At 64.6% G+C, this 110,746-nt stretch carries 115 protein-coding genes, 3 tRNA genes and 3 pseudogenes (2 of these 121 only partly in view); 50 read left to right on the top strand and 71 right to left on the bottom strand.

Translation table 11 applies throughout. The annotated features are described in order from the left end of the window. From EP007_RS05730 to EP007_RS05685, 10 genes are all read left to right on the top strand, one after another. Nucleotides 1-1,668, top strand: partial view of an SLC13 family permease gene (locus EP007_RS05730; protein WP_128478514.1) — the 3' portion only. The gene continues 147 nt to the left of window position 1, outside the view; only the last 1,668 of its 1,815 coding nucleotides appear in the window; the start codon falls outside the window, past its left edge; it ends in the stop codon at nt 1,666-1,668. 54 nt (nt 1,669-1,722) lie between these two features. Continuing rightward, nucleotides 1,723-1,795, top strand: a tRNA-Pro gene (locus EP007_RS05725). 394 nt (nt 1,796-2,189) lie between these two features. Continuing rightward, nucleotides 2,190-2,510: a hypothetical protein gene (locus EP007_RS05720; protein ID WP_128476735.1), complete on the top strand. Its 321-nt coding sequence runs from the start codon at nt 2,190-2,192 to the stop codon at nt 2,508-2,510. A gap of 256 nt (nt 2,511-2,766) precedes the next feature. Continuing rightward, nucleotides 2,767-6,435 (top strand): LAGLIDADG family homing endonuclease, encoded by a 3,669-nt coding sequence (locus tag EP007_RS05715; protein WP_128476734.1) that lies wholly within the window; start codon nt 2,767-2,769, stop codon nt 6,433-6,435. A gap of 1 nt (nt 6,436) precedes the next feature. Beyond that, on the top strand, nt 6,437-6,715 hold the full coding sequence (locus tag EP007_RS05710; RefSeq protein WP_128476733.1) for a DUF7854 family protein: 279 nt from the start codon (nt 6,437-6,439) through the stop codon (nt 6,713-6,715). A 168-nt stretch (nt 6,716-6,883) separates the two neighbouring features. Continuing rightward, entirely contained in the window at nt 6,884-7,513 is a 630-nt protein-coding gene (locus EP007_RS05705; protein WP_243700451.1) for a DUF835 domain-containing protein, read from the top strand. Between the two features lie 37 nt (nt 7,514-7,550). After that, a complete protein-coding gene (locus tag EP007_RS05700; RefSeq protein WP_128476732.1) occupies nt 7,551-7,889 on the top strand; it encodes a DUF7855 family protein in 339 nt (112 codons plus the stop codon). After that, nucleotides 7,886-8,722: a DUF7856 family protein gene (locus tag EP007_RS05695; protein WP_128476731.1), complete on the top strand. Its 837-nt coding sequence runs from the start codon at nt 7,886-7,888 to the stop codon at nt 8,720-8,722. The genes EP007_RS05700 and EP007_RS05695 overlap by 4 nt, the downstream gene beginning before the upstream one ends. 126 nt (nt 8,723-8,848) lie before the next feature. After that, nucleotides 8,849-9,487: a DUF7857 domain-containing protein gene (locus EP007_RS05690; protein WP_128476730.1), complete on the top strand. Its 639-nt coding sequence runs from the start codon at nt 8,849-8,851 to the stop codon at nt 9,485-9,487. Next, nucleotides 9,484-10,146 carry an AAA family ATPase gene (locus EP007_RS05685; RefSeq protein ID WP_128476729.1) on the top strand — a complete coding sequence of 221 codons (663 nt, stop codon included), beginning with the start codon at nt 9,484-9,486 and terminating at the stop codon, nt 10,144-10,146. The genes EP007_RS05690 and EP007_RS05685 overlap by 4 nt, the downstream gene beginning before the upstream one ends. Here EP007_RS05685 and EP007_RS05680 read toward each other — a convergent pair. Then, nucleotides 10,135-11,010: a transcription initiation factor IIB gene (locus EP007_RS05680; protein WP_128476728.1), complete on the bottom strand. Its 876-nt coding sequence runs from the start codon at nt 11,008-11,010 to the stop codon at nt 10,135-10,137. The two genes, EP007_RS05685 and EP007_RS05680, sit on opposite strands and share 12 nt — an antisense overlap. A gap of 172 nt (nt 11,011-11,182) precedes the next feature. Between EP007_RS05680 and EP007_RS05675 the strand changes: the two genes are divergently transcribed. Continuing rightward, complete coding sequence (locus EP007_RS05675; RefSeq protein ID WP_128478512.1) at nt 11,183-11,692, top strand: DUF7858 family protein; 510 nt, start codon at nt 11,183-11,185, stop codon at nt 11,690-11,692. Nucleotides 11,693-11,916: 224 nt separating this feature from the next. Here EP007_RS05675 and EP007_RS05670 read toward each other — a convergent pair whose 3' ends face one another. Then, on the bottom strand, nt 11,917-12,690 hold the full coding sequence (locus EP007_RS05670; protein WP_128476727.1) for an AAA family ATPase: 774 nt from the start codon (nt 12,688-12,690) through the stop codon (nt 11,917-11,919). A 64-nt stretch (nt 12,691-12,754) separates the two neighbouring features. Next, nucleotides 12,755-13,186 carry an HIT family protein gene (locus EP007_RS05665; protein WP_128476726.1) on the bottom strand — a complete coding sequence of 144 codons (432 nt, stop codon included), beginning with the start codon at nt 13,184-13,186 and terminating at the stop codon, nt 12,755-12,757. A 233-nt stretch (nt 13,187-13,419) separates the two neighbouring features. Between EP007_RS05665 and ileS the strand changes: the two genes are divergently transcribed. Further along, nucleotides 13,420-16,617, top strand: coding sequence for an isoleucine--tRNA ligase (gene ileS, locus EP007_RS05660; RefSeq protein ID WP_128476725.1), 3,198 nt, complete (start codon nt 13,420-13,422; stop codon nt 16,615-16,617). A gap of 30 nt (nt 16,618-16,647) precedes the next feature. Here the strand turns inward: ileS and EP007_RS05655 are convergent, their stop codons facing one another. Together EP007_RS05655 and EP007_RS05650 are read right to left on the bottom strand one after the other, a co-directional pair. Then, nucleotides 16,648-17,052, bottom strand: a complete 405-nt coding sequence (locus tag EP007_RS05655) for a hypothetical protein (protein ID WP_128476724.1) — start codon at nt 17,050-17,052, stop codon at nt 16,648-16,650. Between the two features lie 42 nt (nt 17,053-17,094). Continuing rightward, the gene (locus EP007_RS05650; protein WP_128476723.1) at nt 17,095-17,952 is read right to left on the bottom strand and encodes a ribose-phosphate diphosphokinase; all 858 of its coding nucleotides are present in this window, start codon (nt 17,950-17,952) and stop codon (nt 17,095-17,097) included. Nucleotides 17,953-18,106: 154 nt separating this feature from the next. On the opposite strand from EP007_RS05650, the gene EP007_RS05645 reads away from it, so the two are divergent. Next, the gene (locus tag EP007_RS05645) at nt 18,107-19,225 is read left to right on the top strand and encodes a DNA cytosine methyltransferase (protein WP_128476722.1); all 1,119 of its coding nucleotides are present in this window, start codon (nt 18,107-18,109) and stop codon (nt 19,223-19,225) included. On the opposite strand, the gene EP007_RS05640 is transcribed toward EP007_RS05645, so the two are convergent. Together EP007_RS05640 and EP007_RS05635 are read right to left on the bottom strand one after the other, a co-directional pair. Beyond that, nucleotides 19,226-20,212 carry an XcyI family restriction endonuclease gene (locus EP007_RS05640; protein WP_166035454.1) on the bottom strand — a complete coding sequence of 329 codons (987 nt, stop codon included), beginning with the start codon at nt 20,210-20,212 and terminating at the stop codon, nt 19,226-19,228. Between the two features lie 358 nt (nt 20,213-20,570). Next, a complete protein-coding gene (locus EP007_RS05635; RefSeq protein ID WP_128476720.1) occupies nt 20,571-21,458 on the bottom strand; it encodes an HVO_0234 family beta-propeller protein in 888 nt (295 codons plus the stop codon). Nucleotides 21,459-21,640: 182 nt separating this feature from the next. On the opposite strand from EP007_RS05635, the gene glmM reads away from it, so the two are divergent. Further along, the gene (glmM, locus tag EP007_RS05630) at nt 21,641-23,005 is read left to right on the top strand and encodes a phosphoglucosamine mutase (protein WP_128476719.1); all 1,365 of its coding nucleotides are present in this window, start codon (nt 21,641-21,643) and stop codon (nt 23,003-23,005) included. Between the two features lie 1,119 nt (nt 23,006-24,124). Here the strand turns inward: glmM and EP007_RS05625 are convergent. From EP007_RS05625 to EP007_RS05605, 5 genes are all read right to left on the bottom strand, one after another. After that, complete coding sequence (locus EP007_RS05625; protein ID WP_128476718.1) at nt 24,125-25,270, bottom strand: DUF7118 family protein; 1,146 nt, start codon at nt 25,268-25,270, stop codon at nt 24,125-24,127. Then, nucleotides 25,263-25,712: a phosphoribosyl-AMP cyclohydrolase gene (hisI, locus tag EP007_RS05620; RefSeq protein WP_128476717.1), complete on the bottom strand. Its 450-nt coding sequence runs from the start codon at nt 25,710-25,712 to the stop codon at nt 25,263-25,265. The genes EP007_RS05625 and hisI overlap by 8 nt, the downstream gene beginning before the upstream one ends. Nucleotides 25,713-25,783: 71 nt before the next feature. Next, nucleotides 25,784-26,446, bottom strand: a complete 663-nt coding sequence (locus tag EP007_RS05615; protein ID WP_128476716.1) for an IMPACT family protein — start codon at nt 26,444-26,446, stop codon at nt 25,784-25,786. Further along, nucleotides 26,443-27,687: an AI-2E family transporter gene (locus EP007_RS05610; RefSeq protein ID WP_128476715.1), complete on the bottom strand. Its 1,245-nt coding sequence runs from the start codon at nt 27,685-27,687 to the stop codon at nt 26,443-26,445. Before EP007_RS05610 ends, EP007_RS05615 begins: the two co-directional genes overlap by 4 nt. Nucleotides 27,688-27,787: 100 nt before the next feature. Continuing rightward, nucleotides 27,788-28,291 (bottom strand): ACT domain-containing protein, encoded by a 504-nt coding sequence (locus EP007_RS05605; RefSeq protein ID WP_128476714.1) that lies wholly within the window; start codon nt 28,289-28,291, stop codon nt 27,788-27,790. 364 nt (nt 28,292-28,655) lie between these two features. Here EP007_RS05605 and EP007_RS05600 point away from each other — a divergent pair, with 364 nt between their 5' ends. Next, nucleotides 28,656-29,231, top strand: coding sequence for a hypothetical protein (locus tag EP007_RS05600; protein ID WP_128476713.1), 576 nt, complete (start codon nt 28,656-28,658; stop codon nt 29,229-29,231). A 192-nt stretch (nt 29,232-29,423) separates the two neighbouring features. Here EP007_RS05600 and hisB read toward each other — a convergent pair whose 3' ends face one another. Beyond that, nucleotides 29,424-30,011, bottom strand: a complete 588-nt coding sequence (gene hisB, locus EP007_RS05595) for an imidazoleglycerol-phosphate dehydratase HisB (protein ID WP_128476712.1) — start codon at nt 30,009-30,011, stop codon at nt 29,424-29,426. Nucleotides 30,012-30,131: 120 nt separating this feature from the next. Between hisB and EP007_RS17345 the strand changes: the two genes are divergently transcribed. Next, nucleotides 30,132-30,317, top strand: coding sequence for a hypothetical protein (locus EP007_RS17345; RefSeq protein WP_166035452.1), 186 nt, complete (start codon nt 30,132-30,134; stop codon nt 30,315-30,317). Nucleotides 30,318-30,320: 3 nt separating this feature from the next. Here EP007_RS17345 and hisA read toward each other — a convergent pair whose 3' ends face one another. Next, on the bottom strand, nt 30,321-31,049 hold the full coding sequence (gene hisA, locus EP007_RS05590; protein WP_128476711.1) for a 1-(5-phosphoribosyl)-5-[(5-phosphoribosylamino)methylideneamino]imidazole-4-carboxamide isomerase: 729 nt from the start codon (nt 31,047-31,049) through the stop codon (nt 30,321-30,323). A 123-nt stretch (nt 31,050-31,172) separates the two neighbouring features. Here hisA and EP007_RS05585 point away from each other — a divergent pair, with 123 nt between their 5' ends. Next, entirely contained in the window at nt 31,173-31,580 is a 408-nt protein-coding gene (locus EP007_RS05585) for a hypothetical protein (RefSeq protein WP_128476710.1), read from the top strand. Between the two features lie 15 nt (nt 31,581-31,595). Here the strand turns inward: EP007_RS05585 and EP007_RS05580 are convergent, their stop codons facing one another. Together EP007_RS05580 and EP007_RS05575 are read right to left on the bottom strand one after the other, a co-directional pair. After that, nucleotides 31,596-31,985, bottom strand: coding sequence for a PIN domain-containing protein (locus EP007_RS05580; protein ID WP_128476709.1), 390 nt, complete (start codon nt 31,983-31,985; stop codon nt 31,596-31,598). Beyond that, entirely contained in the window at nt 31,982-32,248 is a 267-nt protein-coding gene (locus EP007_RS05575) for an antitoxin VapB family protein (protein WP_128476708.1), read from the bottom strand. The genes EP007_RS05580 and EP007_RS05575 overlap by 4 nt, the downstream gene beginning before the upstream one ends. Before the next feature lie 151 nt (nt 32,249-32,399). Here EP007_RS05575 and serB point away from each other — a divergent pair, with 151 nt between their 5' ends. Continuing rightward, nucleotides 32,400-33,038, top strand: coding sequence for a phosphoserine phosphatase SerB (gene serB / locus EP007_RS05570; RefSeq protein ID WP_128476707.1), 639 nt, complete (start codon nt 32,400-32,402; stop codon nt 33,036-33,038). A gap of 65 nt (nt 33,039-33,103) precedes the next feature. Here serB and EP007_RS05565 read toward each other — a convergent pair whose 3' ends face one another. Beyond that, on the bottom strand, nt 33,104-33,373 hold the full coding sequence (locus tag EP007_RS05565; RefSeq protein WP_128476706.1) for a DUF7571 family protein: 270 nt from the start codon (nt 33,371-33,373) through the stop codon (nt 33,104-33,106). A 176-nt stretch (nt 33,374-33,549) separates the two neighbouring features. Here EP007_RS05565 and EP007_RS05560 point away from each other — a divergent pair, with 176 nt between their 5' ends. Continuing rightward, nucleotides 33,550-34,602, top strand: a complete 1,053-nt coding sequence (locus tag EP007_RS05560; RefSeq protein WP_128476705.1) for an NAD(P)/FAD-dependent oxidoreductase — start codon at nt 33,550-33,552, stop codon at nt 34,600-34,602. 8 nt (nt 34,603-34,610) lie between these two features. Here the strand turns inward: EP007_RS05560 and EP007_RS05555 are convergent, their stop codons facing one another. The 3 genes from EP007_RS05555 to EP007_RS05545 form a co-directional block, all read right to left on the bottom strand. Continuing rightward, nucleotides 34,611-35,351, bottom strand: coding sequence for a DUF7530 family protein (locus EP007_RS05555; protein ID WP_128476704.1), 741 nt, complete (start codon nt 35,349-35,351; stop codon nt 34,611-34,613). After that, the gene (locus EP007_RS05550) at nt 35,348-36,238 is read right to left on the bottom strand and encodes an NAD(P)H-binding protein (RefSeq protein ID WP_128476703.1); all 891 of its coding nucleotides are present in this window, start codon (nt 36,236-36,238) and stop codon (nt 35,348-35,350) included. Before EP007_RS05550 ends, EP007_RS05555 begins: the two co-directional genes overlap by 4 nt. A 76-nt stretch (nt 36,239-36,314) precedes the next feature. Continuing rightward, nucleotides 36,315-37,403, bottom strand: a complete 1,089-nt coding sequence (locus EP007_RS05545) for a S1C family serine protease (protein ID WP_128476702.1) — start codon at nt 37,401-37,403, stop codon at nt 36,315-36,317. Between the two features lie 168 nt (nt 37,404-37,571). Here EP007_RS05545 and EP007_RS05540 point away from each other — a divergent pair, with 168 nt between their 5' ends. Continuing rightward, nucleotides 37,572-37,853, top strand: a complete 282-nt coding sequence (locus EP007_RS05540; protein WP_128476701.1) for a hypothetical protein — start codon at nt 37,572-37,574, stop codon at nt 37,851-37,853. A 23-nt stretch (nt 37,854-37,876) separates the two neighbouring features. On the opposite strand, the gene metX is transcribed toward EP007_RS05540, so the two are convergent. The 3 genes from metX to EP007_RS05525 all read right to left on the bottom strand — a co-directional run bounded on the left by metX (nt 37,877) and on the right by EP007_RS05525 (nt 41,051). Further along, entirely contained in the window at nt 37,877-39,073 is a 1,197-nt protein-coding gene (gene metX / locus EP007_RS05535; protein WP_128476700.1) for a homoserine O-acetyltransferase MetX, read from the bottom strand. Next, on the bottom strand, nt 39,070-40,374 hold the full coding sequence (locus tag EP007_RS05530; protein WP_128476699.1) for an O-acetylhomoserine aminocarboxypropyltransferase/cysteine synthase family protein: 1,305 nt from the start codon (nt 40,372-40,374) through the stop codon (nt 39,070-39,072). Before EP007_RS05530 ends, metX begins: the two co-directional genes overlap by 4 nt. A 440-nt stretch (nt 40,375-40,814) precedes the next feature. Next, nucleotides 40,815-41,051, bottom strand: a complete 237-nt coding sequence (locus EP007_RS05525; RefSeq protein WP_128476698.1) for a hypothetical protein — start codon at nt 41,049-41,051, stop codon at nt 40,815-40,817. Between the two features lie 104 nt (nt 41,052-41,155). On the opposite strand from EP007_RS05525, the gene EP007_RS05520 reads away from it, so the two are divergent. Then, on the top strand, nt 41,156-42,220 hold the full coding sequence (locus EP007_RS05520; RefSeq protein WP_128476697.1) for a S66 peptidase family protein: 1,065 nt from the start codon (nt 41,156-41,158) through the stop codon (nt 42,218-42,220). A 15-nt stretch (nt 42,221-42,235) separates the two neighbouring features. Here EP007_RS05520 and EP007_RS05515 read toward each other — a convergent pair whose 3' ends face one another. After that, nucleotides 42,236-42,697: a type II toxin-antitoxin system VapC family toxin gene (locus EP007_RS05515; RefSeq protein WP_128476696.1), complete on the bottom strand. Its 462-nt coding sequence runs from the start codon at nt 42,695-42,697 to the stop codon at nt 42,236-42,238. After that, nucleotides 42,690-42,986, bottom strand: coding sequence for an AbrB/MazE/SpoVT family DNA-binding domain-containing protein (locus EP007_RS05510; RefSeq protein ID WP_128476695.1), 297 nt, complete (start codon nt 42,984-42,986; stop codon nt 42,690-42,692). Before EP007_RS05510 ends, EP007_RS05515 begins: the two co-directional genes overlap by 8 nt. A gap of 115 nt (nt 42,987-43,101) precedes the next feature. On the opposite strand from EP007_RS05510, the gene EP007_RS05505 reads away from it, so the two are divergent. Continuing rightward, nucleotides 43,102-44,298 carry an MFS transporter gene (locus EP007_RS05505; protein ID WP_128476694.1) on the top strand — a complete coding sequence of 399 codons (1,197 nt, stop codon included), beginning with the start codon at nt 43,102-43,104 and terminating at the stop codon, nt 44,296-44,298. A gap of 180 nt (nt 44,299-44,478) precedes the next feature. Here EP007_RS05505 and EP007_RS05500 read toward each other — a convergent pair whose 3' ends face one another. Both EP007_RS05500 and EP007_RS05495 read right to left on the bottom strand, forming a co-directional pair. Then, a complete protein-coding gene (locus EP007_RS05500; protein ID WP_128476693.1) occupies nt 44,479-45,120 on the bottom strand; it encodes a hypothetical protein in 642 nt (213 codons plus the stop codon). Nucleotides 45,121-45,228: 108 nt separating this feature from the next. Further along, nucleotides 45,229-46,416 (bottom strand): pyridoxal-phosphate-dependent aminotransferase family protein, encoded by a 1,188-nt coding sequence (locus EP007_RS05495; protein WP_128476692.1) that lies wholly within the window; start codon nt 46,414-46,416, stop codon nt 45,229-45,231. 191 nt (nt 46,417-46,607) lie between these two features. On the opposite strand from EP007_RS05495, the gene EP007_RS05490 reads away from it, so the two are divergent. After that, nucleotides 46,608-46,844 carry a PRC-barrel domain containing protein gene (locus EP007_RS05490; RefSeq protein WP_128476691.1) on the top strand — a complete coding sequence of 79 codons (237 nt, stop codon included), beginning with the start codon at nt 46,608-46,610 and terminating at the stop codon, nt 46,842-46,844. Nucleotides 46,845-46,927: 83 nt separating this feature from the next. Here the strand turns inward: EP007_RS05490 and EP007_RS05485 are convergent, their stop codons facing one another. Then, the gene (locus EP007_RS05485; RefSeq protein WP_208023556.1) at nt 46,928-47,707 is read right to left on the bottom strand and encodes a hypothetical protein; all 780 of its coding nucleotides are present in this window, start codon (nt 47,705-47,707) and stop codon (nt 46,928-46,930) included. 189 nt (nt 47,708-47,896) lie between these two features. Here EP007_RS05485 and ligA point away from each other — a divergent pair, with 189 nt between their 5' ends. Continuing rightward, nucleotides 47,897-49,981 (top strand): NAD-dependent DNA ligase LigA, encoded by a 2,085-nt coding sequence (gene ligA, locus EP007_RS05480; RefSeq protein ID WP_128476690.1) that lies wholly within the window; start codon nt 47,897-47,899, stop codon nt 49,979-49,981. On the opposite strand, the gene EP007_RS05475 is transcribed toward ligA, so the two are convergent. The 4 genes from EP007_RS05475 to EP007_RS05460 form a co-directional block, all read right to left on the bottom strand. Next, on the bottom strand, nt 49,978-50,475 hold the full coding sequence (locus tag EP007_RS05475) for a hypothetical protein (protein ID WP_128476689.1): 498 nt from the start codon (nt 50,473-50,475) through the stop codon (nt 49,978-49,980). The genes ligA and EP007_RS05475 overlap by 4 nt on opposite strands. Then, complete coding sequence (locus EP007_RS05470; protein ID WP_166035450.1) at nt 50,468-51,097, bottom strand: winged helix-turn-helix domain-containing protein; 630 nt, start codon at nt 51,095-51,097, stop codon at nt 50,468-50,470. Before EP007_RS05470 ends, EP007_RS05475 begins: the two co-directional genes overlap by 8 nt. Before the next feature lie 71 nt (nt 51,098-51,168). Then, a complete protein-coding gene (locus EP007_RS05465) occupies nt 51,169-52,053 on the bottom strand; it encodes an ABC transporter permease subunit (RefSeq protein ID WP_128476687.1) in 885 nt (294 codons plus the stop codon). Next, nucleotides 52,050-52,976, bottom strand: coding sequence for an ABC transporter ATP-binding protein (locus tag EP007_RS05460; protein ID WP_128476686.1), 927 nt, complete (start codon nt 52,974-52,976; stop codon nt 52,050-52,052). Before EP007_RS05460 ends, EP007_RS05465 begins: the two co-directional genes overlap by 4 nt. Before the next feature lie 155 nt (nt 52,977-53,131). Here EP007_RS05460 and EP007_RS05455 point away from each other — a divergent pair, with 155 nt between their 5' ends. Continuing rightward, the gene (locus EP007_RS05455; protein ID WP_243700450.1) at nt 53,132-54,067 is read left to right on the top strand and encodes a lamin tail domain-containing protein; all 936 of its coding nucleotides are present in this window, start codon (nt 53,132-53,134) and stop codon (nt 54,065-54,067) included. A 68-nt stretch (nt 54,068-54,135) separates the two neighbouring features. On the opposite strand, the gene EP007_RS05450 is transcribed toward EP007_RS05455, so the two are convergent. Next, nucleotides 54,136-54,396 (bottom strand): hypothetical protein, encoded by a 261-nt coding sequence (locus EP007_RS05450; RefSeq protein WP_128476685.1) that lies wholly within the window; start codon nt 54,394-54,396, stop codon nt 54,136-54,138. 135 nt (nt 54,397-54,531) lie between these two features. Between EP007_RS05450 and EP007_RS05445 the strand changes: the two genes are divergently transcribed. The 4 genes from EP007_RS05445 to EP007_RS05430 all read left to right on the top strand — a co-directional run bounded on the left by EP007_RS05445 (nt 54,532) and on the right by EP007_RS05430 (nt 58,978). After that, nucleotides 54,532-55,218: a hypothetical protein gene (locus tag EP007_RS05445; protein WP_243700449.1), complete on the top strand. Its 687-nt coding sequence runs from the start codon at nt 54,532-54,534 to the stop codon at nt 55,216-55,218. Between the two features lie 9 nt (nt 55,219-55,227). Further along, the gene (locus EP007_RS05440; RefSeq protein ID WP_128476684.1) at nt 55,228-57,105 is read left to right on the top strand and encodes an excinuclease ABC subunit C; all 1,878 of its coding nucleotides are present in this window, start codon (nt 55,228-55,230) and stop codon (nt 57,103-57,105) included. 95 nt (nt 57,106-57,200) lie between these two features. Continuing rightward, entirely contained in the window at nt 57,201-58,178 is a 978-nt protein-coding gene (locus tag EP007_RS05435; protein WP_166035448.1) for an ABC transporter ATP-binding protein, read from the top strand. Further along, a complete protein-coding gene (locus tag EP007_RS05430; RefSeq protein WP_128476682.1) occupies nt 58,175-58,978 on the top strand; it encodes an ABC transporter permease subunit in 804 nt (267 codons plus the stop codon). The genes EP007_RS05435 and EP007_RS05430 overlap by 4 nt, the downstream gene beginning before the upstream one ends. Before the next feature lie 30 nt (nt 58,979-59,008). Here EP007_RS05430 and EP007_RS05425 read toward each other — a convergent pair whose 3' ends face one another. Both EP007_RS05425 and EP007_RS05420 read right to left on the bottom strand, forming a co-directional pair. After that, a complete protein-coding gene (locus tag EP007_RS05425; protein ID WP_128476681.1) occupies nt 59,009-59,692 on the bottom strand; it encodes a hypothetical protein in 684 nt (227 codons plus the stop codon). A gap of 89 nt (nt 59,693-59,781) precedes the next feature. Then, nucleotides 59,782-60,108 carry a hypothetical protein gene (locus EP007_RS05420; RefSeq protein ID WP_128476680.1) on the bottom strand — a complete coding sequence of 109 codons (327 nt, stop codon included), beginning with the start codon at nt 60,106-60,108 and terminating at the stop codon, nt 59,782-59,784. 67 nt (nt 60,109-60,175) lie between these two features. On the opposite strand from EP007_RS05420, the gene EP007_RS05415 reads away from it, so the two are divergent. After that, a complete protein-coding gene (locus tag EP007_RS05415; protein ID WP_128476679.1) occupies nt 60,176-61,327 on the top strand; it encodes an SPFH domain-containing protein in 1,152 nt (383 codons plus the stop codon). A gap of 12 nt (nt 61,328-61,339) precedes the next feature. Here EP007_RS05415 and EP007_RS05410 read toward each other — a convergent pair whose 3' ends face one another. Further along, a complete protein-coding gene (locus EP007_RS05410; RefSeq protein WP_128476678.1) occupies nt 61,340-62,482 on the bottom strand; it encodes a thiolase family protein in 1,143 nt (380 codons plus the stop codon). Nucleotides 62,483-62,949: 467 nt separating this feature from the next. Between EP007_RS05410 and EP007_RS05405 the strand changes: the two genes are divergently transcribed. After that, a complete protein-coding gene (locus EP007_RS05405) occupies nt 62,950-64,758 on the top strand; it encodes a flippase activity-associated protein Agl23 (RefSeq protein ID WP_128476677.1) in 1,809 nt (602 codons plus the stop codon). 56 nt (nt 64,759-64,814) lie between these two features. Here EP007_RS05405 and EP007_RS05400 read toward each other — a convergent pair whose 3' ends face one another. Beyond that, nucleotides 64,815-65,435 (bottom strand): hypothetical protein, encoded by a 621-nt coding sequence (locus EP007_RS05400; RefSeq protein ID WP_128476676.1) that lies wholly within the window; start codon nt 65,433-65,435, stop codon nt 64,815-64,817. A 270-nt stretch (nt 65,436-65,705) separates the two neighbouring features. On the opposite strand from EP007_RS05400, the gene EP007_RS05395 reads away from it, so the two are divergent. The 4 genes from EP007_RS05395 to EP007_RS05380 all read left to right on the top strand — a co-directional run bounded on the left by EP007_RS05395 (nt 65,706) and on the right by EP007_RS05380 (nt 68,983). Then, on the top strand, nt 65,706-67,097 hold the full coding sequence (locus tag EP007_RS05395) for an ATP-binding protein (protein ID WP_128476675.1): 1,392 nt from the start codon (nt 65,706-65,708) through the stop codon (nt 67,095-67,097). 329 nt (nt 67,098-67,426) lie between these two features. After that, on the top strand, nt 67,427-67,702 hold the full coding sequence (locus tag EP007_RS05390) for a type II toxin-antitoxin system HicB family antitoxin (protein WP_128476674.1): 276 nt from the start codon (nt 67,427-67,429) through the stop codon (nt 67,700-67,702). Nucleotides 67,703-67,711: 9 nt separating this feature from the next. Further along, entirely contained in the window at nt 67,712-67,960 is a 249-nt protein-coding gene (locus EP007_RS05385) for a type II toxin-antitoxin system HicA family toxin (RefSeq protein WP_128476673.1), read from the top strand. 102 nt (nt 67,961-68,062) lie between these two features. After that, on the top strand, nt 68,063-68,983 hold the full coding sequence (locus EP007_RS05380) for an MBL fold metallo-hydrolase (protein ID WP_128476672.1): 921 nt from the start codon (nt 68,063-68,065) through the stop codon (nt 68,981-68,983). Nucleotides 68,984-69,095: 112 nt separating this feature from the next. Here the strand turns inward: EP007_RS05380 and EP007_RS05375 are convergent, their stop codons facing one another. The 12 genes from EP007_RS05375 to EP007_RS05330 all read right to left on the bottom strand — a co-directional run bounded on the left by EP007_RS05375 (nt 69,096) and on the right by EP007_RS05330 (nt 79,979). Further along, complete coding sequence (locus EP007_RS05375) at nt 69,096-69,842, bottom strand: hypothetical protein (RefSeq protein ID WP_128476671.1); 747 nt, start codon at nt 69,840-69,842, stop codon at nt 69,096-69,098. Between the two features lie 192 nt (nt 69,843-70,034). Further along, nucleotides 70,035-71,489: an arylsulfotransferase family protein gene (locus tag EP007_RS05370; protein WP_243700448.1), complete on the bottom strand. Its 1,455-nt coding sequence runs from the start codon at nt 71,487-71,489 to the stop codon at nt 70,035-70,037. A gap of 115 nt (nt 71,490-71,604) precedes the next feature. Further along, nucleotides 71,605-72,246 carry a universal stress protein gene (locus EP007_RS05365; RefSeq protein WP_128476670.1) on the bottom strand — a complete coding sequence of 214 codons (642 nt, stop codon included), beginning with the start codon at nt 72,244-72,246 and terminating at the stop codon, nt 71,605-71,607. A 75-nt stretch (nt 72,247-72,321) separates the two neighbouring features. After that, nucleotides 72,322-73,284, bottom strand: coding sequence for a DUF5787 family protein (locus EP007_RS05360; RefSeq protein WP_208023554.1), 963 nt, complete (start codon nt 73,282-73,284; stop codon nt 72,322-72,324). Between the two features lie 116 nt (nt 73,285-73,400). Then, the gene (locus EP007_RS17340; protein ID WP_166035446.1) at nt 73,401-73,559 is read right to left on the bottom strand and encodes a hypothetical protein; all 159 of its coding nucleotides are present in this window, start codon (nt 73,557-73,559) and stop codon (nt 73,401-73,403) included. A gap of 140 nt (nt 73,560-73,699) precedes the next feature. Further along, nucleotides 73,700-74,179: a DUF7384 family protein gene (locus EP007_RS05355; RefSeq protein WP_128476668.1), complete on the bottom strand. Its 480-nt coding sequence runs from the start codon at nt 74,177-74,179 to the stop codon at nt 73,700-73,702. Continuing rightward, the gene (locus tag EP007_RS18105) at nt 74,172-74,297 is read right to left on the bottom strand and encodes a hypothetical protein (RefSeq protein WP_281062933.1); all 126 of its coding nucleotides are present in this window, start codon (nt 74,295-74,297) and stop codon (nt 74,172-74,174) included. The genes EP007_RS05355 and EP007_RS18105 overlap by 8 nt, the downstream gene beginning before the upstream one ends. A gap of 91 nt (nt 74,298-74,388) precedes the next feature. Then, nucleotides 74,389-74,829: a GNAT family N-acetyltransferase gene (locus tag EP007_RS05350; protein WP_128476667.1), complete on the bottom strand. Its 441-nt coding sequence runs from the start codon at nt 74,827-74,829 to the stop codon at nt 74,389-74,391. Between the two features lie 73 nt (nt 74,830-74,902). Continuing rightward, nucleotides 74,903-76,717, bottom strand: coding sequence for an LEA type 2 family protein (locus EP007_RS05345; protein ID WP_128476666.1), 1,815 nt, complete (start codon nt 76,715-76,717; stop codon nt 74,903-74,905). A 119-nt stretch (nt 76,718-76,836) separates the two neighbouring features. Beyond that, complete coding sequence (locus EP007_RS05340; RefSeq protein WP_243700447.1) at nt 76,837-77,877, bottom strand: ABC transporter ATP-binding protein; 1,041 nt, start codon at nt 77,875-77,877, stop codon at nt 76,837-76,839. Further along, the gene (locus EP007_RS05335) at nt 77,877-78,929 is read right to left on the bottom strand and encodes an ABC transporter permease (RefSeq protein WP_128476665.1); all 1,053 of its coding nucleotides are present in this window, start codon (nt 78,927-78,929) and stop codon (nt 77,877-77,879) included. The genes EP007_RS05340 and EP007_RS05335 overlap by 1 nt, the downstream gene beginning before the upstream one ends. A gap of 3 nt (nt 78,930-78,932) precedes the next feature. Continuing rightward, nucleotides 78,933-79,979, bottom strand: a complete 1,047-nt coding sequence (locus tag EP007_RS05330) for an extracellular solute-binding protein (RefSeq protein WP_128476664.1) — start codon at nt 79,977-79,979, stop codon at nt 78,933-78,935. Between the two features lie 61 nt (nt 79,980-80,040). Between EP007_RS05330 and EP007_RS05325 the strand changes: the two genes are divergently transcribed. From EP007_RS05325 to EP007_RS05315, 3 genes are all read left to right on the top strand, one after another. Then, nucleotides 80,041-80,727 (top strand): TOBE domain-containing protein, encoded by a 687-nt coding sequence (locus tag EP007_RS05325; protein WP_128476663.1) that lies wholly within the window; start codon nt 80,041-80,043, stop codon nt 80,725-80,727. Between the two features lie 119 nt (nt 80,728-80,846). Further along, nucleotides 80,847-82,046: a carboxylate--amine ligase gene (locus EP007_RS05320; protein ID WP_128476662.1), complete on the top strand. Its 1,200-nt coding sequence runs from the start codon at nt 80,847-80,849 to the stop codon at nt 82,044-82,046. A 73-nt stretch (nt 82,047-82,119) separates the two neighbouring features. Continuing rightward, nucleotides 82,120-83,328, top strand: coding sequence for a hypothetical protein (locus EP007_RS05315; RefSeq protein ID WP_128476661.1), 1,209 nt, complete (start codon nt 82,120-82,122; stop codon nt 83,326-83,328). 16 nt (nt 83,329-83,344) lie between these two features. Here the strand turns inward: EP007_RS05315 and EP007_RS05310 are convergent, their stop codons facing one another. Continuing rightward, on the bottom strand, nt 83,345-84,211 hold the full coding sequence (locus tag EP007_RS05310) for a dihydrodipicolinate synthase family protein (RefSeq protein ID WP_128478506.1): 867 nt from the start codon (nt 84,209-84,211) through the stop codon (nt 83,345-83,347). 619 nt (nt 84,212-84,830) lie between these two features. Further along, nucleotides 84,831-85,496, bottom strand: a complete 666-nt coding sequence (locus tag EP007_RS05305) for a potassium channel family protein (protein WP_128476660.1) — start codon at nt 85,494-85,496, stop codon at nt 84,831-84,833. Between the two features lie 363 nt (nt 85,497-85,859). Between EP007_RS05305 and EP007_RS05300 the strand changes: the two genes are divergently transcribed. Together EP007_RS05300 and EP007_RS05295 are read left to right on the top strand one after the other, a co-directional pair. After that, entirely contained in the window at nt 85,860-86,237 is a 378-nt protein-coding gene (locus EP007_RS05300; RefSeq protein WP_128476659.1) for a winged helix-turn-helix domain-containing protein, read from the top strand. Nucleotides 86,238-86,239: 2 nt separating this feature from the next. Then, nucleotides 86,240-86,515: a DUF7521 family protein gene (locus EP007_RS05295; RefSeq protein WP_128476658.1), complete on the top strand. Its 276-nt coding sequence runs from the start codon at nt 86,240-86,242 to the stop codon at nt 86,513-86,515. 3 nt (nt 86,516-86,518) lie between these two features. Here EP007_RS05295 and EP007_RS05290 read toward each other — a convergent pair whose 3' ends face one another. From EP007_RS05290 to EP007_RS05280, 3 genes are all read right to left on the bottom strand, one after another. Beyond that, the gene (locus EP007_RS05290) at nt 86,519-87,295 is read right to left on the bottom strand and encodes a creatininase family protein (RefSeq protein ID WP_128476657.1); all 777 of its coding nucleotides are present in this window, start codon (nt 87,293-87,295) and stop codon (nt 86,519-86,521) included. 81 nt (nt 87,296-87,376) lie between these two features. Then, the gene (locus EP007_RS05285; protein WP_128476656.1) at nt 87,377-87,949 is read right to left on the bottom strand and encodes a DoxX family protein; all 573 of its coding nucleotides are present in this window, start codon (nt 87,947-87,949) and stop codon (nt 87,377-87,379) included. Nucleotides 87,950-88,071: 122 nt separating this feature from the next. Continuing rightward, entirely contained in the window at nt 88,072-88,545 is a 474-nt protein-coding gene (locus EP007_RS05280) for a universal stress protein (RefSeq protein ID WP_128476655.1), read from the bottom strand. A gap of 212 nt (nt 88,546-88,757) precedes the next feature. Here EP007_RS05280 and EP007_RS05275 point away from each other — a divergent pair, with 212 nt between their 5' ends. The 3 genes from EP007_RS05275 to EP007_RS05265 all read left to right on the top strand — a co-directional run bounded on the left by EP007_RS05275 (nt 88,758) and on the right by EP007_RS05265 (nt 90,363). Next, on the top strand, nt 88,758-89,240 hold the full coding sequence (locus EP007_RS05275; protein WP_128478505.1) for a universal stress protein: 483 nt from the start codon (nt 88,758-88,760) through the stop codon (nt 89,238-89,240). A gap of 23 nt (nt 89,241-89,263) precedes the next feature. Then, complete coding sequence (locus EP007_RS05270) at nt 89,264-89,482, top strand: DUF7511 domain-containing protein (protein WP_208023552.1); 219 nt, start codon at nt 89,264-89,266, stop codon at nt 89,480-89,482. Between the two features lie 239 nt (nt 89,483-89,721). Continuing rightward, entirely contained in the window at nt 89,722-90,363 is a 642-nt protein-coding gene (locus EP007_RS05265) for a helix-turn-helix domain-containing protein (protein ID WP_128476654.1), read from the top strand. A 262-nt stretch (nt 90,364-90,625) separates the two neighbouring features. Here EP007_RS05265 and EP007_RS05260 read toward each other — a convergent pair whose 3' ends face one another. Then, on the bottom strand, nt 90,626-91,150 hold the full coding sequence (locus tag EP007_RS05260; protein WP_128476653.1) for a halocyanin domain-containing protein: 525 nt from the start codon (nt 91,148-91,150) through the stop codon (nt 90,626-90,628). A gap of 226 nt (nt 91,151-91,376) precedes the next feature. On the opposite strand from EP007_RS05260, the gene EP007_RS05255 reads away from it, so the two are divergent. Together EP007_RS05255 and EP007_RS05250 are read left to right on the top strand one after the other, a co-directional pair. Continuing rightward, nucleotides 91,377-91,931, top strand: a complete 555-nt coding sequence (locus EP007_RS05255) for a metal-dependent hydrolase (protein WP_128476652.1) — start codon at nt 91,377-91,379, stop codon at nt 91,929-91,931. Between the two features lie 130 nt (nt 91,932-92,061). Next, on the top strand, nt 92,062-92,949 hold the full coding sequence (locus EP007_RS05250) for a substrate-binding domain-containing protein (RefSeq protein WP_128476651.1): 888 nt from the start codon (nt 92,062-92,064) through the stop codon (nt 92,947-92,949). Nucleotides 92,950-93,102: 153 nt separating this feature from the next. Here the strand turns inward: EP007_RS05250 and EP007_RS05245 are convergent. Next, nucleotides 93,103-93,174 (bottom strand) — tRNA-Thr (locus EP007_RS05245). Nucleotides 93,175-93,253: 79 nt separating this feature from the next. Continuing rightward, the gene (locus EP007_RS05240; RefSeq protein WP_128476650.1) at nt 93,254-93,937 is read right to left on the bottom strand and encodes a DUF7114 family protein; all 684 of its coding nucleotides are present in this window, start codon (nt 93,935-93,937) and stop codon (nt 93,254-93,256) included. Nucleotides 93,938-94,007: 70 nt separating this feature from the next. Between EP007_RS05240 and EP007_RS05235 the strand changes: the two genes are divergently transcribed. Then, nucleotides 94,008-94,727 carry an enoyl-CoA hydratase/isomerase family protein gene (locus EP007_RS05235; RefSeq protein ID WP_243700445.1) on the top strand — a complete coding sequence of 240 codons (720 nt, stop codon included), beginning with the start codon at nt 94,008-94,010 and terminating at the stop codon, nt 94,725-94,727. A gap of 359 nt (nt 94,728-95,086) precedes the next feature. Continuing rightward, the gene (locus EP007_RS05230; protein ID WP_128476649.1) at nt 95,087-95,362 is read left to right on the top strand and encodes a DUF5808 domain-containing protein; all 276 of its coding nucleotides are present in this window, start codon (nt 95,087-95,089) and stop codon (nt 95,360-95,362) included. Between the two features lie 141 nt (nt 95,363-95,503). Here EP007_RS05230 and pan2 read toward each other — a convergent pair whose 3' ends face one another. From pan2 to pepF, 3 genes are all read right to left on the bottom strand, one after another. Beyond that, nucleotides 95,504-96,739, bottom strand: coding sequence for a proteasome-activating nucleotidase Pan2 (pan2, locus tag EP007_RS05225; RefSeq protein WP_128476648.1), 1,236 nt, complete (start codon nt 96,737-96,739; stop codon nt 95,504-95,506). Nucleotides 96,740-96,822: 83 nt separating this feature from the next. After that, nucleotides 96,823-98,532 (bottom strand): methyl-accepting chemotaxis protein, encoded by a 1,710-nt coding sequence (locus EP007_RS05220; RefSeq protein WP_128476647.1) that lies wholly within the window; start codon nt 98,530-98,532, stop codon nt 96,823-96,825. Nucleotides 98,533-98,621: 89 nt separating this feature from the next. Continuing rightward, nucleotides 98,622-100,412 carry an oligoendopeptidase F gene (gene pepF / locus EP007_RS05215; RefSeq protein WP_128476646.1) on the bottom strand — a complete coding sequence of 597 codons (1,791 nt, stop codon included), beginning with the start codon at nt 100,410-100,412 and terminating at the stop codon, nt 98,622-98,624. A 299-nt stretch (nt 100,413-100,711) separates the two neighbouring features. Between pepF and EP007_RS05210 the strand changes: the two are divergent. Beyond that, nucleotides 100,712-100,870, top strand: a pseudogene (locus EP007_RS05210) (aminopeptidase); the annotation flags it as partial. 64 nt (nt 100,871-100,934) lie between these two features. Here the strand turns inward: EP007_RS05210 and truA are convergent. From truA to EP007_RS05175, 7 genes and pseudogenes are all read right to left on the bottom strand, one after another. Then, nucleotides 100,935-101,726 (bottom strand): tRNA pseudouridine(38-40) synthase TruA, encoded by a 792-nt coding sequence (truA, locus tag EP007_RS05205; RefSeq protein WP_128476645.1) that lies wholly within the window; start codon nt 101,724-101,726, stop codon nt 100,935-100,937. A gap of 245 nt (nt 101,727-101,971) precedes the next feature. Beyond that, complete coding sequence (locus EP007_RS05200; RefSeq protein ID WP_128476644.1) at nt 101,972-102,346, bottom strand: SHOCT domain-containing protein; 375 nt, start codon at nt 102,344-102,346, stop codon at nt 101,972-101,974. Nucleotides 102,347-102,391: 45 nt separating this feature from the next. After that, the gene (gene hisS, locus EP007_RS05195; protein WP_128476643.1) at nt 102,392-103,699 is read right to left on the bottom strand and encodes a histidine--tRNA ligase; all 1,308 of its coding nucleotides are present in this window, start codon (nt 103,697-103,699) and stop codon (nt 102,392-102,394) included. Nucleotides 103,700-103,811: 112 nt separating this feature from the next. Further along, nucleotides 103,812-104,393 (bottom strand): annotated as a pseudogene (locus EP007_RS05190) (DUF7411 family protein); the annotation flags it as partial. 1 nt (nt 104,394) lies between these two features. After that, complete coding sequence (locus tag EP007_RS05185) at nt 104,395-104,736, bottom strand: DNA-binding protein (RefSeq protein ID WP_128476641.1); 342 nt, start codon at nt 104,734-104,736, stop codon at nt 104,395-104,397. A gap of 101 nt (nt 104,737-104,837) precedes the next feature. Further along, the gene (locus tag EP007_RS05180) at nt 104,838-105,293 is read right to left on the bottom strand and encodes a 30S ribosomal protein S19e (RefSeq protein WP_128476640.1); all 456 of its coding nucleotides are present in this window, start codon (nt 105,291-105,293) and stop codon (nt 104,838-104,840) included. A gap of 108 nt (nt 105,294-105,401) precedes the next feature. After that, nucleotides 105,402-106,445, bottom strand: coding sequence for a flippase-like domain-containing protein (locus EP007_RS05175; RefSeq protein WP_128476639.1), 1,044 nt, complete (start codon nt 106,443-106,445; stop codon nt 105,402-105,404). 181 nt (nt 106,446-106,626) lie between these two features. On the opposite strand from EP007_RS05175, the gene thiL reads away from it, so the two are divergent. After that, nucleotides 106,627-107,505, top strand: coding sequence for a thiamine-phosphate kinase (gene thiL, locus EP007_RS05170; RefSeq protein WP_128476638.1), 879 nt, complete (start codon nt 106,627-106,629; stop codon nt 107,503-107,505). A 46-nt stretch (nt 107,506-107,551) separates the two neighbouring features. Here the strand turns inward: thiL and EP007_RS17875 are convergent. From EP007_RS17875 to EP007_RS05155, 3 genes and pseudogenes are all read right to left on the bottom strand, one after another. Beyond that, nucleotides 107,552-107,728, bottom strand: a pseudogene (locus tag EP007_RS17875) (site-2 protease family protein); the annotation flags it as partial. Nucleotides 107,729-107,856: 128 nt separating this feature from the next. Next, the gene (locus EP007_RS05160; RefSeq protein WP_128476637.1) at nt 107,857-108,981 is read right to left on the bottom strand and encodes a site-2 protease family protein; all 1,125 of its coding nucleotides are present in this window, start codon (nt 108,979-108,981) and stop codon (nt 107,857-107,859) included. Between the two features lie 67 nt (nt 108,982-109,048). Continuing rightward, nucleotides 109,049-109,846 carry an NAD+ synthase gene (locus tag EP007_RS05155; RefSeq protein WP_128476636.1) on the bottom strand — a complete coding sequence of 266 codons (798 nt, stop codon included), beginning with the start codon at nt 109,844-109,846 and terminating at the stop codon, nt 109,049-109,051. 272 nt (nt 109,847-110,118) lie between these two features. On the opposite strand from EP007_RS05155, the gene EP007_RS05150 reads away from it, so the two are divergent. Next, nucleotides 110,119-110,189 (top strand) — tRNA-Gly (locus EP007_RS05150). Nucleotides 110,190-110,413: 224 nt separating this feature from the next. On the opposite strand, the gene EP007_RS05145 is transcribed toward EP007_RS05150, so the two are convergent. Beyond that, on the bottom strand, nt 110,414-110,746 hold the final stretch of the coding sequence (locus EP007_RS05145; protein ID WP_128476635.1) for a hypothetical protein. It continues 477 nt past the right edge of the window; only the last 333 of its 810 coding nucleotides appear in the window; the start codon falls outside the window, past its right edge; its stop codon occupies nt 110,414-110,416.

The following is a 110,746-nucleotide window of genomic DNA, read 5'->3' as shown; positions in this document are numbered from 1 at the left end:
GGGTTCGCCAGTTCCGCGACCGTCACCGTGCTGGCGATGTTCATCCTGAGTTACGGCGTCCAGCGAACCGGCGCGGTCCAGATTCTCGGGCGGAAGATAGCGGCGTTCACCAGAGACGACGAGACTCGGCAACTCGGCGCGACTATCGGCGTCGTCGGCTCTATCTCGGGGTTCATCAACAACACCGCGGCGGTCGCTATCTTGTTGCCGATGGTGACGGACCTCGCTCACGAGGGCAAGACCTCGCCGTCGAAACTCCTGTTGCCGCTCTCGTACGCCTCGATGTTCGGCGGCACGCTCACGCTCATCGGCACCTCGACCAACATCCTTGCAAGCGACCTCGCGGCGCGACTGGGTGCACAGAACCCCGATATCTTTCCCGAACTCCACGCCTTCTCGATGTTCGAGTTCACCGCGCTCGGCGTCCTCGTCTCGGTCGTCGGCACGGCGTATCTCATGACCGTCGGGCGGTGGCTCACCCCCGCGCGCATCCCGGTCCGCGAGGACCTCACGCAGGAGTTCGGATTGGAGGAGTATCTCACCGAAGTGACTGTCCCCGCCGACTCGCCGCTGGTCGGCGAGACCGTCGCGGACGCGCTCGCGGGCACCGAGTTCGACGTGGACCTCGTCCAACTCATCCGCGACGGCCAGACGTTCGTGGAACCGCTCGCCCCGAAGGAGATTCGGGCGGGCGACGTGTTCGCGCTTCGGACCGACCGCGAGACGCTCGTGAGCCTCATCGACACCGAGGGTCTTGAACTCCTGCCTGAGATATCCGTTGACGAGGATGAACTGGAGGGCGACGAGACCGGCCAGAGCCTCGTTGAAGTCGTCGTCGCGCCCCGGTCGTCGCTGTTCGGCGAGACGCTCGCCTCCGCCAACTTCCGGGACCGCTACGACGCCACGGTGTTGGCCCTGCGTCGCGGCCCGGAGTACATCCGCAAGCGCATGGATCACGCCGAGTTGCAGGTCGGCGACACGCTGCTGGTGCAGGCGACCCCCGATAGCATCTCGCGGCTGAACGCCAACCGCGACTTCATCGTCGCCCAAGAGATAGAGCGACCCGACTACCGCGAGTCGAAGATTTTGCTCGCCATCGGCATCGTCGCCGCTGTGGTCACGGTGGCGGCGCTCGGCGTACTCCCCATCATGGTCTCGGCGCTCGCGGGCGCGCTGGTGATGGTCCTGACGGGCGTCCTCAATCCGCCGGAGATTTACGACGCCGTGGAGTGGGACGTTATCTTCCTGCTGGCGGGCGTCATCCCGCTGGGCATCGCCATGGAGGAGACCGGCGCGGCCGACCTGATAGCCGACCTGCTCGTGCTGTCGGCCGACTTCTTCCCCCCTATCGCGGTGTTGGGGCTGTTCTACGTCGTTACCGCGGCGCTGACCAATATCGTCAGCAACAACGCCAGCGTCGTGCTGATGATTCCGGTCGCCGCCGAGGCCGCCCACCAACTCGACGCCAACGCCTTCGCGTTCGTGCTGGCGGTCACCTTCGCGGCCTCGACGGCGTTCATGACGCCGGTGGGCTATCAGACGAATCTCTTCGTCTACGGTCCCGGCGGCTACAAGTTCACCGACTACGTGCGGGTCGGTGCGCCCCTGCAACTCATCTTCGCCGTCGTCACGACCGTCGGCATTGAGGCGATTTGGAGCGTCGCGTGATTCGTGGCTCTAAACGAAACTCTTTACACGGACTGCCGCGCTAGTAGATGATGCGGGACCGTGGGGTAGCTTGGTATCCTTTCGGCCTTGGGTGCCGATAACCCCGGTTCGAATCCGGGCGGTCCCATCTAGTTTCTGTACGGTTCTGAGCTAGCGGATTCGGTGTAATTGGCGTCTGTATCGCTTATTTTCTCAGATTCGGGGTCCGGAGCCTGTTTTGTCAAGTGCGCGGCCCATCCAACTGCTGGACGGGGGTCGCTTCCGTCATGCCTTCTCTAATTGCTAACGGGGAAAGGGAAAATCAATTAGCGATTCAGTACTGACAGTCGTCCCTGCCGTAGTATCTTCTTCACGCTGGTTTTGATTACGCATATGATAATACTGACCACAGCTAACAACGATTTTGGTTGATTAAGCATATAATTGGATAAATAGAACCGCAATCATCAGTATCGAGGTTCGAAAGTGTAGTTTATTCACATCCTATTTAGTTTTAAACTTGGAATTGTAATAGGTCTAGTATGGCCTTTCAACGATTGAAATGGAAAGTAAGCACACTAGGCTTAATAGTTACTGGTCTGGTTGGTGCTATCTTAGCTTATGTACAAGTAAAGGCAGTTTTAGCGAGTGGATTGTTATTTCTTCTTGCTTGTGCAGGCGGACTTATGCTAATGGGAAGGCAAAAAGCCTACTCAGAAGTGTTACTTCTCGTTTCAACGCTGTCACTGATGGGTGCTATAGTTGGATATTTAAACAAAGGGCTGGTGTTGCTCACAATTGCATACTTTTTACTTTCGCTCGTTGGTCTCATTCGTGGAGCACAAGCATATCGAAGCACCTGATTATAGGTACATAATAGTTAAAATTTTAACAGAAAAATAAAAAGCTGGAAAAGTAACGTCGTTCACCACCATTACCAAAAATAAGTAAGATCTGCCTTATAAGTAATAGCATTGACCATTAGGTCGGTACCATGAACCAGCCGCCGCCGACCAACTCGCCGGTCGTTCTACTCCCGACGACGCCTCGCTATCGTCCACTTTCACTTTCAGTCCGTTTACGAAACTTCTTACAGGGTGAGGAACGAAGAGTGGTTGAATGGCTCGCGCGGAGAATACGGAGCTTATCGATAACTTCGAGCAGTTCTACCGGCGGTACTACAGCGACGAGATCGGCCGACTCGCGCAGAACTATCCGAACGAACAGCGCTCGCTCTCCATCGACTGGACCGAACTCTATCGCTACGACGCCGACCTCGCGGACGACTTCCTCTCGCAACCCGAACAGCTACGCGAGTACGCCGAGGAGGCGCTGCGTCTCTACGACCTCCCGGTGGACGTGAGCCTCGGGCAGGCCCACGTCCGCGTCGAGAATCTGGACACAATCACCGACATCCGGGAGATTCGCGCCCGGCACGTCAACACGATGGTCAGCGTGCAGGGTATCGTCCGGAAGGCGACGAACGTCCGACCGAAGATTCAGGAGGCCGCCTTCGAGTGTCAGCGCTGCGGGACACTGACCTACATCCCCCAGAGCGGCGGCGACTTTCAGGAACCCCACGAGTGTCAGGGCTGTGAGCGACAGGGACCGTTCCAGATCAACTTCGACCAGTCGGAGTTCGTGGACTCTCAGAAGATTCGGGTCCAAGAGAGTCCCGAGGGCCTGCGCGGCGGCGAGACGCCCCAGAGCCTCGACGTTCACATCGAGGACGACATCACCGGCGAGGTGACGCCGGGCGACCACGTCACGGTGACGGGCATCCTCCACCTCGAACAGCAGGGGAGCGGACAGGACAAGTCCGCCGTCTTCGACGTGTACATGGACGGCATCTCGGTGACCATCGAGGACGAGGAGTTCGAGGACATGGACATCACCGACGAGGACAAGAAAGAAATCGTCGAACTCTCGCAGGAAGCGGACATTTACGAGCAGATGGTCGATTCGATGGCTCCGGCCATCTACGGCTACGAAGAGGAGAAGTTGGCGATGATTCTCCAACTGTTCTCCGGCGTGACGAAGCACCTCCCGGACAAATCCCGGATTCGTGGCGACCTACATATGCTCTTAATCGGGGACCCCGGTACGGGGAAGTCGCAGATGATTTCGTACGTCCAGAACATCGCCCCGCGCTCGGTCTACACCTCCGGTAAGGGGTCATCGAGCGCCGGTCTCTGTGTGACGGGCGACACGATGATTCACACCGATGACGGACTCCGAGAAGTCCGAGATGTCGTTTCGAGCGAACTCCCCGAACCAGTCACCGACGAGACGGCGGTCGAGAAAGAGGTCGGTGTCCAGACGTTCGACCGCGAGGCCGGTCGCATGTCCGACGCAGCGTCCTCGCACGTCTGGCGAATGCCCGAGAAGCCGTGTCGCCGAATCGAGACGAGTTACGGAAAGGAACTCGAAGCGTCCGTCAACACGCCTGTGTTGACTTGCGGCGAGAACGGTATCGAGTGGACGGAGATTTCTGCGGTCGAGGCAGGTGATTACGTCGCCGTTCCCAAGTACGACGACCTCGACCGGACGGCAGTTTCAGTTCGGGCATTTTTAGAACTCACTACGGAAAAGCTACTGCTGGCCGACGATTCTATCGAGTTCCTTCGAGAATCGCTGCTGGACGAGTTCGGAACGCTCCGTGACGCCGCGGCCGACCTCGACCTCTCGGAGGACTTCATCTACTCGCATCTCAAGAACCGCCACGTCCCGCTCGAAAAACTGGATCGAATACTCGACGCGATTGGGGCGAGCAGAACCGACGTACAGTTCGAGCGGCTGATGATCCGACACGGGGACTCCATTACGGTTCCCGACCGATTCGACGCGGACCTGATGTACCTGCTCGGCCTCGTCTTCGGCGACGGTGACATCTCGCTCAATCGCCGGAACGGCAACCGCGGGATGGTCAGAATCTCGAACGGCGATGAAGACCTGCTGAAACGCGCCGCCGACATCTTCGCCGAGAAGTTCGACAAGCGACCAAAGATAGAGCGACAAGACGGCCGAGTTCCGTGCATCCGCGTCAGCAGTGCGACAATTGCGCGACTGTTCGCTAACGCCGGAATGGAGACGCCGAAGGCCGACCTCGCGCTCGCACCGGAACTCACGACGGCGGAACACGCTGATGCGTTCCTTAGAGGGTTGATGGACGCCGATGGGTCCGTGTCCGAACGCGACGACGGCGGGTCGAGCGTTCTTCTCTCGACTATTAGCGAAACGCTCGCCGACCAAATTCAACTCATGTTGGAGTCGTACGGCGTTCGTGCCCGGACCCGCGAGCGCGACCGACGCGGAACCTCCGAACTCGCCGACGGCCGGACTATCGAGTCCAAGCACGTCCAGCACTTCGTCGAACTGTACGGTGCCGACATCGACAGATACGCCGACGCTATCGGCTTCGAGTCTACCGAAAAGCAGCATGCGCTCGAACGAATCGTCGCGGACGAGCGCGGACAGGACGAGAAATTACCGGTCGGCGCTGCACTGGCCGTTCCCGACGGTGGCGTCGCTGGTGAGTACCACAACAACGTTCATCGAGGGGACCACCCGAGTCGCTCCCGAGTGCAGTCGATGCTCGAAGACATCGACCTCGGTTCGTCGGCCGACAGGGTCCGCGAAGTCGCCGACGCGACCCTTCGATGGGACGAGGTCGTCGCTACCGCCGATACCGGCGAGAAAGAAGTCTTCGACCTCACTGTTCCGGAGACGCACAACTTCGTCGGCAACGGAATCGTGACGCACAACACTGCCGCCGCCGTCCGCGACGACTTCGGCGACGGCCAGCAGTGGACGCTGGAGGCCGGTGCGCTCGTCCTTGCGGACAAGGGCATCGCGGCAGTGGACGAGTTGGACAAGATGGACCCCTCGGACCGCTCGGCGATGCACGAAGGTCTCGAACAGCAGAAGATTTCGGTCTCGAAGGCCGGAATCAACGCAACGCTCAAGTCTCGGTGTTCGCTGCTCGGCGCGGCCAACCCCAAGTACGGCCGGTTCGACCAGTACGAACCCATCGGCGAGCAGATAGACCTCGAACCCGCCTTGATATCGCGGTTCGACCTCATCTTCACCGTCACCGACCAACCCGACGAGGAACACGACAAGCGCCTCGCCGAACACATCATCCAGACCAACTACGCCGGGCAGTTGAACACCCAGCGCAACGAGATGAGCGCGCCCAACATCACCGAGGAAGAGGTTAACAGCCAGACCGAGGAGGTCGCTCCGGCCATCGACGCCGACCTCCTGCGGAAGTACATCGCCTACTCGAAGCGCAACTGCTTCCCGACGATGACCGAGGAGGCCAAGCGGACCATCGAGGACTTCTACGTGGACCTCCGGACGAAGGGGGCAGACGAGGACGCGCCCGTCCCGGTGACGGCCCGGAAACTGGAGGCGATGGTCCGTCTCGCGGAGGCCAGCGCGCGCGTCCGCCTCTCGGACGAGGTCGAAATCGAGGACGCCAAGCGCGCGGTGGACATCACTCGCTCGTGCCTACAGGACATCGGCGTGGACCCCGAGACCGGCCAGTTCGACGCCGACGTGGTCGAGACGGGCACCTCGAAGTCCCAGCGCGACCGCATCAAGAACCTCAAGCAACTCATCGCGGAAATCGAGGAGGACTACGACGAGGGCGCGCCGGTCGAGGAAGTGATGTCTCGCGCCGACGAAATCGGCATGGAGCAGTCGAAGGCCGAACACGAGATAGACAAACTGAAACAGAAAGGCGAGGTGTACGAACCCTCGACCGACCACTTGCGGACGACGTAGCATGGACCGAATCTCCGCGCTCCGGAACGTCGAGGAGGCGCTGGCCGACTTCGAGTCGGGTGAGACCGACCTCCGCGCGACCGAGCGCCGCGTCGTGAACGTTCTCCGGACCTACGCCACCGAGTTCGAAGACGAGGAGTTGTCGGTCTACCGCGCCTCGGGGACCGAGCAGGCCGACGGCGTCGTCGTCGTCGCGGAGTCGGAGGGGCAAGCCCGCGAGCGCGTGGCCGAGCGAGTTGACGGCGAGGCGTCGGGGTTCGAACTGTGCGAGGTACGTTGACGACAGCGAAGGCGGTCGTTCGACGGCGATAGGACAGTTCGACCGACGCTCTGGGAGAACGGAACTTATCTGCCCGGATTTTTAGATAGATAAATAAGCGAGGTTCCCGTAGTAGTAGTCGTTCGGACGTATCACCGGCTAGTCAAACAACACGCTAGGACACTACAGATGCGAAGCAAGGGTAACCACGAGAGCGAGTCACTTCACAGCGATATCGAGCAGGGGACCTGTGTGCTCTTACTGACGCCGTCGATTCACGCCGAGACCGACGAGACCTGCCACGACCTGCTCACGCTCCCGGACTCGCGTGGCGAGAACGTCCTGTGGGTCGCCTACACTCGCTCGCCCGACGCCTGCGTTCGTGACTGGTTGTCCCGCACCGACGAGCAACCTCGGAACGCGCGAATCGTCACCGTCGGGGAGACGACGCGCTCGGCCTCGACGGCGGCGGGCGGCGACGGCGGACCGTCGAACGACATCGTCGAACCGTTGTCGAACCCCGGTGACCTGACGGGTCTCGGTATCAAACTCAGCGAGATTCTACAGGAGTGGGGCGACAACGGCAACGAGACCGTCGCCTGCTTCGACTCGCTGACGGCCCTGCTCCAGTACGCCGACCTCCAGACGGTGTACAAGTTCCTTCACGTCCTGACTGGCCGATTTAACACCGCCGACGTGACCGCGCATTTCCACCTCGACCCCAACGCCTGCGACCAGCAGACAATAAGTACGCTCACCTCGCTGTTCGATACGGTGGTCGAACTCGAAGACGGCGAGAGGGTCGTTCGGAGCCGATAGGGTACTTTTAAATTGCGGAGTGGCGCAACCTACGCCCGTGCTACTGGTCGTGACGTACTCGCGGGCCGCGCGCCAGACGCTCCGAAACGTCTGTAACGGACACGAAGAGACCGTCGTCCAGCGGTTCGGCCGCGCCGCCCTGCTGGAGGCGACCGAACTCGGCGCGTTTCTCGCGCTCCGCCTCCGCGCGAAGCACGACGGTGACGTACAGGTCGAGCGCACCGCGCCGTTCAACGAGTTCGAGGACGCGCCCGAATCGGTCCGCGACGCCGCCGCGGCCTACGAGGACCGCGAGAACCCGAGTACGCCCTACGCCAAGTTCGCCGTCGGGACCGACCACCCCGACGCCGACGCAATGGGCGATAGCGAGCTATGAGGGTGCGCGTGGCCGGGGAGACCCTAACGGGCCGGGCCATCGACCTCCGAGGGCGCGATTGCACCGTCGCCGAGGTCACCGAGGCGATTCGGTGCGACGGGGCCGACGGTCCTGCCAGCACCGATTCGCCACCGAACGGTCTCACCATCGAGTGCCCGTCGCCCGGCCCGGCTCACGCCCACGTCGGCGCGATTCGCGCCGGGACGGACGTTTCGCTCCGTCCTGCGCTCGCCGCGGCAGCGCGCTCGCGGGACCACACCGCGCCGCAGGCCGACGAACTCGCGGCGGTCCGCGAGCGCCTCGACGCGCTGGACGTGTCGGCGGTGGACCTCCGCGAGGCCCGCCGCCGAGTCGCCGAGACGGGTGACGCCGCCGAGGAGTTGCGCGAGCGTGTCGCCACCGTCCGGGGCCGGGTGCAGGCGCTCCGCGAGGCGGACGCCGACCCTGCCGCCGCCGAGACCGAACTCGCCGAGGCGACCCGCCGCCTCTCGGAGGTCGAGACCGAGCGCATCGCCGCCGAACAGGCGCTGGCCCGCGCCCGCGAACGGGCGCGGGCCGACCGCGAGCGCCGCCGGGAGCGACTGAGACTCGAAGACCGCGAAGCGAATCTCCAGCGGAGCGTCCGCGAGACGTTGGCCGACGCGGTCCGCGGCGCGTTCGAGGACGCTCGCGGGGAAGTTCCGGAGGGTGTCGCGCCGTCAGTTTCGACGGCGCTCGCCGTCGCCCGCGCGGCCGACCTCGACGCGCCCGTCGCGGTCGCTCGGGGTGCCGACTCGTTCGGCGGCGTCGAGGCGGTTTCGCAGTGGCTGGACGAACCTGTGGTTAGGGTTTGACTAACTATAGAGTTTTTTTAGCAATACGAATATTTCTCAAAAGTGGACGCTTCGTTCTCCACCGGCAGACTCTCGACCCGTCAACCGCGTCCACCTTTATCACCGAGGACGTGACGAACCTCGGCCATGCTCGAACTCGATTGGCAGGTCGAACGCCAAGCGGGCGTCGCGCTCGTGGAACTCGTCGTCAGGAACCCGACCGACGCGGCCCGTCGGGTCCGGGTCGGAAATCGCCTCTCCGGCCCGGTCCGGCCGCCGCGCCGCGAGGGCGTCCCCGCGGCCGGGTGGGACGACGGGGGTTTCGAGGGCGTCGTCCCACCTCGTGAGTGTCGCGCGCTCGGGTACGCGAGTCCCGTCGCCGACGGCGACTCCACCACGGAACCCCCGGCGACACTCGTCTGGAGCGAGCGCGCCGGGGCGTCAGCGTCCGAGACCCACCCCGACGCGTTCGCCGACGAGGCGACGCCCGAGGGCGTCGTCCGGGCGCTCGGCGACCCGCGGCCGCCCGCCGACGCGGTTCCCGCGCCGGACGACGCTCCCGAACCCGACGCGCCGGTCCCCGAATCCGTCGAATCGTGGCTCTCGGCCGTCGAGGAGCGAGCGCGGAGCGCCGACGACGGGACCGAATCGCTCGCCCCGACGCCCGAAGACCGTGCCGCGCTCGAACGAGTCGAGAGTCGAATCGAGGCGCTTCGGAGTGGCGACCGAAGCGAGCGCCCGCGAGGCGACGACCGGACCGACCGCCGGGGACGGAGGTCGCCGTGATTCTGGCCATCGCAGGCGGGAAAGGCGGCGTCGGCAAGTCCACCGTCGCGTTCGAACTCGGCGCGCAGTTCGACGCCGTGGTCGTGGACGCCGACCTCGCCATGGCGGACCTCGCGGCCCGGCGCGGTCCGGACCTCCACGACGTGCTTGCCGGACGGGCCGACCCTCTCGAAGCAGTCTGCGAGAACGGTCCGGTCCGACTGCTCCCGTGCGGGCGCACTCTCGCCGGAGCGCGCGCGGGCGACGTGACCCGACTCGCCGGGGCGGTCCGAGCGGTCGAAGACGCCTATGGCGCGGTGGTCGTCGATTGCCCCGCGGGGCTATCCGCCGACGCGGGAATGCCCTTGTTGGCGGCCGACGCAGTCGTCCTCGTCACCGTACCGCAGGAGTTCGCGCTGGCCGACGCGCTCCGGACTCGCGCGCTCGCCCGCGAACTCGACGCGGGACTGGCCGCGGTCGCACTCAATCGGACCGGCGAGAGTCCACCGACCGAACGGGTCCGGCGGGCGCTCGGCGCGCCGGTCGTGGCGATTCCCGACGACGAACGAGTCGGGCGCGCGCGGCGCAACGGGTCGCCGGTGGCGGAACTCGCGCCCGGAAGCGACCCCGCCGGGCGATTCGCGGAGTTGGCAGAAACAGTCGCCGGGTCAGTCCTGTAGGTCCTTGTACGCCGAGCGGAGCGTCACTGCCGTCACGTCGGCGACTTCGGCGGCCTCCTTCTGGGTCATCCGGTGGCGCGTTTCCCGCGCCGCGGCGTACAGGCACGCCGCGGCGAATCCGCCGGGGTTGCGCCCCGAGACGAGATTCTCGTCGTGGCCCTTCTCGACCAGTTGGGCCGCCTCGCGCTCGATTTCTGTGGGAAGGTCGAGTCTACTGGCGAACCGCGGCAGATACTCCGTCGGGTCGATGGGACCAGTCGGCAGGCCGAGGTCGGTGTTCATCGCGTCGTAAGCGGTTTTGAGTTCGCTCCGGGTCGCTCGCGCCACGTCCAGTACCTCGTCCAGCGTGCGCGAGACCGACGTCGTCCGGCAGGTCGCGTACACCGCCGCGGCGGTGAACCCCTCCAGCGACCGACCGCGGAGCAGGTCCTCGGACTGGGCCGACTCGAACAGCACGCAGGCGCGGTCCCGAACGTTCTTCGAGAGGTCGAGCGAACTCACCAGTCGCCGAATCTCGGTGAAGGCGTACACCTGATTGCGCTCGGTCTTCGAGCCGATTTTCGCTCTGTCGTGGTGTTTGCGCATCCGGGCGACGCGCCGCCGCTTGCGCCCCGTCAGTCGCAGGTCGCCGTCGTGGCCGATTTCGGTTGTCAGACCGCGGTCGTGGCGCGACCGGGTGAGGGGCGCGCCGGTGCGCTCTTTCTGCGTGTCGTCGTCCGCGAACGACCGCCACTCCGGGCCGCGGTCGATTCGGTCCTCCGAGACGACGAGGCCGCAGTCGTCACAGATAGTCTCGCCGCCGTCGGGTGTCAGTCGGCCGTCGCACTCCGGACAGGTCCGGGAAGGTGGGTGTGCTTTGCTCATCACAGTCGAAACTTCGCCCGAAATCCTATTTAAAGGAAGGTCGATGTGGGTGGAAACGCCCGACGCGAGCGGCAAGAGCCTACCGGTAACTGGTAGGCTCTTCGACCGCCACGGTTATCAGATTCGATACCTGTCGCCGAGATTTAAGTCGGTGAGGAGACAACCCTCGGACGTGACGCTCTCGGACATCGCGGACGGACTGGAAGTCACCACCGAGCAACGCGACCGCGGCGTCGCGTCGGTGGACGCCACGGAAGACTCACTCCGGGAGCGACTCGCCGAGTTCGCCGACGACCTGCCCTGCGATGCGACCTCCGCGGCCGAAATTGTCGAGTCTCACACTGCTGGCACGTCGGTCGGTGACGCCGCCCACGAGGCGGGCGTTGCACCGATTACGGCGGCGAAGACGCTCTACCTTCTCGGATGCGAGGGCATCTCACCGTTGACGCCCCGCGCCCACGAGATTCTGCGCGACTGGCTGGCGGCCGACCTCTCACGGACCGAGGCCCGCGAACTCGCGGGCGCGTCGGAGACGGAGTTCGCGCTGGCGACGTTCGTCGAGACCCACGAACCGCTCGACGGGGTTCGGGGGGTCGTGGAGGGTACGATGGAAGCGACCGGAACGTCGGACAACCGGGAGGCACTGGCAGAGACGATGAGCGACGTTGGAGGCTTGCTATGAAGGGTAGCCTAAATCGGTCGTGACGGACGCGCTCGCGGAAGCAAGAAGTAATGCGGCGGGGATGGTTTGTGGACGATACGACTCGCAGTCACGGTCTCGGGAGACACTTGTGGCGTCCGCAGTCGAATAGCGTAATGGGGATCATTCGTTTCACCTCCAATAGAAGTGTATTATCTCCTGTTACTAATATTCTTCTGTTATAGTAATTGAATTTATTGGTGGCACTACTGCGAGAGCGCGTCGGGAACGAACTCTCCGACTTCGAAGTCGAACAGTCCGGGGTCCTCGAACGTCAGTTCCAGTTCGGCGTCGAAGATGACCTCCGCGGCGTTCGCCACCGCGGGCGCGAGAGTAGCTTCCGGGTCGGGCGCGCTGGCGGGCGCGCCCTCGACGCCCGAGGCGTCGCTCACCGGCACCGCAGCGTCGGCACTCCGGAGCGGATGTTCGGGGTCGGCGCGGTTGGCGACCACGGCGTCCACGCTCGCGCCAACGTCCGCGACTCGCCCGCGGGTGCGCTGGACCGCGTCCACGCCGCGCTCACTCGCGGGCGCGACGACCGTGACGCGGTCGGCGCTCGTCACCGCAGCGACGGCCTGATTCGCGGCGACGGGGGGCGCGTCTACGAGTACGTGGTCGAACCTCTCGGCGGCTTCGGCGAGCAACGCCGAAAACCGCTGTGCGGCGTCGGCGGTCTTCGCGCGGGCCAGTCGCTCGAACGGACCGCGGGCCGGACAGAGTTCGAGTCGGCCCGCGAGGTCGGCGGTCGCGGGATGTTCGCGCAGGCCCTCGGCGAGCGGTCGGTCCTCGGTGAGCAGGGTCGTCACGTCGGGGTCGATGCGGCCCGAGAGGTGACGCGCCAACCCCTCCGTGGCGAAGGCGGCGTCGAGGACGGCGACCTCGCGGCCGTCGCGCGCGAGGGTCGCACCGAGTTCGACGGCGAGTCGAGTCGTGCCAGCGCCGCCGGTCGCGCCGACGAGCGCGGCAGTCGAGTGTGTCATTAGTCCGGGATTGCTTCGTTTCGATATAAAAGGGTACGCTTGGTCGGTCCGGCGGCAGGGTCGCTCAGTCGCGCTGGGTGTGGATGTCCTCGGCGATGTCGTCCAGTTCCGCGTCGGTGAGGTCCGGGCGCTGGCCCGCCACGGCATGGATGGGGTTGCCGCCGTCGCCGTCGAACCGCGGGATGATGTGGCCGTGGACGTGCGGGACCTCCTGTCCGGCGGCCTCGCCGTTGTTGAACGCGACGTTGGTGCCGTCGGCGTCCACGGCGTGTTCGACCGCAGTGTTTAGGCGGTGGAGCGCGCCGAAGACGTGGGCGGCCACGTCCTCGGGGGTGTCTTCGAGCGTCTCGTAGTGGTTCTTCGGGATGACGAGCGTGTGACCCGGTGAGAGGGGGTTCGCGTCGAGGAACGCCATCGCGGTGTCGTCCTCGAAGACTTTGCGACTCGGGATGTCGCCAGCGACGATTTGGCAAAAGATGCAGTCGTCTTGACTCATGGGTGTCTGGGCTTTCGAGGGCGCGGGGTATCAATTTTGAGGCTTCTCTACCGCTTCGAGCGGTCCGGAGACGGTCACGACGACCGCACGAAGGATTCTGTTTCTTCGTCGTGTGCGCGAGCGCGGTCCTCCACGTCCTCCAGCGTCTCGGTGTCGAGGAGTCGCCTCTCGCCGGAGACAGACCCAACTGCACAACCGAACCCGATTTAACTCAGTAGAAGCACAGGACAGGTATGAGCAGGTTCGAGGAGGTAGACGACCAGTACGAACCCGGCGAGGTCGAAGACCGGGTGTTCGACTACTGGGACGAGGTTGACGCCTACGAGAAGACCAAGGAGCATCGCGCCGACGCCGAGACGTTCTTTTTCGTTGACGGCCCGCCCTACACTTCCGGCGCGGCCCACATGGGGACGACGTGGAACAAGACCCTGAAGGACGCCTACATCCGCTATCTCCGGATGCAAGGCTACGACGTGACCGACCGGCCGGGCTACGACATGCACGGCCTGCCCATCGAGACGAAGGTCGAGGAGCAGTTGGGCTTCGAGAATAAGAAGGACATCGAGGAGTTCGGCGAGGAGAACTTCATCGACGAGTGCAAGGAGTTCGCCGAGGACCAACTCCACGGCCTGCAGGAGGACTTCAAATCCTTCGGCGTCTGGATGGACTGGGACAACCCGTACAAGACGGTCAACCCCGAGTACATGGAGGCGGCGTGGTGGGGCTTCGAGCAGGCCCACCAGAAGGGTCTCGTCGAGCAGGGCCAGCGTTCTATCTCTCAGTGCCCGCGCTGTGAGACCGCCATCGCCAACAACGAGGTCGAGTACGAGGACGTAGAAGACCCCTCCATCTACGTCAAGTTCCCCCTGCGCGATCGAGAGGGCTATCTCGTCATCTGGACCACCACGCCGTGGACCATCCCCGCAAACACCTTCGTCGCGGTGGACGGCGACGTGACGTACCAACAGGTGCGCGCCGAAAAGGACGGGGCGGAGGAAGTCCTCTACCTTGCGGACGGATGCGTCGAGTCGGTCCTGAAGAAGGGCCGCTACGACGACTACGAAATCGAAGGCGAGGTGACGGGCGAGGAGATGGTCGGATGGGAGTACGACCATCCCCTCCACGAGGAGGTCCCCGACCACGCCGAAGGAGACGACGCCCTGCAGGTCTACACCGCCGACTACGTGGAAGTGGACCGCACCGGTCTGGTCCACTCCGCGCCCGGCCACGGTGAAGAGGACTTCGAGCGCGGCCGCGAACTCGGTCTCGGTATCTTCTGTCCGGTCGAGGGCGACGGCGTCTACGACGACTCGGCGGGCAAGTACGCCGGACAGTACGTCAAGGACGCAGACGACGAAATCATCGCCGACCTCGAAGATGCGGGGCTGATGCTCTCGTCGGGGACCACCACGCACAGCTACGGCCACTGTTGGCGCTGTGACACGGGTATCCTCCAAATCGTCACCGACCAGTGGTTCATCACGATTACCGACGTGAAAGACCAACTCCTCGATAACATCGAGGACAGCGAGTGGCACCCCGACTGGGCGCGAGACAACCGCTTCCGGGACTTCGTGGAGGACGCGCCCGACTGGAACGTCTCCCGCCAGCGCTACTGGGGCATCCCCATCCCGATTTGGACTCCCGAAGATTGGGACGGAAGCATGGAGAACGTCGTCGTCGTCGGCACCCGCGAAGAACTCGCCGAGAAGGTAGACCAAGACATCGACCCCGACGACGTGGACCTCCACAAGGGCACCGTGGACGACCTTACAATCACCGAGGACGGCACGACCTACACCCGCGTCGGCGACGTGTTCGACGTGTGGCTCGACTCCTCGGTCGCCTCGTGGGGCACCCTCGATTACCCCGAGAAGGACGAGGAGTTCGAGGAACTGTGGCCCGCCGACCTCATCATGGAGGCCCACGACCAGACCCGCGGGTGGTTCTGGTCGCAACTCGGCATGGGGACCGCCGCGGTCGGCGAGATTCCCTACGACGAGGTGCTGATGCACGGCTACGCCAACATGCCCGACGGCCGCGGCATGTCCAAGTCCAAGGGCATCCTCGTGGACCCCAACGAGGTCATTGAGGAGTACGGCACCGACCCGATGCGGATGTTCCTGCTCTCGTCGAACCCGCAGGGCGAGGACATGCGTTTCTCGTACGACGAGACGAGCGAGATGCAGCGGGACCTCAACATCCTCTGGAACGTCTTCCGGTTCCCGCTTCCCTACATGCGACTGGACGACTTCGACCCGAACGAGACCACGCTCGACGATGTGGACGACGACCTCGAACTCGTTGACGAGTGGGTCCTCGCACGCCTCCAGTCGGTCGTCGCCGAGATGTCCGACCACTGGGAGGACTACCGGCAGGACAAGGCACTCGACGTACTCCTGAACTTCGTGGTCGAGGACGTGTCGCGGTTCTACATTCAGGTCGTCCGCGAGCGCATGTGGGAGGAAGACGACAGCTCCTCCAAGCTGGCGGCCTACGCCACGTTCTACGAGGTGCTGACCACGGTCGTCGCCCTGCTGGCACCCTACGCGCCGTTCGTCACGGAGACCATCTACGGCACGCTCACGGGCGAGGAGGGCCACGAGACGGTCCACATGCTCGACTGGCCCGAGGTTGACGAATACTGGCAGGACGCCCAACTGGAGACCGACGTGACGCTTCTGCGCGCCATCGAGGAGGCGGGGTCGAACGCCCGCCAGCAGGCCGAGCGAAAGCTTCGCTGGCCCATCACGCGCATCGTCGTCACCGCCGACGACGAGCGCACGGTCGAGGCCGTCGAGCGCCACCGCGACCTGCTGGCCGACCGACTCAACGCCCGCGAAATCGAACTCGTCGCGCCCGGCGAGGACTGGGGCGAACTCCACTACAGCGCCGAGGCCGACATGAGCCTCCTCGGACCGGAGTTCGGCGACGACGCGGGACGAGTCATGCAGGCGCTCAACGACGCCCGCGTGGCCGACCCGACCCTCTCGGCGCTCGAAACCGCGGTCGAGGACGACCTCGGCGAGGACGTGTCCCTGACCGACGAGATGGTCGAGTTCGTCACGCAGACGCCCGAAGGAGTCACCGGCGTCGGCTACGACACCGACGACGACCAGCGCGGCGTCGTCTACGTGGACACCGAACTCACCGAGGACATCGAGAGCGAGGGGTACGCCCGCGAGGTCATCCGCCGAGTCCAAGAGATGCGCAAGGAGATGGACCTCGACATCGAGGAGCGCATCCGCCTCGAACTCGACGTGGCCGACGAGCGCGTGGCCGACCTCGTTGACGAACACATGAACCTCGTGAAAGAGGAAGTCCGCGCCGACGAGGTGGGGTCCGTCGAGGACGGCCACCGCAAGGAGTGGGAAGTCGAAGGCGTCACGATGATGATTGCGGTGGCGGCGTTGGCGGAAGCGGAGGCGTAGAACGTAGCAGTACCGATCTGTAGCGGCCTACTATCGCCGCACGGCCGCTTTCGCTCTGTCGTAGCCGTCGCGGTAGACCAGCCAGTACGCCGTCAAGTAGGCGACCCCGACGAGCGCGATACCGGCCGGGCTTCCGATCGGTGAGGGATTCCCGAGATCCAACAGCGATTCGGCGACCGGTACGACGAGGCCGAGACACATCTCGACGGCCGTAAGCGCGAACACGAACGACCCGAGGTCGCCGATGTCACCGCCACGCCGACGATAGAACGGTCCGGCGACGAGCGCACAGAGAACGACGATAGCGAGGAACGTACGTAGCGACTCCTCGCCGACTTTGTCAAGCGCGTCGAACACCGCGAGACCGGGAAACGAGACCAACACGACGCCGAGCGCCGCGAGTCCGTCGTCAAGGAGGGAGCCGAAGTCGGCCATGCGAATCGACTGGCTACGAGGAGAATATCCTTTTCGAAACGGTTACAGTTCTTCCACAATCGCGGACGCCACCGAAACCTCGCTCACCGGCCGCTCGATGGTATCCGTCCCGTAAATCGCTTCGACGCCCGCCTTCGAGAGCTTCGTGTACGCGTCGGCGGCCAGCATCGGGTGGACGCAGGTGACGAACACCCGCGAAGCGCCTTTCTTGTTCAGGATTTCGACCGCACCGGACATCGTTGATCCGGTGGCGATGATGTCGTCGGTCACGACCACGTCCCGGCCCGACACGTCGGTGTCGCTCGGGGTCAATTCGACCTCGCTCCCGGAGTGGCGCACTTTCTCGAAGTAGTCGGTCTCGCCCGCGCCGTAGGTCTCCCGGACCGTCGCGGCGATGTCCAGCGCGCCCTCGTCGGGCGAGAGGAAGACCGGCTCTGCGAGGTCGTCGGGGAGCGGGTCGGCGAGTTGCCCCGCGGCGTCCACCGGTTCGGCGGGCACGTCGAAGAAGTCACAGACCGCCTCCTCGTGGGGGTTGACCGTCAACACGCGGTCGGTGCCCGACGAGATGGCGCGGGCGACGGCGCGGGCCGAGACGGGGTGGCCCGCCTCGAACGCCGCGTCCTGCCGGGCGTAGCCCATGTACGGCAGGACGGTGACGACCTCTCGGGCACCCCACTCGCGGGCGGCGTCCTGCAACTGGAGCAGTTCGACGTGGGCGTCCGAGGAGACCGTCGAAGCGACGACGACCGCGCGGTCGTCGTCACTCTCGGCGAATCCGGGCGCGCCCGCCAGCAGTTCGCCGTCGGGGAATCGCTCGTACTCGACGCTCGCCAGAGGTTCGTCCAGTGCGGCCGCGAGTTCGGCCGCAAGGGCTTGGGACGCTGACCCGCTGATAATCATGTGCGAGGGGTGTACGTCGGCGGGTAAATCGGTTTTCAATTGAATACAGACCATCGACTTAGGATAACACGGACTGGGTTTTCGCTTCAGTAGTATCGAGAAGAGCTGCTGGAACACCAGATATTAAACGAATGGGTGGACTATTTCCTCTCAGATGCCAAACGAAGAATCGGTTTCTGAACCCCTTCTGTATGCTGATCTCTTCTGTGGTTGCGGCGGAATGAGTTTGGGATTCGAACAAACAGGGTTCGAGTGTGTCGGTGCAATCGACAAGAATGAACACGCGGTTGCGACCTACGCTTCGAATATCGGAACAACCCCGTTACAGGGCGATGTTACTAACTACTCCGCAGACGAGTTGCTTGACAAATTCGGTATCGAACGCGGCGAACTGGACGTTCTGATCGCGTGCGCTCCGTGTCAAGGATTCAGCCAGCATCAGAACAAACACGACTTCGACCACGACGAGCGAAACACGCTGGTCTCCTTTAGTGCGGAACTGGCCGTGGAGATACAACCCGAGTTTTTCGTCATCGAAAATGTTCCAGAACTCGTACGAGGGTCTAAAGAGAAGTACTGGGCACGAACATACGAGATATTGAAACAAGCCGGGTACTTAGTTGAACACGATATTCTCAATGCGGCGGATTTCGGCGTTCCGCAACGTCGGAAGCGAGCGATTATCGTCGCTCGGCGTGATGGTCGGTTAGTCGAACTTCCGGACGCTTGTACCGAGGAGCCCCGAACTGTTCGGGACGCTATCGGTGATTTGCCGGCGGTCGAAGCCGGAGAGACCCACGACACGGATTCGATGCATCAGGCTCCGAACCACACAAGTAGAATCGTGACTATGCTCAACCACATTCCGAACGACGGTGGGTCGTGGATGGACATTCCCGAACCACATCAAGACGAATTCTGGCTCGACTCGATGAAAAAGCGGGCCAAGAAGGGAGATACGGGGTCGTTTTGCGATACGTACGGCCGGATGCACTGGGACCGACCGGCGGGGACGATAACTCGGAAGTCCAGTACCCCGTCTTGCGGTCGGTACGTCCATCCCGAACAGAATCGAAATATCACGGTACGAGAGGCGGCACGTTTGCAGTCGTTCCCGGATAGTTGGATATTCGAGGGGCCGTTTATCAGCTGGTACGAGCAAAACGGGAATGCGGTCCCGCCGAAACTCGGGGAAGCCATCGCCGAAAAGATACGTGAACTCCGTCCGATTACGGACAAAGGCGCGAGACAGATGACGTTCGACGCGCTCTAATTATGCCTGTGGTGGCGTGAGGTCGTCCACTTGATAGCCGAGTGCGTCTCGGACGTAGGCCCCGAAGAAGTCTCGGTGGGACTCGTCGGCGAGTATCTTGTTGATATTGAATGGTACGTCGAGAAGGTCCTGTTCTACCAGATATCGCACCCCAACGTCTTCGGTATCGTGGCCGCGTTCGCCTTCGACCATCCGACGGGTGAAGACCGGTTGAAGGAGTATCCGTTTCGCCGACGGGTTGTTCTGTTTGAAACCTTCCAACTTACTTCGGACGTTCGGTAGCCAGCCTTCCCATTGGTTGCTCTTGTCCTTTCGGTCCTTGATTTCGCCGTAGCCGACGATATCGGTCGTGGTCGAGACGACTAAATCTGGCTCTGTCGCGTCTACGTTGACTGTCCCTTTCCCAGTCTCGATCTCCCGAACGTCGTACGCACCGGATACGTCGGAGAGGACGTATTCGTCACCGAGCTTCGAAGCTGGAATCCGCTCAAACTCGTCGTCCGAACCCTCCTTTATTACGAAGGAATCGAGACAGTCGTGCTCAGAAAAGTCCTCTATCAGTACCGAAGCGACGTTGACAACCGCCTTTCGACCGCCGGCGTTTCGAGACGACCCTTCGATAGCCGCTCCCTCTGTGAGGAGGGCACTAACCAGAGCCTTCCGCTTGGGGTCCTTGTCTGTAAGTCCCGACGCCCACGTACTGATGAGCGAATTGAAATACTGACACAGCCGATTCAACTCCGAGTTCTCGCCTAATGTCATCGAATTTGAACGACGAAGCGACCGAACTGCTCCGCGGACGCTCTTCATATCGCCGAGTCGGTTTTCTGACATCCCCGCGAGGGATCGATAGTAATCGAGGAGATCCGGATTCTCGGCTAGAACGGTCGGATGGGCGAAGAAGCGATGGAGATGTTCGACACCGACGCCCTTATCCGAAAGTGTCCGTCGTGCTTGGTCGGACACGCCGAGGTCGTTCCAGTCCAAAGTGCAACTGTCGAGCGTGGTCGCGCGTTCGTGCTTTTCGAGGAGTCCCCGACGGTCGAGTTGCGACTCCCGGTACGAAATCTTCCAGCGCGACTCCTGTACGAGGTGGTCTTCGATGTCCTCCTCGTTGACGATGCTCTGTAAATACGCGTTGAGAGTAGCGTTCTCCCAGATCGAATACATGCCCCCATTTCGTCCCGAATTGAGGCATAAACCTACGTAGCTATATAGACTAAATGTGTGGCGGGTTTAGCGAAACGGGAGGCAACGTCAAAATCAGATATACTTCGCAGAAATAATCCTAACCATATGATAAACAATTCCACATACTTGAGAATAACATTCCAATCTGGAAGGGTTACGGCGCGGCGACCGCCTCGACCCCGCGAAGCCCGAGAATCTGGTGGGTCCACCCGTCGCCGACCGACAGCAGGAACGTTCCCTCCGCCGTCACCGCGTACGTGCCCTCGCCCTGGTCGAGCGCGACGACCTCCCCGGAGACGGGCAACTCCACCGCCCGCCACTCGTCGTCCTCGTGGGCGAACAGGCCGTCCGCGCCCGCGGCGTGCGCTCGGCCGAGAGTGCCCGCGGACACAGATGCGTCCGCGTCCGACGCGCTGACCGCTCGAAACTCGCCGTCGAGCGCGTCCAGCCACCCGTTGCCCAGTTCGTACAGGCCGTCGTCGGTCGCGGCCAGCGGTACCCCGGTGGCGGACACGCCCCGGACGCTCTCTAAGCCGACGTGCCGGAGACTGTCGTCCTCGACCCGGTAAACGCCCGACGCGGCGGCCACGAGGCCGCCGTCGATTGCGCGCACGTCGTCCAGTTCGTCGAGTTCGGTCCAGTCCGGAGCGTCATCGCTAGCTGACTCTCTTGGGATGCCTTCGCGGACGACCGTGCCGTCCTCGCGGGCCGCCACGAGACCACCGCCCGCACCGCCGTCGGCGAACCCGACCGCGACCGCCGGACCGACGCCGAGCGCGCGGAACTCGGTCTCCGAAGCGTCATCGTCTTCATCTGGTTCGTCGCCGAAGACCCCGACCAGCACGTCCTCGTCGGTTGCCACCGCGAGATGTCCGTCCCGCCCCGCCGCGTCGCGGGCCGTACACCGGTGGGCCAGTCCGAACTCGCCCACGAGGTCGTCGGAGGTGTCCACGCGCGCGACCCCGAACTCGCCGACGACGTACACCGGGGTCGGTCCCTCGCTGGCGTCGTACACCCGCTTCTCGTCGATGCTGATGCCCATAGTGGACGAAGGGACCGAGAGGCGTGAAAACGTTCGGGTTCTGCGCGTCGGACTTTTTACCCTCTCGCGTCGTTCGACTCGCTGCGCGCGACGCCGACTCGTCAACCCGCTAATTTGGTGAACGACTCCCTCAGTGGATGCGCTCCGGAATAACTTTTGCCCGCGGGTCCCGAGCGTCCCACATGAAAGTGTTCGGGTCCAGTGGTACTCGCGGGGTCGCAAACGAGGCGTTGACCCCCGAGTTCGTACTCAAAGTTGCCAAGGCCGCCGGGACGGTGTGGCGGACCGAGCGCGTGGCCGTCGCGCGCGACACCCGCGCCACGGGCGAGATGCTGGCCGATGCGGCCGCCAGCGGTCTCGCCAGCGTCGGCGCGGACGTGGACAGACTCGGAATCATCCCGACGCCGGGCGCGCAGGCCTACGCCGAGCGCGAGGAGACACCCGTCGTGATGATTACCGCCTCGCACAACCCGCCGGAGTACAACGGCGTCAAGCTAATCGGCATCGACGGCGTGGAACTATCCGTCGAAGAGCTAGAGCGAATCGAGCAGAAGTTCCTCGCCGAGAAGTTCGAGTCGGCCCGCTGGAGCGAGACCGGCGATAGCCGCCGCGTGGAGGGCGCGCGCCGCGAGTACGTCGCGGAACTGCTCGACACCGTGGACCGCGAGACCATCGCGGACGCCGACCTCACCGTCGCGCTGGACCCCGGCCACGGTGCCGGGTCGCTCACCAGCCCCGAGTTCTTCCGGAAACTCGGCTGTCGCGTCGTCACCGCCAACAGCCAACCGGACGGCCACTTCCCCGGCCGGAACCCCGAACCCGTCCCCGAGAATCTGGGCGACCTCGGCCGACTCGTGGAAGCGACCGACGCCGACGTGGGAATCGCCCACGACGGCGACGCCGACCGTGCCATCTTCTACGACGAGAACGGCGAGTACATCGAGGGCGACGCCACCCTCGCGGCGCTCGCGGCCGCGGAACTCGACCCCGACGACTCTGTCGTCTCGGCGGTCAACGTCTCCCAGCGTCTCGTGGATGTGGCCGACGAGCAGGACGCGACCCTCGAACTCACGCCCATTGGCTCGACCAACCTCATCACCCGCATCCGCGAACTCCGCGGGCAGGGAACGTCGGTCCCGGTCGCTGGCGAGGGCAACGGCGGCATCTTCTTCCCGAACTACCGACTCTCGCGCGACGGTGCCTACACCGCCGCCAAGTTCCTCGAACTGCTGGCCGACCGCTCGGCCAGCGAAGTCGTCACGCCCTACGACGGCTACCACAACGTCCGCATCAACATCGAGTACGACACCGACGCCGAGCGCGACGCCCTGCTCGCCGCCGCCGAACGCGAGGCCGACGAGTCGGACGCCGACACGACGACGCTCGATGGCTACCGCATCGACTACGGCGACGCGTGGGTGCTGGCCCGCCCGAGCGGCACCGAACCGATGGTCCGAATCTACGCCGAGGCCCGCGAGGCGGCCCGCGCCGAGGAGTTGGCCGCCGAGATGGAAGGGCAACTGCTGGCCGCGAAGGCCGAGGTCTGAGGGGAGAATCTGGCTCTCGCGTTCTATCGAGCGTAACCTTTTAGATGTTTAATCCGTAACTAAAAAGCGAGGAAGCCGGGCGGACCCTTGCAAACCGCGGGGTGCGTTCGGGGTAGGAACGCGAGGTAGTGGCTCACGTTCCGATGACTTCCGTTCTACCGTTTCAGAGTAGCGAGATACTTCGTTAGCGTCTCCGAATGGATTCGGTTTTCGATGACGTTCTCGAATTTCCGACCGGACGAAACACCGTCTTTCGGGGGACGGCGACCTTCTACCCACGCAATGACCCGCGACTGTTCGACTGCTGCCTGTTTTGCTCCCGACGTACGCAGACGGTACGACGGTGTCGGCTGAACGTCTTCGAACGTCCATCCCGAACTCACCCATTCTACCTGCTTCGGTAGTTGTTTGACACTCGCCTCTCCCGTGGTGAGTTTCTTCCGGACGTATCCTGCAATGTAATCTGCGGCGATTACTTCGGGATACGTCAGGTCCGCTTTGGGGAGCGACGAAGCGTATACCGCACAAATTGCGGATTGAAACGACGAGTTGAACTCAGCACTTGCCTGCTTTCGAAGATATTGTTGGTTTTCACCGTACGTTTCAGGTCCTCCATCGTGGATAAGAACCGCATCTCCGTCGAAATCGCTTTTCTCCTCCGAGTGCGGTGTAGTTAACGACTTACTAGCTACTGTACACGTGATTGCCGCACGTTTTGGAACGCTGTATGCTTCCCACCCGACAGCGCTGCTCCATGTAACTGGTGTCGAAGCGATTGAACTGATAAGCGATTCGACCCGGCGGTCTTGCGTCGCTTTTGCTATATCCGATGTGGATAACGAATGGGATTTGTTTCTCCACGGATTGAGTCCTGCGTCGATTAGATAGTTAGCGAGTTTTTCCCCGTGGCGACGTGGACACTGAACAGCACAAATAACGAATGGTCCACCGGTCCCGTCCGGATTTCCGGACTCGTCTACGCCGATTACGTGGTTTAGGCGTTTTTTCTCTCCCGACTTGCTGGCAACTTGTACGGGCCGCAACCCCATACAAAAGTAATAGCTACTACATATATTTAAGTGCATTTCTTCGGAGATGTCGAAGCAAAAGGGACGAAACCTACCGCTCGGGATACTCTTCTCGCGCGTCTTCCAACCGCTTGCGCTTCGCTCGCAACTCCGCCAGTTCGTCCTCCACAGCACCGCTGGCGACCTTCTCGCGCTCGGCGTCGGAGAGTTCCGCCTCGGCCTCCGCGACGGTCCGCAACTCCTCGAAGCGCTCTCGGTCGCGGACGACCGACTGCACGTCTCGCAAGTCCGCGACCACCTCGTCGTCGGCGAACCGGGCGACGACCGACACCAGTTCCTCGACGCGCCACCGGAGGTCGGCGGCCGACCGGGGTGGCCACTCCAGTTGCAGAGGGTCGGCGTCGAGTCGTTCGAGGTAGGTCTCGTTGGTCGCCACCGCGCGCTTGAGCGCGGTCGGGTCCTCGACGTAGTGGTCGAGTTTCGAGTTCGAGTAGCGGGCGTACTTCAGCAGTTCTGAGACAGGTTCGGTGCCGACCTCGCGGGTCTCAACGTACTCTTCAAGCGTCTCGGGCGGGTCGCGGAACGAGACCAGCGAGTAGTCCTCGGTGGCGGCGACGAACGACAGTAGTTCGCGGGCGCTGGCTGACGACTTGAACGACGAGAACGCCTCGGCGACCGCCTCGTTGTAGTCCTCGATTGGCTCTCGAATCTCTTCGACCGGCGCGTCGAGGTCCGCGTCGCCGAGTTCGACCAGTCGCTCGCGCTCGGCGATTTCCTCGCGCACGTCCGCGAGCGCGTGTCCGACCTCCCGGCGCGTCTCGCGGTACTCGGCTACGGCCTCTCGGCGCTCGTCGAGCAGTCCCGCGATATCGCCCGCCGCGGCGAGTCGGTCGCGGGCGGCCGCGAAGTCCGATTCGCTCAGTCGGCGCTTGTCGAATCGGTCGTTGGCGGCCTCGAAGGCGTCGCGCTCGGGCAGGTCCTCGGGTAAGTCCTCGACCAGCGAGTCGAACTTCTCCTGAAACTGGATGAAGTGCTTGAAGTTCTCCTTGCCCGTGCCGGTCGCCTGCCCGTCGTAGCGGTCGAGCAGGTCGGCCGCTCGGTCGTAGGCGTCGGCCACCGCTCGGACGGTCTCCTCGCCGTAGTCGTCGATGCGGTCTTGCACCTCTCGGCAGGCGGCGTCCGCGTCGGCGAGCGCCGTCGCAAGGTCGCCGGTGGCGGATTCGATGGTACTACTCATACACGTCGTCCGGGTCGAAGGCTTTCTCGCCGACGACCTCGCCGTCGAGGGTGCGGTAGAAACACGACTCGTAACCGGTGTGGCACGCGCCGCCCTCCTGCTCGACCAGATAGAGCAGGGCGTCGCCGTCACAGTCGGCCCGGACCTCCCGGACGCGCTGGACGTGCCCGCTGGTCGAACCCTTCTGCCACAACTCCTCGCGGCTCCGCGAGTAGTAGTGAGCGAGACCGGTCTCGCGGGTCTGCTCGACCGCTTCTGGGGTGACGTAGGCCAGCATCAGCACGTCTCCCGTGTCGGCGTCCTGTGCAATCGCGGGGATGCGGCCGGTCTCGCCGAAGTCGAGTTCGACGGCGTCGTCGAGGTCGGAGGTCACCTCGGTATCGCCGTCCGGGGTCGCTCCCTCGGCGTCGCCGTCGGTCTCGGCGCTGTGGGCGTCGCTCATGACGAGGTAGTTCGGGTTTCCCGGCGATATGTTTTGTGTGTCGCCGCGTCCGCCCGCGGCTCCGCTCGGACTCACTCGCTGTCGTCGATTTCGGCCCGCCCGCTCGTCGCGCTCCGGATGCGGTCCCGCAGGTCGTCGCCCTCTTCGACCGGCACCCGGACCGCGAAGGTGACGCGCTCGGCGTAGTCGGCGTCGAACTCGACGCCGCCTCGCGGCGCGTCCTGTCGTTCGTCGCCAGACGAGTCGCGCCCCTCGCTCTCCAAAATTCCGCGGACGGTCCCCGAATCGTCGTACTCGACCGCGACCGAGAACCGCTCGTGGGGGCGCTCCTCGACGACTCCGGCGTCCTCGACGGCGTCCTTGACGCCCCGCGAGTAGGCCCGCGCCAGTCCGCCGACGCCGAGGTTCGTGCCGCCGTAGTACCGGGTCACGACCACGACGGCGTTCTCCACGTCCTCCTGCTGGAGGACGTTGAGCGCGGGTTTGCCTGCTGACCCGGAGGGTTCACCGTCGTCGTCGCCGTACTCCCGGAGCATCTGTCCGCCGGACTCGCGCACTCGGTAGGTCGGGACGTTGTGTGTCGCGTCGTCGTATTCGCTCCGAATCCCGGCGACGAACGCCTCGGCCTCCTCGCGGTCCGCGGCGGGCGCGGCGTGGCCGATGAACTCCGAGCCGCGAATCTCGAACGTCGCTCGGCCCCGGCCCGCCAGCGTCAGGTACGTGTCGTCGCTCATGCGTCGGGTTCGTCGGCCGATTCGAACTCCGCGGCCTTCCTTCCGTCGGTCGTCGTCTCGTCGGTCGCTATCTCGTCGCCGCGGTCCGGAACCACCTCGCTCTCATCGTCGCCGTCGTCGCTCGCGGGACTCTCGACGACGGTTTCGGGGTCGGTCCCGAGCGATTCGGCGGTCAGGACCTCCCCGGTGACGCTGTCGCCGTGGACGAGTCCCGGCAGGACGATTCTGGCGAGGTGGACGCTCACGACGACCAGCAGGGGACCGAAAAACAGTCCGTACCAACCGAACAGCATCGTCCCCCCGATGTAGGCAAATATCATGAGACCGCCGTGGATGCTCCGCCCGGCGATGTACGGCCGGAGGACCGCGACCGGCAGGAGGTCCAGCAGGACGAAGCAGGCGATCAAGAACACCGCGGGGAACCAGAGCGGTCCCGGTCCGGTCGCGGCCGAGTACGCGAGGGAGACGCTGACCGGCACGTACACGATTTTTCCGACGACGAGGGGCACGAGCGTCGCCAACCCGGTCAGCAACGCCAGCAGGGTCGGAACCGGCACGCCGATACTCCCCGGCGCGACGAGATTGAGACCGTTGTAGACGACCACTCCCAGCACGATGACTGCGAACACCGTCAGGACGTTGCCGACGTACACCGTGTGCAGGTCCTCGTCCACGGCCACGGCGTAGGCGTAGGCCGCCGACCCCTCAGGACCGAACTGGTCGCGGAACCACGCCGCGATTCGGGCGTCCTCGCGCAGGAGCGTGAACGCCAACAGGAACGCGAGAACGAGGTGGGCCAGTCCGGTGGTCAGCGCGGTGAACGCCGCTACCGCCGCCGAGAGCGCCTCTTGCATCCGCCCCTGCAGGGGTCCGGAGCCGAGCAGCCCCTGCGCGTTCTCGACCAGCGCGGTCGCCTGCTCGGCCGACCCCGGTGCCAACTGGGCGTACGACTCTGCGGAGAGTCCGGTCAGTTGGCCCAACTGGTCGAGACCCACGAAGACCGCGTAGCCGACCAGAACGAGGACGGGCACGAGGACGATGAGTAGCGTGAGGTCGGCGGCGTGGTCAGAGGAAAACTCCGTCCGGAGTCGTCGGTAGAGCGGCCGCGACCCGTAATAAATGAACACGCCCAGCACGACGGTGCCGACGAACGACCAGAGGACGAACACGAAGATACCCGCGACGAGGAGCGTCAGCACCCACCACGCAAGGCGCTCGCGCTCCTCGGGCAGTCCGACCATACCGCCATTTCGTCACCGACGCGGTAAAGATTCGCGGGTCGAGACGACCGCCGAGCAGGGGGGAGCGACGAGCGGATGAGTGACGACTCGGGGAAAACGACTACTTCAACTCTATCTTCCGCACGAAATCGAGATTCTTCAACTCGTTCAGAACGTCACCGGGCATCGCCTCGTCGGTGACGACGTAGAGGCGCGGTTCGTCGGTGAACTCCGGGTCCTCGCTGATGGTCTGGCGGATGGAGATGTCGTTGTCCGCGAGCAGGGTCGTCACTGTCGCCACGATGCCGGGTTCGTCGGCGTCGATGACCTCGACAGTCAGGGCGTGCAGGTCGAGGACAGGCGCGAGGTCCATCAGGCTCGGAATCGAGGAGATGTTCTGGAAGATGCGCCGGAGCTGTTCGTCGGCGAGGATGGCGTCGGTGGTCGAGTCCACGACGCGCCGGTCCACGTCGATTTCGCGGGCGATTTGGGTGTTCGGAATCTCGATGCTCCCGGAGACGACCCGGCCCTCGTCGCTGACCGAGAAGCCGCGTTCGAGGAGCAGGCGGATGACGGCTTGTTGGGAGGGACTCCCCTCGAACTTCTGCATAATCTCGTCGAACATCTATCTGGTGAGTATGTGGTAGGGAGGGGTTTAGTGATTGTCTCTCGAAGTTCCGATTGTCGCGGTCGGCCGTGCTACGTGGCTAACAGTTCCGATGGAAGTCGAGAACGCATCGAGCTAGCTACAGGCTTGAGCCAATCATACTGCACAGCACCGCAACCGCGGGCCACGTCCTCCCCAACCGATTGCGGTCCTCGGCCTCCGCTTCGCTCCGACCTGCGGTCCTCATCCACCGGCGGACAAACCGCGTCTTCCGTGCCCTCGTTCGCTTCGCTCACGAGGACGCCAGCGCGCGCCGGGGTAAAACAGTCACTCCTTGCACGAACTTTTAAACCGGAAAACGCAGGAAAGAGCGACCGAGGAGATGACCGACGACGAAGACACGCCGGAGAACGCGCGACGAGACGACCCGGAGTGGCACGGCGACCGGTTTCCGTCGTGGGACTCCGACGAGAGTGCGCTTCGTGCCGCCCGAACCGAGGCCCGCGAGTCGCTGTCGGAGACCATCGACGCAATCCGGTGCACCGAGGAGTCCGCGATGCGGATGCTCAGAATCGACTTGGTGATTCTAAGTCTCTCGCTGACTGCCGCGTCGTCGTTCCAGTTCACCACGCAGTTCGTGAACGGACTCACCGTCCTCGGGTTCGTCAGTGTGGTGTTCTCTGCCGTCGTCGCGGTCGTGGCGACGTTCGGTTCCGAGCAACCGACAGGTGTGAGCGAAGCGTACTTACGAGAGTTCCAGCAGGCGTCGTGGTCCGAACGCGAGTGGAACGAGTGGATGCTACGAGAGTACAGCGAATGGCTCGCCGAAGCGAACGAAATCGCAGACGGTGACGCGCGAGCGTTGCTCTACGCGCAACTCTGTCTTGGAGTAGGACTGCTAGCGCTGATTTCCGGTGTCACAGTCGGAGCGACCGGTCTGTTGGATTCCTTCGGCTAACCCGAAAGAACGTGACCGTGCCGCGTTCGGTACGTATGTTTAAATGACGGGAGGACGATAAACTCTATATGGGAAAATCACCGAAAAGTGGCCGCGAGGTAGAGCCACAGCGTGTACGCGGTGGGTCGAAAATCTGCACCAGTATCGTTCGGTGGTTCGGAAGGCGCTACGACGACTGATTCCGCTACCGACCTATAACTGCCCCTTCGTACTCGCCACATCCCCTCTCCGCTCGTCAATCCGCGTCGCGTCGTCCAGCGCCCGCGCCAGCGACTTGAACAGCGCCTCGATTTCGTGGTGGGCGTTCTCGCCCGAAATCTCGACGTGGAGCGTCAGGCCCGCGTTCATCGCCAGCGAGCGCATGAAGTGTTTCGCCATGTGGCTCGTCATATCTCCCACACTCGCTTGGGAGAATTCGCCGTCGAACTCGAAGAGCGGGCGACCGCTCACGTCCACGACGACGCCAGCGACGGCCTCGTCCAGCGGCACCTTCCGGTCGGCGAATCGCTCGATGGCGCGCTTGTCGCCCAGTGCGTCGGCGAAGGCGTCGCCGAGCGTGATGGCAACGTCCTCGACGGTGTGGTGGTCGTCGATTTCGAGGTCGCCGTCACAGCGCACCGTCAGGTCGAACAGGCCGTGCTTGGCGAAGCTTTCGAGCATGTGGTCGAAGAATCCCACGCCGGTCTCGACGGTGGCGTCGCCGTCGCCGTCCACGTCGAGGGTCACGTTGATGTCCGTTTCCGCGGTCTCACGAGTCACCGCGGCGGTTCGGTCGCTCATACCCGACAGTTCGTCCCGAGCCACATGGTCGTTGCCCTCCCGAGCGGACCCGTGGACCGGTGAATGACGAGCGTCTGACGAAAATATATTAAATAGCTAACCGTAATTCCTGACGGGAAGATGGAGATACAAAAGATACACGTCTTAGCTTTGCTCGGCCTGTTCGTGGGAGGACTCATGTCGTTCGGCGACGGCGCAGTCATCGGTGTGCCGCTGCTCGCCGCCAGCGCCTCCCTGCTGGCCAAGCCGCGAGCGCGACCGACCGGAAAACGACTGACCGCTGCGGTGGCCGCCTTCGCGGGATAGTTCCTAAATCGACTTCGCTTCTTCGAGCGTGAACTCGCCCTCGTAGAGCGCGGTCCCGACGACGACGGCCGCGGCCCCCGCCTCGCGGAGCGCGCGCACGTCGTCCAGCGTGGCGACCCCGCCCGAGGCGACGACCGGGATATCGACCGCTTCGACCACCTCACGCACGCGGTCGGTCTGGACGCCCGCGAGTTGCCCCTCGACGTCAACGTCGGTGAACAGAATCGCACCAGCGCCCAACTCCTCGTAGCGCGCCGCGGCCTCGGCGGGGTTGAGTCCGGTGCCCTCGGTCCACCCCGAGACGACGACTTCGCCGTCCTTGGCGTCGAGGCTGACCGTGACCGAACCGGGGTAGTTTTCGGAAATCTCCCCGACGATGTCGGGGTTCTCGACGGCCGCCGTACCCAAAATCACGCGGTCCACGCCCCGCGAGAGCAGGTCCGTGGCGTCCGCGGCGGTCCGGATGCCCCCTCCCAACTGCACGTCGATGTCTTCGCCGACCGCCTCGATGACCGCCTCGACCGCCGCGGCGTTCTCGCGTTCGCCCTCGAACGCGCCGTCCAAGTCCACGAGGTGGAGGGTCTCGGCACCGTGTTCGACCCACCGCTCGGCGGCCTCCACGGGGTCGCCGTAGGTCTTCTCGGTGCCGCGCTCGCCCGCGACCAACTGGACGACTTCGCCGTCCTGCATGTCCACCGCGGGCACCACCTCGAACTCCGGAAAGTGCGTCATGGGGGTCGGTAGGGCGAGGACGGTTAAAGGCCCACCTTTCCGCTGACCGCGGGAGAGCCGTGGGCCTGCGACCGGAACGCCGGAGTGTCGAGGTTTTAATACGTTTCCCGCGGACGAATCGGTATGAAGCAGTCGCGTTTCAGATACCTCGGCGCGTTCGACCTGTTCGTCGTCGCCGTGCTCCTCGCCGTCTTCGGCGTCCGAGGGTTCACATCGTCTATCCTCGTTCCCGCGATGGCGCTCGCTGGCGTCTCCGCGCTCGTCGCCGGGAGCGTCGCGGAACTCTCGCTCGGTCCGCTCGCGCTCTCGTGGCGACATTTCGTCGCGGTTACCTACGGCCTTTTCGGGCTGATTCTGCCCGGCAATTACTTCCCCGCGGTCGTCGCGGGAACCGCGAGTCAGACCGAACTCGCGCTGTTTGTCGTCGCCTCGGTTGGCGCGCTCTCCCTGCTGTACTACGGCTACGACGTGGCCCGCGGCGGCGACCACTTCGAGGTCAACTCGGACGTGGACCGAGTCGTCGGTCGGTGACGCTCCGTTTCGATTCTACTGCTCGCGGTATCGTTCGAGTTCGAGACCGTCCACCTTCTTGAAGTCCCTGTCGGCCGTGACGAGCGGTACGTCGAACGCCCGTGCAGTTCCAGCGATATAGGTGTCGCTCGCGTTGATCTTCTCTCCGCGCGAACTGAGGGTGGCGCGGATGTCGGCGGTTTCGACTGCGGCCTCGTCGGTAAACGGAACTGCCCGGACCCACCCGTACTTCGCTTTCACTTCTTTACGACTCAGTTCCGTCGTTCGGAAGAGACCGGTGTACACCTCCGAAAGAACGATAGTCGGCGCACCGAAGACCGTGTCGTCGTTCCGTTCTAGATACTCAGCGGCGGCCTGCTCGCCCTGTGCATAACCGACGAGAACCGAAGCGTCGAGCAGTTTCATTCGCGGTCGTCCTCTCGTAAGGCGTCTACAATTTCACGCTGTCGCTCGGCCGTGTCGGCGTCGAACCGCTCGCGCTCGGCTTTGACGGCCTCGGCCAACGATTCACCCGCCTCGCCGTCGAGGAAGCCGAAGTTCGTTCGCCAGTCTCCCTCAGAGCTTTCGAGCAGTCGCTCGATGGTGTCTGAGAAGCTCTCGTCGCCCCGTTTGTGGGCTTCGAGGTGTTCGTACACCTCTTCTTTGATGCCGATATTCTTGGTCGCCATCGTGTTTGCGTTTGTGTTTGTGTTTTCGTTCTTAATGAGTGTTATCCCGGTTTCGTCTCGCTCAAGAACCCGACGTTCGCTCGCGTCCCGTTCCGTCGCAACGCCCGCGCCTTCCGTTCGTTTCAAGCCCCCGGCAGTCGAACCTCCGGCCATGACGCTGGTCGCGTTCGACTTCGACGGCACGCTCTCGGACTCGGAAATGACGGTCCTCCTCGGCGAGCGACAGGGAGTGGCCGACGAGATGGCCGACATCACCGAGCGAGCGATGAACGACGAGATTAGCTACGCCAAGAGCCTCCGGGACCGGGCCGCCCTGTTGGAGGGTCTCTCCGACGAGAAGGCTCAGGAGGCCTTCGAAGACGTGTATCTCCGGCCCGACGCCGCGACGGTCATCCGGGAACTCAACGAGGCGGGCGTGACTACCGCCGTCCTGACCGGCGGGTTCGAGCGCGGCGTCGAAGTCGCCTTGGAGCGCGAAGGCGTCTCGGTGGACACCATCGTCGCCAATCGTCTCCCGGTCGCGGACGGCGAACTCACCGGCGAGGTGGAGGGACCGCTCATCGAGGGGACGAAAGACGACGCGCTCGAACGACTCGCGGGCGAGCGTGAGATTGCGATGAGCAACACCGTCGCAGTCGGCGACGGCGCGAACGACCTTCCGATGCTGGAAGTCGCGGGTCTCGCGGTCGGGTTCGCGCCGAAGTCCGCGGTCCGACCGGCGTGCGATGTCGTAGTTGCCACGATGGAGCGACTTCGGGACGTGTTCGACGACGAAGGACTGCTGGACTGACGAAACGCGAGGAAACGCGAAAGCGCGGGAAAAGCGGAAACGCCGGAAACGCGACCGTGTGCCTTTCAGGAGGACACGGTATCGAGGTGCCAACCGGGGTCGTTGCCCGTGCGCTCGATGCTCTCGGAGCGACACGCCGGGCAGTAGTCGGGCGTACCAGTCAGACTTCGGGGGACGTAGACCGCACCGCCACACTCCACGCAGGCGTCGGGGACGACCGTCGCACAGTCGCTGCAGACGTTGAAGTCGTCTACCGTGAGTTCGCGCAGGGGTTCGAGCTGTTTGTCCAAGATGTACTCGTCGATGACCGCCTGACAGTTTTGGCACGGTTTCATAGCGATACAATCTCTACCATGCAACCCCGACACAAAGACCTATCGCTCCTGTGGAATTTTGACACCATTTTCGCTGTCACGTTCTTTCTGCCCATTTCCCCCGTCGCGTTCTTTCTGACGGACCGTTCCGAAGTCGGACGCGTACCCTTTTCCGACCGGAGTCCGTCGATTCGACCATGACCCGAATCGCCGTCGTGGGCGCGGGCGCGGCCGGACTCGGTGCCGCGTACGCGCTCCGCGACATCGACGCCGAAGTCACCGTCTTCGAGCGCCGCGAGGCAGTCGGCGGCCGGGCGGCGACTCACCGCCGCGACGACTGCACCTACGACGTGGGCGCGAACTACTGCAAGGACGACGACGAGCGCGTCCGGGACCTGTTCGCCGGGGAACTCGCTGACGGACTGGTGGACACCGAAGGGCCGGTCTGGACCTTCGACGCCGACGGCGACATCTCCGAGGGCCGGGGCGACGACGCCCGCAAATTGACCTACGGCGACGGACTGGCGACGCTCGGCGAACGACTTCGGGAGACCAGCGACGCGACGGTCCGGACCGAAACCGAGGTCACGGGACTCGCGCGCGACGCCGACGAGTGGCGCGTCGAGTTCGAGTCCGCGGACGACCCGCTGGCGGCGGGCGACATCCGTGCGGACGCCCTCGTCCTCACGCCGCCCGCGCCAGCGACCGCCTACCTGCTCGACCGTGCTGACTGGGACGGGACCGACGACTCGCTCCGTGCGGACCTCGTGGAGGCGGCGGCCGACGTGTCCTACCGGACCCTGCTCTCGGTCGCGCTCCACTACCCCCAGCGCACCGACTTGCCGTACTACGCGCTCGTGAACAGCGACAAGAATCACGAACTCGGTTGGGTCTCGCGCGAGGAGTGCAAGCCCGGCCACGTTCCCGAGGGCGAGAGTCTGCTCGTCGTCCAGCCCTCCCCCGAGTGGTCCCGGCATCGCTACGACGACGCCGACGACGAAATCGCGGTGCAGGCCGCCGACCTGACCGCCGAACTGCTCGGCGACCCTGACCGCTATCAGTTCGACTGGGCGGACGTGGTCCGGTGGCGCGACGCGCTCCCCGATTCGGGGGCCGACGCCGACGTTCTCGACCGAGGGACCGACGCGGACCTGTTCTTCGCTGGCGACTGGGTCGCGGGCGAGGGGCGCGTCCACGCCGCGCTCCGATCCGGTCTGGAAACGGGCGAGCGAATCGCCGAGCGATACTGAGAACGAGTCTACCGGTTGCGGCCCAACAGCACCGCAGAGGTCCCCGAGACCAGCGTCACCGCGACGACGTGGCCGACGATGGCCACGACCAGCAGGCTCCGGCCCCAGACGAACGGCACCAACAGGAGTTGGACCACTGCGAATCCGATGGTCAGCAGGTCGATACGGAGCAGTTGTCTCCGGGCCGCCGCGTCGAACTGGTCGCCGTACTGTACCGTTCGGACCAGTCCCGTGAGGCTGGCCCACCACCCCGTGCCGATGCGGTAACAGAGGTCCCACAGCACCAGCAGGGTGAGAAAGACCGCGGGCGCTGGCGGCGACTCGCCGAGTAGAAGCGTGAGCAGTGGGACCTGCCCGCTCCGGGCGTCCAGCGTGAACAAGTACGTCAAGAGTGCGACGAACGACATCACGCCCAAGACGACCTCGATGCTGGACGAAAACAGGAGTTGCCGGTACGCCGTGGGCGTCTTCATCCGGCGAATCTCGTCGCCGAGCGCCAGCATGACGTAGCTTCCGACGGCCGCGACCGCGACCGCGGCGGTCCCGGCGGGCACCGCGCTCCAGAGGTCGTAGACCGCCGCGAACGCCAAAATCAGTCCCTCGAACAGCGCGAACTGGATGACGACCGCGACCGGCTGGGACAGCGACAGGCCGGGTATCGCGCCGACGATGCTCTCGTACACCCACGTCTCGCCGTAGCGCGCCGCTGGGGTGTCGGACGGGACCTGCTCTCCGTTCTCCCGGCTCATTCCTCGTCAGCCAGCGCGCGCTCGACTGCCTCCTCGAAACTCGTCAACTCGATGGGCAGTAGCTCACGGATGGGCGCGTCGTCGGCGACGACGGGGTTTTTCAGCCCCGAGATGAGGGGGTGAGCGATAGACTTGGGCACGTCGGTCACTAAATCGACCCAGTAGGCAGATAGCTTCGGCGTCAGTACGGGCACGGAGACGATTCGGGGCTGATACCCCATTACTCGTCCGGTTTCCTGCATCATCTCGCCGTAGGTCAGCACGTCCGGGCCGCCGACCTCGTAGGTCCGGCCCGCCGTCTCGGGGAGGTCGAGGACGCCGACGAGGTACGCCACCACGTCGTCGATGGCGATGGGCTGACACTCGTTGTGGACCCACTTCGGCGCTATCATCACCGGTAGCTTGCCGACCAACTCCCGAATCATCTTGAAACTCGCGCTCCCGTCGCCGACGACGATGGCCGCCCGGAGCGTCGTCAGCTCGAAGCCTGCGCCCTCGGTCAAAATCGTCTCGACCTCGCGGCGGGACATGAGGTGTTCGGACAGCACGTCGCCGGTCTCGCCCAATCCGCCCAGATAGACGACTCGCCGGAGGTCCGACCCCCGTGCGGCCGCCACAAAATTCCGGGCCGCGAGTCGGTCGCGTTCGGCGAAGTCGCCTCCGGTCTGCATCGAGTGGACGAGGTAGTACGCCGCCTCGACGCCCTCGAAGACGCCCTCCATACTCTCGGAGTCAAGCAGGTCGGCCTCCACGACTTCGACGCTTGCCGGAGCGTCGTAACCGTCGGCGTCTCTCACGAGGGCGACGACCTCGTGGCCCGCGTCCAGCAGGGCGGGGACGAGGCGTCCGCCGACGAATCCGGTCGCTCCAGTTACCAGTACGCGCATTTGCGCAGACTACGGACCGCGGGACCATAAATTTCTGCTATTGACCTCTATGGGAAAAGAGACGCGAGGTCCGCCGCTACGGGGACTCGCCCGGCGGCGGCCGCTCGCCCAACTCGACTCGGACCTGCGTCCGCTCGCTGTCCCGCAGGACGGTCAGCGTCACCGTCTCGCCGGGCCGGGTCTGGGTCAGATAGCTCGATAGCTCCTCGCCCGAGCGAATCTGGCGGCCGCCGATGGCCAGAATCACGTCGCCGCCGCGGGGCACTTGGACGCCATCGACCTCGGTGATTCCGTCGTCGCCTTCCAGTGCGCCGTCGGCGGGTCCGCCCGGAACGACCTGTCGGACCAGCACGCCGCGGGTCACGTTCAGGTCGTTGCCCTCGGCGACAAGCGGTGTCACGTCCGTCGAGGAAATGCCGAGGTAGGAGTGAGCGTACGACCCGTTCGCTATCAGCGAGGGCGCGACGCGCTCGACGCGACTCGCCGGGACCGCGAATCCGGTGTTCTCGCTCCTGGCGAGCGTCGCGGTGTTGACGCCAACGACCTGCCCGTCGCAGTTCACCAGCGGCCCGCCGCTGTTACCGGGGTTGATGGCCGCGGTGGTCTGGACCGCGTTCGGAATCGTGAACTGCGGTCCCTGCGGCCCGCCAGCCGGGAGCGACCGGTTCGTCCCGCTGACTATGCCGTCCGTAATTGTCGCGTCGAGACCGAGCGGACTCCCGAGCGCGCCGACCGGTTGGCCCTGCTCGGGCGTTTCGTTTGCCAGTTCGAGCGGCGTCGCGTAGTCCGGCAGGTCGCTCACGTCGAGGACCGCGAGGTCGCTGTAGGCGTCCGTACCCACGACTTCGGCGGTCCGCCACTCGCCGCGGTTGAACTGGACCTCGACCGTCGAGGCGTTGCCCACGACGTGCTGGTTCGTGACGACGCGGCCCTCGTCGTCGTAAACGAACCCGGAGCCGAGTCCCTGTCCTCCTCTGGTCGCGGTCCGAACCGAGACGATGGAGCCAATCGTCTCGTCGTACAGCGCTTCGTAGTCGCAGGAAATCTCCTGTCTCGCGGCGTCTTCGCTTCCCGGTCCCCCGACGTGACCGACCGCACTCACCGGTCCCGTTCCGAGGAGTGCGACGACCAACACTCCGACGAGCAAGCGTGTTCGTCCCCACATCGGAAAGCGGGACGACCGGAATCGCAAAGAAAGTGCGGGCCTCTCGGGAAGCGACCGGGGGCACCTCGGCGTTCCCGCCTCTCCGACGTTCTCGACGCCTCCGACATGTCTCGACGCCGCTCGGACCCCATGCGGGACTTTTTGGTGTCTCCCCGTCAACTGATAGTCATGTCGGAACTGAACGCGTTGGAGTCGCTTCCGGACCGCTCGATGAAGCAGTCAGAACTCGACGCTCTCGCCGAGAGCGAGACCGTCGAATGGGTCGAACCGCTCCGGACCGGCGTCAACGAGCGCCGGAACATGGTGGACGCGTGGGTTCTCGAAACGGACGGGACCGCCCACGTCCTGCTGTACGAGACCAGCGGGTGGATGCCCAAGGGGTCGTTCGACACCGAGGGGTTGTCGCCCGAGGAGAAGCGCGAGCGCGGCGACGAGCTGTTGCGCTTCTGAGTCGTCGGGGAGCGTCCCCCGTCTCACTTCCCGAACAGGCTGGCGTGGACCGGGGCGAACTCCCGCTCGTCGGCGTCGCTGACCGCCCGTCCCTCGACGCCCGCGTCGAGGAAGTCCCGGAGCGGCGGCCCGACCTCCTCGGGTTCCACGAGGAAGGCGTCGTGGCCGTGGTCGCTTTCGACGACGTGGTGGGCGACACCGATTTCGGCGGTCTCGAAGGCCTCGGCGAGGCGTTCGGCCTGCTCGACCGTGAAGTGCCAGTCGCCGGTGAAACTGACCACGAGGGCTTCGCCGGAGAATCCGGCGAGCGCGTCGGCGTCCGAGTCGTAGCCAGCCGCGAGGTCGTAGTTGTCCATCGCCCGCGTCAGGTAGAGGTAACTGGTCGCGTCGAAGCGCTCGACGAACTTCTCGGCCTGATAGTCGAGATACGACTCGACCTCTCGGTAGGGGAAGAAGTCGCCCGCAGGGTCGTCGGGCGCGAAGGCCTCGGCCATCGCGGCCCGACCCGCCGACCGGCGGCCGAACTTCCGGTCCATCGACTCCTTCGAGAGGTAGCCGACGTGTCCCAACTGGCGAGCGACCGCGAGACCGTCCGTGGGCGCGTCTCGGTCCTCGCCGTGGTACGCCCCGCCGTTCCAGTTCGGGTCGGTCGTGATGGCTCGGCGCGCGATGGCGTCGATGGCGAGCATCTGGGGGTCGAGTCGGGCCGCAGTGGCGATTGGCGCGACTCTATCGACGCGCTCGGGATAGCGCTTGGCCCACTCCAAGACGTTCATCCCGCCGACGCTCCCGCCGACGACGGCGTGGAGCGGCCCGACCCCGAGGTGGTCGAGCAGGCGGGCCTGGGCGCGAGTCCAGTCGCCGACGGTCACGGCCGGGAAGTCGGTGCCGTAGGGGTCGCCCGTCTCGGGGTTCTCGCTCGCCGGGCCGGTCGTTCCGTAACAGGACCCCGGCACGTTCGCGCAGACGACAAAGTAGTTCCGGGTATCGACGGCCTTGCCCGGTCCGATAACGTCGCTCCACCACGCCGCGGCCTGTCCGTCGGTGTCGCCGCGCTTCGGGCCGGTGACGTGCGCGCTCCCGGTCAGGGCGTGACAGACCAACACCGCGTTGCTCCCGTCGTACTCCCCGTAGGTCTCGTAGGCGACTTCGAGGGGGACCGCTCGGCCACACTCGAACTCGAAACGCCCGAGGTCGGCGGTGTCGCGCGTTCGGTTCATGTGGACCTCTCGATGGCGCGCTCTACGTCCGCGAGCAGGTCGGCCGGGTCCTCGATGCCGACCGAGAGGCGAATCAGGTCGGGCGAGACGCCCGCCGAGCGCTGTTCTTCGGGAGAGAGTTGCGCGTGGGTCGTGCTGGCGGGGTGGATGACCAGCGTCTTCGCGTCGCCGATGTTGGCCAGAAAGCTCGCCAACTCGACGTTCTCGCAGAATTCCTTTCCGGCCTCGTAGCCCTCGACAAGTCCGAACGCGACCATCCCGCCGTACCCGCCGTCAAGATACTCACTGGCGTTCGCATGGGTCTCGTGGCTCTCCAAGCCCGGATACGCCACCCACGCCACGTCGTCGTGGCCCTCCAGATACTCGGCGACGATGGCGGCGTTCTCGCAGTGGCGGTCCATCCGGAGCGGCAGGGTCTCTAACCCCTGTAGGGTCTGCCACGCATCGACGGGCGATTGCTGATTGCCGAGGCTCCGGAGCGCCCGCCAGCGCGCCGCCGCGGCCAGCGGTGCCTCGGGGAAGTCCCGAGAGAAGTCGGTGCCGTGGTAGGCCGCGTTGTCGCCCGCGATTTCGGGGTAGCTGTCGGCGTGGGCCTGCCAGTCGAAGCTTCCGCCGTCAACGAGGACGCCGCCGACCGTAGTCCCGCTCCCGTGGAGCCACTTCGTCGTGGACTCCCAGACCGCGTCCGCGCCGTGGTCGAGGGGGTTGCAGAGATACGGCGTGGCGAAGGTGTTGTCCACGACGAGTGGTGCCCCGGCGTCGTGAGCGATTGCGGCCACGCGCTCGAAGTCGGGCGTGACGAGCGAGGGGTTGCCGACCGTTTCGACGTGGACGAACGCGGTGTCCTCGTCTACCGCGTCCTCGTAGGCCTCGTAGTCCAGCGTCTCCACGAATCGCGGTTCGACCCCGCGCTTGCTCGCGTTGTGGTTGAGGTACGCGGTGGTCCCACCGTAGGTGTCCGTCGAGCAGACCACGTTATCGCCCGACTCGGCCAGCACGAGGACCAGCGAGTCGAACGCGGCCATCCCGCTGGCGGTCGCCACCGCGCCGGTCCCGCCCTCCAGCGAGGCGAGTCGCTCTTCGAGGAACTCCGTCGTCGGGTTCGAGATGCGCGAGTAGATGTCGTCGTCGCCGTCGAGCGCGTAGCAGTCCGCGGCGTGGTCGGCGTCCTCGAACTCGTAGGAGGTCGTCTGGTAGATTGGCGGCGCGCGCGCCCCGGTCGCGGGGTCCGCTCCGTGGCCTGCGTGGAGGCTCCGGGTCGAAAAGCGGGGCTGGTCGGCCGCCTCCTCGGGGTCAGTCATGTACTACACGCATATTTCTACGCGAAGTTATAACTGACAGTTACGGCAAGGCTTGCAGTCGGCCATTTACCGGGACGGATACGCGCTTCGCCCGCCGACAATCCCGGAATCGGGGTCGCCGTGTCCCCGTACCCGACTGGTCCCTTCGAACCGCGGGGCGGTCTGCTCCGGAGCGAGCGAATCGGCGTCCCGAACTCCATCGACCCGACGCTGTTCGTCGGGGGGGGCGGAATCCGTTCCTGTTTTCGGGGAGCAAGCGCGGCATCTACGGGGTTCGAATCACCGAAAACGGTCTCTCGTTCGCTGGCGGGAAGTTCCAGATTGCGGGCGGCGTGGAAGCGTCCTACGTCGTCGAACGCGACGGCACGCCGAGCGGGGAGAGCGAGGTGCCGCCTGTCGCCGAGTGAACTCGATGCGACCGACAGACGTTGCGTTTCGACTTACAGACGTTTGCCGAGTGCGAAGAGGAAGACGGAGACGAATCCGACGACGGTGAGTCCGAGTGCGACGAAAAAGAGGTGTGCCAGTAGGTCGCCGTCGGTCGAGACGAGTTGGAGAATTATCAGTACGACAATCAGCAGCAGAAGTTGGTCGAGTTTGGTTTCGAGACTGTCGATTCTGGCGACGAGGTCCGCCGCGTCGTCGCTCTCGCCCGCGCGGTCGCTGGGGTCGGCCATGCGCGGTTGCTGGCAGGCGATTGTCATCAATGTGTGGTATTTGCCGTGGGAGTCGGTCGCGGGCCTCCGAAAACCATAGGAAACTCGTCACCGAACTATCGGCAATGAGCGAGTTCGTCGTTCCGCCTGCGCTCGAACGCGGCGACAAGGTGGCGGTCGTCGCGCCCGCGTCCAACCGCGCGACCGAGTACCCCCACGTCTACGAGTTAGGTCTCGAACGCCTCCGGGAGGTCTTCGACCTCGAACCGGTCGAGTTCCCTACCGCGACGAAGGACAGCGAGTATCTCTACGACCATCCCGCGGAGCGCGCCCGCGACGTGATGGACGCCTTCGCCGACCCCGACATCTCCGGGGTTGTCACGACGCTCGGCGGGTTCGACCAGATTCGAATATTGAAGCATCTCGACCCCGAAGTCCTGCGAGCGAACCCGACCAGATTCTACGGCATCAGCGACAACACAAATCTCGCGTGCTACCTCTGGAACCTCGGCATCGTCTCCTTTTACGGCGGGACGGTGATGACCGACCTCGCCATGCAGGGGTCGATGCACGACTACACGGTCGAACACCTCGAAACCGCCTTCTTCGGCGACGACCTCGACGCCTTCGGCGAGATTCGCGCGGCCGAGGAGTTCACCGACGACGATTTGGACTGGGGCGACCCCGAGAATCTGGACCGCCACCGCGAGATGGAACCGAATCCGGGGTGGACCTTTCGCGGGCCGGAGACCGCGGTTTCGGGGCGAACGTGGGGCGGGTGTCTCGGCACGCTTGACATGCAGTTGCGAACCGGGCGCTACCTCCCCGCGCCCGAGGACGTGGCGGGTCGAATCCTCCTGCTGGAAACGTCCGAGGAGCTACCCTCCGCGATGGACGTTCGGGAGGTCCTGATAGGGATGGGCGAGCGCGGCCTGCTCGACCGCTTCGCGGGCGTCCTCGTCGGTCGCCCGAAGGCTCGCAACCCCTTCGAGGACCCCGGTCCGAAGGACCGCGCCGACTACCGCGAGAATCAGCGTGAGGCCATCGCCGAGGTGGTGGCGGAGTACAATCCGGACGCGCCGGTCGTCTTCGGCGTGGACTTCGGCCACACCGCGCCGGTCGTTCCGATGCCGGTCGGCGGGCGCGTCGAAATCGACCCCGTAGGTGAGACAATCAGAATCGGCGAATGAGGAGGAGTGTCGCGCTCAGTAGTCGAGATACTCGTTCAGCGTCTCGAACTCCGCACGCGAGAGGACGACTTCCGTCGAGACGCCGTCGATACGGCGGAAGTCGTCGTCGATAGTCAGTATCGTTTCGACGCCCTCTTCGACTGCGACCTGTGCGTAGTAGCCGTCCCATCCCTCGACGTTGTTCTCGCTGGCGCGCTCGAACCCCGTTCGGACAGTCTCCTCGCGGGTTTCGTCGTGCCAGTGGACTCGCTTGGCGTCCATGAACCGTTGCATCAGTCCGGATGCGTCCTCGTTGGAAAACCCGTAAACCGAGGTGAGGACGTGGTGTGCGCCGACGAGCGACGGATACGGAACGACGGCGTCTATCTCTCCGGCGATAGCCCGCTTAACGTAGGAAAGCGGGGTGTCGCTGACGGGCGTTCCGGCGTGCGCGAGCGCGGTGACGCCGACATCGAACAGATAGGGTCCCTCACTCATCGCTCCGATCCCGTTTCGCCCGAGCGTCGCCCGCCTGCCGTCGGACAGTTTCGACGTGGTCGCGGGCCGCACCTTCCAAGTCGCTCCGGGACGTTCGCTCGCGGCGCGAGGCCGCCTGTCCGATTCTACGTTCAAGGTCCTGGACGATCTCCTCGGCGCGTTCTTCGGGTTCGACGACGGCGCGCCCGCCCTCCTCGCGCACGTCCACCTCGGTTCCGGGGGCGAGTCCGAGTCGCTCCCGGAGGTCCTTCGGGAGGACGATACGGCCTTTAGAGTCTACCTTCGCCATACTCCCACTATCGGTGGGAAAAGAATAAGCGTTTCGCGGAATACATCCTCCGAGCGAGGCTCGACTCCGAATCACGGCTTACAAGGCGACCCACTCCCCATTTCCGACCGTTCCCGTGACATCGACCAGACGCGACCGACTCCGACTCGCGGCCGTCGTGTTCGCCGTCCTGCTCGCGCAGGTACTGCTCTACCCCGGCGTCCCGGACCTCGTGGCGGCGGTCGGCGCGACCACGGCGCTCGACGCGAGCATGTGGTTCCTCGCCGCCGAGTTCGCGGCGTTCGTCACCTTCGCGGGCGTGTGGGGCGCGGTCAGCGACCGAATCGGCCGCCGGACGCCGCTCGTCGTCGCGGGCGCGCTCGGCGGTGCGGTCGGTTACTTCGCGCTCGCGCTCCTGCCCGGCGCGCTCTCGCTGTCGTTCGGCGAGGTGCTGGCGCTCCGGGCCGTGCAGGGTGCGACCACCATCGGCGCGTTCTCGCTGGCGATGACGATGCTGATGGACTTGGCGGGCGGCCACGGCAAGAACATGGGCGCGGCGGGCATCGCCATCGGTCTCGGCACCGCTGTCGGCGCACCGCTCGGCGGGCGACTCTACGGCGTGGGCGCGCTCGTTCCGCTCTACGTCGCCGGAGTGCTGTTGGTCGTCGCCGGACTGGTCGCGCTCACGATACCCGACCGCGCACCCTCCGACGACGGAGAAGGGCGACTCAGCCGTGCTGTCGCCACGCTGACCGAGCGCCCGGTGCTGGGTCTCCCCTACGTCTTCGGATTCGTGGACCGACTCACCGCCGGGTTCTTCGCGCTGGTCGGCACGGTTTACTTCCGGGAGGCGTTCGGTCTCGACGCCGCCGCGACGGGCCTGATGCTCGGTCTGTTCTTCGCGCCGTTCGCACTCCTCCAGTACCCCTTCGGCGTCCTCTCGGACCGCATCGGCCGGACAACGCCAATCGTCGCAGGGTCGGCGCTCTACGGGTTCGCCGTCCTCGCGGTCGGACTCGCGCCCACGGTCCCGACCGCCGCGGTGGCGATGGTCGTCGTGGGCGTCATCGGCGCGCTGATGGCTCCGGCGACGATGGCGCTCGTCACCGACCTCGCTTCCGACGCCGGACGGGGCACCGCGATGGCGGGGTTCAACATTTTCGGGAGCATGGGCTTTCTCGCGGGCATCCTCGTCGGCGGGACCGTGGCCGACGAGTTCGGGTTCCTCGCGGCGTTCCTGACGGCGGGTGCGATGGAAATCGCCGTCGCCGCGGTGTCGATTCCGACGTTCCTCCGCATCGACCCCGAAAGCGCGAGTACGTTCGGGGGGTAGTCTTTATGTTATATAATCAATAGCAGGATGGCTAGCGCGTAAGATGCACAACCCGGCCGTTCGGCAATACTTAAGGCCAAGTTTTACTAAGCAGAGCCATCTGGTAAATCAAGCTGATTAGCAAGATATTTCGGAGAGAAAAGCAACTGATACTTGGCAATGGATTTGTAGTCAACTCTCTTATTCTGATGTCTTGTCACTTTTGTTCTCCAAATCTTTCTTTTTGCCTTCATCTTGGTCTTCTAATTGTTCATTGATGGGCTTCTCTGTCTCAGTTTGTAAGTCAGAAATGAAGAGTCGAATTGAAGTTCGCTTTTTTCGTAGATTTCGGATTATTTGTTTGCCGCTAGCTTGTTCCCCGAAGATATGCCATGTTGCGACGAAAGTAATTCCAAGAAGGGCTAAAAGAGCATAAATTGACGTTTCGGCATTCATTGGACCGCCGATTTTCTGTATTGCTTCGATGATTCCTACGGTGACTAACGCCCAAGTAAGAAATGCGACGGAAAAGTTTGTTTCCAATTGGCGGCTGTTAAGCTCTCTTTCGTGAGCTACGTCGAATCCTTTCTTTGTAAGTTCAATTTCTTCTGTTATGGGAGTATCGAATCTGGTTCCCGCCTTGCAATTTTCCCATTCCGTAGTTTGGTAATCTATCAGGTCATGACTATCAAGGAAACTGAGTGCTTCTTTGACCTCCGATTTCGTTAGGCCTGTATTTTGGATGAGGGGGTTACTGTATTGGATTTCGTCCGGTGAATGAGTGATTGAGTTTGTATTCGAGTATATCTCTTGAAGCACTAATGCCCAATTCGGCTTATCCATAACCTTATATTAAATAAACACTGACAAATATCTTGTGAGTTGTCCTATTTATCCAAGAGATTGTAGAATGTTTGATATAGTCTATAACTCGGCAGAGTGGCTTGCGACCTACCGCAAAACCTCGCGCGCCGCCTCGACGCCCGCCTCGCGGTCAACGTCCTCACCGGTCTCCTCGAACGCTTCCCCAATCGTCCGCACGCCCCGCAGAATCTGCTCGCTGGAGAGACCGCCCATGTTGCTCACCCGGAAGATGTCGCCGCCGAGGTGGGCCTGTCCGCCCGAGATGGAGACACCGCGCTCCTCGATTGCGTCGAAGAATGCCTCGGGGTTCTCGCGGGTGTGGGCCGGGAGCGACACCGCGGTGAGGGTGTTCGAGTACCCCGTCGCGTCGTTGCGCTCGGCGAAGAGGTCCAGACCCATCGCGGTGAACGCCTCGCGGAAGGCCGCCGACTGCTCGCGGTGGCGCTCGATTCGCTCGGGCATTCCCTCCGCGACGATGTCTTCGGCGGCGACCGCGAGACCGCGGAACAGCGGGACCGCGCTGGTGAACGGCGTCTGGTGGGAGTCGGCCTTCCGGAGGTGCCAGTCCAAGTCCTCGTAGAACGGCGCGGCGTCGCCGTCAAACTTCTCTTGGGCGGCCTCGGTGGCGTACATCGCGGAGGTCCCCGGCGGTGCCGCCAGACACTTCTGGGCGTCGGTGACTGCCACGTCCACGTTCCAGTCGTCGATGCAAAACTCGTCGCCGCCGATGGAGGTCACGCCGTCCACGACGAAGGTGGCGTCGTGTTCCGCGGCGATTTCGCCGACCTCCTCGACCGGGTTCAGCAGGCCCGTGCTGGTCTCGTTGTGGACCATCGTCACCACGTCGGTGTCGTCGTCCACGGTCTCTCGAACCGCGTCGAGATCGATGGAGTGGCCCCACGTCGCTTCCACGGACTCGACGGAGGCGTATCGGTCGGCGATGCGCTTGAAGCGCCGCCCGAACTTGCCGTTGACCAGCGGGACGACTTTGCCGCCATCGCCGCGTCCACTGAGACCGCCGACCAGATTCGCCACCGCGGCCTCCATCGCCATCGTCGCCGTGCCGTTGAAGACAAGGGTCGTCCCGTCGCTCGCGGTCGTCTCGCCATCGAGCGTCGAGTGGGTGAATACGTGGTCGAGCGCATCTTGGGCGCGCTCGTAGACCGCCTCGAACTCAGCGGAGCGGTGGGAAACCATCGGTTCGCTCATCGCCTGCCGTACCTCGCGGGTCACGGGAACCGGTCCCGGATTCAGGAGGAGAAAGTCCTCGCGCATGTGTGCATCCTCGCACGGATTCGGCTTAAGTACGCGGGGTTCTCGCAATACCCGCCAACTCCGCAGACGACGCCGGAGTCAGGGCGTGAGACCGGCGAGACGACGCCGAGCGCGGACCGCCAGACTCGCGGACGAACGTGACAGTCGGGGGCCACAGTAGTCATTACCCGCTTCGTGGTACCACCGTTGCTATGGCACAGTTCAGCGACAGCGACGAGGGTAAGCCCGTGACGATGGGCGACGAGAAGGTCGGGATGATTGCCGAGGTCGAACACGGCACCGCCTACGTGGACCCCGATGCCGGAATCACGGACAGAATCAAGGCCACGCTCGACTGGGGCGACCGCGACGAGGACACGTATCCGCTTGACGAGAGCCGAGTAGACGCCATTACCGACGACGAGGTCCGACTCCGAAGCGAGATGTAGCGCAGATTCGCGTTCGTCCGTCGTTTCTTTTCGACTGGCTCGGTTACTTCAAGACCCGTTCGGCTACTCTACGACCGGTTCGGCTACTCCACGACCCGCTCGGCCACGCGGTCGAGGTGGTCCAGACCGACGATTGCGACGGTCTCGCCGCGCTCGCACAGTGCCCGCAGTTCGTCGGCCATGCACTCCTCGCGGGTCTCGTCGCGGAGTCGAACAGGCCGCGGCGGGTCGAACGCCCGGAGGAGCGACCGGGAGCGCCGGGCCTGCGCGCGTTCGTCGCGGGCCTGCACCGCGGGCGGGTCCGACCGCGAGCAGTCGTGGTCCACGGGGGCGTCCACCTCGACGCGGAGCGCGGTCCGGTCGGCGACGGCCGCCGCGAGTCGGCAGGTCAGCGCGTGGCGCGTGACGGACGTGACGCCGGAGGCGACTCGCCGGAGCGTCCCGAGCGACGCGCCCGCCGCTCGGCAGTTCCGGATGAGTCGCGGGAAGAACTCAAGGGTCGGCGCGTCGATGCCGACGACTTCCGCGCCGATGTCGCTGGCGGCTTGGGCCGCGGCGCTCATCTCGCCGCCGAACGTCGGCGGCGTCTGCGAGTCGCGGGCGTAGGTCTCGTAGAGAGGCACCGCCAGCGGCGGCGATTCGAGCGCGACCACCGCGGGGTCGCGCTCTCGGACGACCGCCCGAGCGCGGTGGACGCTCGCTGGATGGTCGTGGACGACGCCGACGAGAGTCACGTCGCCCTCGGAGTCTGAGACGGTTCGGACGTACTCGTCGCTCATACGGGGGTCGTCGCTGGCGGGTTCGTGCTTCGGTTCTTCGGAGTGGTCGGAGTCCGATTCGAGGGAGTCGTTCGGAGAGGGCATCGACCTTGCGAGGAGATTTCACTACCCCCTGATAGTCCTTCGTATTTCTCCGAGAAGCAGTGGTTTAGCTTGAATGTCTAGATTCCCAGCCCGTAACGCCGACGTTTTAGCCACTTAGGCCGCGCTTGCCGTCGCTCTGGCGCGTCGGGAGACCGGACTTTTTACCGGCGAGGAGACAAACCCTCGCCAATGACCACCGCGAGCGCGGACGAGAATCCCTACGTCGAGGACCCGGAGACCGACTTTCGGCCCGTTGCAGAGTTGAGCGAGACCAAGGCCGACGCGCAGGCCGAGCAGTTGCGCGAGGCCATTCGCCTCCACGACTATCGCTACTACGTCGAGAACGACCCGGTAATCGCCGACCGGACGTACGACGCCCTGTTCACACGGTTGCAGGACCTCGAAGAGACCTTCGACCTCCGGACCCCGGACAGTCCGACCCGGCGCGTCGGCGGCGAACCGCTGGACGAACTCGGCACGGTCGAACACGCCGAACCGATGCTTTCCATCGACTCGGGCGGCGACGCCGAGGACGTGCGCGAGTTCGACGAGCGCGTCCGGCGGGAAGTCGGCGACGACAGCGTTCGATACGTCTGCGAACCCAAGTTCGACGGTCTCTCAGTCGAAGTCGTCTACGAGGACGGCGAGTACGTTCAGGCCGCCACGCGCGGCGACGGCTACACCGGCGAGGACGTGACCGAGAACGTCCGGACAATCGCCAGCGTGCCCCAGCGACTCCGGGGTGACTACCCCGACCGACTGGTCCTGCGGGGCGAGGTCCACATTCCCGAAGAGGCCTTCCGGAGGCTCAACCGCGAGCGCGTCGAACGCGGCGAGGAACCCTTCGCCAACCCCCGGAACGCCGCGGCGGGCACCCTCCGCCAACTGGACCCCGCCGTGACCGCCGGACGACCGCTGGACTGCTTTTTCTTCGACGTGTTAGACTCGTCGTACGACTTCGAGACCCACTGGGAACAGCACGAGACTCTGCCCGACTGGGGCCTGAAGGTCAACGACCGCTCGGAGCGCACCGACGACGTGGAAGAGGTCATCGCGTATCGGAACCGCCTGATGGACGACCGGCCCGACTTGGACTACGAGATAGACGGTGTCGTCGTTAAAGTAGACGACCTCGCCACCTGCGCCGAGTTGGGCACTACGGAGCGACACTACCGGTGGGCGTTCGCCTACAAGTTCCCTGCACGCTCGGAGGTTACGACCATCACGGACATCACGGTGCAGGTCGGTCGAACCGGCCGCTTGACGCCCGTCGCGCTTCTCGAACCCGTGGACGTGGGCGGCGTTACCGTCTCGCGCGCCAGCCTCCACAACCCCGAGGAAATCGCCGAGATGAACGTCAACGTCGGCGACGAGGTGGACGTGGAGCGCGCGGGCGACGTGATTCCCTACGTCGCCGAGGTGGTCGAGAAGGGTTCGGAGGGCCACTACGAGTTCCCCGACCACTGCCCGGTCTGCGACAGCGCGGTGGAGTTCGACGGTCCGATGGCCTACTGCACCGGCGGATTGGCCTGCGTCGCGCAACTCCGGCGCGCGGTCGAATACTACGCCAGCGACGACGGACTCGACATCGAAGGTCTCGGCGGCGAGCGCGCCGACCAGCTTATCGACGCCGGACTAATCGGTGACAGCCTCGCGGACCTCTACCGTATCGAGAGAGCGGACTTACTCGACCTCGACGGCTGGGGCGAGACCAGCGCCGAGAATCTGCTCACAGAGCTGGCGGCCTCGAAACACCCGCAACTCCGCGAGTTCCTCTCGGCCATCGGCATCCCGAAGGTAGGTCCGGCGACGGCGGCGGACCTCGCCCGCGCGTTCGGCGACATCGACGCCGTTCGGACCGCGACCCGCGAGGAGTTGGAGACCATCGACGGCATCGGCCCAAAGGTCGCCGACCAAATCGCGGAGTTCTTCGAGTCCGAGCAAAACGAACGGGTCATCGAGGACCTGCTCGACGCCGTCGGCCCGCTCGAAACTCCGAGCGAGACCGAGACTGGCGACGAGTTGGCAGGCCTAACCTTCGTGTTCACCGGGTCCCTGTCGGGGTACACGCGGAGCGACGCGCAGGAACTGGTCGAGAGCCACGGCGCGAACGCGACGGGAAGCGTCTCGGGCAACACGGACTACCTCGTCGCTGGCGAGCGTCCGGGGCAGACGAAACTGGACGACGCCGAGGACGAAGACGTGACGGTGTTAGACGGACGAGAGGCGTTCGAGGCGTTCTTAGAAGAGCGCGGCGTTCGATACTTAGATTAGGGCGGGTCCGCGAGCGCGTTCAGTTTCTCCGGGTCTCCCGTGGTCGCCGCGGTGTGCCAGCACTTGATGACTGCGAGCGTCACCCGCGTCACGTCCTCGTGACGGATACACGATTTCCGATGGGCGTCGAGGTCGTCGGGCGGATGAAAGTGCTTGTCTGGGACGCCAGCACGTCGCTCCCACCCGAACCGGAACTGGAGACCGTCGTCCGTTTGGTCCGCGTCACGTCCGTCGGTGTTCCGGCGCTCCTCGCCGTCCGGGTCTCTCTCCACGTAGTGGTACTTGTACCCGTGTCCGGTCCACCACGTTACGTCGAACCGCCCTTCGTCTGCGAGGATGCCCGACCAGAGTCGAACGCGAAGTTCTTTCGGACCGACGTGGTACTCCGGGACCCACTCGACGGACTTCACGAGTCCGCCGAGTCTATCGCGGAACGTCGCCTCGACGGTTTCGAGTTTGCTCCGGGAGACGGTCCCTTTCTCGCCGCTACGCATGGTTCGACCGGTCGCGTCGCCCCGCGGTCGCGTCAGCGTCGGCGAGGTAGTCGGCCATCGACTGGGCCGCCTGCAGACGTTTCAGGTCCGCTTTGAGCGTCCGCCACGTCGCCAAGTCGTCCCACCCCTCGCCGTCGTCCGAGTCGAGGGATTCCGCGAGGTCGTTGGGCGTGTCGGCGTCGTACCGCTGGCGCAACTCGGCGATTCGCTCTTTGGCCTGCCGGACCTTCGCATCGAGGTCGGCGGCCGACTGTCGCTCCGCGAGGTCGGCGACTCGATTCACCCGCCGCTGAGTCTCGCTCCACGCGTATCGAGTCGCACGTCCGTCGTCGCGCTCCTCGACAAGTCCGGCCTCGACGAGCGGTTCGACGTGCTTGCGCACCGTCGGTTTCGTCGTCGCGGCGGCGTCCGCGACCTCGGCCGTCGTCTTCGGTTCGTACGTGTTTTCGAGGACGGTGTGGATGCGCTGGAACGCCGTGTTCGAGGCTTTCCACTCGGCGGTCACTGCCTCGTTGAGGTCGTCGGGAACGTTACCGGACAGTGCTTCCGACTCGAAGGGTTCTACGTCGGCGACCGACGGCGGCCGGTCGGAGTCGCCGCGGTCAGACTCATCGTTAGACACGTTCGTACGGACGGCATCGAGAAAGTAATATTTTGGGTCGCAAATATATTTTTGCTGTCGAGGCGTTCCGCTCAGAGGTCGGCTTTCTCGAACACCAGATAGCCGATTGCGACCGGGACGAGCAACCAGAGGAGGAACTGAGCCAGCACGACACCGTCCGAGAGGTAGAACGGTACGTCGCCGAGTCGCTGGGTGATGACCTGCTGTTGCATCCGACCGGCACCGTAGAGACGCGCGGCGAGGACGCTATCGGTGTAGAGTCCGGTGACGAGCGTTTCGTAGGCCCGGACAGGGTTGAGGAACTTGACGAACAGGCCGTACTTGACCAGCGTCATCTGCTCCCAGCCGAGACCGAGTTTGTCGTTGAACACGACGAGAACGCGCCGGACTTGCGTCCAGAGCGCGGTGAGGACGACGTACGTCCCGACAGTTCCGAGCATCGCGCGGGGGTTCGTGGACGCCGCCGCCGAGAACCCGACCGCGATGGTAATGAACACGACGCCGAGCAGAAGCGTCAGTCCGATGAACGCGAGGTAGTTCAGCGGCCCTACCTCGATACCGTAGACGACGAGAACGACCGCCGCGAGGAGCATGGCGATGAGCGTCGGAAGCGCGAAGACGCTACTTCGGCCAGCGGTCTTTCCGGCGACGACATCCTTTCGGGAGTGTGGAAGCGAGAGCAGCAACTTCAGCGACCCCGACTCGCGCTCGCCGATAATGGAACTGTAGGCCACGACGATTGCGACGAGCGGGACCACGAGCGCGACGATGCGAGTTCCGAGCGTCGGGACGAACACTCCGGCGGTGAGCGGTCCGTCGCCGTTCGATTCGACGCCTGACCCGATAAGGTAGGCGCTGCCGACGAACAGACCGAAGAAGATGGCTGACAGACCCCACAACCACTTCGAGCGCACCGCGTCGCGGAAGTCTTTCCGGGCGATGGCCTGCCACGTCATGCTTCGACCTCCTGTTTGTCGGTGGTGTAGTCCATGAACAGTTCCTCTAGCGAGGCCTCGTCGGTCTCGAAGTCGATCACATCGACGCCCGCCTCCTCCAGCGTCGAGAGGACGGTCGTCTTCACGTCACTCTCGCAGGAGACGGTCAGGCGGTCGCCGCTCTCGTTGCGCTCGATTTCCGAGACGCCCTCAAGGTCACGCACGCTCTCGATGGCGTCCGCGGAGGTGTCGCCGACCGTGATTCGGAGGACGGTGTCGGCGCTGGTCGCGTCGCGCAGGCCCTCGATGGAGTCCTCGGCGACTAACTGGCCGTCCCGGAGAATACCCACGCGGTCACAGACGGATTCGACCTGTCCGAGGATGTGGCTGGAGAAAAAGACCGTTGCGCCGCGGTCGGCCTCCTCGCGCACGATGTCGCGCATCTGGCGCGCGCCCTGCGGGTCGAGTCCGGTGGAGGGTTCGTCGAGGACGAGCAGGTCGGGTTCACCGACCAGCGCCATCCCGAGGACGAGACGCTGGGCCATCCCCTTCGAGTAGCCACCGGCCTTCCGGTCGCCGTCGCCCGACAGGCCCACGCGGTCGAGGATTGCGTCGGGGTCGTCGTCGGCGTCTTTCGACTCGATGGCGAACTCAAGGTGCTGTCTGCCGGTCAATCGGTCGTACACCGAGAACCCCTCGGGGAGGACGCCGAGGTGTTCCCGGACGGCGACGCTCTCGTCGTGAACGTCGCGCCCGAGGACGCGAATGTCGCCCTCGGTCGGGCGAACGAAGTCCAACAGCATGTTGATAGTGGTGGACTTGCCCGCGCCGTTCGGGCCGAGGAAGCCGAACACCTCGCCCGATTCGACCTCGAAGGAGAGGTCGCGGACGGCGACTACGTCGCCGTACCGCTTTGTTACTCCGTCAATTTCGATAGCGGCCATAGGCGCGCCTTCTGCCCTCTCCCACGTAAACCCTTGTCTTATCATGTTGACTGAGTCCGAGATTGGTCGTCCGACATCGTGAGAAAAATACGCAAACGTATGGGAACCATATTTTATTAGAAGAATTTTTACGATAAAAACTATTTCTGGCGAGTGTGCGACGAAAACAGTTCCTATCGGTAATCATGGCGGTGGCGCTCGTCGGAAGTATGGCTGCTGTTGGAGGCGCAGCGGTCGCTCCGACCACCGAAGACGTATCGGCGAGTAGCATCAGCGGCTCCGTGACTGTCACGGTCACGAGCGCGGCAGACGGCGACACGGTGGATGTCGAGTACGAGAACGGGACCACCGAAACGGTCCGACTGCTCGGCGTTGACACGCCCGAAGTCAACGTCGAGAACTCGCCCTCCGAGTTCGAGGGCGTCCCGGACACCCAAGAAGGCTCAGACTGCCTCCGTAGCGCCGGAGAGAACGCCAGCCAGTTCACGAAAAACACCCTCGTCGGCGAGACGGTCACGCTGAAGTTCGACAGCGAGTCCGACCGTCGTGGCGGCTACGGTCGCCTGCTCGGCTACATCTACGTGAACGGCGAGAACTTCAACCTCGACCTCATCGAGAAGGGTCACGCTCGCGTCTACGACAGCACCTTCAGCCAGAGCGAGACGTTCTACAGCGCCGAGACCACGGCCCAGAACAACCTCGTCGGTCTCTGGGAGTGTACGACCCTCGACGGTGGTGACGGCGGTGACGGTGGCGACGGCGGCGACAGCGGTAGCGGCGCGGCCTCCATCGAGTGGGTCTACGCCGAAGCGAGCAGTCCGAACGACGAGCGCGTCCAGATCAAGAACACCGGAAGCGGTGAACTCGACATGACGGGGTACACGCTCGTTGACGAGTCCGGAAACAGTTACACCTTCCCGAGCGGGTTCACGCTCGCGTCCGGCGCGTCCGTCTGGGTCCACTCCGGTAGCGGCGCTAACGACTACGACGACCTGTACGCCGACTTCGGACACGAAGTCTGGAACGACTACGGCGACACGGCGTACCTCTACGACGAGAACGGCGACGAAGTTGACCGTCGCTCGTACTGAATCGCTTCGTTCGCGGTCTTTTTTGTTCGATTCGTCCGTTCGTTTCCGACTCCCGTGACGCCGACGGCTTAAATAGCCTCGTCGGGGTCGTGTTTCTCGGCCATGCGTGACGCCTCGCTGGCGTACTGCTCGCGGGTCTCGTCGTCGTCCACGTCGTCGAGCGATTCGGGGTCCGCGTCCACGGCCGCGGTCACGTCGATGTGGTTGAGCATGTTCATCGACCGCTGTTTCTGGAGGTAGCGTTCGCCGTCGGTGGTGGCGTACACCAGCGAAATCATGCCTTTGTCGGTGTACGTGCGCTCGACTAGCCAGAGTTGCTCGTCGTCCATGTCCGAACGTTCCTCGGGAGCGAGTTGAAACCTCCGGGTCGAACCGTCAGCCGTCGTCGCCCGCCGCTTCCGCCGAGGACGCCAGTAGCATTAAGACGGAAAGCGATGTACTGAGTCGTAAATGATGGATTACGGGTGGCAGGTCCGCCGGGGATACGGAGTACGAGGTATCGGTCGCAACCGTTCCGGTTCGGCGGCGACGACGCGATGACCGTGAGCCAGTCCCCACTCTCGCAGGCGACCGACGACCGCCTCTCCCAGATGCTCTTTCAGGGCGAGGAGGTCAAAGAGGAGTTCACCCTCGAAGGGGCCCGCGTCGCCGTCACGACCCATCGCGTCCTCGTGTTCACGCCCGACCGCGAGGGTCGGCGGTTCGACCACGCCGACCGACCGAACGTCATCGACGCCAGCGTCGAGACCACCGGAGCGGACTCCTACGTCGGATGGAGCGTCCGGGCGGCCATCTACGGCGCGGTGTTGTTCGGCGGCGGCGTCCTTCTCGAAACCAGCGGCATCCTCGACGGACTCGGTGGCACTCAGCCGCCACAGGACGCGCCGGGCGCCGACATCGCGCAACTCGTCTCTCTTCTGCCGAAGGCCTTCGACGCGCTCACCGCCGCGCTTCTGGTCGGCGGCGGCCTGCTCGTCGTCGTCGCGCTCGCGCTCGCCGGTCTCTACTTCAGTTCCCGCGAGCGAGAACTCGTCATCGAGCGCGCGGGCCAAGACCCGATGCGCGTGCCGGTCCGCGACGACGACGCCAAGGAGGTCGCCAGACGCCTCCGGACCGCGGTGGGAACAGGTTCAAAGCCGCGTAGCGACTAACCACGACCGATGGACGGGGACGCGGTACGAGAGCGCGCCGGGGAGTTACCACGTCAGCCCGGCGTGTATCAGTTTCAGGACGACGAGACGGTCCTCTACGTCGGCAAGGCCGTGGACATCCGGGACCGCGTGCGGTCGTACGTAGACCCTCGAAGCGAGCGCATCCGCCGGATGATCCAGCGCGCCGACAGCATCGACTACTCGGTCACGGACACCGAGACCCAAGCGCTCCTGCTGGAGGCCAACCTCATCAAGCGGTTTCAGCCGCGATACAACGTCCGCCTGAAAGACGACAAGTCCTACCCCCTCGTGCAACTCACCGACCACGAGTTCCCACGCATCGAAATTACCCGCGACCCGGACCCCGAGGCGCGCGCCCGGCGGACCGGCGGGGTCCGAGGCGACGGCGGCGCGAGTGCGGCCGGAGGTGGCGGGGGCGCGTCCGGCGGCGGCCCTCCCGTCTCCGCCCCGCGCGTGTTCGGTCCCTTCACGCGGAAGACGCAGGTCGAAGTCGTCGTCAAAGCGCTCAGGGAGACCTACGGCGTCCGTGGCTGTTCGGACCACAAGTACGGCAACCGCGACCGGCCCTGCCTCGACTACGACATCGGTCTCTGTACCGCGCCCTGCACCGACGAAATCGACCGCGAGTCCTACGTGGCCGACGTGGAGTCGGTCGTCCGCTTTTTCGAGGGCGAGACCGGCGTCCTCGCGGACCCGCTCCGCAGGCAGATGGAGGAGGCCGCCGCCAGTCGGGAGTTCGAACGGGCGGCCAACCTCCGGGACAAACTCGACGCCGTCGAGGGGTTCCACGGCGGCGCGGGCGAGGCGGTCGCCGACCCGAGCGACGAGCGCGCCGTGGACGTGCTGGGGGTCGCACTCGAAGGCGACTCGGCGACCGTCGCGCACCTCCACAGCGAGTCCGGACAACTCGTGGACCGCGAGCGCCACGCCGTGACGATTCCGGAGGGCGACGCCGACGACGCGGCCGCCGACACCCGCGCCGGGGCGGTCATCTCGGCGTTCGTCACGCAGTATTATACCGAACGCGACCTGCCCGACGCACTCCTGTTCTCGGACCGCCCGGACGACCGGGAAGTCCTGGGCTGGCTCGAAAACGAGGGCGTCGCCGCGCGCGTGCCGGGCGCTGGCCGAGAGGCGACGCTCGTGGACCTCGCGCTCAAGAACGCCCGGCGGGGCGCGAGCGAACCCGACGCCCTCGCCGCGCTCCGCGACGCGCTGGACCTCGACAGGGTGCCCCGGCGCATCGAGGGCTTCGACGTGAGCCACGCACAGGGCAAGCACGCCGTCGGAAGCGACGTTGCCTTCGAAGATGGTGCCGCCGACAAGTCGGGCTACCGCCGGAAGAAATTGGCCGATACGAACGACGACTACGCGAACATGTACGACCTCGTACGCTGGCGAGCAGACCGCGCCGTCGAGGCGAAACGTGCCGACGGGCACGCGCGCGACGACCGACCGGACCCTGACCTCCTGCTCATCGACGGCGGCGAGGGGCAACTCGGCGCGGCCCGCGAGGCCCTCGCGGACGCCGACTGGGACGTGCCCGCAGTCGCGCTCGCCAAGGACGAGGAAGTCGTGGTCACGCCAAGCGGGACCTACGACTGGCCGAGCGACGCCGACCACCTCCACGTCCTCCAGCGCGTCCGCGACGAGGCCCACCGCTTCGCGGTCCAATACCACAAGACCCTGCGCGACGACGTATCGACCGAACTTGACAACGTGCCCGGCATCGGCCCGAAGACCCGACAGAATTTGCTTCGGCGGTTCGGGAGCGTCGAGGGAATTCGAGAGGCGTCGGTCGCGGGGTTACAAGCGGTGGAGGGCGTGGGCGAGAAGACGGCCGAGACCATCGAGCGGCAGTTGTAAAAGGAGGATCCACGTTGTTGGGTATGTAGACTACTGCGGGTAAAAATTATATGTATATTAGACAAATTTATATCGCAGTGGGAAGAGATTGGATTGTGAACAAATCGAAGGCTATCGAGACGGAATCGTTGACGAAGCACTTTGGTTCGTTGACCGCTATAGAGAATATCAACTTTACAGTTCAGCGGGGTGAAGTGTTTGGTCTCCTCGGTCCGAACGGCGCGGGGAAATCCACGATTATTGATCTTGTCCTCGGACTGACAACTCCGAGTGAAGGTCGGGTACTCGTATTTGGCACTGATGTTGCATCTAACCCGCGGTCTGTCCGTAGTCATGTAGGAATTCTACCAGAGAATTATGGCGTGTACGAGGAAATGAGTGGACGAGAAAATCTTCGAGCAGTCCTACGTCTGAAGGATACAACGGACGACCTTGAGCACCTACGTGAGACCGTGGGCCTCGACAGTGAGGCGTTCGACCGGCCAGCGGGGAACTATTCTAAGGGAATGATGCAACGACTCGTCTTGGCAGCGGCACTTGCTGGCGAGCCAGATCTCCTGATTCTTGATGAGCCCACTTCGGGATTGGATCCAGAGGGAATTGCACTCGTCCGAGAACTCGTCCGGGAACGGGCCGACAATGGAACGACCGTATTCTTCTCTAGCCATCGACTTGACGAGGTTGAGAAAGTCTGTGACCGTGTCGGGATCGTCAACGACGGTCGCCTTCTCTCAGTAGCTGAGGTAGACCAATTGGCAGATCGAGAAAACAAAGTAGAGCGGATTCAGTTGTTTATTCAGGATTCACCGGACAAGGAACTGTTCACCCGATTAGAAACGAAAGACTCCGTCGCAGGAATCTGCGCAGATGGACAACGCTTAGCGGTAGACTGTGAGACCCCTGCTGTAAAAGCCGACGTGGTGGAAGTCGTCAACCGTTACTGTTCGGTCCGGGACTTTGAGGTAAATAGGACTGCACTAGAGGACGTATTCGACGCGACAGTTGAGCGTGATAGACCTGAGTCACGAACGGACGAAAACGTAGCAAGCGCCGCGGAGGGGAACGCCAGATGACTACCGTACGCACTTTTTGTCATGATTTATATATTGTCCGTCGAACCCTCCTCGGGAAAATCCTTGTCGGTCTGTCAATCGGAACTACCCTCGGTAGCATACTCGTCGGCTTTGCACTGTCGAATGGTTCATTAACCACCGATTTCCTCGTCTTTTCCATGTGGCTTGTCGTCGGAACGGTACTTCCACTCGGTGCTTTATTGACTTCAGCAGTGACCATCGCCGCTGACCGGGAGTCGGGACGACTAAGACTTCTCTTTGGAACGCCGATAACAAAGACAGACGTGTTCGTTGGGACGCTCTTGTCTCGGTTAGTGGTAGTCACGATTGCAGTAGTCGCCGGGTTTGCGCTTGCCGGAGTGACTCTTGGATTTCTCTCAATAGACTTGACTCGCAGCTCGTTCTGGAAAACTGCTGGTTTCACACTGTTGTTATGTATAGTATATAATTCATTTGGGACAACAATCTCGGCCATTTGTTCGACACGGTTGCGTGCCATCACAGCGGCACTCGTTTTTTACGTTGTATCATCAATTTGGCCACAAATAGTCAAGATAGTAGCTGGATCGGATGAGACACGCCTCGGGAAGCCGACCACTGCAGAGACGCTTACACATTTCCTTGGGACGCTGAGTCCGTTCGGTGCGTACAGTCAAGCCGTCACTCCGAGTCAAGCGATCTACGCTGAGACTGTGACGGGGTCACTTTTAGCGACGCCGACGATGCTGCTAATTCTGCTCACATGGGCAGTTCTCCCGATACCCTTAGGATACTGGTGGTTCGCCAGAACGGACGTATAAAATATACGTAATGATCTTCTTGAATCTGTTCTAACAACCGCAGCTACAGCTATCGTGACAGTAGTAGCCACCGGCGCCGTCGGAACGGCATGTTTCAACACACTCACGCTTGTCTAGCCAGCAGTTTCCTGCAGGAGAACAGGTGGTTCCCCCGCAGGTAGATGGACATTCGGCTCCTGCAATTTGGTTGGTGGAAACCTCTTGGGTGTACTCCATTTTGGTCGTCTCAACGGTCCCCTTGATTTGGTCGAAGCGGACGCGAGTGCTGGTACCAGAACCATCCGGTGCGTAAATCGCATACGGATCTCCGTCTTCAGGAAGATTGACCGTGAGCTTGGTTCCATCTGAGCGGAGGACAAATGTGTGAACTACGCGGTCCCCATACTTAAGAATGGCACTTCCGCTATCGTTCGTCCCCAAAGGAGCGAACGAGAACGCGGAAATGTTGGCACTCGAAATTAAGTCTTTGTTCGCAAGTTCTTCGAGGAGAAGTGTCGCATCGTTTAGTCGCTTCGGGTTGGCGGTCTTCGCAACTACCTCAAAGTCGTCGCTACTACTCGAAGCTGAAGCTGAGCCAATACTTCCGAGCCCAATGACGCTCGCAATTGTTGCGAAGGCTCCAGACTGAAGAACTCGCCGCCGACCGGTGTTAGTTCCGCGAGAATCTCCTGCAATGCTGTCCAACAACTGCTTTTTTGATGGCTTCTGAGCCATACGAAAAGAAACAATTGACAGCAGTTAATAATTTTCTAACTATTTTATATATAATAATAAATTGTTATAGGTATAGATTCCCGTATGAATTATTCTGTATCTAGATGATCGCGCATCCGCCCGGAGTACCCCAACACGACTGCCACCGCCAGCAGGGCCGCGAACCCGACGACGAGCGCGCCCTGCAGCACCGCGACGGCGGCCATGCCGACTGCACCGATGGTCCCAATCCGGTACCGATTCGTCCAGATGCCTCGCGCGCCGGTCAGTGCGAACGAGACCGTGAGCAGATACAACAGCAGTCCGGACCGGGAGAATCCGCCGCTCCCGAGCAGGACGTAGACGCCGATGAGTCCGAGGAGAACGACGACCGCAACGGAAAAGCCCTTGGCCAAGACGACGCGGGTGTTAGCCATACGTCTCGTTGTCCGGCCAGCGAGATAAACGTCAAAGGTTAAGCGTCCTTAGACTTCATTGCCCGACATGAGCAATCCGTTCTACGAACTGGGGCGACTCACCGCCGGTCGGAGCATTTCCGGCCTGCTGGCGGGCGTCGTCGCGGTTCTCACTCTCCTCGCTCTCCTCCCCGCGCTCGACGGCCCGACGATTCTCGGTCTGCTGGCGCTCGGACTCGTCCTCGCGGTCCTCGCCAGCGCAATCGAAATCGTCGGTCCCTACGAGAAGCGCGCGTTGACGGTGTTCGGCGAGTACCGGGAACTGCTGGAACCTGGCCTGAACGTCGTCCCGCCGCTCGTGAGCGAGACCCACACTTTCGACATGCGGACCCAGACGCTGGACGTGCCCGAGCAGGAGGCCATCACCGAGGACAACTCGCCCGTGACCGCCGACGCGGTCATCTACATCCGCGTGATGGACGCCGAGAAGGCGTATCTCGAAGTCGAGAACTACCAGAAGGCGGTCTCGGACCTCGCTCAGACCACCCTGCGGGCGGTCATCGGCGACATGGAACTCGACGAGACGCTGAGTCGCCAGAAGGAAATCAACGCTCGTATCCACGAGGAGTTAGACCGGCCGACCGACGAGTGGGGCGTCCGCGTCGAGAGCGTCGAGGTCCAGTCGGTAATGCCCACGCCGACGGTCATGAGCGCGATGGAGCAACAGACCGCGGCCGAGCGCCGCCGCAGAGCGATGATTCTGGAAGCGCAGGGCGAGCGCCGGAGCGCCGTCGAGCGCGCACAAGGCGAGAAGGCCGCGGGCGTCATCCGCGCACAGGGCGAAAAGCAGAGCCAGATTCTGGAAGCGCAGGGTGACTCGATTTCGACCGTCCTCGGGGCGCGCTCGGCCGAGTCGATGGGCGAGCGCGCGGTCATCGACAAGGGGTTGGAGACGCTCGACGCCATCGGTCAGGGCGACTCGACCAGTTTCGTCCTGCCCCAAGAACTCACCTCGATGGTCGGTCGCTACGGGAAGCACCTGACGGGAAGCGACGTGAAGGCGGCCGACGGCGAACTCGACAGCCTCGACTTCGACGCCGAGACGGAGGAACTGCTCGGACTGGACGACATCGAGGAGATGCTGGCCGAATACGACGACGGAGCGACCGAGAGAAAAGACGAACTCCCCGAAAAAGACGCCGAGTTCGACGACGAGGTAGAAGTCGAGCGCGAGCGCTGAACGGTTGAGCGATTATCGGCGCTCGAAAGTCATCGCCGCGCCCTGCCCGAACCCGACGCAGAGGGTCGCAAGCCCCTTCGTCGCGTCCTGTTTCTGCATCTCGTGGATGAGCGTCACGGGGAGGCGAGCGCCGGAGGCCCCCAGCGGGTGGCCGATGGCGATTGCGCCGCCGTTGACGTTGAACTTCTCGTCCGGGACGCCGAGTTCGTTCTTGGCGTAGACGGTCTGGCTGGCGAACGCCTCGTTGAGTTCCACGAGGTCGAACTCCTCGATGGATTCGCCGGTGCGCTCCAGCAGTTCCTTGGTCGCGGGGACCGGGCCGATGCCCATCACGGTCGGGTCCACGCCCGTGACGTTGTTGTCACCGACATACGCGAGTACGTCGAGACCGTGTTCCTCGGCGAAGGCCTCGCTGGTGACGAGCGTCGCGGACGCCCCGTCGGAAATCTGCGAGGAGTTGCCGGGCGTGACCGACCCGTCGGCCTTGAACACCGTGGGGAGTCCCGAGAGGGCTTCCATCGACGTGTCCGGACGGATGCCCTCGTCTTCCTCGACCAGTCCGTCGTCGGTCTCGATGGGGACGATTTCGTCGTCGAACCGGCCCGACTCGGTGGCCTCGGCGGCGCGCTGTTGGCTTCGGAGCGCGTACTCGTCCTGTTGCTCGCGGGAGACGCCGTACTCCTCGGCGACCTTCTCGGCGGTCATTCCCATCGAGAGTTCGCCGACGTTGTAGTGTTCGGCCATCCGAGGGTGGACGTTGCCGTAACCCTGGCTCATCGGGATTCGGCTCATGTTCTCGACGCCGCCCGCGATGATGGCGTCGCGCTGGCCCGCTCGGATGGCGTCGCTCGCGCTGATGATGGCCTGCATCGAGGAGGCGCACCAGCGGTTGATGGTCGTCGCGGGCACGCCCTCGCCCAACTCCGAGAGGAGCGCGATGACCCGCGCGACGTTGTTGTCCTGTTCCTCGCGCTGCTGGGCACAGCCCCACATCAGGTCGTCGATGTGGTCGCCGTCCAGCCCCGTCTCGTCGAGGATGGTGTCTACGAGCGGTACCGAGAGGTCTTCACTCCGGGTGTCAGCGAAGACGCCGTCTTCCTTACCTTGCGGCGTTCGAATGGCCTTAGCGATGACTGGAGTGGTGTCGTCTCCCATGTCCCTGTATCGCGTCTCTACGGTCTTAAATGACAGTAGAACTCGGTCCCCGTGGCGCGGAGTTTCCGCGCGCTCCGATTGCTACGCGTCGTCGTCCCCTAACAACGCCTGAGCGGCCAGCGTCGTGACGACGGAGAACCCTACGACGAGGGGTTCCATCGCTAGTCCGAGACGAGTGTGTCCAAAACGGTCGGCGCTGGCCAGTGTCGTAAAACGTCCCGTCGCACTCCGAGTAGACCCGACAGTCCGAAGCATGTGCCCTCGCGCGCCCCGCTTTCGTTGAAGCGATTCCGCGAGCCAGTCACCCGGTGAGAAACGTCCGCCAAAGACGCCCTTCGAACGCGTCGGTCCAGAAACTATTTGTCCGAACCCGCGGCTATACCTGTGCAATGACTGCCTCCGCTCGCGCCGTCCGCCGACCGACCGCCCTCCATCGCACGCCCACTCGGGGCACCGACACCTGAACGATGGCATCGCAAACCGAAACCTCCGACACCGCCGTCTCGACCGCTGATGCCCGCGAGACGCTGACCGGTTACGCCTCCCGGACCCAACTCGTCGTCGTCGCAATCGCGGCCGTCGCGCTCCTCGCGCGCTTCGTGGAACTCGGGACGCGCGTCGCCCATCAGGACGAGGCCCGCGTCGCCTACTGGGCCTACCGCTTCATGGAAAACGGCGCCTACGAGTATCGGCCCATTGTCCACGGACCGTTCCTGACCATCGTGGACGGCCACCTGTTCAGTCTGTTCGGAGCCTCGGACTTCACGATGCGGTTCATCGTCGCGCTACTCGGGGGTCTGCTCCCCCTCACCGCGCTCCTGTTCCGCCAGCGCCTGCGGGACTCCGAAACGGTCGCGCTGGCGCTCCTGCTGGCGTTCAACCCAATTCTGCTCTACTACTCGCGGTTCTACCGCAACGACCTCCTGCTGGCGGGGTTCATGCTCGCCGCGTTCGGCTTCTTCGTCCGGGCGTACGACCACCGGCGGCCGGTCTTCCTCTACGCCGGAACCGCCGCGTTCGCACTGGCGTTCACGACCAAGGAGAACGCGCTGGTGTATCCGGTCTGCTGGCTCGGAGCCGTGGCCCTGCTCTGGGACCACCGCCTGTTCACCGAGCGCGCTGGCGAGCGCGGCCTGCTGTCGGCCGTCGGCGACCGACTGAGAGCGACCGCGCGCGGACTCTTAGACTGGTGGTCCCACCTCACGCTCGCCGTCTTCGAGTTCTTCGCCATCGTCGTGTTCTTCTACGCGCCACGCAACACCGACCGTATCGCCGAACACCCCAGCAAGTTCGTGGACAGCGACGTACCGGGTCTCTACGAGGCGCTCGGGAACCCGACCCTGCTCCCGGCGGTCATCGAACACGCGACCCTCGGCTCGTGGAACGACTTCTTGGGGAAGTGGGGCGAGGGCAATTCCGAGTCGTACCTCGGCGCGCTGAAGGCGCTCTGGCCGGTTCTGGAGGCGGGGGCTATCGCTCTGCTCGCGTTCGCTATCCTCGGGTTCGTCGTGGACCGCTACGTCGGCGAGCGCCCAAACGACGTGGTGTCGTTCGCGGCCTACTGGGGATTCGCTAGCCTCCTCGGCTACCCCGTCATCGTGGACAACCCCTTCCCGTGGGAGGTCATCCACATCATCGTCCCGCTGGTGATTCCGGCCGCCGTCGGTCTCGCGCTCGTCGCCCGACTCGGCGTCGATAGCCTGACCGACGGCGACGCGGTTTCGGCGACGGCGGCCGCGTTGGTACTGCTTCTGGTGACCGCACAGGTCGGTGCGACTGCGGTCGGCACCTCGTACCTCGACGCCCAGAGCGACGACAACGAACTCGTCCAGTACGCTCAGTCTTCGAGCGAGATGAAACCGTTGCTCGGCGAGATTCGGGAGGTGACAGAGACCAACGAGGGTATCGACGTGACGTACTACGGCGACAAGTTCCACTCGGCCGACGAGTCATCCCACGACGTTCCGCCCACCCCACGCGGGTCTGGATGGTTCGCCCGACTACCCTTCGCGTGGTACCTCGAAACCTTCGGCGCGGAACACGACAGCACGAACCGCGAGGAGATAATCGCCGACATGGACGACAAGCCGCCGGTCGTCATCACGCTCGGCGCGGCGGCCACCTGTTCGGAAAGCTACGACAGCGCCAGCGACATCGACCAGCACATGGACGGCTACGAGCGCCACGAAGTCCAGCGATATCTTCACGACAGCGGATGTACCATCAGTACGGTCGTCGTCTACGTGGACGAGGACACTCCGAGAGAGGACTCGTAATTTCGACTCGAAGAATTGGGGACGGTCCGGACCGTCTCGACGCCGAAACGGCCGATTCAGGCGCAGTCAGTTCCGGGACAGCTATCCGTACAGTCTTGATTGAGGGTTTCGCAGTCGTAGCTTCCGTCCGCGTACAGACAGCACCGCTCTTCGATTTCAAACCCGGCGTGACAGTTCTTGCTGCAGTCCGGAGTCGGTGCCATACACTGACAGTAGCCGTCACAGTAGGTGTTTGTGCTACAGTCTATCATCGGTTGGACGTCGCCGTCCTCGAAGTGGCGGTTGCCTGAGTCGGTCTTCTCGACGGCGAACGAGCGGTCGGCCTGCGGGAGGACGTGGACCTCAATTTCGCGGTCGGCGTCCTCGCGTTCGGCGACGATGTGGGCGGTCGCCACGCCGTCTTCCTCATCGGGGAACGACCGCACTTCGTCGAAGTCCGCGGCGTCGAGGTCCGTCGAGATACCCTCCGCTTCGAGTTGCGCTTTGATCGACTCGCCGTAGCCTGCCAGCGCCTGTTGGATGGCGTCGTCAGTTGCGAACGTCTCGGCGGCGCGTCGCATCTCGATGGAGCGCTCCACGTCGTTGGTTTCCCCAGTGGTCGCACTCGCCGACCCGAGACCGGACATTCCAATCGCCGCTCCAGCGCCGATACCTTTCAGAACTGTTCGCCGACTCATTCGTCCGTTATCGTTGTTTTCCGACATACACTTCTTATCTGTAGGAAAACTACTTAAATTTATTTCTCAATAATTTATTCGAATGTGTCTCGGTAGTAGGCCCTCGATTTGTTTCGGGCGACCTTGACCGGGATGGCCGCTCTCGCACGGACAGTCGGTCTACGGACGTGACGCACCTGACGCGCTCCGGTTATTTCCTCCGTGCGGGGCGGCCCGGACCGACGACGCCTTCGACGCGCTTAAGCACCTTTGGCGTCAAAACTCCGGGGAATGAGCGACGCGGCACTGGATGTCGTCGAGTTTCTGCTCACCGCGAGCCTCTACAACGACAATCGAGAGTTAGACGAGAACGACCTTCCCCCGCGCTACCGGCAGGTGTTCTGGCCCGACGGGACCACCGACGACGGTCCGGACCGGCCGGGGAGCGACGACTCACCGCTGGGCATCGAGCGCCCGATTCGGGCGACCATCGACACCGCTCGGCGAGCGACGGGGGTCGAGAACCCGTGGAGCGCGATTTCGGAACTCATGTTCAGCGACCGCGACGAGTTCTCCGGCGCGCTCGAACTGACCCAGCGCGAGATGGCCGAGGAGTGGTTCCTTGAGCGCGGCGAGGAGCGAGTCCTCCACAATCCCGTGCTGGCGTACGCCTTCGCCGAGGAGGTCGAGGAAGCCGACTACGAGGCGGCCCGCGAGGCCAACCGACCCGTGCAGGCCGACCGCGCGTGGATAGACGGCCTGCTCACCCAATACTTCGCAGACGAGGAAGAAGAGGAAATGCTGGACCTCGTGGACATCCGCGCGCCCGAGGAGATAGAGACCACGCTCGACGATCTCGTGCTGACCGAGGACCAAGAGGCCGAGATTCACAAAATCGTGAAGGCCATCGAGCATCGGGAGTATCTGGCCCAAATCGGACTGCGCGAAATCGGGAAACTCCTGTTCGTCGGCCCGCCGGGGACCGGCAAGACCTCGACCGCTCGGGCGCTGGCCTACGACTTGGACCTCCCGTTCGTGGAGGTCAAACTCTCGATGATCACCAGCCAGTATCTCGGCGAGACTGCCAAGAACGTCGAGAAGGTGTTCGAGGTAGCCAAGCGACTCTCGCCCTGTATCCTCTTTATGGACGAGTTCGACTTCGTCGCCAAGACCCGCGCGAGCGACGAACACGCCGCCATCAAGCGGGCGGTCAACACCCTCTTGAAGTCCATCGACGATATCAGCCTGATTCAGGACGACGTGTTGCTCATCGGCGCGACGAACCACCCCGACCAACTCGACGCCGCGGCGTGGCGGCGCTTCGACGAGATTGTCAACTTCCCGAAACCCGACCGAGGGATGCGCTCGGACATCCTGCGACTAATCACCCGGCCGATGGACATCGTGGATTTCAACCCCGACGAACTCGCCGAGGAGACCGAGGGCCTGACCGGGAGCGACCTCCGGATGGTCCTGCGCGAGGCGGTGCTGGACGCGCTGACCGAGGAGCGGACCGCGCTCACCCAGGAGGACTTCACGGCGGCCGTCCGTGACTTCGAGGAGCGCGACAACCTCAAGGACCTCGACATGATCGAGGGCGACCACGACGCGCTGGTGGCCGGTGGCGACATCTCGGGGTCCGGTGACGCGAGCGCGGACGGCGGGCACTCTCACGACCACTGAGACGGCTTCCGGCGACTCTCTCGTCTGGCGGGGATGTCGGTTCTTTTCACTTGGAGTAGCTGTCACTTCGGAAATCGCGTTCATGTGGTGCCTCTATCGGTCCCGATATTCGAACGTCGAATACATCTGTCTCTCTGACATAACAATCATGACTAAATAGTCACAGTCATTTGTTTCTGATCTCTATAGTCACTCGAACTCGTTCGATGAATCTCCGGAAACCTCTCCCGTCGGTCGAGGTGGCGAGAAAATCACTGAGAACTGTCGGAACCGTCGCACGCACTGCGCTCCCACAGGATTATATCCCCATCTCTCGTAACTCGGGGACGATGGGTACCGGTCCCGAACCGACCATTACGCTCACGAAGGAAGACGACTGGTGGGTGGCCAGAGACACCGAGACCGGCGTCACCTCTCAAGGGCCGACTCGTGAAGGGGCCTTAGAAAACCTCGACGAGGCGGTCGCTCTCCACCGAGGTGATGCGGGAGAACCAATCGACTCGTGGGACGAGGAGCGCGAAGCGCTGGAAGCGCTCGGAATCGACTCCGACGAGGTTGCGGACGGCCGCGAGAACTCCTCCGAACTGCCCGATTGCATGCGGTAGGTGCCGGAGATGCCGCCCACGGATTTCTCCGGCCGTGACATTGTCAAAGCCCTTACGAAGAATCGATTCCACCTCACGGACCGAACCGGGAGCCACGTCAAACTCCGGTACGAACATCCGACGAATCCGGACGACGTGCGCGTCGTCACTGTCCCGATGCACGACAGCGTGAAGATCGGGACGCTACGGAACGTCGCTCGGCAGTGTGGTGCGGATGACTTCGAGGAGTGGTGTCGGTGGGTCGAACACAACCGATGATTTTCCGAGCGAGACTGCTCGTTCCGTCACCCCGAACCCGGTCTTCGCGTCCGACCCGCCGTCCCGGAAAGCTTTGTACCCCAAGCGACTACGCGAAACTAGATGCAGGTCACGTTGCTCGGAACCGGAGACACGACCGGCACGCCCACGCCCGACTGCGACTGCGACACCTGCCGCGAGGCCCGCAATCCGGGCGAGACCACGCGTCGCCGACTGCGCGAGCGCGGAATCGACGCGAGCGACGGCGTCGAACGCTCTAGATTCTCGGTCCACGTCCGCAACGAACGCACCGACGAAGCCCTCCTGATAGACGCCAGCCCCGACTTCCGCCACCAGTTTCTGACTCACGATGTCGGACTCCCCGACGAGGTCCTCATCACCCACATTCACTTCGACCACCTCGACGGACTGGGCAACGCCTACCGACTGTTCGACGACCTGCCGGTCCACGCCGTTGGTGAGCAAAGCTCACCAGCCCGTCAGACGCAGTCTGACGACGCCGACGAGAGAGACCCCCTGACTGGCGAGAGCGTCGCCGATACGATTCGCTCGAAGTACGACTACCTCGACCGGGTGACAGTCCACGACCGCGCGCCCCTCGAACCGTTCGAGGTCTGCGGCCTCGAAGTCACCCTCGTGCCGGTCGAACACCCGCCGATGCTCTGCTACGGCGTCGTCGTCGAGGACCCCGAAACCGGCGCAAAGCTATCGCTGACGGGCGATACGAACTACGACGTGCCCGAGCAGAGCCGCGAACGCTTGGCCGACGCCGACCTCCTGCTCGCCGACGGCATCGTCCCTGCGCACCTCTGTGAACACCACCCGATGGGCGGAGACCACCACGGGCCGGACGGGGTTCCCCGAACCTTCGGCACCAAGCACATGACCCGCGAGGGCGCGCTGGCGCTCGCCGACGAACTCGACGCCGACGAGACTCGACTCGTTCACCTCGCGCACTACTACCCCGTCGAGGAAGCCTTCGAGGAACCGCTCGCGGTGGACGGCGAGCAGTACGAACTCTGAGCACACTTCGACGGGGTTCAGGACACTGTCGCGGCTCGACCTCCGGTCCCACCCGAAACGACACGTAGAATCAGTGGATACGAAAACAACAGAGGAGAAGTAGAACGCCGGATTAGGAGAGGTCGCCCTCGACGTGCGAGTACGTGATCGTATCGTTCACGGTTGACTCCGTCGTATCGACCTCCCATGTGAAGTCGATACAGTCGTCCCACTCGGCCACTCCGTCAGAGTTGAAGGCGGCGGTCGCGTCGATAGACACGAACTCGTCCCGCAGGCCGTCGTTGAAGTCGTACTCGTTCTTGAACAGTTCGTTGCCCAACTCGGTGTAGTTGTTGATGTCGAGGTTGCTCTCAGTGCTCGACTCCGAGCGGGACACAGTGCTTGCGGCTTCGACACTGACCGACGTATCGGTTCCAACACTGATACTTCCGCCGCTTGTCGCGGAGAATCCAAGCGTGTACGTCGAGCTACCGATGGTACTCTCGGGACCCATTGCCACTTTTCCGTTATCGCCCTCTAACAGAGTGGCGTCGTTGTACCCGTCCATCTTGATTTTGGCGTAGTTGTGTGACGGACCTTCTGCGCCGATCTCGATAACGGCACGTCCCACCCGGACTCCATCACGGTCGAGTCCAGTGTCTGAGTAGGGACGATACAGGTCGTAGTCCACGTCGACGTACATGCCGTCCTTGGTACTGCCACCAACGTACGTCTGGATTTTCTCGAAGTCGTTGTTCAGGTCAAAACTCTCCTCAGCTTTCGCCGTGGAAGTCATCGAGGAGAGCGTGACCCCACCTGCGAGAGCGACTCCGGAGGTTGTCAGGAACTTGCGCCGACCGACGTTGCTATTATCGGACATGCGATTAAAGCATACAGTGAAAAAATTTTAAAATTTGATATTTTTAATATATAGTTTTATTACTTTAGCAGTGGGTTATGTTACCATTAGGTGCCTGTTGTAAGTCGGGGAAAAATCTTATTCCGACAGTTGGTGATCTATCCAACCAATCCCCTGGTAAAGGGGCTCACCAGTGACGGAACGACGACCTCGCTACCGACGTCGGCCCATCCCCGTCCCGAGCGCGACGAACAGGCCTGCGAGCGCCGCGAGCGGTCCGAATCCGGGGACGCCGGTCGAAGTCGGGTCGTCGTCTCCGCCGTCGCTCCCGATGTTCGTTTCGTCGCTCTCCTCGCCGGTGGATTCGGCGTCGTCGCTCGTCGCGTCCGTTCCGCCGTCGCTCTCGCCGGATTCGTCGTCCAGCGCGCTCTCGGTGGTGCCGTTAGCGAGGCCGCTGACGTTTTCGAGGACCGCGTGGCACTCACTCAGTCGGCTCTGGTTCTTGTGGAGGTCGCTGTCGCCGCGGATTTCGTGAGTCCCGGTGGCGTTGAGGTCCATCGCGGTCGGGCCGCCGTGTTCTCCTGCCGGGATGCGGGCGGCGTCGTACACCAACCACGGCGCGTAGAACTCCCAGACGACTTCGCCCTCGGGGGTCACTTCCAGCACGCGGTGGTTGCTGGAGTCGGTGACGAGGGTGTTGCCGCTGGGCAGTCGGTCGGCGTCGCGGGGCCAGTTCAGGTCGCCCGTCAGCGTCCACGTCCGGTTCCACCCGTCGCCGTCCGTCAGGTCCCCGTCGGGATTCGCATACTCTACGATGCGGTCGTTCTCGCTGTCGCCGACGATGAGCGTCGGCGTCCCGTTCCCGCTTTCGAGGTAGTCGGGGTTGTGTTGCTCGTTGAGGATGTCCGTCTCGCCGTCCTCGCCAAGTGTCATGGCGATGTCGTTCGTCGAGCGGTTCACGACGATGGCTTGGTCGAAGTTCCGCGGCGAGGCCAGATAGAGACCGTCGCTGATTTTGTCCACGTCGTTGACGTGGGTCCAGTCGTCGGTGTAGTTTTCTTCGAGGTTCTGGGGTTCGTAGTGGTCGTCGAATCGCCACTCCCACTCGATTTCCTCGGTCGTGCGGTTGTAGACGAAAATGCGGTCGTCGTTGCGCTCGGCGCTGGCGTTGTAGTTGCGCATGTTCGCCAGCAAAATCGCTTCCCCGTCGTTGATGAGGTCGGCGTCGTGGGTGTCGCCGAGGTCGAAGGTCTTCGACCAGACGCGCTCCTGTGTGTCGGGGTCGAACTCGTAGACCAGCGTCTCGTGGCCGCGGGTCGTCGCGGTGACGAAGAGGTTGCCGTTGTCCATCGGGTCCACGTCGTAGCCCCAGACGACATCGTACTTCTCGGCGCTCTGGTGGACCCACTCGATGTCGCCGCTCGGACCGACGCCGACGAGTTTCGCCGGGCGCTTGCCACCGTCCTGCCCGAACTCGAAGCCCTGCACGCTGATGACAGTCGTACCGTTCGCTGGTGAGGTCACGGTTCCCGCGCAGGGACCGGGTGACCCTTGGGACGCGACCGGGCGCGCATCGGCGCTCGGCGCACCCGCGACCGGGACCACCATCGACAGACAGCACAACACGGCTACTGCGGCGGCGAGCGGCCGCCGGGAGGTCGCTTGCATGGGACCGACTATCGGCGGTCGTCGGTTTTTACCTACTGGTTAGAGCGCGATTACTCGGCGAAAACTCTATGTTTGGCGTGGGGCCGCCGTAGTTACTCGGCGCGAAAACCTCACTCTACGTTCCGATTCGGGCCAGTCGCGCGTCGCCGGAGGCGGCGTCGATGTGGACGTTGAACGTCTCGCCCGTGGTCGTCTCGACCCGGACGAGCCACGTATTGCTCTCCCGATAGGGGTCCTCGGGCACGGCGGCGACCTCGTGGCCCTCGTCGGCGACGACCTGCTCGGCGCGCTCGACTGCGGCCTCGCCGTCGCGGACCGCCCGGCGTTGGCGCGCGAGGTTGACCGTCAACACCGGCACCTCGCTGGTCCGGACGACCTGTTCGGTCACGCTCCCGAGGACGTAGCGGTCCACGCCCGACCGGCCGTGAGTTCCCATCACGACCATGTCCGCGTCCTCTTCGTCGGCGTAGTCCACGATGGCCTGTGCTGGTTTCCCCTCTTCGATGGCCGTGACGACTTCGACGCCGCGATCTTCGCCCGCCTCCGCGACCTGTCGGGTCGCTTCCTCGCCCTCCTCGCGGCGCGCCTCGCGGGTCTCCTCGCGCCCGGACTCGGAGGGCTGGTAGTCCAGCGCGCGCTCGTCCACGACGTAGAGGGCGTGAACCGTGGCGTCGGCGAGTTCGGCAACGCTCATCGCCTGCGTGACTACCGGGCGCTGCTCGCTGCCGTCGGTCGGGACCAGAATCCGGTCGTACATGCTCGGACGTTCGACCTTCGGCGCAAAAATACCTCGGTCGTTCGTGCGGTACCGGTGGACATTGTTCGGTGAACGTCACCCAAACCGGTCCAATCCCGACTGCCGCCGCGCCTTCCCCTCCGGGTCGGCGACCCACGGCGTCCGGCCGTCGCGCGCCTCGTCGGGGTCCACTGCGGGAGCCTCGGCGGGGTCGTGGCTCGGACAGTCCGGGCCGCAACGCGCCGGATTCACGATCCGGCCCTTCCAGCGGCAGAACGGCAGGCCCTCGCTCCCCTCGCGGGCGACCGCTTGTGCCTCCGCGCAGGCCGGGAGCGCGTCGGGTCGCCACCCCTTGCCGTAGGCGCGCTCGGCCATCCGGCGGCGCTGGCGGGCCTTCGCCTCGGGCGGCACCGCGGCCACATCGGTCCGGAGCGGATGCTCGTCGAGGAGTTCGACGCCCCAGTCGTCGGCGTCGAGCGCCGTCGCCTCCCGGACCACCTTGCGCTCGCCCGACTCGGGGTCGAATCGCCAGACGCCGACTGCCTCGGGAATCCGGTTGAGGTGCGCGCCGGTGACGTAGCTCTCGGTGGCGAGGATTACCTCGTCGGCAAGCGCGACGCTTACGTCCTTTCGGAGTTGGAGACGGAGGTCGCCGGGGTCGCCAAGGTCCGGTTTGTTCTCGATGGCGACGAGTCGCCCGAACCAGTCGTCGGGGTAGCGCGCGGCCCGCCGGACGCCGCCGCCCACCGCGCGCTCGAAGAAGCCGATTTCGACCGCGCGCTCGGCGATGCTCCGAGCGCGCTCCGGCCGGGCGTCGATGACTCTTGCGGGGTCGCGCGCCTGCCCGACCCCCACATCGCTCTCGATGGCCGGGTCCGGAATCCGCTCGGGCGTCAGCGCGGCGCGCTCGTCCATCTCCGGGCCGGGTTCGACCAACAGCACGTCGAGGACGCGGTTCGACGGCGCGCGGACCCCGCCGCCGATTTGCCGGGCGACGACGGCCTCCGCGCGGGCTTCGAGGTGCGCGCACAGCGCCAACTCGAAGGGGTACTCTCGCACGGACTCGACTCGGGACCGCGAGGACAAAAAGTCTCGCTCGCCCGCGCGCATCGCGGAAGTCGTCGGTTCCGCCTCGTCTCCGAGGCGCGCCTTATCCCGACTGAACCCTCTCGGACTCACCGTTTGAGCAGTGCAACCACGGCGCGGACGACGACCAGCGGAAGCGCGAACGTTGCGCGGATTGGGGCGGCCCACGCGACGAGCAGGACCGGGAGCGTGAGCCGAGTGAGTCCCGCGGCGATGCGACCGCCACGGAGTTGCGCGTATAGTTTCATCGCTCTGCCCTCACCTGTCGATGGGAGCGCCGACTCCCAAAAGTGCAATCTGAATAATGTTTCTGTAGTCGGCGTTACCGGAATCGAGTTCTGTAGAAGAGCGGTCTATTTCCCAGATATCCGTCGTCGGAGACGCCGCGCTACTCCCGCAACTCTCGGTCCGGACCGGGGTATTCCCCGCCCTCGACGGCCTCGTAGAGCGATTCGGCGTCGAACAGCGCGGCGAACCCCTCGGGGGTCTTGACGCTGACGTTCAGGCGCGACCCGAACGTCGCGCTCGCGTCTGCGCTCCGGAGTCCCTCGTCGTAACTCAGAATGTGGGCGGCCTGCCCCCGGTACGCGCTCGCCAGCGCCGGGTGGTCGCCGCGGGGATGCTCGACTTCGACGCGTACCTCTTCGATTCGCTCGCGCCACGCCGCCGCGAGGTCGGCGTCCGCCAGGTCGGCGACGACGGCCTCGGCGTCGTCGAGCAGGTGGTCGCTGGCGACGAGTTCGACCCACGAGTGGCCACGGACGGCGTCCAGCGCCTCGCGCGCGGTCCCGCCGACCAGCAGGTCCGCGGCGAGCACGTCGGCGTCCGCGACGATTCGGGCCGGGTTCGTCTCGGGCGTCTCAGGCATCGTCGCCCTCCTCGGGGTCTTCGGCGGCGTTCTCCCTGCGCGCGTCGAGCGTCGCGCGTATCGTCTCCACGTCGGTTTCGGACTCCGCGGCGCGCTCGAAGAGGTCGGCCCAGTTCATGCTCGGAGATGGGGCGCGTGCGGTGAAAAGTCCTCTCGACTCTCCCCGATTCGTCTTTGGAACTGGTCGCCCGTAACACCGAGCGCCCGCGTCACGACTCGTCGTGCGCGTACGTCATCCTGACCAGTTCCTCCGTGGTGCCCTCGGGAACCTCGAACTCGGGACCGAACAGTTCGAATCCCACCGACTCGTAAAACGGAACCAGACCCTCCCGACAGAGTAGCGAGAGGCCCGGAACCGACTGCAAGTCCGGGTGGTCGCGGACCGCTTCCATCAGGACCTCGCCGAGACCGTCGCCCCGGCGGTCGGCCGCGACGATAACGTCGAAGACGTTGGCGTAGTAGTTGTAGTCGGTCAGGACTCGCGCCGCGGCGACGAGTCGGCCGTCGCTCCACACGCCGACGGCGACCTCGGTTTCGGCCAGCGCGTCGCGGACTCCCTCGACCTCGCGGTCTTCCCACCAGTCGTACTCCGCGTAGAGCGCGGTCAGTTCCGGGGCGTCCTCCGGCGTCAGGTCGCGGACTGCTGGCATTGCTCGAAGCGAGCGCCGCCGAGCAAAAATCGCTACCGGCCGTGTGCGAACTACTCGCAAAAAGGGTCGGGACCTATTCGTCGCCGAAAGCGTTCGTCTCGACGGTGTTCGTGTAACTCATCTCGTCCAGTTCCACGGTGAACTGCTGGCCGCGGTACTCAACCACGACGTAGTAGGACACCGACAGCTCGGTCATCTCGCCGCGGTCGAGGTGGCTGACCCACCAGTCCGGAATCCGGTCGTTGTCGAGGTAGCCCGCCGTCTCGATGCTCCGGGTCGTCTGGCCCGGAATCGTCGTGCCGACGCGCGTCTCGTCGTCCGCCAGCACCACGTCGTTCGCTCGGACCTCGTAGCCGAACGTCTCGACGGTCAGGGACTGACTTCGCTCGTTGGTCACGTTACCCGAGACCAGCATCTCGGTTCGGTCGGTCGTCGCCTCGCCCCACGTCGAGTTCATGTCGTGGAGTCGGGCCATCGTCCGCCCGCGGACCGAGACGGTCTGGTCGGTCTCCGAGAGACCGCCGAGCATGTCGGTCTCGAACGTTCGGTTCTCGCCGGGGAGGGGCACCGGAAGTCTGGCGAACCCGAGGTCGGCGGTCGCGCCGCCAGCGGTCGTCAGCGCGGTCCGTTCGCCGTTCTCGACGTGGCTGACCCACCACCGCTTGATGGTCCGGTCGCTCACGTCGCCCGCGAACTCGAAGTCGTTCGCTCCCGACGTGAGCGTGGTCTCCGCGCCGTCCTCGACCAGCGTCACGTCGTTCATCCGCACGCGGTAGTCGGCGTCAAGCGTGACCTCGCCGAGCGCGGAATCGGCGTCGTTGGGGTTCTCCACGACGACGTTCGTCGAGAACCGGGTTCCCGAGTCGGTCGCCGACCAGTCGCGCTCGACCGAGCTAATTCGCGGCGGTTCGAAGCCGAACCCCTCGTCGGATTCGACCGGGTTGGTGGTCGCTTGCCCGCCCGCGAGGATGTCCGTCTCGAACTCGACCTGCTCGCTCAGGAACGGGAGCGGGACGCGCTCGGTGCCCGAGTCGGTCTCGGAGACGGCGAACACCGAGACGTTCAGCCGCGTCGTCTCGTCGTTCCGGAGGTGGCTGACCCACCACTCGTCCAACTTCCGGTTGTCGAGCGAGGAGTTGACTCGGATGGTGCCGGTCGAGTTCGGCGCAATTTCGACCGGTTGGCCCGTGGTGTCCTCGGCGACGGTCACGTCGTTCATCGACACCTCGTAGCCGATTTTCGAGAACTCGACGGGCGCGCCGTTGGGGTTGCGGACCGTTCCGGCGAACCGGAGCGGCGTCTCGTTCTCGGTCGCGGTCCCCCACGAGGCGCTGGTCTTCTCGACCGCCAGCACGGTCCGGCCGTTCACTTCGACCGACTGGCCGGTATCGCTCTCGAACGACGAGAGCATGTCCGTCTCGAAGGTCCGCTCTTGGGCGGGCAGGCCCGTCGAGAGGAAGGCGGCGTTCACCGACGGTTCGACCGAGAGCGTCGTCGCCTCGCCGTTGTTGATGTGACTGGCCCACCACGCGGGAATCTTGTCGTTGTCGATGTGGGTCCGGAGCGTCATCTCGTTGCGGCCGGGCGACAGCGAGAGACTGCCGCTCTTCCCCGAGACCATCGTCACGTCGTTCATCGACACGTCGTAGGAGACCCCGGCGACGCCGGGGACGCCGATTTCGTTCGGGTTGTCCACGACGATGTTCGTCTCGATACCCGTACGCTCCTCGGAGATTTCGCCCCACTCGTTGTCTATCGACTCGACCGTCGGCGGTTGGGTACTCACGACCCCCGTCGAGATGGCCGCGCCGACCCCTGCGGCCGAGACGACCAGTCCGACCGCGAGGACGGCCGCGACCTTCCCGAGCGTACCGCTCACGATGCTCACCGTACCACCCCGCTTCGCTGTTCGCGTGCCATGCGGTGGGGTTTCGAATCCTCTCGTAAGTAGTTTTCTTGCACCGAGCCGACAGAATCGCTCGTCGTCGGCTCGAAGTGGGTGAATCCCTAGCTGTCAGCGAGCAGGGTCACTTGGTCTCGGGGGAGCGCGACGCCGACCTCCTCACTCTTGGGCGAGTCGTCTCCCTCGGCTCGACTGCCGGACCGCTCGCTTCCGAGCGGTCCGGCGGCGTAGGCGTCCAGTCGCTGGCCCGCCACGTCGAGCGCGATTCGGTACCGGCCGTCCTCGCGGACGACGCGCTCTATCGGGACTGTGAAGTCGGGGTCCGCGGGGTCCAACTCGACGTGTTCGGGCCGGACCGCGAGATGCGTGGGCGAGTCGTCGCTCGCGGCCGACTCGTCTGGCGGGTCGAAACGAAGGTGTCCGTCCGGAACTGCGAGCGCGCCCTCGTCGAGTTCGAGGCAGTTCGCGCCCGTGAATCGGGCGACGAAGGGCGTGTCGGGGCGCTCGAACACTGCGTCCGGCGCGCCGCTCTGGACGATTTCGCCGCCGCGGATGACCGCCACGCGGTCGGCGACCGCCCGCGCCGTCGTCCGGTTGTGCGTGACGTACATCGCCGTCTCGTCGGCCAGCACGTCGGCCAGCACCTCTCGGAGCGTCTGGCGAGTCGGCACGTCCAGCGCCGAGAGGGGTTCGTCAAGCAGGAAGGCGTCGGGTCGGACCGCGAGCGCGCGGGCCAGCGCGACTCGCTGGGACTCTCCGCCCGAGAGGGTCGGCGGGTAGCGCTCGGCCAAATCCGCCACGCCGAACTCCGCGAGCAACTCGTCGGGGTCGCGGGTGTCGTGGTACTTCCCGCCGAAGGCGACGTTCTCCCGGACCGACATGTGGGGAAACAGCGCGTAGTCTTGGAAGACGAAACCAAGACCGCGGTTTTCTGGGGATTGGTCGGTCAAATCGCGGCCCGCGAGCGCGATTTGACCCTCGTGGTCGTGGAATCCCGCGACGGTTTCGAGCAGGAGGCTCTTTCCCGACCCGCTCGGCCCGAGGACGACCAGCGTCTCGCCGTCAGCGACCGAGAGGTCGGCCGCGACGCGGAACTGGTCGGCACCCTCGGCGGTGAACGTCGCCGACACGTCGATTTCCAACATCAGGGCCACCCTCCGTCGTCGTAGGCGACCGTCCGGACCAGCAGGAAGATGACCGCCGAGAGCGCCAGTAGGAGGACCGCGACCGCCCCCGACTGTTCGAGACCCGACGAGAGATACGTGTTGTAGATGAACACGGGCGCGTGCTGGGCGCTCGCGGTCTCGCCCTCGGGCAGGTAGAAGAAGTCCACGCTGTAGGCGACGATGGCGACCGCGCCGAACTCCGAGACCGCCCGCGCCCACGCCAGCACGCCGCCGGTCAGGACGCCGCGCCACGCCAGCGGGGCGGTGACGCGCCGGAACGTCTCGAAGCGGTTCGCGCCGAGGGTCCGGGCGGCCCACTCGACGCGCGTCGGGACCGACTCGAACGCCTCACGGGCCGCGTTCACGGCGAACGGTGCGGAGACGAACGTCATCGCCAGCACCATCCCGAGCATCGTCTGGAGGACGGTGAATTTGAACGTGAAGTCGATGACTGGAATCGTGAACTGCACGCCGCCGAACGCGCCGCCCTTCCCGAAGCCAAACAGAATGGCGAGACCGGCGACGCTGTGGGGGACCACCAGCGGAAGGTCCACCAGACTCTCGACGAGCGCTTGGCCCGGAAAGCCGCGAGCGAGGACGAGCGCGAGCGGGACCCCGAGCGCGACGCTCGCTATCGCCGCGAGGAGGGGCGCGTACACCGAGAGATACAGCGCCTGCTGGACGCCGGGGTCGGCGGCCATCTCCGCGACCGTGGCGGGGTTCTGGCGCGCGACCATCATCAGAAGCGGCAGGCCGAGCGCGACCAACAGGACGGTCCCGAGCGTCGCCGCGAGGACGCCGAAGGTGCCGCGGTCGCGGGCGACCGCGAGCGCCGCCGCCGAGAGGACCGCGAACCCGGCGTACGCGCCGGGATAGCCGACCGCCACCGCGGCCGCGAACGCGACGAGCTGAACCGAGACGACCGCCAGAATCGCGGTGCCGGTGCCGAGTCGGTCGCGGAGTCCGGCGGCCGGGGCGGTCGCTCCCCGCGACGTGCGAGCCTCGCTCCCCGCCTCCGTGTCGGTACTCACGGTCTACAGTTCGAGCGGACCCACTGAAGTCTTTGCTTCGGCGTGTTTTGCCACGCGGTCGGGCACGTCGCCGTCCTTCGTGACGACCGCCGGTTGCTTGGGAATCAGGCCCTTGCTCTCCAAGGCCTTCCGGCCGGGGTCGGTTATCATATGCTCGACCCACTGGGCACCCCTGACGGGTGCCTCGGCGACGCTCGGCACCGTGATGCCGTAAGCGATGGGCGCGCCGACGTAGCTGTTTCCGCCAGCCTCGACTTTGGCCTTCGCGTAGTGGCTGGCGTACGTCTGGTTCAGTTTCGAGAGATCGACGTGAGGCTGGAGGTCCACGTAGGGCAGTCCCGACTGGGAGGCGATAGAGCGATAGTAGAGCGCGTAGTCGAGTTTGCCGGACTTGAGTTGGCCCTCCAGTTTGGTCTCGGTCCCGGTCGGGACGGTCATGTTGTCCCGAATCTTCTCGAAGGTCTGCTGGTCGTAGAGTCGCTCGCCGTCCATCTGCTCTTTGCCCAACTGCATCGACATGACCGCCCGATAGCCGCCGGGGTCTACCGCCGGGTCGCTGTGGCCGATGGTCACGTCGTCGCGCGAGAGAATCTCCCACCAGTTGTCCGGGCCGATTTCGTCCGCGCCGGGCGAGTCCTCGCGGTACTGGAGCGACATCGCGTTCGTGGCGAAGACGGCGTACCAACTGCCGTACTCATCGAGGAGCATGTCCCGGATGAGCCGGAAGTCCGAGACGCCCAGCACGTCGGCGTTCCGGCCCTGCGTCGTTATCTTCTTCGTCGAACCGACTGACCCCTTGGCCTCGCGCTCGACCGCGACGCCGTACTCGTCTTCGAAGTCCGGTTCGGCCGCGCTGAACGGCGGCGCGAGACTCCCCGCGTGGAAGATAGTCATCGAGTCGGCGCCGGAAGCGGTGTCTCCGCCAGCGCCCTCGGCGGTCGTCTCGTCGCCACCTGACTGACTACCCATACATCCCGCGAGTCCGACCGCGCCAAGCGCCCCGGTCGCCTTCAGTAAACTGCGACGGGAGCGTTGTTCCTCTTGAGACATAACCCCTCGTTCTATCGCCCGAGAGATAACGGTTTTGCTCGTACGCCTCCTGCGTACGGGCATGGACGCCGGATTCGAGGCCCACCTCCGGGCCGACGAGGTGGAGTTCGACGCCGCCGACGCCGAACTCCTCCGGACAATCGACGCGGAGGGGTCGCTCAACCGCGCCGCGGACGCGCTCGGTCGGTCGTACTCGCGCGCTCACCAGCGACTCACCGCGCTCGAAGACGCGCTCGGGCCGCTGGTGGTCCGCCAGCGCGGCGGGTCGGGCGGTGGCGGCTCCCGACTCACCGACGAGGCCCGCGACTTGCTGGCTAGATTCGAGCGACTGCGCGCGGAGTTCACTGGCACCGCCGAAGTTGACGAGACCGTCCTCTCGGGATCCACTGTCGCCCGCGAGGGCGAGTTGGCCACCGTCGAGACCCCGGCCGGACGGGTCCGCGCGCTCGCGCCCGAGACCGACGCCGAGGTCGTGCAGGTCGCCGTCCGAGCCGACGCCGTGACGCTCCACGCGCCCGACGACGCTCCGGCGGCGGAAGCAACGAGCGCCCGGAACCGATTCTCGGGGACCGTCGCGGCAATCGACGCCGGGGAGCAGGTCGCGCGCGTCCTCGTGGACGTGAAGGGAGACGCGACACTCGCCGCGCTGGTCACGATGTCGAGCGTCGAGAAACTGGACCTCCGGGCGGGGTCGGAGGTGGTGGCGTCGTTCAAGGCGACCGCGACGCGAGCGAGTCCGCGAGAGTAGGCTACAACCGAATTCCCACATCGTAAACCGACCCTACGACGCCGAAAGACCTCCCTGAAGCGACTGAAAATCCGGGTTGCCAGCACATACTAAAACGCAAGGCCTTCGAACGCGAGCATATGCCCTCATTTGACACCAACGCGCCCTCGGTCCTCGTACCCACGGGCGTCGCGCCGTACAGTTACCCATGCCTGCGGTCGCTGAGTCGGCGCGGCGTCCGCACCATCGCGGCCTCGGAACACGACCGCGTTCCGGTGTTCGCCTCGCGGTTCTGCGACGAGACGCCCCGGCTCCCCTCGCCAGACCACGACCTGCTGGCGTACAAGGACGCGCTCCTCGGTCTCGCCGCGCGCGAGGACGTGCAGTGCGTGATTCCGATTCGGGAGTACGACGCCTATCTCCTGTCGCGCTACCGCGAGGAGTTCGCCGAGCGCGCGGCCGTCGAAGTCCCGCCGATGGACGCGCTGGAGCGCGTTCACGACCGCGTGAAACTCGCCGAGACCGCCGAGGCCGCGGGCGTCCCGGTGCCCGAAACTCGGTCGCTCGACGACGTGGACGATTGGACCGGCGACCACATCATCAAATCGCGGTACAACCTGCTCGCCGACCGCTACGTCGATACCCACGCGCCCGACGACTGCGAGGAGGTCAACCACGTCACGCACGTCCGGCCGGACGAGGAACCCGACCGCGACGAGTTGGTCGCCGAGATGAACCACGTCCCCATCGTGCAGGAGTTCGTCCCCTCCAGCGACGAGTACATGTTCGCGGCCCTCTACGACGAGGGCGATCCGGTCGCCACGTTCCAGCACCGCCAGATTCGGGGCAACTCCTACACCGGCGGCGGCGGCGTGTACCGGGAATCGATGTACGACCCGGACCTCGAAGCAGTCGCCCGCGACCTGCTCGGCGCACTCGACTGGCACGGATTGGCCTGCATCGAGTACATGGAACACGAGGAGACTGGCGAGTATTACCTGACCGAAATCAACCCCCGAATGTGGCAGTCGCTCCCCTCGACAGTCCGGGCGGGCGCGGACTTCCCGCTGTACTACTGGCTTCAGTCGCAAGGCCGCCAAGCCGACATCGACCCCGACTACGAACTCGGCGTCGGGAGTCACCTGCTCTACGGCGAACTCGGCTACCTCACCAGCGTCCTCAACGACGAGTCGCCGTACGTCGAGCGACCCGGACTCGGCGAGACTGCGTGGGAAATCGGCGAGTCGGTGGTTCGACAGCCACGGTTCGACTTTCTGCGGTTGGACGACCCGCGGCCCTTCGTCAGCGGCGTCTTGCAGACGCTCTCAAAGGGGGAGTGAACTGCCGGAAGCGTTCGCTTTCGAATTTGATTGAAACTAAACCCTTTTCCTTGCCACAATTGATTGACTGGATATGCGACGTGCCTCCGTCGTCTGCGCACTTCTGCTCGTTCTATCGGGCTGTACGGCGTCGGTAACGCCGGGTCCGAAGACCGAGCAGTCCACACTGGAAACGCAGACGCCCAGCGCCGGACCGGACGCGCTCCCGATGAACGAGAGTCGCGTGTACGACCGGGTGGCGACGCTCCTCGACAGCAACGTCTCGCAACCGTCGCTCCGGACCGTCAACGCGACGCGATTTGGGGAGAGCGAATACAGCCTTCCGCACCCCTTCCACGGGGTGTTACTCGGCGTGAACGACGCCACGGCTTCTCCCCCAACGGCGGTTTACAACCCCGATGCTCACGAGGTCATCGTCGTCCTTCACGACGGGAGACCCGCTAACGCGACGACCGAATCCCAGTTGCAACTCGCTCTCGCCCACGAATACGCACACGCCGTGACGTACACCGACGAGCGGTATGACCAATCGATGACGAGGTTCGTCGAGGGCGAGACGACCGACGCGGTACAACTCCGACGAGCGATGCGGGAGGGAACAGCGGTGTCCGTCTCGGAGGCGTACGCCGACCGCTATCTCGACAACGACAGCGAGATTCGACGATTCGCCCGCGAGTATCGACAATCTCGCCCACTCATGCGGTACGTTCTCGGTCCCTACGTCTTCGGCGGACGGTATTTCGACCGGACTCTCGACTCGCCGGTGAACCTACCCGACGTGTATCGACAGCCACCGCAGACGACCGAACAGTTGATACACGATAACCGTTCGGAGGAACGCCCCGCGCCGCTCACCGTGACGGTCGAACCCGGCGACGGCGGCGAGACCGGACAGCGAGACACCCTCGGCGAGCTATTCGTCCGAAGCATGCTCGGCGGACAACTTACCGAGTCGCGGGCCGCCCGCGCGGCGGCCGGGTGGGGGAACGACAGTCTCGCAACCGTGTGGGACTACGACGCGAACGAGTCGAACCAGCGGAGCTACGTCTGGACGATTCGCTGGGACGACGAACGCAATGCCACCGAGTTCACCGACGCGTTCGCGGCGTACATGGACCGTCGCGGCGACAGCGTCGGCGAACGCGAGTGGGACGCGGGCGAGAGACGGTTCCGCTTCGAGCGGGTGAGCGACGAGACGGTCGTCGTCTTTGTTGGCGGAGCAAACGCCGTTGACCGACTGAGCGCGTCGGGAACCGACGCGAACGTCACGGTGACGAGGTAAAATCGAACCTCTCCTCCTACGGCGTCATCTCGTCCACGAGGGACACAATTTCCTTGCGCACGTCGTCGCCGACCTCTCGGTGGGGCTTGCGCGGATACCCCGCATCGACGCCGCGCTCGGCCATCGCGGCCTTCGCGCCCGGCACGCCAAACCGCGAGGTCACCGCGCGGTTGAGTTCGACCAGTTCGGCGTTGAGTTGCCGGGCAGTAGCGTCCTCGCCCGCCTGATGGAGTTTGAAAATCTCGCTGGCGCGCTCGGGCGCGACGTTCGCCAGTCCGAGGATGCCGCCGTCGCCGCCCGACGCGAGCGCGTGGGCGTAGACGCTTCCGCTCCCGACGAACAGGTCGAACTCCTCGTCGGCGGTCAGTCTGCGCTCGCGTTGGAACGTCTCTACGTCGCCGCTCGAATCTTTCATTCCGGCGACGTTGTCGTGGGCCGCGAGTCGCCCGACGACGGCGGGGTCGAGCGTCACGTCGGTGTAGGCTGGCACGCTGTAGAGGTAGACCGGAATCGGACTCTCGTCGGCCACCTCGCGGTAGTAGGTCTCCAGCGCCTCGTCGTCGTGGTCGTAGTAAAACGGCGTCACGACCAGCGCGGCGTCCGCACCGGCCTCCGCAGCGAGGTCGGTCTGGCGGAGCGTCTCGCTCAGACCGGGGTGGCCGGTGCCCGCGAGGACGGGCAGCTCAGTCTCATCGGTGACCAGTTCGACCGCGCGAGCGCGCTCCTCGACGCTCATCAGTTCGGCCTCGCTGTTCGACCCGCAGGGGACGATGAAGTCTACACCGCCGTCCTCGACCCACCGGACGACTTCGCGGAGTCGCCGTTCGTCAAGGTTTCCGTCCGCGTCGAAAGGCGTAATCAGCGGTACGCCGGTTCCGTGCATGTCTGGCGACTCGGGCCGACCGACCTTGAAGGTGAGCCACTCGGCAACCCGACGCTCCGAATCGACGCCCCGGAGTCGCAGAACCGCGGGACGGCACACTCGCACTCGTCCGGCGTCCGTCTGACGTAGTTTTAAGTTCCTACCGTTCACAGCCCCGATTGGGCGCGCATTGACGGCCTCTCCCCCATCCTCCCACACCGCGCGCCCGGCACACCACCACTCTCCCACACCCTCTCCCACTCCCCATTTGGCGCGCGAACGAGGAGTTTCCGCCGAGTAACCACCGCCTACGAGTGCGACAGACCGTAGTTGACCGACCGCAGTCGCCGACGTGTCGAAGCCTACGTCGCGGTCAGATGCCCCATAACAAAGTCCGAATCCGCCAAAGTAGTGAACGCGCCCGGCGGCTCGGGCGCGAAGCGTGCAGCAGTCTCCCGGTCGGCGTCCCGACGGTGCCGGAGGCTATGGCGGCGAGTTGGCCTCTCGCCAGAGTGTCACCAACCCTCCCACGAAAGTTCTCGTCTCGGGGTGCCAACCACTGACCTCGCGCTACCCACTGCCCTCCGCCGTATTTTTCGGGAGCTTGTACCTCTCTCCGCGACTCAGCTTCTTCGCACCGTCAGTCGGCCGCTTCGCCCTGTAACTGCTCGCGGACCGCCGACAGCACGGTCTGGTCGGCGATGAGCGCGAGTTGGTCGCCGCCCTCGACGGTGGCGTTCGGGAGCGGAATCGTCATGCGCTCGCGCGCTCTGCCGTGGGCGTAGATGCGCGCGTCCTCGGGGAGTTCCACCGCGCTGACCCGCTTGCCGACGACCGGCGAGTCGTCGGAGATGACGACGGTCATTAGTTGTAGCTCTGCCGTCAGGTCGGCGATGACGCTGAAGTTGCCCCCGAGCAGTGCGGTCTTGGCTCCGGCCGCGCCGAGGCGTTCGGGGTAGACCACCTCGTCCACGTCGTCGGCGAACTTGTGGTAGATGTCCTCGCGGTAGTCCTCGTCGATTCGCAAGACCGTCCGACAGCCGTGGTGTTTGCCGATCATGCACGCCGCGAAGTTGACGTTGAGGTCGCCGGTCAGACCGCCGACGGCGTCGGCAGTACCGAGGTCGGTCTGTTCGAGAATCTCCTCGCTGGCTCCGTCCCCTTCGACGACCAGAAAACCCTCTTTTCGGGCGTGTTCGGCCTTTTCGGCGTCGTTCTCCACGAGCGTAACCCCGTGGCCCTCCTCCTGAAGGATGCGGGCGGTTCGCAGTCCGACCCGTCCTGAACCAACGATAACAAACTGCATGGGTACGCCTACTCCGAGTAGCGACAAAAGCGTTCGCGTCGGATGGGTCCGGTCCGACTGTCGCGCCACCACAAGACGAGGATGCCCTCAGCGCGAGACGTGCCCGTCGAGCAGGACCACGTCTATCCCCTCGTGAAGCGATTCACGGGCTTCGCTGACGGTGTACGCTGTCCAGGTCTCGCACTCGCCGTGGTGGGGTCGGGCATAGTGTTGCGAACGGTATCGTAACGACTTCGCTCACGCTACTGGGTCTTCGTATACCCATTGGGGTGTTCGTTGCAGAGCGTTGCAGTCAGTTGTACCCGTCCCCGCCCGGCTTCGAAGTCGAACGGCTTATACTTCTGTCACGGCGAAACCCGGTAGATGGTCCGCGAACCTTTTGGAGACAGCGATTTACCGGAACTTCAACCGGTCCTCGACGCCTTGGACGACCCGGAATGCCGTCGGATCGTCCGCCAACTCGACGAACCCATGACCGCCAGCGAGATCTCCTCTCAGTGTGACATTCCGACTTCGACTACGTATCGCAAGCTAGAACGTCTCACCGACGCCTCGATTCTCACCGAGAAGACCGCCATCCGGAACGACGGCCACCACACCTCGGAGTACACCGTGGCGTTCGAAGAGGTATCGGTGTTTCTGGACGACCAGCGCCAGTTCGAGGTGTCGATTACCCGGCCGACCCAGTCGGCCGAAGAACAGCTCGCGGGCCTCTGGGCCGAGGTCCGCAAGGAGACCTGACGATGGTTCACATCACCTCAACCGTCGTCGCGCTCAAGACGATCACGCTCGTCCTCGGCGGTCTCATCACCTACTTCGCGTTCAAGGCGTACCGACGGACGGGGTCGCCACCGCTCAGGGCGCTGGCGTTGGGGTTCGGAGCGGTCACGCTCGGGTCGCTCCTTGCGGGCGTCGTGGACCGCCTGCTGGACACCGCCGGAACGTCGGCGCTCGCCGTCGAGAGCGCGCTCACCGCGGTCGGGTTCGCCATCATCCTCTACTCGCTGTACGCCGAGTGAGAGTCAGACCGCCGCTCGCTCGCGCTCGATTCGCTCGACGTAGGCGTTCGCTATCCGCTCTAAAATCGCCTCCCCGGCCTCGGCGGTCCCCTCTCGCGGGTCGCCGAGGACGCCGTTCTCCGTGATGGACGCGAACCCCTCGCTGAGGAGTCGGGCCGTCGAAATCTCTCCCTCGTGGCCCGCTTCGAGTTCGTCGGTCCGGACCAGTTCCTCTGCGACGGCCAGCACGATGGCCGTCTCGACCGCTCCGGCGTGAACGACCGGTTGCTCGTACTCGACGCCCGCGTCCCGAAGTCCCTCGTTTTGTAACTCCATGAGTTCGGGAAGGTCCGCGAGCGCGACGACGTTCGCGTCGAGTTCCCGGCCGAGTTCCGGCGCGACGGTGTTGACCGGCGCGAAGTTGCCGCCGTGGGTGGGGACGAGGACGACGTGTTCGAAGCCGTGTTCGTCCAGCGACCGGCAGTACCCCCGAATCAGGTCCATCAGGGTCTCGGGCGGAATCGTGATGGTGCCGGGAAACTCCATGTGGTGGCCCGAACAGCCGGGCCGAATCGTCGGTGCGGCCAGCGCGTCACCGAGTTCGTCGGCGATTCGCTCGGCGAGTTCGTCGCCAGTGAGCGCGTCCATCACCACGGGGAGGTGCGGTCCGTGTTGCTCAACCGACCCGACGGCTACCACCGCGGTTCGCGTCCCGTCTTCGAGTTCGCGCTCGATTTCCGTCCACGTCCGTTCCGCCAACCGTACCGACGACTCGTCGCTGTCAGAAGGTTGTACTGTCATACTCTCGATGTGTATCTCGGAGACAGTAAATCTGTGGCCGGGAAGGCTCGTCCCGCGGCCGTCGTCGGTCGCCCGCACCGCTCACCCGAGGACGTACCGAAGTTTCGGGTACTTTTCGACCAGCCACTCGCCGCCAGCGTCGTACTTCTCGATGAGCGCGTCCAGTCCGAGGAGGCGGCCCGCGCCGAACGCCGCCACCGCGAGGAACACCATCATGTACGCGAGGTCGCCGTTCACGACGCCGTGGGCAACGTCCCAGTTGCCGAAGTAGAACAGCAACATCATGAACGCGCCGAAGAACGCCGCGAGGCGCGTTAGCGCACCCACGAGCAGGGCGACGCCGATGAGGAACTCGCCCCACGGAACCGCGACGTTGACGAACTCCACGAACCACGCGGTCTGGCCCATCCAGTGGAACAGGCCCGACAGGGGACTGGCGGCCGTGACGTTGGTGAGGTAGCCCGCCGCGCTGAACGGTTCGGCGGCCGTAATCTTGGTCCATCCCGAGTCCAAGAAGGCGTAGCCGATCATCAGGCGGAGCGCGAGGACGAACCACGCGCTCAGGCTATGTGCTCTCCCTCGGACGGTGACGCCCCCGAGGTCGCTCTCGAAGACGTTCGCTTCGGTTCGGAAGTTGGACGTGTCGGTGGCCATAGCGAATCACTCCTACAGATGTCGCTTGGCGGTCCGAGAGGGTATAACAGGCCACCGATTCCCAAGTGCTGAAAATCGGCCAGCGCGCGGCCGAGGGCGAGGTTCGGTCGCTGCCAATCCGGCTACCACCCCGGTGAGTCGGTGGGCGAGGCGTCGGGCGGGAGCGAACTCCGGACGATGAGTACGTCGAACGCCTCGTCGGACGCGACGGAACTGCCGACGCTGTGGATGGACGAGACCATGTGCCCGGCGTTGTCGCTCCCGATGGCCACCAGCGAAGCGTCGGCGCTCTTGGCGGTCCGTCGGAGTTTCTTGGCGATGCGGCCCGCGGAGGCGTACCGGCCGACGACTTCGTGGTGAAAGTCGGCTTCGGGCGCGACGTCGGCGACTTGCTCGTGGAGTTGAGCCACTATCTCGCCCATGTCGAACTCTTCGTTCGGGCCGAGCCAGTCGTGGTCGCGGGCGTACTCGGCGTCTCTCTCCGGGATGATGGTGACTGCGACGACGGTCTCGTCGAAGGCGTCACCGAGCGTCGTCGCGCGCACGAGCGCGGCAACTGCGAGGTCCGACCCGTCGAAGGGAACAAGTATGCTCATGACTGAATGTTGGTATTACCAGTATTTAGTTGCATATACAGTTCCCAGAATCCGGTAAAAGTTACCAGTTTGGATTTTATGTCCGGCTCAACCCCGCGAGTCGAGAGTTCGACCGCGGAATCGAGCGGTCGTCGGGACGACCGCCCGTCGTTTTCATCGCGTGAGAACAACGCCCCTAATATATACCCTCCAACGACAGAGTAACGAACGTGATGTACGATACGCTGTTGCTTCCGACCGACGGGAGCGAAGCAATGGAGACGGTGGTCGAACACGCCCGCGACATCGCCGAGCGTCGCGGCGCGGACGTTCACGTCCTCTACGTCGTGGACGACCGAGCGTTCCTGACGCTCGACGACGACCGGATTCCCGACGTGACCGACCAACTCCGGGCGGAGGGCGAGCGCGCGACCGACGACATCGCGTCCGCGTTCGACGCCGCGGAGTCGTCAGTTTCGACCGAGATTCGGGAGGGCAACCCCTCCGACGAGATTCTGGCGTCGGTCGAGGAGCGCGACGCCGACCTCGTGGTCATGGGCACGCACGGGTCGGACCCGACGCGAAACATGCTCGGTAGCGTCTCTCAGAAGGTCGTTACGCTCTCGTCGGTGCCCGTGTTGACCGTCGATATCGCCGACGCTGACGCCGACTCGTCGGCCATCGACACCGCGATAGACGCCAGTTCCGACAACTGAACCGCCGTTCCCCCGCTCCAACTATGTCCAACGTCGCTTTCCCCGACCCTGACGACTACTCGCTGCCGACCGAGGAATCGCCCTCCGACCGTCACTTCGGTCTCCGGGCGGTCGTGGAGGAACACGACGAGCGACCCGACGAATGCACCCTTTTCCCGCCAGCGGCCGACGACGAGGTGCTCGTGACCGAGTGGATAACCGCTGAAGAAGGGTCGTACATCGACTGCGACGAGATGCGGTAACTCCGTTGCGGGCGGGCCGTCCCGACGATTCTACTTTTCGCGCCAGATGGCGGTCAGGACGACGTTCTCGTCAGTGCGCTCGACCGCTCGCTCGGTGAAGCGGGTCTGCATACGGGGGCTATGCGGCCCACCGGTGTTGTCCCGAATACGTTCGTTCGGAGCGGCGGGAACGGCACCAACGATTACGAACATGTTCGGGAAGGCTTATCCGGGCGTGGGTCCGGAAGGAGCACACAGAGATGCCAACCGCGAAGCTACACATCACGCTCCCCGAAGACGTGTGGATTTCGGAGGTTTCGATGGCCCACCCCGAGGCCGAGTTCCGCGTCCTCGCGGCCTTCCCCGCCGAGGAGACCGGCGTCGGCCTGCTCGAAATCTCGGCCGAAGACCTCCCGGCGGTCGTGACCGCGATGGAAGACCGCGAGGACATCACCCGACTCGACCTCCAGCAAGCCTCCGACGACTCGGCCCTCGTGGAGTTCGAGACGACCGCGCCGCTGTTGCTGTTCTCGGTGCAGGAGTCTGGTCTCCCGCTGGAACTTCCGTTCACCATCGCGGGCGGGCAGGCCGAGGTCGAACTCACCGCCTCGCGCGACCGGTTGTCGTCGTTCACCACGCAACTCCAAGCCTTCGGGATGGAGTTCGACGTGGAGTACGTCCGCGAGATGGTCAACTCCGAGAGTCTGTTGACCCAGCGCCAGCGCGAACTCCTCTCTGCCGCCGTCAACGAAGGCTACTACGACACCCCGCGGGAGTGTTCGCTGACCGAACTGGCAGAGGTGGCGGGCGTGGCGAAATCGACCGCGAGCGAGACGCTACACAGAGTCGAGGAGAAAATCGTCAAGGAGTACGTCGGGGGTAAACGAGACTCCTCCGTCTGATTTCTTAGCGGTCGAACGCTACCTCAGAAGTTATCCTGCATGTGCTGTTCGACGCCGAGTTTCGTACAGCTAGTAAGCGACCGGGAGTAGCCACAGGCTGTCGGAACGTCGTCTTGGTGACAGCCGGAGTCGATGTTGTCGCCGATCCCGTCGAGGTCGGTGTTTGGGGCATGTGAGAAGACGAGGAGATTGACCAGTCCCTCGTTGATGTCGTAGCCCTGATTCTGCCGGAACGGTTCGATGGGTTCGATGTAGTGAGTGGTTACTCTACGACGATTGCGCCCTTCATGCCCATCGCCTTGTGGGGCGTGCAGTAGTATTTGTACGTGCCCGCGCTGTCGAACGTCTGCTTGAACGTGAACCCTTCCTCTTGGGTCTGCTTGCTCTCGAAGTCGCCGTTGTCGGCGACAACGTTGTGGACGGCACCTTTGCCGGTCCACTCCCAGACCACCGTCGTCCCCGTCGAGACTTTGACCGCGGCGGGACCGAACGCGAAGTTCCCGTTGTTGCCTTCAGCGCCGACCTTGACGGTTACCTCGGAGCTTCCGGTCTTGTCGCTAACGCTGTCGTAGTTCGATACGTTGTCGAACCAGCCGTCGAAGCTCATCGAGTTGCTTCCGGAACTGTCGCCTCCGGAGTCGCCGTCGCCGTCCGAATTCTCGCCCTCGGAATCGCCGTCGCTACTGTCTCCCGAACCGCCGCTCGAACAGCCAGCAATAGTCATAGTCGCCGCGCCAGCGGCCATCGTCTTCAACATCGTCCGTCGGTCAAGGGTGTCTCGGTTCATCGTCACTTGCACTTTTCGGGCTACATAAATGGAGGTGGCCCTGATTCCCACGCAGTGAAAACGGCCGTCGAACCTGTTCGGAGTCACGGCTACCGGCCGCTCGCCGGTCGTTACGGACATGCCCGGACTCCCGCGCCCGTTGTCGAACGGCGAGGTCGAGCGACGGAATCGGGGGCGTGGTCGAACTGCCACCAAGGGTATGAACGACTCTCCCGACGTTTCGGACATGGTAGACGTGTCCGGACACCTCGGTATGGCGCTCATCTGGCTCGCACCCGCGTGGTTCGTCATCGACCGCCGGAAGACCGCCGCGACGTTCGTCGGGGTCGGCTTCTGGTTCGGAATGATGCCCGACGTGGACCTCGTTCTCTCGAACTGGCTCCCGACGGTGAAACACCACGGCGTCTTCCACACCGTGTTCACGGTCACCATCCTCGCGGCCGTCGTCGGCCCGCTGGTCGGCTGGGTGCTGAAGACGACGCTGGACGACTCCGAGTGGTTCTCGGACGCCGCGGAAGCGAACGCCTACTCGCTCGGGTTCGTGATGGTGTTCGTTTCCGGCGTCGCGCACGTCTTCGCCGACATGCTTTCGGCCCCGGATATCGCGGAGGCGGTCGAACCGCTCTGGCCGCTCTACCGCCAGTCGTTCGGCATCGACGTGATTTGGTACAACAACCCGTGGTTCAACTGGGGCCTGCTCGCCGTCGGCGTCCTGCTCAACGTCGGTCTCTACTACTGGCGGAAGCCGAGTGCGGAGAGTGGCGTCTCGACGACTTCGTAGACGAGAAGCGCCGTTTTCCTCACACCGCGCGCTCGACCTCTAACACCTACTCGTCGGGACCGCGACGGTGGTCCTCAAACGTCTCGAACACCGACACCTCTTTTTGTGACCCCGGCGACGATACTCCGACGTGAGACGACGAACCCTCCTGCTCTCGGGGTGCGCAGTCGCTGGCGGCGCGCTCGGAGTCCGCATCACAGGGTCGGACTTCCGAACCCAGAGCGACGCGACTGGAGCAACGCCGACGGACTCCGGCCCGGCGAGCGCGCTGGTCGCCGGAAGCCTCCAGACCGTCGCGGGCGAGGTGGACGGAGCGACGACCGAGGCCCACGGGAGTCTGGCGGCGGCCGAACTGGTCCGGTCGGGGGCGCGCGACCCCGACGCGCTCGCGCTCGCGGCCCCCGAACTCGTCTCGGAGTTCGCGGGGTGGCACGCCGTCTTCGCAAGCAACGCGCTGACGGTGGTTTACGATCCCGACTCGGAGTTCGCCGACGCGATTCGGGACGACTGGCGGACCGCGCTCGCGCGCGACGACATCGCGGTCGGGCGGACCGACCCCGCCCGCGACCCGCTGGGCTATCGGACCCTACTCGCGCTCGACCTCGCGGGCCGAGAGGGCGCGCCCGCCGCGGACATCCGGGCGAACGCCGACGTGTTCCCCGAGACCCAACTCCTCCGGACGCTGGAGGCTGGCGGTCTCGACGCGGCGTTCGCCTACCGGAACATGGCGGTCGCCCACGACCTGCCGCGGGTGGACCTCCCCGCGAGACTCGACCTCTCGGACCCCGACTTCGCGGAGCGCTATCGGACCGCCGAGGTGACCGTCGCGGGCGAGACGATTCGGGGCGACCTCATCCGGTACGGCGCGGCGTATCTGACCGACCGGGGCAAACCGTTCTACCACAATTTAGTCGAGGACGCCGAACGCCTTCGAGAAAGCGGGTTCGCCGTGCCCGAGACGTATCCGGTCGTCAGCGGGCGAGACGAATCGTCGGGCGCACGCGGACGGGACGAGTAGCAACCTCGTGCAGGCGAGACGAACCGCCGAGAGCGAAAAGAACCCCGCGGTCTTCGACGCCGGACCGACGATGTAGGTCGAGAAGCGACGGCTCGACCGTTTTCGCGGTGGGAAAGAGACGACACTCTCCAAAGAACAGTTATCCGCAAGAAGAGCCTAGGCCGGGATTTGAACCCGGGCTCTCGTCCTTACCAAGGACGCGCTTTACCTCTAAGCTACCCAGGCGCACCGCGTCTCTCCGACGCATTTCATCGTATGCCCGGAAACCTGTTTAGGTGTTTCGATTCGGGACAGGGAGCGGGGGTCACGGGTCGGTCGCCGACGGTTGAGGGTCGTCGGCCGAGCCGAACCGCTGGGGGTTCGGCGCATCGGTGACCGCCTGTTCGACTGCCTCGGGAACCGAGTCGGGGGCCTCCGGACGGTCGCCGTCGAGCGACTCGGCGAGATTCCCGGCGTAGGCCACCAGCGCGTCGGAGGGATTAGCGCCGAACGCGGTGGTTCCCGCGACCACCGCGAGTTCGAAAACGTCGGTCTCCAGCGCGCGCGCCGGGACCGTCCGGCCCTGCTGGCCGTCGGTCTCGTCGTGGCCGAACGACTGAACGGTCTCGACGGCCTTGTCGGCCGCCTCGGTCCGAGCCAACAGGGAGAATCCGCGGGCGACCATCACGTCGGCCGCGAGGATGTCGATGTTGCTCTCGGTGTGGTGCTGGTCGCGCTCCCACGGCGGGTCGTCGGCGAGCGCCCGCGTGAGGCGCAGTCCCTCGTAGATGAGTTGGACGCCAGCGGCGCGCTCTTCGATGCCGACCGGTCCGGCGTCGGTGGGTGCCGGACCTGCGCCCTCGACTGCGCGTGCAGACGCGAGCGCCAGCACCCCCGGCACCATCGCTGACTCGTCAAGTAAGTTACCAATTCGTTCGCGGAGGGGGTCGGGCGACACGTCTCGCACCGCCTGTCGTCCCGCTTTTCGTGCCCGGACGGCCGCTTCCATTATGCGGGTCTTATGACGGAATCGCCAAAGACCTTTGGAAACCGGCTTCGAGATGCGAACGTGACCAGCCGTGAACTCTGATACGTCCGCGATTCGAATCCGGGACCGCGAGCGAGTCCGTGTCGTGACCCTCGACCGGCCCAAGCGACGCAACGCGCTCACGCCCGACGCCCTCGACGCACTCGGAGCGGCCGTGAGCGAGACCGACCAGCCGGTCGTCTACCTCCGCGGTGCGGGTCCGGCGTTCTGCGCGGGCGCGGACCTCGACGTGGTGGCCGACCTCGATAGGGCGGCCGCCGAGCGATTCGCCGAGCGCGGCCAGCGCGTCGCCGACGCAATCGAGGACGCCGAGAGCGCGGTCGTCGCGGGCATCGACGGGGCGGCGCGGGGCGGCGGCGTCGAGTTGGCGCTCGCCGCGGACCTCCGGGTCGCCACGCCCGCGGCCACCTTCGCGGAACCGGGCGTGAAACTCGGCCTGTTCGGCGCGTGGGGCGGGACGGTTCGCCTGCCCCGAATCGTCGGCGAGGGCGAAGCGCTGGACCTCGCGCTCTCTGGCCGGACCGTCAACGCCGAGGAGGCCCGCCGGATGGGACTCGTCTCGCGCGTGACCGACGACCCGCGGGCGGTCGCCGACGAACTCGCCGCCAACGACCCCGAGACGCTCGGCGCGGTCAAAGTGCGGATGCGCGACAATTCGCCGCCCGCCGAGCAGGAGCGCCGCGAGGCCGAGGTCTTTGGCCACCTCGTGGAGCGCCACGCCGACGCCATCGCCGACCGACGGGAGTCGTGAGCGCGCGGTATCGCTCCACCGCGGCGCGCTCCTAACGTCCTACTCCGGCGCGCGCTGGCGCGGCCCGGAGTGGCCGCGCCATCAGCGCGCGAGGGATGAGTAGTCTGCGAACGCGGTTCGCAGACAACGCAATCGGTTGGGGAGGACGTGGCCGTCGCGGTGCGGTGCCGTGCGGTGGCGGTATGATTGGCTCACGCCTGAAGCTAGCTTCTTGGTTTTCACAGTCCGTGTCATAGCTAAATGCCATCTTTCAGCAGGAACATCCTTCTTCCCGATACGACGCCGAACCTCGCTCCGGACGCCGAGTGCCCGACGCCGTAGCCAAAGCACTTTATTCCTTTCCGACGTAGGCTTCTCATATGGCAGACAAACCCAGCAGTGGCGAGCTATTCGGGATGCCGTACAACTTCGAACGACCGAGCATCGGGCGAATGCTCTCGTCGTACTGGAAACCCGACGAGGGCATGCTCGTCGAGAAACCATTCGGCATCGGCTACACGCTCAACCTCGCCAACTGGCGGTCGTGGATAGTGCTGGCGGTCGCGGGCACGCTCCTCTGGCACGAGCGCAAGGGCGAGCAAGAACAGATGACCGCCGAGGAAGGGCCGGTCGAAGTCGTCGTGGACGACGACTGAGGGCGTTCTCCGAGTTTTCTTGCCGTCGTTTTCGAGACGTGTCACGCCGAGCGCACGCTGTAGAACGCGCCGACGAGCGTCGCGTGCCCAGAAGTCGCTCGTCGGAAGCGAAAAAAGGTCGAACTCCCCGAACCCCGACGCTCAGTAGGCGTAGCTCGGCAGCGACCCCTTGGTGACGATACCGGTCTCGTCGTCCTCGTCGAGTTTGTCGAGGGCGTCCTCGAAGTCGGATTGGCAGACCTCCGTGCGCTCGTCGCGGATGGCGAACATGCCCGCCTCGGTGGTCACGCTCTCGATGTCCGCGCCGCTCTTGCCCGCGGTCTCCTCGGCCAGCGCCTCGAAGTCCACGTCGTCGGCGAGACCCATGTCGCGGGTGTGGATTTCGAGAATCTTGCGTCGAGCCTCCGCGTCGGGGTCGGGAACCTCGATGAGGCGGTCGAACCGGCCGGGGCGGAGGATGGCGCGATCGAGCATGTCGAAGCGGTTGGTTGCCGCCACGATGCGAATCTCGCCGCGGTCCTCGAAGCCGTCCATCTCGCTGAGCAGTTGCATCATCGTCCGCTGAACCTCGGCGTCGCCCGACGTTTTCGAGTCGGTGCGCTTGGAGGCCACGGCGTCGATTTCGTCGATGAAGACGATGGCTGGCTCGCGCTCGCTCGCCAACTCGAAGAGGTCTCGGACCAACTTCGCGCCCTCGCCGATGAACTTCTGGACGAGTTCCGACCCGGCCATCTTGATGAAGGTGGCGTCGGTCTCGTTGGCGACGGCCTTCGCCAGCATCGTCTTGCCGGTGCCCGGCGGTCCGTGGAGCAGGACGCCGCTGGGCGGTTCGATGCCGACCGCCTCGAACTGCTCGGGGTTTTCGAGCGGTTGCTCGACGGCTTCGCGGACCTCGCGGGTCTGCTCTTCGAGACCGCCGATTTCGTCATAGGTGACTTCCGGCGACTCGTCTACCTCCATCGCTTGGGCGCGAGCGTCCTTCTCGGCTTCCAAGATAGTCTGGACGGTGAACGAGTCGTTGACCGCGACGCGGTCGCCCGACTCTATCTGCTCGCGGAGTTTGGGCGAGACCTCGGTCAGGACCTCTTGGTTGTTGCCGTGTTGTTTGATGACGATACCGTCGTCGGTGAGTTCCTCGGCCGTGGCGACGTACAGCGAGGTGGTCTTCAGCGTCTCGTTCTCTCGTTCGAGTCTGTCAACCTCGTCACCGAGGTTTTCGCGGCGCTCGCGGGCGTCGTCGAGTCGGGCTTCGAGCGTGTCGTTCACGTCCACGATCTCGGCGAAGTGTTCGCGGAGCGCCGCGAGCCGCTCCCGGTCTGTCATTTCGGGGTCGAGTTCGAGTGTCGGTTGGTCGGGGAGAGGTGGGCTACGCGACATCGTTGCTACTCATGCGTAGGTCACCCGCTTAAAAGTGCCTTTGGGTCTCGGACGTTTCACCGCAAAAAAGCCTTTCGTCGCCGTCAGTCCGCGCTCGCCGGTCGTCGCTCGGTCTCGACCCCGTGAGCGCCCTCAGGAAGCCGGAACTCGCCCAGAAGCGCGTCGAGTTCGTCGGCTTTCGACGCCAGCGACGCCAACTGCTCGGAGACGCCCGACAGGGCGGTCGCCTGCTGGTCGGTCGCCGTGGCCGCGGTCTCGGACTCGGCGGTCGTCTCCTCGCTGATGGCCGCGACTTCCTCGACCATCGCCACCACGTCCTCGGCGGACTGGGCCTGCTGGTCAGTCGCATCGCTGATTTCGCTGACGCTGGCGTCCACCTCGCCCACCACGTCCGCGATGTCCTCGAAGTCGCCGAGCGCGTTCTCGACGGTCTCGACGCTATGAGTGACCTGCTCGCGGGTCTCGCGCACGTCCGCCAGCGTCTCCTCGGAGTCGGCCTGGATGCGCTCGATGCGGTCGGTAATCTCGTCGGCGGCCTCGCCGGTCTCCTCCGCGAGGGACTTGACCTCGTCGGCGACCACGCCGAACCCGTCGCCGCGCTCGCCCGCGCGGGCCGCCTCGACGCTGGCGTTCAGCGCGAGCAGGTTGGTCTCGGTCGCCACTTGGTCGATGAACGAGACCACTTCGTCGATCTCCGCGATGTCGGCGACCAACTCCTCGACCGCCTCAGCGGTCCGGTCGATGCCGTCTTCGACCTTGTCGAGTTCGGCGGCGGCCTCGTGGGCGGCCTCCTGCCCCGAGCGCGCGCGGTCGGTCGCTGTCCCCGCGGTCTCGGCTACTTCGTCGGCCGACGCGGCGATTTCCTCGATAGTCGCCGAGAGCGTGTTCATCTCGGCGGCGGCCTCGTTGAGGCGGTCGGTCTGGCGAGCCGCGCCCTCCGAAATCTCGCCGACTGCCGAGGCCACCTCGTCGCTGGACTCGCTGACTTCCCGGACTTCGGCGTCGGCCGACTCGCTGGCGGTCGCCACCTCGTCGGCGAACGCGGCGAGTTCGCCCACCGCGTCCGCGAGCGTCGAGAGCAGAGCGTTGTAGTTCGCCACGACCTCCTCGTGGAGGTCCTCCTCGGCGACGTCGCCATCGATGGTGGCGGTCAGGTCCCCAGTCTTCGCGTCCTCGGCGGCGTCGCCGAACGCCGCGACGAGTCGCTGGAGGTTCTCCGAGCGGCGTTCGAGGTCGGCGGTCGTCGCCTCCAACTCGTCGGTCGTCGCTTCGAGGTCGGCGGTGTACTGCCGCAGACTCTCGGCCATCCGGTCCAAGGAGGCCCCGAACTCGCCGGGCACCTCCTCTTCCAGTACGGGCGCGTCGAACTCCTGTCGGGAGAGCGCGGCGGCCTGTTCGGAGACGACCCGGAGGTAGGCCCGCATGTCGCTGAACGACGCCACGAGACCGCCGATTTCGTCGCGCTGGTCGGCCTCGGGAACCGGCGCGTCGAGGTCGCCGTTGGCGATGGCGTCGGCCGCCCGGTCCAGCGCCTCGATGGGTTTGGTGATGTCCCGGCGAGCGATGAGAACGGTGTTAGCGAACGCGACGACCGCCCCGAGTAAGAGCGCGACCGTGAGCGCGATTCTGGCGACACCGGAGACCAAAAACGGCAGGACGGCCTGCGCGAGCGAGATAACGAACTGAATGGCGACCGCGGCCAACACCTTGCGTTCGACCGATTCGGTGACGCCGAGGCGGTCCATCGTCCACCAGAGCGCCGACTCGTAGCGAGCGAGGGGTCCGTCTTTCATACGGCGCTATACACGTCCGGGTTAATTAAATAGAACCCCGCGTTCCCAACGATTGAAAACGAGTCGTCGGACAAACCGCGTGTACGTCCTCAGACGAGCGATTCCATCTCGTCGAGGTAGTCGTCGTACACGTCGAGGGCGCGCTGGATGGGTTCGGGCGAGGACATATCGACGCCCGCGGTTTCGAGCAGTTCGAGGGGGTACTCTCGGGACCCGCTCTGGAGGAACTGGAGGTAACGGTCGGCGGCCTCCTCGCCCTCGTTTAAGATGCCGTCGGCGAGCGCGACGGCCGCGCTGATGCCAGTGCTGTACTGGTAGACGTAGTAGGGCCGGTAGAAGTGGGGAATCCGCGCCCACTCGCGGGCGATGCGGTCGTCCACGACCGCTGGCTCGTAGAACTCCGCTTTGAGGTCGCCGTAGATTTCGTCGGCCGCCTCGGGCGTCAGCGCCTCGCCGTCCTCGACCAACTGGTGGGCCTGATGCTCGAAGTCCGCGAACATGGTCTGGCGGTAGAGCGTCGAGCGGAACCGCTCCAGATACTCGTTGAGGACGTGTCGCCGGAAGGTCGGGTCCTCGACGGTGTCGAGCAGATGGTGGGTCAACAGCGCCTCGTTGACGGTGCTGGCGACCTCCGCGACGAAGATTTCGTAGTCGCCGTAGACGTAGGGCTGGTTCTCGCTGGTGAGTTGGCTGTGAAGCGAGTGGCCGAGTTCGTGGGCCAGCGTGAACATCGAGGAGATGTCGTCCTGATAGTTCATCAGGATGAACGGCTGGGTGTCGTAGGTGCCGCTACTGTACGCGCCCGAGCGCTTGTTCTCGGTCTCGTACACGTCCACCCATCGAGACTCGAAGCCCTCCTTCACGCGATTCTGGTAGTCGTCGCCGAGCGCGCCCAGCGCCTCCACGACGTATTCGCGGGCCTGCTCGTACTCGATATCCGGCGTCTCGGTCTCGGTCATGGGCATGTAGAGGTCCCACATCCGGAGTTCATCGACGCCAAGACTCTCCCGTTTCAGTTCGGCGTGGCGGTGGAGTTTGTCGAGGTTGTCCCGAACAGTGCCCACGAGGTTGTCGTACACGTCTGCGGGGATGTTGGGACCGTCCATCGCGGCCTCGCGGGCGGTCTCGTAGTCCCGAATCTGCGCGAGGCGCACGTCGGCCTTCACGCTGTTCTTGTAGGACGTGCCGATGGTGTTGTGGAACTCGCCGAGTCGGTCGAAAAAGCCCTCGTAGACGGTTTGGCGGAACTCGCGGTCGGAGTTCTTCAGGAGCTTCGTGAGGTTGCTCTGGGTAATCTCGACCGAGTCGCCGTCGGGTTTCTCGACGGTCGGGAACTCCATGTCGGAGTTCATCAGCATGCTGTAGATGTCGCCCGACGCGCCGGTAACCTCGCCGAGTTCCGCTAGCACGTTCTCGACTTCGGCCGAGCGGGTGTGTTCGGCGGTCCGAAGCACGTCATGAAGGTAGTGGTCGTAAACCTCCAGTCCGTCAGTCTCCTCGATCATGTGGTCGAGTTCGTCGCGGTCGAGACTCTGAATCTCGGGTTCGACGAAACTGCTCGCGCTGTTGGCCTCCGAGGCCAGCGACATCCCGCGCGAGGCCAGCGCCTGATAGTGCTGGTCGGCGGTGTCTTCGTCTTTGCGCATCCGGGCGTAGTTGGCGATTTTCTCGACGGTTCGGGAGATATCCTCTCGGAGTTCGAGGACCGAAAGCAGGGTCTCGCCGTCGTCGGTGACCTGCCCCTCGTAGGCGGACAACTCGTCGAGGCGGTCCTCGACCTCCTCGTAGGCCGACTCCCACTCGTCGTCGCTCGCGTAGATGCTCTCTAAATCCCACTTGTACTCGGTGTCTATCTCCGACCGTTCGGGAACCGAACTCATATCACTCCGTTAGGAAACGGCGGATGTAAGCCTTTGTCATTCCGAATGCGTGTTCCGACAGTTCGCAAGGGGTCCGCGCCCGGACGGCCGCGATTCCGCGCTCGTCTACAGCCACAATCTGGCGCGTACGGTCGGTCTAGCGGTCTGATTGGCTCACGCCTGAAGCTAGCTCTATCGAACCTACCCCTCCAGACGGAGATTCGCAGTTACACTCCTCTCGCGGATGTTCACCGTCGAACCCCGCAATCGAGACCACTTAGCCCGAGGCTTTTCACCGTCGGGGACCGCACTCCTCGACCATGAACCCCCAGACAGCGGCCGCTCTCGGCGAGGCCTGGCGCGACGACTCCCCGTGGGAGTTCCTGGCGAAACTGACCGAAATCGGCGACCGGATGGGCGGGTCACCGGGCGAGCGTCGGGCGGCCGACCTCGTGGCCGCGGGGTTCGAGCGCGCTGGCGACTACGAGGAGGGCTGAAGGCGGCCGGTATCTGGCTTGACGGGTGGGAGTAGCGAGACGACGGTCACAGTCGCCGGGTGATTTCGTTCGCCACTCGCGCGCCCGTCGTGCGCTCCTCGCGCAACCCCTCGAAAATCTCGCGCGCGCTCGCGGCGGCGTCCTCGTCCACCGCGAAGTCGAGCGCCGGATACCGGGCATCGACCAGCACGAGGGGATACGCGGGAGCGGGCGCGACGCCCTCTGGACCGTCGATTTTTTCGGGACCCAACACACGCTCGACTTTCGCCACCGGCGCGTCGCCGGTCGCTATCGCCCGGACGAGCGAGACCACGCGGCGGACCATCTCGCGGACGAACCCGCCCGCTCGCAGGGTGACGACCAGATACGCTCCCTCCCGCCGGACCTCCCCGTGCAGGTCCCGGACCGTATTCTCGTCGTCGGGCGTCAGATTGTGAAAGTCGTTCTCTCCCCGGAGTTCCGCGAGAGCGTCCTCGGCCCGACCGAAATCGGCGTTGGGCGCGTAGCAGTGATAGACGTACGCCCGCGACTCGGCGTCGTGGGTCGCGTGGAACGCCGCGGGCGCGTCGGCACTCGCCCACGCCCGGACGCTCGCGGGGAGTTCGCTGTTCAGCGCGGCGGGCGTCAGCCAATCGGGGCAGTCGAACGCGACGGTCTGGGCCACCGCCGACACTCCGGCGTCGGTTCGCCCCGCCGCAGCGTACCCCTCCGGTTTCCCGTCGGCGACGCCGAGCGCGTTCGCCGCGTCGAAAATCGCGTCCTCGACGGTCGGCACGTCGGGTTGGCGCTGGAACCCGCGAAACGGGCGGCCGTCGTAGGCGACTCGAAACGCGCGCATCGGTTCGTCGTCTATCGCCGACGTATTTAAATCGGCGGAACGGTCGCCGTCGCCGCACGAACGTTTACACCGGAAGGCGGGACCAACCCAACCCGTGACCTGAACGTCGCCGCGGGGAGACCAGCGGGAGTACGGCAGCCCTCCTCGCGGGCGGTCCGTGCCGTCTGTTCGCCACAGCGGTAGCCGTGGCTATCGGGACTCCGACCGGTCGCTCTCGCTCGTCGTTCTCTCTCGGCGGCGTTCGCTTACTCCCGGTCGAATGCGCGCTCTCTCGTCCTCGTCGCCTCGACGTCTTCGGTCTCCAACAGTCGTTCGAGTTGTCGCTCGAACTCCTCGTCGGTGAGTTCGCCCCGCGCGTAGCGCTTTCGGAGTTCGTCTACCGGCCCGTCAGCGGCCGATTCTCGCTCAACCTCTACGCCGTCGGTCTCGCTTTCGACTATCGGGAGCGCATCGCCGAGGAGCGCGACCAGCGGAACGACCACGAAGAACCCGAGGACGAACGTCGTCGGAACCAGAAACTCCAGACCCACGACCGCGAAAAACGAGGTCAGGCCGAAGGTCAGTACCGACAGCACCGCGAGGAGTCGCTTCTTCTCGAACTGGACCGAACGGTCGCGCATATCCGAGAATATGCGTGGGGGTACCAAAAAGGTTGAACTTGCGACCTACTCGAAGTCCTCGTAGGTCGGCCGCGAAACGTCTTCGGGCGGGAACTCCTCGACGGGCACCTGCGTCTGCTCGCCCGAGTCCATGTCCTTGATCGTCACGTTCCCGTCCGCGAGGTCCTGCTCGCCGACGATGACGACCGTCGCCGCGCCGATGGAGTCGGCGTAGTCGAGTTGCGCGCCGAAGCTCCGGCCGGACACGTCGGTCTCGACGACGTGGCCCTCACCGCGGAGTTCTCGGGTGATGTCGGCCGCAACGTCGCGGGTGTCGCCGACCTGTAGGACGTAGTAGTCGGTAGCGAGTTCCTCGTCGGGCCAGACGCCAGCGCGTTGCAGGAGAAGTGTCAGCGTCGCGTCGCCAACAGCGAACCCGACGGCTGGAGTCGGTTGCCCGCCGAAGCCCTCGATGAGGTCGTCGTAGCGACCGCCACCGAAAATAGAGCGGTTCACGTCGCCGGTCGAGTCGAAGCACTCGAAGACGACGCCGGTGTAGTAGTCGAGTCCGCGCGCGGTGTCCAGCGAGAGCGTGCAGTAGTCGCGCGCGCCGAAGTCCGCCGCGGCGTCCAGTACGTCGGTCAGGTTTCCGACCGCGTTCTCGACGCGGTCGGTTCCGGCGAACGCCACGAGGTCGTCCAGTTCCCCTTCGGGGGTGTCGAGCAGGTCGTCGAACTCTCGGGCTTGGTCGTAGGAGAGTCCGGCGTCGTTCAACAGCCCGTAGAACTCGTCGTCGCCGACCTTCTCGTTTTTGTCCACGGCGCGAATCGCGGCCTCGGTGTCCACGTTGGCGTCGAACGCTTCGAGCAGGCCGCCGAGGATGTCGCGGTGGCTGACCCGGAACTCGAAGTCGTCGCTCGTGAGACCGAGACCGGTCAGCGCGTCGGCCGCACACGCCAGCAGTTCGGCGTCCGACTCGGGCGCGGACGACCCGAAGATGTCCACGTTGGTCTGGTAGAACTCGCGTTTACGCCCGCTTTGGGGTTCCTCGTAGCGCCAGAACGGTCGGGACGAGAACCACTTGATGGGCTTGCTGAGTTCCTGCTGTTTCGCCACGACCATCCGGGCGACCGTGGGCGTGAGTTCCGGCGTCATCGCCACGTCGCGGCCGCCTTGGTCCTCGAAGCTGTACAGCTCTTCGACAATTTCCTCGCCGCTCTTATCGACGTACATCTGCGTCCGTTCGAGGGCGGGCGTCCCGACTTCCCGGAAGCCGTACTGGCGTGCGGTCGATTCGAGCGCGTCGAACATCTCGCGGCGCGCGCCCATCTCGCCGGGGTAGAAGTCGCGGAAGCCCTTGATGCGGTCGTACATGGAGAAGTGTTGGGCGAGCGCGCGCTTGAAACTTTTACTTCGCGTCGGGCGTGCCGGACTCGACCCTCGGAGTCTCATCGGCCGCGGCGTCGTCGCCGTCGGCCCGCGCGAATCCTCGAACGTAGGTCTGGGTGTGTTCGGGGAACACCTCCGCTACGGCGTCTTCGTCGTGTTCGTCGGCCAGCAAGTCGCGGAGTTCGTCCTCGTAGTCGGCCTTCGGAATCTGTTCGCTCGGCCCGGTCGTCACCTCAAGCGTCTCGTTTACGAGCGAGTCCACCGCTCCCCGACCGAATCCTGCGAGCGGGACGATGTAGTTGACGCCGTGGCGGTCTTCGAGGCTTTGGGCCTGCGCCCGCGAGACGGAGGGCACACGGTCGTCGCGGCGCGTGCCGTCGGCAACCGCGTCGAACTCCATCTCGGCGACTCGCTCCAGCGCGTGGAGGTGAACCTGCTGGATGCCGTTGCGTGGGTAGCCGTCTTCGACCATCTGACCGACGGCCTCTTCAGCCACGTCGGGGTCCAGATCGACCGTCTCGAACTCGAAGCCGAGTTCCTCGGCGGTCCGGCGGGCGTGGTCCCACGCGTCGGCCACGCCGAACGTGGCCGTGACGAGCGTCACGTCGTAGAAGTCTTCGAGCAGGAGCGCGGCCAGCGTCGAGTCTTTCCCGCCGCTGTAGAGTAGCCCGAGGTCCATCTCACCGACGCCGGATGTTGAAGCTCTTCGAATCGGGCTTGAGTTCGCGGAGCAGTTCCTTCATCTTGTCTTCGTCTATCTTGCCGCTGACCCGGCCGCTCTGGGCGAGCGCGAGAACCTGTCGCTCCACTTGGTCGGCGAAGTCGGGCTTGCTCATCCGGACGGAGTTGAGGCGCTTGCGCGCGCCGTCGGTGAGGTGCTTGCGGAGCATCGCCTGTTTCTGAGCGTCGGCCTGTTGCTGGGCCTGCTCTTGGGCCTCGCCTTGGTCGCCCTGCTCTTGCATCTCCTGCATCTTCTTCTTGCGCAGTTCTTCGAGTCGCTCGTCGTCGGGCTGTTCGCTCATGGTTATCTCGTAGTTACGGTCCGCGGCCAAAAATGATTACGGAGCGGCGACGCTACTTGGTCGGCCAGTGACGCGCCGAAAAGTGTCCTCGCGCTCGTCGATTAGGCGTAGCGTTCGAGTTCCGGTCGGTCGAGGTCCTCCATGACCTCGCCCGCGGTGTCGTCGAGGAGACTGCGACCGTCGCCGGTCACGATGCGGCCCGCGCTACCCTCGGTGTCCATGAGGTCTTCGCCTTCGAGCTGCTGGAGGATGGTCCGGATGATGTTCCGACTCCCGTCCGTGCGGTGTTCGGGCGCGACCTGATAGCGGTTCGAGCCGCCCTTCTTGTCGCCGTACTGGGTCGAAAGGCGCTCGACGCCGACGGGACCGTCGGTGGCGACCTTTCGGAGCAGACTGGCCGCGCGTCGGTACCAGAAGTCGTCCTGCTCGGGCGGGAGTTCGCGGCTCTCGCCGGTCGTGGCGTACTCGGCCCAGTCGGGTTCTTCGATTCGGTCCTCCAGCTTTGCGGCGACCGCGTCGATGAGGTCGTCCGCGGGAACGTCGTAGAGCGTCGTCATACCCACGGATTCCCGTCCGCGGCGCTTAAAGGCATCGTTCCAAAACGTGGCGGTCGGTAGGTCGTCGCTCACGGACTGGTGGGAACCCGATGTCGGCAGTTGTCGGAATCAGTCGCTGGCCGACCGCTGGACGTTATCGGCCTCTAACATCGCCGTTGCGCTCCCGCCGAGCAACACCGGAAGCAGGTAGGTCGCTCCGCGGTGGAGGACCGCCGCGGCCGCCGCGGTCCCGGCGTCAACGCCGGTGACGGGCACGATGAGCAGAATCAACACGGCGTCAACGCCGCCGAGTCCGCCCGGAAGCGGCGTGATGCTGGCGACGCTCCCGAGCGGGACGATAAACAGCGCGGCCGCGAGCGGGACCCAGTAGCCGAGCGCGCCCAGCGAGAGCCACAGCGACACCGAGAGCAGAAGCCAGCCGAGCGCCGAGAACGAGAGCGCGAGCGCCAACTGGTGGCGGTCGCCAGCGACGCGCTCCAGCGCGGCGAAAAAGCCGTCGATGCGGTCCCGGACGTGCGACTCGCGGGGCGGGTCGAGTCGCGGGACGACCCGGCCGACGAGTCGGCCGACCGACACCGCGGTCCGAACCGCGATGTCCGAGACGCGGTACCGATTTCGCCATCCGAAGTAAGCGACCGCCGGAACCGCGAGCGCCAGCGCGAAGAGCGCGACGGCCGCGACCTCCATCCGGTCGCCGACGGTGAACCGCGTGGCGTAGTAGCCGACGCCCAACAGCGCGAACGTGATGGAGGGGACGAAGTTGAGCGTGTCCACGCTGGCGACGGCCGCCAGTCCGTTCTCGTACTCGGTGTCGGTCGAGCGCGAGACGAGCAGGGCGCTAAAGGGTTCGCCGCCCGCCTGCCCGAACGGTGTGATATTGTTGGCGAACGTCGCGCCGGAGAGGAGGAGAAACGCCCGCCAGACCGACACCTCGACGGCGATGACCGAGAGGACGGTCCGGAGCGCCATCCCCCACGCGAACAACCAACCGACCGACACGACGCTGACGAGCGCGACGACAGCGGGGTCGGCCCCCGAGAGCGCCGACAGCACGGCTTCCACGCCGACAAAGGCGTACAGCGCCAGCAGGACGATGACGCCAGCACCGACCCCGGCGAGTATCGAGCGCGCGTCTCCCAAGTCTACGTCCATCGACTCCGACCGACGACCGGCCGCGGCTTGAAGCCACCGGAGACGGGCGATAGGCTTGGTGAGACGTTCCCACAGTGGATTCGACTTCGACCCGTGTCCGACCCCGACTGTCCGTTCACCGACGCCCCGTCCCCGCTTCCGAGACCGTAGACCTTTCCCGCCCACCCGACAACTACCGGGCATGGACGAGCGGGCCGCACTGTCGTTTCTCGGCGATAGACTCTCTCACGCAGGCGACGACGCCGCCGTCGTGGACGGACAGGTCCTCACCACCGACATGCTCCACGAGACGACCGACTTCCCGGCCGGGACCACCCGGTACACCGCTGGCTGGCGGTCAGTCGGCGCGTCGCTCTCGGACGTGGCCGCGATGGGTGCCGAGGCTACCGCCGCCGTCGCGGTCTACGCCGCCCCGGAGTTCGCCGAGGGCGACCTCGGAGAGTTCGTCGCGGGCGCGAGCGACGTGTGCGAGGCGGTCGGCGCGGAGTACGTCGGCGGCGACTTGGACGAGAGTCGGGAGTTCACCGCCGCGACGACGGCGCTTGGCCGGACCGACAACCCGGTGGGTCGCTCGGGCGCGAGTCCGGGCGAAATCGTCTGCGTCACGGGGACGCTCGGGCGCACCGGCGCGGCGCTCCGACTGTTCGCGGACGGAGAAATGGACCGCGCCAACGACCTGTTTCGCTTCGAGCCACGAGTCGGGGCGGGCCGCGCGATCGCCGCCGACGCCACCGCGATGATGGACTCCAGCGACGGTCTCGCGCGGTCGCTCCACCAACTCGCCGAGGCGAGCAACTGCGGGTTCGCCGTCGAGTTCGACGCGCTCCCGGTGGACGAGGCGGTCCGCGAGGTGGCCGACGATGAGGGCGAGGTTCGGGAACGGTCGGTCTTCTTCGGCGAGGATTTCGAGTTAGTGTTCACCGTGCCCGAGCGCGAGCTGTCGGCGATTCGTTCCGAATCGCCGACGCCGATTTCGACGATTGGAGAAGTGACGGAATCGGGCGTCGAGATGGACGGCGAGCGGTTGGCCGACCGCGGGTACACCCACGGCGGCGAGTAGGCGGAGCGAAGCGTTTCTCCACACGCGACTGATAGCCAGAACTGTGGAGACCGCCGAGAATCCAGAGCGTGATGGATTCGGTCTCGCCACCGTATCGGCTGGCCGCCCACGAGTGGCCGAGTTCGTGGACCGTGACGCTGACGAACAGGCCGACGGCCGCGGCGATTCCGATGAGCCACGCGAGTACGGGGAGAAAGACCAGCAACGAGACGTTGATCGGAATGCCCCAAATCGTTGCGACTCTGTAGTTTCACATAGCAACCCTTCGCAGTAACCGCGATTGTCTCTGCTGGACGGACTATCTCTCTATCGCCGTGCGCGGAAAGGTACTAGTGCAACGGTCCCGTGGGGTCACGTAATTATCTCGATGGGAACCGGCGTGAAACAGAGAATTCCCAGCACGAACGTCAGGACGCCGATGACCTTCCGCTTGGCGTCCAGTCCCTCCTCGTCGATGGGGTTGGCCGGGCCGACGTAGGCGACGTAAGTCGCCAGCAGGCCCCAGAACACCCACAGCACCGAGGCGTTGCTGACCTCCTCAATGTAGAAGACGTAGGCCGCGAGTCCGAAGAGCGCGACCGGGACGAGCGCGGCGACTCGCTCCTGTTGTTCGCCCACGATTGCCCGGACGATGTGGCCGCCGTCGAGTTGACCAACCGGGATGAGGTTGAGGAACGTGACGAACATCCCGACCCACCCGCCGATGACGACCGGGTTGACCGACTGGCCCGGCCCGTAACTCGTCGGTTCGCCCAGAATCGCGGCGATGAGTTCGAGCAGCGGCGGATAGCCGAACTCGATTTCGATCATGTTCGGGTTGGCCATCACGCTCTGGGGAACCGTTTCGGGCGGGAGCGAGAGACCGATGGCGGTCACGGCGATGGTGGCCACCAAGCCTGCCAGCGGTCCGGCGACGCCGATGTCGAATAGCGCTTCCCGGTCGGGCATCTGGCCTTTCATCCGGATAACCGCGCCCATCGTCCCGATGAGACTCGGCATGGGGATGAAGTAGGGAAGACTCGCGTCCACGCCGTGATAGCGCGTCATGACGTAGTGGCCGAGTTCGTGTGTGGCCAGGACGCCGAGAACCGCCGCCATGAACGGCCATGCCTGCAGAATTGCCAGCGGATTCTGGGAGAGCGTCTGCGGGTCGATGTGGTACCACGCTCGCCCGGCCCACAGCGTCGAGACGACCGTCAGCACGAACAGGGCGACGTTGGTCCACGGAATCCCGTCGATGCTGTTGTCGGTGGGTTCGGCGACGAGGACGTACTCGCCGGTTTCGGTGGTCAGTTGCACTTCGTAGCCGTGTTCGCGGAAGAGCGGCCACGTCGCTTCGAGCAGGCGCTCTTGGGAGACCAGCGGTTCGCCGTAGTACACGAGTCGGTCGCCGTCGCGGTGGGCTTCGTAGACGCGAAATACGGCGCTGAGGCGCTCCAGCGATGGACCGTCTTCGGGCGGGTCGGTCGAACCCATTCGAGATTCGCTACGGTTCGAGCGTTGATAAACCCCGTGACGGAGGGCAGGAATGGACGGACCGCGCTCAGTCGAGCGGGTCGGGCGACGGCGGCACGCGACGCTTGTGCTCGCTCCGTTCGTACATCTCTCCGACTGTTCGGACCTGTTCTTCGGTCACGTCGTCGAGTTCGGTGGCGGTCGCCGCGACAGAGAGCGGGCCGTCAACGTGGAGCGCGAGGATGGCGTCGAGGCTATCGTAGTCGATGCCCAACTCCTCTTCGTCGGTCTGGTCCGCCCAGAGACCGGCTGTCGGTGGTTTCTCGACCAGTTCGTCGGGGACACCGACGTGCGCGGCGAGTTGCCGGACCTGCTGTTTGTAGAGGTTCCCGATTGGGTGGCAGTCCACCGCGCCGTCGCCGTACTTCGTGAAGTAGCCCACCAGCGCCTCGCTCCGGTTGCCGGTGCCAAGTACCAGCGCGTTCTCGTGGTTGGCGACGAGGTAGTTCAGGACGGCCCGCGTTCGGGCGCGGGCGTTGCCGACCGCCAACTGGTCGCCTTCCGCCTCCGAGTAGGTGTCGAGAAACTGGTCCACGATGGGGTTTATCTCGAAGATGTCGTAGGTGATTTCTAACTCCTGTGCGACCCACTCGGCGTCGCTCATGTTGTCCTCGCTGCTGACCTCGCCCGGCATCACGAGACCGTGGAGATTGTCCTCGCCGAGCGCCTCGACAGCGAGATGGGCCGTGAGCGTGCTATCGATGCCCCCCGAGAGACCGAGGACCGCTCGGTCGGTGCCCGCGGCGTCGGCCGTGTCGCGGATGAACTGGACGAGGTGGTCCCGGCGCGCTTCGAGTTCCGACTCCGAGAGTCGCAGGTCGAGCATGGTGACGACTACGAAGGCGACGACTAAAAGACGTGTGTCAGGTCGATATTTCTGGACGAATGGGCAGGCGCGCGCGGTCGTGGGTGGGGTTGAAGCGCTACGTTGAAGTGGCGGGCAAGAGAAAAGATGAATGGAGTCGTCGCGCGCCGGTGGTGAGAAAACGCGACGCGTTTTCGAGCCTCGGCGCACGAGCGAACGAAGTGAGCGCAGTGCGCCGGTGTTGAGGCGGACGAAGTCCGTCGATGCGCGGCGCAAGCGAGTGAAACGAGCGCGCGCCGGTGGTCTAGTGGTAGGACATGAGCTTCCCAAGCTCATAGCCCGGGTTCAACTCCCGGTCGGCGCATCACACAACCCTTCTCGGCCCGATTTTCGGCAAAAGCTAGTGATCCACTAAATCGATGGGAAACGCTCATCGGGTACCTCGGAAAATCGACGCCGACGAGACTGCACGTCGATTGAACCCACGCCAACGCGAAGACTACCGCACCCACCGCAAACCGCTCAGCAACTAGACGACGACTGTCGGTGAATCCACAAAACATCAAGACTACGCTGAGAAAACTGACCTCAGGAATAAACCCAGATCGTCGCAACGACTCCCAACCACAGGAAGGTTACAAAGCTGTATTTTCCGATTCGGAACAGAATCTTTCGACGAAGTCCCTCGAACCCCTGATCCGAGATCGCCAGCGGTAACGAATCGGACCCATAGATGACAGGTGAACCGTCCTCGATTCGAATGTTGCCACATACCGCGAGAGTTGTACCGTCGCGTATCGGCTTCGATTCGATATGGTGTTCGCTCGGTGGAATGTCGTCGTACCCGTTGATAATATCGTTCACCTCTTCTACCGTCCGCGTCGTCTTCGCCTCCGAAATGTGAACGAACGGTGATTTCCA

This window comes from Halorussus pelagicus (genome assembly GCF_004087835.1).
GTDB lineage: Archaea > Halobacteriota > Halobacteria > Halobacteriales > Haladaptataceae > Halorussus > Halorussus pelagicus.
The sequence above is the reverse complement of the archived record's forward strand: the minus strand, read 5'-3'. Positions and strand labels throughout refer to the sequence as shown.

Bases quoted from the DNA above. Each gene is read 5' to 3' on its own strand.
- EP007_RS05350 (WP_128476667.1), bottom strand. From the start codon at position 74,829: ATGCCAGCAGTCCGCGACCTGACGCCGGAGGACGCCCCGGAACTGACC.
- EP007_RS05600 (WP_128476713.1), top strand. From the start codon at position 28,656: ATGACCGACGACGAAGACACGCCGGAGAACGCGCGACGAGACGACCCG.
- EP007_RS05375 (WP_128476671.1), bottom strand. From the start codon at position 69,842: ATGTCCGATAATAGCAACGTCGGTCGGCGCAAGTTCCTGACAACCTCC.
- EP007_RS05185 (WP_128476641.1), bottom strand. From the start codon at position 104,736: ATGAGCGAACAGCCCGACGACGAGCGACTCGAAGAACTGCGCAAGAAG.
- EP007_RS05615 (WP_128476716.1), bottom strand. From the start codon at position 26,446: ATGAGCGACGACACGTACCTGACGCTGGCGGGCCGGGGCCGAGCGACG.
- EP007_RS05355 (WP_128476668.1), bottom strand. From the start codon at position 74,179: ATGCCTGAGACGCCCGAGACGAACCCGGCCCGAATCGTCGCGGACGCC.
- EP007_RS05500 (WP_128476693.1), bottom strand. From the start codon at position 45,120: ATGGATAAGCCGAATTGGGCATTAGTGCTTCAAGAGATATACTCGAAT.
- EP007_RS05625 (WP_128476718.1), bottom strand. From the start codon at position 25,270: ATGAGTAGTACCATCGAATCCGCCACCGGCGACCTTGCGACGGCGCTC.
- EP007_RS05310 (WP_128478506.1), bottom strand. From the start codon at position 84,211: ATGCACGGAACCGGCGTACCGCTGATTACGCCTTTCGACGCGGACGGA.
- metX (WP_128476700.1), bottom strand. From the start codon at position 39,073: ATGAACCGAACGCGCGACACCGCCGACCTCGGGCGTTTCGAGTTCGAG.
- EP007_RS05460 (WP_128476686.1), bottom strand. From the start codon at position 52,976: ATGGCCGCTATCGAAATTGACGGAGTAACAAAGCGGTACGGCGACGTA.
- EP007_RS05450 (WP_128476685.1), bottom strand. From the start codon at position 54,396: ATGGACGACGAGCAACTCTGGCTAGTCGAGCGCACGTACACCGACAAA.
- EP007_RS05555 (WP_128476704.1), bottom strand. From the start codon at position 35,351: ATGAGCCGGGAGAACGGAGAGCAGGTCCCGTCCGACACCCCAGCGGCG.
- EP007_RS05575 (WP_128476708.1), bottom strand. From the start codon at position 32,248: ATGGCGACCAAGAATATCGGCATCAAAGAAGAGGTGTACGAACACCTC.
- EP007_RS05265 (WP_128476654.1), top strand. From the start codon at position 89,722: ATGCCAACCGCGAAGCTACACATCACGCTCCCCGAAGACGTGTGGATT.
- EP007_RS18105 (WP_281062933.1), bottom strand. From the start codon at position 74,297: ATGAACTGGGCCGACCTCTTCGAGCGCGCCGCGGAGTCCGAAACCGAC.
- EP007_RS05515 (WP_128476696.1), bottom strand. From the start codon at position 42,697: ATGAGTGAGGGACCCTATCTGTTCGATGTCGGCGTCACCGCGCTCGCG.
- EP007_RS05385 (WP_128476673.1), top strand. From the start codon at position 67,712: ATGCCGCCCACGGATTTCTCCGGCCGTGACATTGTCAAAGCCCTTACG.
- EP007_RS05240 (WP_128476650.1), bottom strand. From the start codon at position 93,937: ATGGAAGCGGCCGTCCGGGCACGAAAAGCGGGACGACAGGCGGTGCGA.
- EP007_RS05540 (WP_128476701.1), top strand. From the start codon at position 37,572: ATGTCGGAACTGAACGCGTTGGAGTCGCTTCCGGACCGCTCGATGAAG.
- EP007_RS05325 (WP_128476663.1), top strand. From the start codon at position 80,041: ATGGACGCCGGATTCGAGGCCCACCTCCGGGCCGACGAGGTGGAGTTC.
- EP007_RS05655 (WP_128476724.1), bottom strand. From the start codon at position 17,052: ATGGCCGACTTCGGCTCCCTCCTTGACGACGGACTCGCGGCGCTCGGC.
- EP007_RS05400 (WP_128476676.1), bottom strand. From the start codon at position 65,435: ATGAGTCGGCGAACAGTTCTGAAAGGTATCGGCGCTGGAGCGGCGATT.
- EP007_RS05340 (WP_243700447.1), bottom strand. From the start codon at position 77,877: ATGTTGGAAATCGACGTGTCGGCGACGTTCACCGCCGAGGGTGCCGAC.
- EP007_RS05690 (WP_128476730.1), top strand. From the start codon at position 8,849: ATGCTCGAACTCGATTGGCAGGTCGAACGCCAAGCGGGCGTCGCGCTC.
- EP007_RS05710 (WP_128476733.1), top strand. From the start codon at position 6,437: ATGGACCGAATCTCCGCGCTCCGGAACGTCGAGGAGGCGCTGGCCGAC.
- EP007_RS05495 (WP_128476692.1), bottom strand. From the start codon at position 46,416: ATGCGCGAGGACTTTCTCCTCCTGAATCCGGGACCGGTTCCCGTGACC.
- EP007_RS05320 (WP_128476662.1), top strand. From the start codon at position 80,847: ATGCCCTCATTTGACACCAACGCGCCCTCGGTCCTCGTACCCACGGGC.
- EP007_RS05680 (WP_128476728.1), bottom strand. From the start codon at position 11,010: ATGAGCAAAGCACACCCACCTTCCCGGACCTGTCCGGAGTGCGACGGC.
- EP007_RS05220 (WP_128476647.1), bottom strand. From the start codon at position 98,532: ATGAAAGACGGACCCCTCGCTCGCTACGAGTCGGCGCTCTGGTGGACG.
- hisB (WP_128476712.1), bottom strand. From the start codon at position 30,011: ATGAGCGACCGAACCGCCGCGGTGACTCGTGAGACCGCGGAAACGGAC.
- EP007_RS05530 (WP_128476699.1), bottom strand. From the start codon at position 40,374: ATGACTGACCCCGAGGAGGCGGCCGACCAGCCCCGCTTTTCGACCCGG.
- EP007_RS05370 (WP_243700448.1), bottom strand. From the start codon at position 71,489: ATGCAAGCGACCTCCCGGCGGCCGCTCGCCGCCGCAGTAGCCGTGTTG.
- EP007_RS05440 (WP_128476684.1), top strand. From the start codon at position 55,228: ATGGACGGGGACGCGGTACGAGAGCGCGCCGGGGAGTTACCACGTCAG.
- EP007_RS05705 (WP_243700451.1), top strand. From the start codon at position 6,884: ATGCGAAGCAAGGGTAACCACGAGAGCGAGTCACTTCACAGCGATATC.
- EP007_RS05160 (WP_128476637.1), bottom strand. From the start codon at position 108,981: ATGGGTTCGACCGACCCGCCCGAAGACGGTCCATCGCTGGAGCGCCTC.
- thiL (WP_128476638.1), top strand. From the start codon at position 106,627: ATGGACGAGCGGGCCGCACTGTCGTTTCTCGGCGATAGACTCTCTCAC.
- EP007_RS05715 (WP_128476734.1), top strand. From the start codon at position 2,767: ATGGCTCGCGCGGAGAATACGGAGCTTATCGATAACTTCGAGCAGTTC.
- EP007_RS05200 (WP_128476644.1), bottom strand. From the start codon at position 102,346: ATGCGCGACCGTTCGGTCCAGTTCGAGAAGAAGCGACTCCTCGCGGTG.
- pan2 (WP_128476648.1), bottom strand. From the start codon at position 96,739: ATGTCGCGTAGCCCACCTCTCCCCGACCAACCGACACTCGAACTCGAC.
- EP007_RS05260 (WP_128476653.1), bottom strand. From the start codon at position 91,150: ATGAACCGAGACACCCTTGACCGACGGACGATGTTGAAGACGATGGCC.
- EP007_RS05695 (WP_128476731.1), top strand. From the start codon at position 7,886: ATGAGGGTGCGCGTGGCCGGGGAGACCCTAACGGGCCGGGCCATCGAC.
- EP007_RS05520 (WP_128476697.1), top strand. From the start codon at position 41,156: ATGAGCGAGTTCGTCGTTCCGCCTGCGCTCGAACGCGGCGACAAGGTG.
- EP007_RS05285 (WP_128476656.1), bottom strand. From the start codon at position 87,949: ATGGCCACCGACACGTCCAACTTCCGAACCGAAGCGAACGTCTTCGAG.
- EP007_RS05580 (WP_128476709.1), bottom strand. From the start codon at position 31,985: ATGAAACTGCTCGACGCTTCGGTTCTCGTCGGTTATGCACAGGGCGAG.
- EP007_RS05155 (WP_128476636.1), bottom strand. From the start codon at position 109,846: ATGCTCGACCTGCGACTCTCGGAGTCGGAACTCGAAGCGCGCCGGGAC.
- EP007_RS05420 (WP_128476680.1), bottom strand. From the start codon at position 60,108: ATGGCTAACACCCGCGTCGTCTTGGCCAAGGGCTTTTCCGTTGCGGTC.
- EP007_RS05510 (WP_128476695.1), bottom strand. From the start codon at position 42,986: ATGGCGAAGGTAGACTCTAAAGGCCGTATCGTCCTCCCGAAGGACCTC.
- truA (WP_128476645.1), bottom strand. From the start codon at position 101,726: ATGCGCGCGTTTCGAGTCGCCTACGACGGCCGCCCGTTTCGCGGGTTC.
- EP007_RS05525 (WP_128476698.1), bottom strand. From the start codon at position 41,051: ATGGCCGACCCCAGCGACCGCGCGGGCGAGAGCGACGACGCGGCGGAC.
- hisS (WP_128476643.1), bottom strand. From the start codon at position 103,699: ATGTACGACCGCATCAAGGGCTTCCGCGACTTCTACCCCGGCGAGATG.
- glmM (WP_128476719.1), top strand. From the start codon at position 21,641: ATGAAAGTGTTCGGGTCCAGTGGTACTCGCGGGGTCGCAAACGAGGCG.
- EP007_RS05315 (WP_128476661.1), top strand. From the start codon at position 82,120: ATGCGACGTGCCTCCGTCGTCTGCGCACTTCTGCTCGTTCTATCGGGC.
- EP007_RS05380 (WP_128476672.1), top strand. From the start codon at position 68,063: ATGCAGGTCACGTTGCTCGGAACCGGAGACACGACCGGCACGCCCACG.
- EP007_RS05270 (WP_208023552.1), top strand. From the start codon at position 89,264: ATGTCCAACGTCGCTTTCCCCGACCCTGACGACTACTCGCTGCCGACC.
- EP007_RS05665 (WP_128476726.1), bottom strand. From the start codon at position 13,186: ATGAGTCAAGACGACTGCATCTTTTGCCAAATCGTCGCTGGCGACATC.
- EP007_RS05300 (WP_128476659.1), top strand. From the start codon at position 85,860: ATGGTCCGCGAACCTTTTGGAGACAGCGATTTACCGGAACTTCAACCG.
- EP007_RS05475 (WP_128476689.1), bottom strand. From the start codon at position 50,475: ATGCGTAGCGGCGAGAAAGGGACCGTCTCCCGGAGCAAACTCGAAACC.
- EP007_RS05490 (WP_128476691.1), top strand. From the start codon at position 46,608: ATGGCACAGTTCAGCGACAGCGACGAGGGTAAGCCCGTGACGATGGGC.
- EP007_RS05330 (WP_128476664.1), bottom strand. From the start codon at position 79,979: ATGTCTCAAGAGGAACAACGCTCCCGTCGCAGTTTACTGAAGGCGACC.
- EP007_RS05650 (WP_128476723.1), bottom strand. From the start codon at position 17,952: ATGATTATCAGCGGGTCAGCGTCCCAAGCCCTTGCGGCCGAACTCGCG.
- EP007_RS05290 (WP_128476657.1), bottom strand. From the start codon at position 87,295: ATGACAGTACAACCTTCTGACAGCGACGAGTCGTCGGTACGGTTGGCG.
- hisA (WP_128476711.1), bottom strand. From the start codon at position 31,049: ATGACGCACTTTCCGGAGTTCGAGGTGGTGCCCGCGGTGGACATGCAG.
- EP007_RS05645 (WP_128476722.1), top strand. From the start codon at position 18,107: ATGCCAAACGAAGAATCGGTTTCTGAACCCCTTCTGTATGCTGATCTC.
- EP007_RS05410 (WP_128476678.1), bottom strand. From the start codon at position 62,482: ATGGGAGACGACACCACTCCAGTCATCGCTAAGGCCATTCGAACGCCG.
- EP007_RS17340 (WP_166035446.1), bottom strand. From the start codon at position 73,559: ATGAAACTATACGCGCAACTCCGTGGCGGTCGCATCGCCGCGGGACTC.
- EP007_RS05295 (WP_128476658.1), top strand. From the start codon at position 86,240: ATGGTTCACATCACCTCAACCGTCGTCGCGCTCAAGACGATCACGCTC.
- pepF (WP_128476646.1), bottom strand. From the start codon at position 100,412: ATGAGTTCGGTTCCCGAACGGTCGGAGATAGACACCGAGTACAAGTGG.
- hisI (WP_128476717.1), bottom strand. From the start codon at position 25,712: ATGAGCGACGCCCACAGCGCCGAGACCGACGGCGACGCCGAGGGAGCG.
- EP007_RS05280 (WP_128476655.1), bottom strand. From the start codon at position 88,545: ATGAGCATACTTGTTCCCTTCGACGGGTCGGACCTCGCAGTTGCCGCG.
- EP007_RS05230 (WP_128476649.1), top strand. From the start codon at position 95,087: ATGGCAGACAAACCCAGCAGTGGCGAGCTATTCGGGATGCCGTACAAC.
- EP007_RS05175 (WP_128476639.1), bottom strand. From the start codon at position 106,445: ATGGACGTAGACTTGGGAGACGCGCGCTCGATACTCGCCGGGGTCGGT.
- EP007_RS17345 (WP_166035452.1), top strand. From the start codon at position 30,132: ATGGAGATACAAAAGATACACGTCTTAGCTTTGCTCGGCCTGTTCGTG.
- EP007_RS05670 (WP_128476727.1), bottom strand. From the start codon at position 12,690: ATGACACACTCGACTGCCGCGCTCGTCGGCGCGACCGGCGGCGCTGGC.
- EP007_RS05425 (WP_128476681.1), bottom strand. From the start codon at position 59,692: ATGGCTCAGAAGCCATCAAAAAAGCAGTTGTTGGACAGCATTGCAGGA.
- EP007_RS05305 (WP_128476660.1), bottom strand. From the start codon at position 85,496: ATGCAGTTTGTTATCGTTGGTTCAGGACGGGTCGGACTGCGAACCGCC.
- EP007_RS05585 (WP_128476710.1), top strand. From the start codon at position 31,173: ATGAAGCAGTCGCGTTTCAGATACCTCGGCGCGTTCGACCTGTTCGTC.
- EP007_RS05635 (WP_128476720.1), bottom strand. From the start codon at position 21,458: ATGGGCATCAGCATCGACGAGAAGCGGGTGTACGACGCCAGCGAGGGA.
- EP007_RS05605 (WP_128476714.1), bottom strand. From the start codon at position 28,291: ATGTTCGACGAGATTATGCAGAAGTTCGAGGGGAGTCCCTCCCAACAA.
- EP007_RS05465 (WP_128476687.1), bottom strand. From the start codon at position 52,053: ATGACGTGGCAGGCCATCGCCCGGAAAGACTTCCGCGACGCGGTGCGC.
- EP007_RS05720 (WP_128476735.1), top strand. From the start codon at position 2,190: ATGGCCTTTCAACGATTGAAATGGAAAGTAAGCACACTAGGCTTAATA.
- EP007_RS05560 (WP_128476705.1), top strand. From the start codon at position 33,550: ATGACCCGAATCGCCGTCGTGGGCGCGGGCGCGGCCGGACTCGGTGCC.
- EP007_RS05565 (WP_128476706.1), bottom strand. From the start codon at position 33,373: ATGAAACCGTGCCAAAACTGTCAGGCGGTCATCGACGAGTACATCTTG.
- EP007_RS05545 (WP_128476702.1), bottom strand. From the start codon at position 37,403: ATGTGGGGACGAACACGCTTGCTCGTCGGAGTGTTGGTCGTCGCACTC.
- EP007_RS05365 (WP_128476670.1), bottom strand. From the start codon at position 72,246: ATGTACGACCGGATTCTGGTCCCGACCGACGGCAGCGAGCAGCGCCCG.
- EP007_RS05405 (WP_128476677.1), top strand. From the start codon at position 62,950: ATGGCATCGCAAACCGAAACCTCCGACACCGCCGTCTCGACCGCTGAT.
- ileS (WP_128476725.1), top strand. From the start codon at position 13,420: ATGAGCAGGTTCGAGGAGGTAGACGACCAGTACGAACCCGGCGAGGTC.
- serB (WP_128476707.1), top strand. From the start codon at position 32,400: ATGACGCTGGTCGCGTTCGACTTCGACGGCACGCTCTCGGACTCGGAA.
- EP007_RS05180 (WP_128476640.1), bottom strand. From the start codon at position 105,293: ATGACGACGCTCTACGACGTTCCCGCGGACGACCTCATCGACGCGGTC.
- EP007_RS05430 (WP_128476682.1), top strand. From the start codon at position 58,175: ATGACTACCGTACGCACTTTTTGTCATGATTTATATATTGTCCGTCGA.
- EP007_RS05550 (WP_128476703.1), bottom strand. From the start codon at position 36,238: ATGCGCGTACTGGTAACTGGAGCGACCGGATTCGTCGGCGGACGCCTC.
- EP007_RS05390 (WP_128476674.1), top strand. From the start codon at position 67,427: ATGGGTACCGGTCCCGAACCGACCATTACGCTCACGAAGGAAGACGAC.
- ligA (WP_128476690.1), top strand. From the start codon at position 47,897: ATGACCACCGCGAGCGCGGACGAGAATCCCTACGTCGAGGACCCGGAG.
- EP007_RS05395 (WP_128476675.1), top strand. From the start codon at position 65,706: ATGAGCGACGCGGCACTGGATGTCGTCGAGTTTCTGCTCACCGCGAGC.
- EP007_RS05485 (WP_208023556.1), bottom strand. From the start codon at position 47,707: ATGCCCTCTCCGAACGACTCCCTCGAATCGGACTCCGACCACTCCGAA.
- EP007_RS05255 (WP_128476652.1), top strand. From the start codon at position 91,377: ATGGTAGACGTGTCCGGACACCTCGGTATGGCGCTCATCTGGCTCGCA.
- EP007_RS05415 (WP_128476679.1), top strand. From the start codon at position 60,176: ATGAGCAATCCGTTCTACGAACTGGGGCGACTCACCGCCGGTCGGAGC.
- EP007_RS05610 (WP_128476715.1), bottom strand. From the start codon at position 27,687: ATGGTCGGACTGCCCGAGGAGCGCGAGCGCCTTGCGTGGTGGGTGCTG.
- EP007_RS05275 (WP_128478505.1), top strand. From the start codon at position 88,758: ATGTACGATACGCTGTTGCTTCCGACCGACGGGAGCGAAGCAATGGAG.